The sequence below is a fragment of the Sandaracinobacteroides sayramensis genome (assembly GCF_022014495.1).
In the GTDB taxonomy this organism is placed as follows: domain Bacteria; phylum Pseudomonadota; class Alphaproteobacteria; order Sphingomonadales; family Sphingomonadaceae; genus Sandaracinobacteroides; species Sandaracinobacteroides sayramense.
Map to the genome: position 1 here is coordinate 1 of NZ_JAKLSQ010000009.1, position 111,652 is coordinate 111,652.

Annotated in this window: 114 protein-coding genes and 1 tRNA gene (1 of these 115 cut by a window edge); 59 read left to right on the top strand and 56 right to left on the bottom strand. The window is 63.5% G+C overall.

What is annotated here, in order from left to right; translation table 11 throughout:
- Positions 1-137: 137 nt before the first annotated feature.
- Positions 138-398, top strand: a complete 261-nt coding sequence (locus L6Q21_RS07190) for a helix-turn-helix transcriptional regulator (RefSeq protein WP_237830117.1) — start codon at positions 138-140, stop codon at positions 396-398.
- Positions 399-538: 140 nt separating this feature from the next.
- On the opposite strand, the gene L6Q21_RS07195 is transcribed toward L6Q21_RS07190, so the two are convergent.
- The 3 genes from L6Q21_RS07195 to L6Q21_RS07205 all read right to left on the bottom strand — a co-directional run bounded on the left by L6Q21_RS07195 (position 539) and on the right by L6Q21_RS07205 (position 2,615).
- Positions 539-952, bottom strand: coding sequence for a type II toxin-antitoxin system MqsA family antitoxin (locus L6Q21_RS07195; protein ID WP_237830118.1), 414 nt, complete (start codon positions 950-952; stop codon positions 539-541).
- Positions 945-1,271 carry a type II toxin-antitoxin system MqsR family toxin gene (locus tag L6Q21_RS07200; RefSeq protein ID WP_237830119.1) on the bottom strand — a complete coding sequence of 109 codons (327 nt, stop codon included), beginning with the start codon at positions 1,269-1,271 and terminating at the stop codon, positions 945-947. The genes L6Q21_RS07195 and L6Q21_RS07200 overlap by 8 nt, the downstream gene beginning before the upstream one ends.
- An 87-nt stretch (positions 1,272-1,358) precedes the next feature.
- Entirely contained in the window at positions 1,359-2,615 is a 1,257-nt protein-coding gene (locus L6Q21_RS07205) for a tyrosine-type recombinase/integrase (protein WP_237830120.1), read from the bottom strand.
- 835 nt (positions 2,616-3,450) lie between these two features.
- On the opposite strand from L6Q21_RS07205, the gene L6Q21_RS07210 reads away from it, so the two are divergent.
- From L6Q21_RS07210 to L6Q21_RS07245, 8 genes are read left to right on the top strand one after another with little or no spacing between them, the layout of a single operon-like run.
- Positions 3,451-3,765: an AbrB/MazE/SpoVT family DNA-binding domain-containing protein gene (locus tag L6Q21_RS07210; RefSeq protein ID WP_237830121.1), complete on the top strand. Its 315-nt coding sequence runs from the start codon at positions 3,451-3,453 to the stop codon at positions 3,763-3,765.
- Positions 3,762-4,151: a type II toxin-antitoxin system VapC family toxin gene (locus L6Q21_RS07215; RefSeq protein ID WP_237830122.1), complete on the top strand. Its 390-nt coding sequence runs from the start codon at positions 3,762-3,764 to the stop codon at positions 4,149-4,151. Before L6Q21_RS07210 ends, L6Q21_RS07215 begins: the two co-directional genes overlap by 4 nt.
- Before the next feature lie 45 nt (positions 4,152-4,196).
- On the top strand, positions 4,197-7,052 hold the full coding sequence (locus L6Q21_RS07220; RefSeq protein ID WP_237830123.1) for an SNF2-related protein: 2,856 nt from the start codon (positions 4,197-4,199) through the stop codon (positions 7,050-7,052).
- Positions 7,049-7,231: a hypothetical protein gene (locus tag L6Q21_RS07225; RefSeq protein ID WP_237830124.1), complete on the top strand. Its 183-nt coding sequence runs from the start codon at positions 7,049-7,051 to the stop codon at positions 7,229-7,231. Before L6Q21_RS07220 ends, L6Q21_RS07225 begins: the two co-directional genes overlap by 4 nt.
- Positions 7,231-9,552: an AAA family ATPase gene (locus tag L6Q21_RS07230; RefSeq protein WP_237830125.1), complete on the top strand. Its 2,322-nt coding sequence runs from the start codon at positions 7,231-7,233 to the stop codon at positions 9,550-9,552. Before L6Q21_RS07225 ends, L6Q21_RS07230 begins: the two co-directional genes overlap by 1 nt.
- A gap of 2 nt (positions 9,553-9,554) precedes the next feature.
- Positions 9,555-11,348, top strand: coding sequence for an AIPR family protein (locus L6Q21_RS07235; RefSeq protein WP_237830126.1), 1,794 nt, complete (start codon positions 9,555-9,557; stop codon positions 11,346-11,348).
- Positions 11,345-12,967, top strand: coding sequence for a site-specific DNA-methyltransferase (locus tag L6Q21_RS07240; RefSeq protein ID WP_237830127.1), 1,623 nt, complete (start codon positions 11,345-11,347; stop codon positions 12,965-12,967). The genes L6Q21_RS07235 and L6Q21_RS07240 overlap by 4 nt, the downstream gene beginning before the upstream one ends.
- Positions 12,964-15,642, top strand: a complete 2,679-nt coding sequence (locus L6Q21_RS07245) for a DEAD/DEAH box helicase (protein WP_237830128.1) — start codon at positions 12,964-12,966, stop codon at positions 15,640-15,642. Before L6Q21_RS07240 ends, L6Q21_RS07245 begins: the two co-directional genes overlap by 4 nt.
- Here L6Q21_RS07245 and L6Q21_RS07250 read toward each other — a convergent pair whose 3' ends face one another.
- Together L6Q21_RS07250 and L6Q21_RS07255 are read right to left on the bottom strand one after the other, a co-directional pair.
- On the bottom strand, positions 15,643-15,873 hold the full coding sequence (locus tag L6Q21_RS07250) for a conjugal transfer protein TraD (RefSeq protein ID WP_237830129.1): 231 nt from the start codon (positions 15,871-15,873) through the stop codon (positions 15,643-15,645). It abuts the gene before it with no gap.
- A gap of 1 nt (position 15,874) precedes the next feature.
- A complete protein-coding gene (locus L6Q21_RS07255) occupies positions 15,875-16,204 on the bottom strand; it encodes a conjugal transfer protein TraD (protein ID WP_418895812.1) in 330 nt (109 codons plus the stop codon).
- 168 nt (positions 16,205-16,372) lie between these two features.
- Between L6Q21_RS07255 and traA the strand changes: the two genes are divergently transcribed.
- The 3 genes from traA to L6Q21_RS07270 all read left to right on the top strand — a co-directional run bounded on the left by traA (position 16,373) and on the right by L6Q21_RS07270 (position 20,079).
- Positions 16,373-19,348, top strand: a complete 2,976-nt coding sequence (gene traA, locus L6Q21_RS07260) for a Ti-type conjugative transfer relaxase TraA (protein ID WP_237830130.1) — start codon at positions 16,373-16,375, stop codon at positions 19,346-19,348.
- Between the two features lie 280 nt (positions 19,349-19,628).
- Positions 19,629-19,802, top strand: coding sequence for a hypothetical protein (locus L6Q21_RS07265; RefSeq protein WP_237830131.1), 174 nt, complete (start codon positions 19,629-19,631; stop codon positions 19,800-19,802).
- A gap of 46 nt (positions 19,803-19,848) precedes the next feature.
- Entirely contained in the window at positions 19,849-20,079 is a 231-nt protein-coding gene (locus tag L6Q21_RS07270) for a helix-turn-helix transcriptional regulator (RefSeq protein ID WP_237830132.1), read from the top strand.
- A gap of 1 nt (position 20,080) precedes the next feature.
- Here L6Q21_RS07270 and L6Q21_RS07275 read toward each other — a convergent pair whose 3' ends face one another.
- The 36 genes from L6Q21_RS07275 to L6Q21_RS07450 all read right to left on the bottom strand — a co-directional run bounded on the left by L6Q21_RS07275 (position 20,081) and on the right by L6Q21_RS07450 (position 44,684).
- Positions 20,081-21,430: a tyrosine-type recombinase/integrase gene (locus L6Q21_RS07275; protein ID WP_237830133.1), complete on the bottom strand. Its 1,350-nt coding sequence runs from the start codon at positions 21,428-21,430 to the stop codon at positions 20,081-20,083.
- Between the two features lie 221 nt (positions 21,431-21,651).
- Positions 21,652-23,220, bottom strand: a complete 1,569-nt coding sequence (gene guaA, locus L6Q21_RS07280; RefSeq protein ID WP_237830134.1) for a glutamine-hydrolyzing GMP synthase — start codon at positions 23,218-23,220, stop codon at positions 21,652-21,654.
- A gap of 48 nt (positions 23,221-23,268) precedes the next feature.
- On the bottom strand, positions 23,269-23,721 hold the full coding sequence (locus L6Q21_RS07285) for an acyl-CoA thioesterase (RefSeq protein ID WP_237830135.1): 453 nt from the start codon (positions 23,719-23,721) through the stop codon (positions 23,269-23,271).
- A 37-nt stretch (positions 23,722-23,758) separates the two neighbouring features.
- On the bottom strand, positions 23,759-24,415 hold the full coding sequence (locus L6Q21_RS07290) for a methyltransferase domain-containing protein (RefSeq protein ID WP_237830136.1): 657 nt from the start codon (positions 24,413-24,415) through the stop codon (positions 23,759-23,761).
- Positions 24,416-24,560: 145 nt separating this feature from the next.
- Positions 24,561-24,977 carry a 50S ribosomal protein L17 gene (rplQ, locus tag L6Q21_RS07295; protein WP_237830137.1) on the bottom strand — a complete coding sequence of 139 codons (417 nt, stop codon included), beginning with the start codon at positions 24,975-24,977 and terminating at the stop codon, positions 24,561-24,563.
- A gap of 119 nt (positions 24,978-25,096) precedes the next feature.
- Positions 25,097-26,155, bottom strand: a complete 1,059-nt coding sequence (locus tag L6Q21_RS07300; protein WP_237830138.1) for a DNA-directed RNA polymerase subunit alpha — start codon at positions 26,153-26,155, stop codon at positions 25,097-25,099.
- Between the two features lie 132 nt (positions 26,156-26,287).
- A complete protein-coding gene (rpsK, locus tag L6Q21_RS07305; protein ID WP_199553356.1) occupies positions 26,288-26,677 on the bottom strand; it encodes a 30S ribosomal protein S11 in 390 nt (129 codons plus the stop codon).
- Complete coding sequence (rpsM, locus tag L6Q21_RS07310; RefSeq protein ID WP_237830139.1) at positions 26,677-27,045, bottom strand: 30S ribosomal protein S13; 369 nt, start codon at positions 27,043-27,045, stop codon at positions 26,677-26,679. The genes rpsK and rpsM overlap by 1 nt, the downstream gene beginning before the upstream one ends.
- A 272-nt stretch (positions 27,046-27,317) precedes the next feature.
- Positions 27,318-27,989, bottom strand: a complete 672-nt coding sequence (locus L6Q21_RS07315) for an adenylate kinase (protein WP_237830264.1) — start codon at positions 27,987-27,989, stop codon at positions 27,318-27,320.
- Between the two features lie 2 nt (positions 27,990-27,991).
- On the bottom strand, positions 27,992-29,344 hold the full coding sequence (gene secY, locus L6Q21_RS07320; RefSeq protein WP_237830140.1) for a preprotein translocase subunit SecY: 1,353 nt from the start codon (positions 29,342-29,344) through the stop codon (positions 27,992-27,994).
- Positions 29,345-29,479: 135 nt separating this feature from the next.
- Entirely contained in the window at positions 29,480-29,962 is a 483-nt protein-coding gene (gene rplO / locus L6Q21_RS07325) for a 50S ribosomal protein L15 (RefSeq protein ID WP_237830141.1), read from the bottom strand.
- Positions 29,963-30,004: 42 nt separating this feature from the next.
- Complete coding sequence (gene rpmD, locus L6Q21_RS07330) at positions 30,005-30,190, bottom strand: 50S ribosomal protein L30 (protein WP_237830142.1); 186 nt, start codon at positions 30,188-30,190, stop codon at positions 30,005-30,007.
- A 12-nt stretch (positions 30,191-30,202) separates the two neighbouring features.
- Positions 30,203-30,922 carry a 30S ribosomal protein S5 gene (rpsE, locus tag L6Q21_RS07335; protein ID WP_237830143.1) on the bottom strand — a complete coding sequence of 240 codons (720 nt, stop codon included), beginning with the start codon at positions 30,920-30,922 and terminating at the stop codon, positions 30,203-30,205.
- Position 30,923: 1 nt separating this feature from the next.
- On the bottom strand, positions 30,924-31,274 hold the full coding sequence (rplR, locus tag L6Q21_RS07340; RefSeq protein WP_237830265.1) for a 50S ribosomal protein L18: 351 nt from the start codon (positions 31,272-31,274) through the stop codon (positions 30,924-30,926).
- Positions 31,275-31,276: 2 nt separating this feature from the next.
- A complete protein-coding gene (gene rplF / locus L6Q21_RS07345) occupies positions 31,277-31,810 on the bottom strand; it encodes a 50S ribosomal protein L6 (protein ID WP_237830144.1) in 534 nt (177 codons plus the stop codon).
- A 2-nt stretch (positions 31,811-31,812) separates the two neighbouring features.
- On the bottom strand, positions 31,813-32,211 hold the full coding sequence (gene rpsH, locus L6Q21_RS07350; RefSeq protein WP_237830145.1) for a 30S ribosomal protein S8: 399 nt from the start codon (positions 32,209-32,211) through the stop codon (positions 31,813-31,815).
- Positions 32,212-32,220: 9 nt separating this feature from the next.
- Entirely contained in the window at positions 32,221-32,526 is a 306-nt protein-coding gene (gene rpsN, locus L6Q21_RS07355) for a 30S ribosomal protein S14 (protein WP_237830146.1), read from the bottom strand.
- Positions 32,527-32,545: 19 nt separating this feature from the next.
- Complete coding sequence (gene rplE, locus L6Q21_RS07360) at positions 32,546-33,133, bottom strand: 50S ribosomal protein L5 (protein ID WP_237830147.1); 588 nt, start codon at positions 33,131-33,133, stop codon at positions 32,546-32,548.
- Complete coding sequence (rplX, locus tag L6Q21_RS07365) at positions 33,126-33,446, bottom strand: 50S ribosomal protein L24 (protein WP_237830266.1); 321 nt, start codon at positions 33,444-33,446, stop codon at positions 33,126-33,128. The genes rplE and rplX overlap by 8 nt, the downstream gene beginning before the upstream one ends.
- Positions 33,446-33,814, bottom strand: coding sequence for a 50S ribosomal protein L14 (gene rplN, locus L6Q21_RS07370; RefSeq protein ID WP_237830148.1), 369 nt, complete (start codon positions 33,812-33,814; stop codon positions 33,446-33,448). The genes rplX and rplN overlap by 1 nt, the downstream gene beginning before the upstream one ends.
- Position 33,815: 1 nt before the next feature.
- A complete protein-coding gene (gene rpsQ / locus L6Q21_RS07375; RefSeq protein WP_237830149.1) occupies positions 33,816-34,079 on the bottom strand; it encodes a 30S ribosomal protein S17 in 264 nt (87 codons plus the stop codon).
- A gap of 10 nt (positions 34,080-34,089) precedes the next feature.
- Entirely contained in the window at positions 34,090-34,311 is a 222-nt protein-coding gene (gene rpmC, locus L6Q21_RS07380) for a 50S ribosomal protein L29 (RefSeq protein ID WP_237830150.1), read from the bottom strand.
- Positions 34,312-34,314: 3 nt separating this feature from the next.
- Positions 34,315-34,737: a 50S ribosomal protein L16 gene (rplP, locus tag L6Q21_RS07385; RefSeq protein WP_237830151.1), complete on the bottom strand. Its 423-nt coding sequence runs from the start codon at positions 34,735-34,737 to the stop codon at positions 34,315-34,317.
- Between the two features lie 60 nt (positions 34,738-34,797).
- Positions 34,798-35,493, bottom strand: coding sequence for a 30S ribosomal protein S3 (gene rpsC / locus L6Q21_RS07390; protein WP_237830152.1), 696 nt, complete (start codon positions 35,491-35,493; stop codon positions 34,798-34,800).
- 1 nt (position 35,494) lies between these two features.
- The gene (gene rplV, locus L6Q21_RS07395; RefSeq protein WP_237830153.1) at positions 35,495-35,887 is read right to left on the bottom strand and encodes a 50S ribosomal protein L22; all 393 of its coding nucleotides are present in this window, start codon (positions 35,885-35,887) and stop codon (positions 35,495-35,497) included.
- Positions 35,888-35,894: 7 nt separating this feature from the next.
- Positions 35,895-36,158 carry a 30S ribosomal protein S19 gene (gene rpsS / locus L6Q21_RS07400; protein WP_237830154.1) on the bottom strand — a complete coding sequence of 88 codons (264 nt, stop codon included), beginning with the start codon at positions 36,156-36,158 and terminating at the stop codon, positions 35,895-35,897.
- A 3-nt stretch (positions 36,159-36,161) separates the two neighbouring features.
- Positions 36,162-36,998 carry a 50S ribosomal protein L2 gene (gene rplB / locus L6Q21_RS07405; protein ID WP_237830155.1) on the bottom strand — a complete coding sequence of 279 codons (837 nt, stop codon included), beginning with the start codon at positions 36,996-36,998 and terminating at the stop codon, positions 36,162-36,164.
- Between the two features lie 4 nt (positions 36,999-37,002).
- Positions 37,003-37,314, bottom strand: coding sequence for a 50S ribosomal protein L23 (locus L6Q21_RS07410; protein ID WP_237830156.1), 312 nt, complete (start codon positions 37,312-37,314; stop codon positions 37,003-37,005).
- Positions 37,307-37,930, bottom strand: a complete 624-nt coding sequence (rplD, locus tag L6Q21_RS07415) for a 50S ribosomal protein L4 (protein WP_237830267.1) — start codon at positions 37,928-37,930, stop codon at positions 37,307-37,309. The genes L6Q21_RS07410 and rplD overlap by 8 nt, the downstream gene beginning before the upstream one ends.
- Positions 37,930-38,688 carry a 50S ribosomal protein L3 gene (rplC, locus tag L6Q21_RS07420; protein WP_237830157.1) on the bottom strand — a complete coding sequence of 253 codons (759 nt, stop codon included), beginning with the start codon at positions 38,686-38,688 and terminating at the stop codon, positions 37,930-37,932. Before rplC ends, rplD begins: the two co-directional genes overlap by 1 nt.
- A 122-nt stretch (positions 38,689-38,810) precedes the next feature.
- Positions 38,811-39,125: a 30S ribosomal protein S10 gene (gene rpsJ / locus L6Q21_RS07425; RefSeq protein WP_140927701.1), complete on the bottom strand. Its 315-nt coding sequence runs from the start codon at positions 39,123-39,125 to the stop codon at positions 38,811-38,813.
- 185 nt (positions 39,126-39,310) lie between these two features.
- A complete protein-coding gene (gene tuf, locus L6Q21_RS07430; RefSeq protein WP_237830158.1) occupies positions 39,311-40,501 on the bottom strand; it encodes an elongation factor Tu in 1,191 nt (396 codons plus the stop codon).
- 49 nt (positions 40,502-40,550) lie between these two features.
- Entirely contained in the window at positions 40,551-42,626 is a 2,076-nt protein-coding gene (gene fusA / locus L6Q21_RS07435; RefSeq protein ID WP_237830159.1) for an elongation factor G, read from the bottom strand.
- Between the two features lie 30 nt (positions 42,627-42,656).
- Positions 42,657-43,127 carry a 30S ribosomal protein S7 gene (rpsG, locus tag L6Q21_RS07440; protein ID WP_237830160.1) on the bottom strand — a complete coding sequence of 157 codons (471 nt, stop codon included), beginning with the start codon at positions 43,125-43,127 and terminating at the stop codon, positions 42,657-42,659.
- Between the two features lie 18 nt (positions 43,128-43,145).
- Complete coding sequence (rpsL, locus tag L6Q21_RS07445; protein WP_152577498.1) at positions 43,146-43,517, bottom strand: 30S ribosomal protein S12; 372 nt, start codon at positions 43,515-43,517, stop codon at positions 43,146-43,148.
- Positions 43,518-43,844: 327 nt separating this feature from the next.
- Entirely contained in the window at positions 43,845-44,684 is an 840-nt protein-coding gene (locus L6Q21_RS07450) for a phytanoyl-CoA dioxygenase family protein (RefSeq protein ID WP_237830161.1), read from the bottom strand.
- Between the two features lie 135 nt (positions 44,685-44,819).
- Here L6Q21_RS07450 and L6Q21_RS07455 point away from each other — a divergent pair, with 135 nt between their 5' ends.
- Entirely contained in the window at positions 44,820-45,197 is a 378-nt protein-coding gene (locus tag L6Q21_RS07455; RefSeq protein WP_237830162.1) for a DUF423 domain-containing protein, read from the top strand.
- Between the two features lie 75 nt (positions 45,198-45,272).
- Here the strand turns inward: L6Q21_RS07455 and secA are convergent, their stop codons facing one another.
- Both secA and L6Q21_RS07465 read right to left on the bottom strand, forming a co-directional pair.
- Entirely contained in the window at positions 45,273-48,083 is a 2,811-nt protein-coding gene (secA, locus tag L6Q21_RS07460) for a preprotein translocase subunit SecA (RefSeq protein WP_237830163.1), read from the bottom strand.
- 197 nt (positions 48,084-48,280) lie between these two features.
- Entirely contained in the window at positions 48,281-48,904 is a 624-nt protein-coding gene (locus tag L6Q21_RS07465; protein WP_237830164.1) for a PEPxxWA-CTERM sorting domain-containing protein, read from the bottom strand.
- Between the two features lie 154 nt (positions 48,905-49,058).
- On the opposite strand from L6Q21_RS07465, the gene argJ reads away from it, so the two are divergent.
- Together argJ and L6Q21_RS07475 are read left to right on the top strand one after the other, a co-directional pair.
- Entirely contained in the window at positions 49,059-50,282 is a 1,224-nt protein-coding gene (gene argJ / locus L6Q21_RS07470) for a bifunctional glutamate N-acetyltransferase/amino-acid acetyltransferase ArgJ (RefSeq protein WP_237830165.1), read from the top strand.
- Positions 50,283-50,328: 46 nt separating this feature from the next.
- On the top strand, positions 50,329-51,240 hold the full coding sequence (locus L6Q21_RS07475) for a glutathione S-transferase family protein (protein ID WP_237830166.1): 912 nt from the start codon (positions 50,329-50,331) through the stop codon (positions 51,238-51,240).
- A gap of 18 nt (positions 51,241-51,258) precedes the next feature.
- Here L6Q21_RS07475 and trxA read toward each other — a convergent pair whose 3' ends face one another.
- The 3 genes from trxA to L6Q21_RS07490 all read right to left on the bottom strand — a co-directional run bounded on the left by trxA (position 51,259) and on the right by L6Q21_RS07490 (position 56,464).
- Positions 51,259-51,579: a thioredoxin gene (gene trxA, locus L6Q21_RS07480; RefSeq protein ID WP_237830167.1), complete on the bottom strand. Its 321-nt coding sequence runs from the start codon at positions 51,577-51,579 to the stop codon at positions 51,259-51,261.
- A 62-nt stretch (positions 51,580-51,641) separates the two neighbouring features.
- A complete protein-coding gene (gene addA, locus L6Q21_RS07485) occupies positions 51,642-55,037 on the bottom strand; it encodes a double-strand break repair helicase AddA (RefSeq protein ID WP_237830168.1) in 3,396 nt (1,131 codons plus the stop codon).
- Positions 55,022-56,464 carry a PD-(D/E)XK nuclease family protein gene (locus tag L6Q21_RS07490; protein ID WP_237830169.1) on the bottom strand — a complete coding sequence of 481 codons (1,443 nt, stop codon included), beginning with the start codon at positions 56,462-56,464 and terminating at the stop codon, positions 55,022-55,024. Before L6Q21_RS07490 ends, addA begins: the two co-directional genes overlap by 16 nt.
- Positions 56,465-56,693: 229 nt before the next feature.
- Here L6Q21_RS07490 and L6Q21_RS07495 point away from each other — a divergent pair, with 229 nt between their 5' ends.
- Positions 56,694-57,998, top strand: coding sequence for a hypothetical protein (locus L6Q21_RS07495; protein ID WP_237830170.1), 1,305 nt, complete (start codon positions 56,694-56,696; stop codon positions 57,996-57,998).
- Here L6Q21_RS07495 and L6Q21_RS07500 read toward each other — a convergent pair.
- From L6Q21_RS07500 to ahcY, 5 genes are read right to left on the bottom strand one after another with little or no spacing between them, the layout of a single operon-like run.
- Positions 57,964-58,692 (bottom strand): nucleotidyltransferase family protein, encoded by a 729-nt coding sequence (locus tag L6Q21_RS07500; RefSeq protein ID WP_237830171.1) that lies wholly within the window; start codon positions 58,690-58,692, stop codon positions 57,964-57,966. The two genes, L6Q21_RS07495 and L6Q21_RS07500, sit on opposite strands and share 35 nt — an antisense overlap.
- Complete coding sequence (locus L6Q21_RS07505; RefSeq protein WP_237830172.1) at positions 58,680-59,666, bottom strand: aminoglycoside phosphotransferase family protein; 987 nt, start codon at positions 59,664-59,666, stop codon at positions 58,680-58,682. The genes L6Q21_RS07500 and L6Q21_RS07505 overlap by 13 nt, the downstream gene beginning before the upstream one ends.
- A complete protein-coding gene (locus L6Q21_RS07510) occupies positions 59,663-60,487 on the bottom strand; it encodes a bestrophin-like domain (RefSeq protein ID WP_237830173.1) in 825 nt (274 codons plus the stop codon). Before L6Q21_RS07510 ends, L6Q21_RS07505 begins: the two co-directional genes overlap by 4 nt.
- A gap of 28 nt (positions 60,488-60,515) precedes the next feature.
- The gene (tsaE, locus tag L6Q21_RS07515; RefSeq protein ID WP_237830174.1) at positions 60,516-60,953 is read right to left on the bottom strand and encodes a tRNA (adenosine(37)-N6)-threonylcarbamoyltransferase complex ATPase subunit type 1 TsaE; all 438 of its coding nucleotides are present in this window, start codon (positions 60,951-60,953) and stop codon (positions 60,516-60,518) included.
- Position 60,954: 1 nt separating this feature from the next.
- Positions 60,955-62,349, bottom strand: coding sequence for an adenosylhomocysteinase (gene ahcY / locus L6Q21_RS07520; RefSeq protein WP_418895813.1), 1,395 nt, complete (start codon positions 62,347-62,349; stop codon positions 60,955-60,957).
- Positions 62,350-62,485: 136 nt separating this feature from the next.
- Between ahcY and pabB the strand changes: the two genes are divergently transcribed.
- The 3 genes from pabB (at position 62,486) to L6Q21_RS07535 (ending at position 66,201) form a co-directional block, all read left to right on the top strand.
- Entirely contained in the window at positions 62,486-64,198 is a 1,713-nt protein-coding gene (gene pabB, locus L6Q21_RS07525; RefSeq protein WP_237830176.1) for an aminodeoxychorismate synthase component I, read from the top strand.
- Between the two features lie 103 nt (positions 64,199-64,301).
- Positions 64,302-65,504, top strand: coding sequence for a pyridoxal phosphate-dependent aminotransferase (locus tag L6Q21_RS07530; protein ID WP_237830177.1), 1,203 nt, complete (start codon positions 64,302-64,304; stop codon positions 65,502-65,504).
- Between the two features lie 55 nt (positions 65,505-65,559).
- On the top strand, positions 65,560-66,201 hold the full coding sequence (locus L6Q21_RS07535) for a molybdopterin-dependent oxidoreductase (protein WP_237830178.1): 642 nt from the start codon (positions 65,560-65,562) through the stop codon (positions 66,199-66,201).
- 107 nt (positions 66,202-66,308) lie between these two features.
- Here the strand turns inward: L6Q21_RS07535 and L6Q21_RS07540 are convergent, their stop codons facing one another.
- The gene (locus L6Q21_RS07540; protein WP_237830179.1) at positions 66,309-66,998 is read right to left on the bottom strand and encodes an HAD family hydrolase; all 690 of its coding nucleotides are present in this window, start codon (positions 66,996-66,998) and stop codon (positions 66,309-66,311) included.
- Complete coding sequence (locus L6Q21_RS07545) at positions 66,995-67,510, bottom strand: thermonuclease family protein (RefSeq protein WP_237830180.1); 516 nt, start codon at positions 67,508-67,510, stop codon at positions 66,995-66,997. Before L6Q21_RS07545 ends, L6Q21_RS07540 begins: the two co-directional genes overlap by 4 nt.
- A gap of 49 nt (positions 67,511-67,559) precedes the next feature.
- Here L6Q21_RS07545 and L6Q21_RS07550 point away from each other — a divergent pair, with 49 nt between their 5' ends.
- From L6Q21_RS07550 to L6Q21_RS07575, 6 genes are all read left to right on the top strand, one after another.
- Entirely contained in the window at positions 67,560-68,696 is a 1,137-nt protein-coding gene (locus L6Q21_RS07550) for an ABC transporter permease (protein ID WP_237830181.1), read from the top strand.
- Positions 68,696-69,496: an ABC transporter ATP-binding protein gene (locus L6Q21_RS07555; RefSeq protein ID WP_237830182.1), complete on the top strand. Its 801-nt coding sequence runs from the start codon at positions 68,696-68,698 to the stop codon at positions 69,494-69,496. Before L6Q21_RS07550 ends, L6Q21_RS07555 begins: the two co-directional genes overlap by 1 nt.
- Positions 69,496-70,458 (top strand): MlaD family protein, encoded by a 963-nt coding sequence (locus L6Q21_RS07560; RefSeq protein WP_237830183.1) that lies wholly within the window; start codon positions 69,496-69,498, stop codon positions 70,456-70,458. Before L6Q21_RS07555 ends, L6Q21_RS07560 begins: the two co-directional genes overlap by 1 nt.
- Positions 70,455-71,087 (top strand): ABC-type transport auxiliary lipoprotein family protein, encoded by a 633-nt coding sequence (locus L6Q21_RS07565; RefSeq protein WP_237830184.1) that lies wholly within the window; start codon positions 70,455-70,457, stop codon positions 71,085-71,087. Before L6Q21_RS07560 ends, L6Q21_RS07565 begins: the two co-directional genes overlap by 4 nt.
- A 40-nt stretch (positions 71,088-71,127) precedes the next feature.
- Positions 71,128-71,204, top strand: a tRNA-Met gene (locus L6Q21_RS07570).
- Between the two features lie 190 nt (positions 71,205-71,394).
- Positions 71,395-72,720, top strand: a complete 1,326-nt coding sequence (locus L6Q21_RS07575; RefSeq protein ID WP_082657688.1) for a tyrosine-type recombinase/integrase — start codon at positions 71,395-71,397, stop codon at positions 72,718-72,720.
- 219 nt (positions 72,721-72,939) lie between these two features.
- Here the strand turns inward: L6Q21_RS07575 and L6Q21_RS07580 are convergent, their stop codons facing one another.
- Positions 72,940-73,647: a TetR/AcrR family transcriptional regulator gene (locus tag L6Q21_RS07580; protein ID WP_058454906.1), complete on the bottom strand. Its 708-nt coding sequence runs from the start codon at positions 73,645-73,647 to the stop codon at positions 72,940-72,942.
- A gap of 122 nt (positions 73,648-73,769) precedes the next feature.
- Here L6Q21_RS07580 and L6Q21_RS07590 point away from each other — a divergent pair, with 122 nt between their 5' ends.
- The 15 genes from L6Q21_RS07590 (at position 73,770) to L6Q21_RS07660 (ending at position 94,199) form a co-directional block, all read left to right on the top strand.
- Positions 73,770-75,188: an amidohydrolase family protein gene (locus tag L6Q21_RS07590; RefSeq protein WP_058454905.1), complete on the top strand. Its 1,419-nt coding sequence runs from the start codon at positions 73,770-73,772 to the stop codon at positions 75,186-75,188.
- A gap of 25 nt (positions 75,189-75,213) precedes the next feature.
- Positions 75,214-77,577 (top strand): TonB-dependent receptor, encoded by a 2,364-nt coding sequence (locus L6Q21_RS07595; RefSeq protein ID WP_231726127.1) that lies wholly within the window; start codon positions 75,214-75,216, stop codon positions 77,575-77,577.
- A 16-nt stretch (positions 77,578-77,593) separates the two neighbouring features.
- On the top strand, positions 77,594-78,385 hold the full coding sequence (locus L6Q21_RS07600; RefSeq protein ID WP_011415055.1) for a cyclase family protein: 792 nt from the start codon (positions 77,594-77,596) through the stop codon (positions 78,383-78,385).
- 13 nt (positions 78,386-78,398) lie between these two features.
- A complete protein-coding gene (gene kce, locus L6Q21_RS07605) occupies positions 78,399-79,328 on the top strand; it encodes a 3,5-dioxohexanoate:acetyl-CoA acetone transferase (RefSeq protein WP_011415056.1) in 930 nt (309 codons plus the stop codon).
- Between the two features lie 543 nt (positions 79,329-79,871).
- On the top strand, positions 79,872-82,481 hold the full coding sequence (locus L6Q21_RS07610) for a TonB-dependent receptor (RefSeq protein ID WP_237830185.1): 2,610 nt from the start codon (positions 79,872-79,874) through the stop codon (positions 82,479-82,481).
- Between the two features lie 85 nt (positions 82,482-82,566).
- Positions 82,567-82,710 (top strand): hypothetical protein, encoded by a 144-nt coding sequence (locus L6Q21_RS07615; RefSeq protein WP_011415058.1) that lies wholly within the window; start codon positions 82,567-82,569, stop codon positions 82,708-82,710.
- Between the two features lies 1 nt (position 82,711).
- Complete coding sequence (locus L6Q21_RS07620) at positions 82,712-84,136, top strand: aldehyde dehydrogenase family protein (RefSeq protein WP_067678632.1); 1,425 nt, start codon at positions 82,712-82,714, stop codon at positions 84,134-84,136.
- 76 nt (positions 84,137-84,212) lie between these two features.
- Positions 84,213-85,847, top strand: coding sequence for a GMC family oxidoreductase (locus tag L6Q21_RS07625; protein ID WP_237830186.1), 1,635 nt, complete (start codon positions 84,213-84,215; stop codon positions 85,845-85,847).
- A 129-nt stretch (positions 85,848-85,976) separates the two neighbouring features.
- On the top strand, positions 85,977-87,521 hold the full coding sequence (locus L6Q21_RS07630) for a class I adenylate-forming enzyme family protein (RefSeq protein ID WP_026108915.1): 1,545 nt from the start codon (positions 85,977-85,979) through the stop codon (positions 87,519-87,521).
- 66 nt (positions 87,522-87,587) lie between these two features.
- Complete coding sequence (locus tag L6Q21_RS07635) at positions 87,588-88,382, top strand: enoyl-CoA hydratase/isomerase family protein (protein ID WP_054525391.1); 795 nt, start codon at positions 87,588-87,590, stop codon at positions 88,380-88,382.
- A gap of 43 nt (positions 88,383-88,425) precedes the next feature.
- Positions 88,426-89,664: a thiolase family protein gene (locus L6Q21_RS07640; protein ID WP_011415063.1), complete on the top strand. Its 1,239-nt coding sequence runs from the start codon at positions 88,426-88,428 to the stop codon at positions 89,662-89,664.
- Positions 89,665-89,701: 37 nt separating this feature from the next.
- Positions 89,702-90,847 (top strand): acyl-CoA dehydrogenase family protein, encoded by a 1,146-nt coding sequence (locus tag L6Q21_RS07645; protein WP_011415064.1) that lies wholly within the window; start codon positions 89,702-89,704, stop codon positions 90,845-90,847.
- A 105-nt stretch (positions 90,848-90,952) separates the two neighbouring features.
- Positions 90,953-91,855, top strand: a complete 903-nt coding sequence (locus L6Q21_RS07650; RefSeq protein WP_054525393.1) for an SDR family oxidoreductase — start codon at positions 90,953-90,955, stop codon at positions 91,853-91,855.
- Between the two features lie 197 nt (positions 91,856-92,052).
- Positions 92,053-92,277, top strand: a complete 225-nt coding sequence (locus tag L6Q21_RS07655) for a hypothetical protein (RefSeq protein WP_237830187.1) — start codon at positions 92,053-92,055, stop codon at positions 92,275-92,277.
- Entirely contained in the window at positions 92,241-94,199 is a 1,959-nt protein-coding gene (locus L6Q21_RS07660; RefSeq protein WP_237830188.1) for a TonB-dependent receptor, read from the top strand. Before L6Q21_RS07655 ends, L6Q21_RS07660 begins: the two co-directional genes overlap by 37 nt.
- Positions 94,200-94,363: 164 nt before the next feature.
- Here the strand turns inward: L6Q21_RS07660 and L6Q21_RS07665 are convergent, their stop codons facing one another.
- The gene (locus L6Q21_RS07665; protein WP_011415069.1) at positions 94,364-95,413 is read right to left on the bottom strand and encodes a LysR family transcriptional regulator; all 1,050 of its coding nucleotides are present in this window, start codon (positions 95,411-95,413) and stop codon (positions 94,364-94,366) included.
- 32 nt (positions 95,414-95,445) lie between these two features.
- On the opposite strand from L6Q21_RS07665, the gene L6Q21_RS07670 reads away from it, so the two are divergent.
- The 14 genes from L6Q21_RS07670 (at position 95,446) to L6Q21_RS07735 (ending at position 106,700) form a co-directional block, all read left to right on the top strand.
- Positions 95,446-96,591, top strand: coding sequence for a CaiB/BaiF CoA transferase family protein (locus tag L6Q21_RS07670; RefSeq protein ID WP_041685272.1), 1,146 nt, complete (start codon positions 95,446-95,448; stop codon positions 96,589-96,591).
- Positions 96,592-97,073: 482 nt separating this feature from the next.
- Positions 97,074-97,400 (top strand): helix-turn-helix domain-containing protein, encoded by a 327-nt coding sequence (locus L6Q21_RS07675; protein WP_017499963.1) that lies wholly within the window; start codon positions 97,074-97,076, stop codon positions 97,398-97,400.
- An 86-nt stretch (positions 97,401-97,486) separates the two neighbouring features.
- Positions 97,487-98,233 carry a LuxR family transcriptional regulator gene (locus L6Q21_RS07680; RefSeq protein WP_066113774.1) on the top strand — a complete coding sequence of 249 codons (747 nt, stop codon included), beginning with the start codon at positions 97,487-97,489 and terminating at the stop codon, positions 98,231-98,233.
- A gap of 92 nt (positions 98,234-98,325) precedes the next feature.
- Entirely contained in the window at positions 98,326-98,940 is a 615-nt protein-coding gene (locus tag L6Q21_RS07685) for an acyl-homoserine-lactone synthase (RefSeq protein WP_058454899.1), read from the top strand.
- 5 nt (positions 98,941-98,945) lie between these two features.
- Positions 98,946-99,827 (top strand): phytanoyl-CoA dioxygenase family protein, encoded by an 882-nt coding sequence (locus L6Q21_RS07690; RefSeq protein WP_082731460.1) that lies wholly within the window; start codon positions 98,946-98,948, stop codon positions 99,825-99,827.
- A 30-nt stretch (positions 99,828-99,857) separates the two neighbouring features.
- Positions 99,858-100,166 (top strand): helix-turn-helix domain-containing protein, encoded by a 309-nt coding sequence (locus tag L6Q21_RS18130; RefSeq protein ID WP_082657684.1) that lies wholly within the window; start codon positions 99,858-99,860, stop codon positions 100,164-100,166.
- Between the two features lie 34 nt (positions 100,167-100,200).
- Positions 100,201-100,680 (top strand): S26 family signal peptidase, encoded by a 480-nt coding sequence (locus L6Q21_RS07700; RefSeq protein ID WP_369815587.1) that lies wholly within the window; start codon positions 100,201-100,203, stop codon positions 100,678-100,680.
- A complete protein-coding gene (locus tag L6Q21_RS07705) occupies positions 100,668-101,309 on the top strand; it encodes a lytic transglycosylase domain-containing protein (RefSeq protein ID WP_058454896.1) in 642 nt (213 codons plus the stop codon). The genes L6Q21_RS07700 and L6Q21_RS07705 overlap by 13 nt, the downstream gene beginning before the upstream one ends.
- Positions 101,310-101,363: 54 nt before the next feature.
- Complete coding sequence (locus tag L6Q21_RS07710) at positions 101,364-101,819, top strand: hypothetical protein (RefSeq protein ID WP_058454895.1); 456 nt, start codon at positions 101,364-101,366, stop codon at positions 101,817-101,819.
- 516 nt (positions 101,820-102,335) lie between these two features.
- The gene (locus tag L6Q21_RS07715; protein ID WP_058454894.1) at positions 102,336-103,313 is read left to right on the top strand and encodes an ArdC family protein; all 978 of its coding nucleotides are present in this window, start codon (positions 102,336-102,338) and stop codon (positions 103,311-103,313) included.
- Positions 103,310-103,732: a DUF2958 domain-containing protein gene (locus tag L6Q21_RS07720; protein ID WP_058454893.1), complete on the top strand. Its 423-nt coding sequence runs from the start codon at positions 103,310-103,312 to the stop codon at positions 103,730-103,732. Before L6Q21_RS07715 ends, L6Q21_RS07720 begins: the two co-directional genes overlap by 4 nt.
- 85 nt (positions 103,733-103,817) lie before the next feature.
- Positions 103,818-105,626 (top strand): ParB/RepB/Spo0J family partition protein, encoded by a 1,809-nt coding sequence (locus L6Q21_RS07725; RefSeq protein WP_058454892.1) that lies wholly within the window; start codon positions 103,818-103,820, stop codon positions 105,624-105,626.
- A 110-nt stretch (positions 105,627-105,736) separates the two neighbouring features.
- Complete coding sequence (locus L6Q21_RS07730; RefSeq protein WP_017499952.1) at positions 105,737-106,204, top strand: hypothetical protein; 468 nt, start codon at positions 105,737-105,739, stop codon at positions 106,202-106,204.
- On the top strand, positions 106,197-106,700 hold the full coding sequence (locus L6Q21_RS07735; RefSeq protein WP_058454891.1) for a hypothetical protein: 504 nt from the start codon (positions 106,197-106,199) through the stop codon (positions 106,698-106,700). The genes L6Q21_RS07730 and L6Q21_RS07735 overlap by 8 nt, the downstream gene beginning before the upstream one ends.
- Positions 106,701-106,753: 53 nt before the next feature.
- On the opposite strand, the gene L6Q21_RS07740 is transcribed toward L6Q21_RS07735, so the two are convergent.
- Complete coding sequence (locus L6Q21_RS07740; RefSeq protein WP_058454890.1) at positions 106,754-106,981, bottom strand: hypothetical protein; 228 nt, start codon at positions 106,979-106,981, stop codon at positions 106,754-106,756.
- Between the two features lie 361 nt (positions 106,982-107,342).
- Between L6Q21_RS07740 and L6Q21_RS07745 the strand changes: the two genes are divergently transcribed.
- From L6Q21_RS07745 to L6Q21_RS07765, 5 genes are all read left to right on the top strand, one after another.
- On the top strand, positions 107,343-107,663 hold the full coding sequence (locus L6Q21_RS07745; RefSeq protein WP_058454889.1) for a DUF736 domain-containing protein: 321 nt from the start codon (positions 107,343-107,345) through the stop codon (positions 107,661-107,663).
- 332 nt (positions 107,664-107,995) lie between these two features.
- Positions 107,996-108,157: a hypothetical protein gene (locus L6Q21_RS07750; RefSeq protein WP_167541760.1), complete on the top strand. Its 162-nt coding sequence runs from the start codon at positions 107,996-107,998 to the stop codon at positions 108,155-108,157.
- 346 nt (positions 108,158-108,503) lie between these two features.
- The gene (rlxS, locus tag L6Q21_RS07755) at positions 108,504-110,468 is read left to right on the top strand and encodes a relaxase/mobilization nuclease RlxS (RefSeq protein ID WP_058454888.1); all 1,965 of its coding nucleotides are present in this window, start codon (positions 108,504-108,506) and stop codon (positions 110,466-110,468) included.
- Positions 110,469-110,519: 51 nt separating this feature from the next.
- Positions 110,520-110,720 carry a hypothetical protein gene (locus L6Q21_RS07760; protein WP_237830189.1) on the top strand — a complete coding sequence of 67 codons (201 nt, stop codon included), beginning with the start codon at positions 110,520-110,522 and terminating at the stop codon, positions 110,718-110,720.
- Positions 110,717-111,652 carry the 5' portion of a nucleoside triphosphate pyrophosphohydrolase family protein gene (locus L6Q21_RS07765; protein ID WP_017499945.1) on the top strand. It continues 243 nt past the right edge of the window, so only the first 936 of its 1,179 coding nucleotides appear in the window; it begins with the start codon at positions 110,717-110,719; the stop codon falls past the right edge of the window. The genes L6Q21_RS07760 and L6Q21_RS07765 overlap by 4 nt, the downstream gene beginning before the upstream one ends.

A 111,652-nucleotide genomic window follows, 5' to 3' on the forward strand; every position in this document is an offset into this window, starting at 1 on the left:
CAAGGGCATAAGGACACCAAAGCTAACTTATCAGCGGCCTGAAAATGGGGAGCAGGTCACTCGGTCCAAAAACCCTTCCATTATCGCAAGACATTCGTTCTCTGGTTGTAGCAATCGCTCAGGGTAGGAACCGAACGATGATAAACCTCCAAGATGGAACCTACACACGTACCATCAGACGGAAGCAACTGAGGGAAATGGTGCCACTGGCAGACAGCACCATCTTCCAAATGGAACAACTTGGCGAGTTTCCGCGGCGCTTCGCCCTGTCATCACGATGCGTAGTTTGGGATCTTGCGGAGGTGGAGGCCTGGATCAACTCCCGTCGTACGAAGCCAATTTTCCGGGGGCAGCAAGTGGATGTGCGTAATCGGAAATCCAGGCCGGTGAGGCGATAGTGAAGAGCAATCGGACTTGAAGCTGCCGACCGATCGCGCAAGACGGATATAGGATTCTTCTACGTCGCCGTCAGCAGAAAGACCTGCCGCTCTCCGCCACATCCGATCAAAGGCTGGGGTGTACGTTACCGGTAATGGTCTTAGGCCGCTTGTGCCGTTGGCCGAATGGAACGCAAAAATTCGAGTTCCTCCGGATGGCGATCGAGCAGCTCGATCAGACCAACGGCGGCATCGCTCGGAGGCGTGGCGCCGCTCTCATATTTCTGGAATGCGCGACGGCCGCCACCGATCAGCCTTCCAGCTTCTTCCTGGGTCAACTTCAGCTTGTCCTTCCTAATTCGGCGAACATGAGCGCCATAAGCCGCCTTCAGATCTTGGAACGCGCGGTCAGAATTAGCCAGGTCCTCACCGCTATGAACAGAATCGCTGTCGTCATCGGGATACCAGCCGGGCACATCGACCGTGCGCGACAAAGAACCAAAGGCCACAACCTGCTCCCGCACATCGCGGCGCAGAGTCTTGCCCGTCTCGGGATGAATGCGGGTGTCAGCCATAATCGACCTCCTTGAACGACCTGAGGATGACATCGATGAGCGTTTCGCCCGCGAACTTAAGATAGAGCCAGCGATCATCCCACGGGAGATTGTAGGTGTCGTGCCATACCTTCGAGTTCGGCGGGCTGTGCGCCGTCTCCGACTTGACGAAATCGCCGAGTTCGAGCGCCTGGACCGCTTCCACAATGTCATCGAGCGAATAGCCTAGAGCCCGCGCGTTCACGACAGCCGTGCGCGTGACTTCCAGTGTTTCCACCCGAGCGAACTTCCCTTTGACCGCCTGAAGATCGTGATGCGGCTTACGTTTGATCGCAATCATCAATATACACCTTAAAGGTTAATTACACAAGGTGGCTGATGCGTCACGTTTGTCTCGCGGAAGTTCGCAATTGGCGAGCGCGGCGTGTCACAGGCTGGGATCGAGATCCAACAGCGCCTCAGTTGGCGGTAGTACGGTCGGGGCATATTTCTGCCCATTGATCCAAGAATCGATCGTGTTCGACCATTCCTGCATCATGTGCCGGCGCTGCGTTTCGTATTCGGCCTTGTTATAGACCCCGCGCGAGGATCGCCCATCCTCATGCGCCAAACATTTTTCGATCCAATCGCTGTTGAAGCCCAGCTCATTCAGTAGCGTCGATCCAGTCCGCCTGAGATCGTGCACCGTGAACGCCGCGAGCGGCAAACCTTCGTTCTTCGCTTGTTCGACTACGGAGTAGGTCACACGGTTGAACGTGGCCCGCGACATCGGCGCATCTGCGTCATAACGCGACGGGAGCAGATACTTCGAGTTTCCGGCGCACGTCTTGAGCGCAATCAGGATGTCGAGCATCTGCCTCGACAGATAGACATTGTGCGCCTTCGATCGCTTCATGCGCTCCTTCGGAATTGACCAGACAGCGTTTTCGAAATCAACTTCATCCCAGACCGCATCCTGCAATTCGCTCTTTCGAACCATGGACAGCAGGAAAAACTTCATACCGAGCCGGATGGTGGGCAGGGTCGCCACTTTCTCCAGCATCTTGAACAGGACTCGGATCTCCGATGGTGAGAGCGAGCGATCCTTGGGCTTGAACGTCGCGATCGAAGCCGGCCCGACTTCGTCGGCCGGATTGGCGACTTTCTCCCCGTGCAAAATCGCAAATCCGTATATCTGTTTTAGGATATCGCGGACGTGGATCGCGGTCGCAGGTGCCCCACGGTCAACTATGGCGAGGCAATGAGCGCGGAGATCGCCGGGAGTGATCTCCGTCAACAACCGATTTCGCCATACCGGCAACAACTCGCGTTCGAAAATCGAGCGGCGCATCGCCCGAGTGCTGTCGGCCATTGGTCCGTCCTTCAGCCACTTCTCTCCGAACTCACCAAAACTCTTCGCCTCCTTGATCCTGCGCTTCTCTCGTTGCTTCTCAATGGATGGCGATAGGCCGTCGGCAACCATACGCTTTGCGTCCAGGCATTTCTCTCGGGCGCGGGCCAGCGATAGGCCCGATCCTCCATATTTTCCGAAGGTTATGGTCTCGCGCCGGCCGTTCAAACGGTAATCCAGGCGGAAGGAAATGGTGCCGTTGGTGCCAACGCGCACATACATCCCGTCGCGATCAGTAACCTTATAAGCTTTCTCTTTTGGTTTCAGATGTTTGAGTCCTGCATCAGTCAACATTTTCAGGGCCTCCAATCGTTTTTACCGTCAGCCCCAAAACGCACCTTCCCCAACCCGAAAAGCTATGGCCTTTCATGGTGTTATGCGGAAAAAATTACCGTCAGAAGCTGATGTGCCTCTGACGGTAACGGCGATTTAGGCAACGGGCAAGACGAGGCGATACCGTCAACGGGTGCTGCAAATTCGAATGCTACCCCCCGATTGTCCCTGATTGCTCGGAACAGGAAATTTTTTTATTATCAGTCACTTATGTCGTAAAATGGCGTAGTTTAGGCGCCCTTGGGAGGGGTAAAATCATTCCCACTCGATGGTCAATAGGCTTGAGTTCGCATTGTAGTTATTGGGCTTTCCGCTCATGCTCCAAACTCATACCAACTGCGATACCACCAAGCCAAGGGGGCAGGATTCGCGGATTCTATATGGCGATCCTTCCCGCCATAAACGCGCACGCATCATAAACGAGCGTCGCGAGAATGCAGACCAAAAGAGTCTGAGCCGCCACCGCATCATATGGAAAAATCCGCCTTAAAAGCGGATTTTCAAGGATGATCAGACGATGGAATGGGTGAAGGCCGGGGAAATGCGGGAGCGGTTTGGGGTCTAGCCATCGTCGAATGCCTGCTTCCCTTTCACGGTCCAGACGGCCGTGGCAGGCCGCGACCGACAGCGACGATCGCTACATTTACGCCATAGCCCTCTAGGAACGAGGTTGGAATCGTGGCCGGGACGAGCTTGCCCCGCCTGGCGCAAAACATATTTGTGGCTTAAGGTGAGAAAATGCCCTATTCTGGCTACGTGGCTAAAAACGCATAACAGTCATTGATGGAGAATCGACATGGCGGCTTCACGTAAGCAAGCAACCGTCGATGCAGTATCGCACGGATCGAGTTTGCGCGGGCATGTTAGCGAGACCGGACGCTTGAGCTTGCCAGCCGAGCTGCGACGTGCGGTTGGCCTTGAGCGGGGTGGTCCGGTTCGCATCGAGGTCATCGATGGTGCGATCAGGATAAGGACGATGAAAGAAGTCAAGGAGCGCATCCAAGCGTTGGCACGGGAGAGCGGCCTTGCTGACAAGGCGAGTGTCGCTGACTTCCTTGGCTGGCGCGCTGCCGAGCGCGCCGATGAGGCGGAAAAGGCGGGCAAACGTTGAGCACAGTTGTAATCGACGCATCGGCGATTCTTGCCGCCATTCTTGGCGAGGCGGGGGGTGACTCCGTGTTCGACCTGCTTGATGAAGCGATTGTCAGCACCGTCAACGTCGCGGAGGTTTACACCTATGCGGCGATCAACGAATTGCCGACTGAAGCGATCGACGCCTTTTTTGCCGATACCGGGATCGCGATAGTCTCTTTTGATTCGGTGCAGGCGGTAACTGCTGGCCAGCTTGCAAGCATCACGCGCAAGGCTGGGCTGTCTCTTGGCGATCGTTCCTGCCTCGCGCTGGCAAAGTTGCGGAATGCTGAAGTGCTAACCGCCGATCGACCCTGGCAGCAGGTTGCGAGTACGACAGGGTTGACCATTACGTTGTTGCGCTGACTCACGCCATCTGAAACGTAACAGAAAGGCGTTGGGGGGCGCAGCATGATCACAAACTATCATTCCAAGTATATTGCCAGCGATCTAATCCGACGCCGCTCTTCTGACAGTAGTGAGAAGCTGGCCGTTGCGGTTGCCGGGGCGCAGGTCGATATGAACCCCCATCAGGTGGATGCGGCATTGTTCGCGTTTGCGTCGCCCTTATCTAAGGGCGCGTTGCTGGCCGACGAGGTTGGCCTTGGCAAAACAATTGAAGCCGGATTGGTCATTTCTCAACGCTGGGCAGAGGGGAAACGGCGCATTCTCATCATCGCGCCATCCAACCTCCGCAAGCAGTGGCATCAGGAACTCAACGAAAAGTTTTTTATCCCCTGCACGATCATCGAGTCCAAGCCCTACAATGCCGAAGTAAAGGCGGGGAATTTCCGTCCGTTTGATCGCACCGATAGCATCGTCATTTGCTCCTATCAGTTTGCGCGGAACAAGGCAGCGGACGTGCAAGCCACCCCTTGGGATTTGGTCGTGATCGACGAAGCCCACCGGCTTCGCAATGTTTACAAGCCATCAAACGTCATCGCCAACACCCTGAAAGGCGCGCTTGCCGAACGCAATAAGCTGCTGCTGACGGCTACACCGCTGCAAAATTCGCTCCTGGAACTTTATGGCTTGGTCAGCTTCATCGACGAACACACGTTCGGTGATTTGAAGAGCTTCCGGGAGCAGTTCGGCGGCGGGGCGCAGGAGCGCACATTCCAGATTTTGAAGGAGCGTTTAAAGCCGATCTGTCACCGCACATTGCGGCGTCAGGTTACGGCGTATGTTCCGTACACCAAGCGTCACGCAATCCTTGAGGAATTCAGCCCGGACGAGGCCGAGGACCGGCTCTACAATCTCGTCACGGCATATTTGCAGCGTGACAATCTACAGGCACTTCCGGCTAGCCAGCGTTCGCTGATGACGCTCGTGCTGCGCAAGCTGCTGGCGTCTTCGACGTTTGCCATTGCCGGGGCGCTCACCTCGATCTCCAATCGGCTTCAACAACGACTCGATCAGAGCAAGTCCATGTCGCTCGTCGAGGAATTGGACGAGGATTACGAGGCGTTGGATGAGACGGCGGAAGAGTGGCCGGATGACGAATCCGAGCCGCTGACCGAAGCCGACCAGCGGGCGCTGGAACTAGAAATTGCTGAGCTTCGGGAGTTCGCAACGCTTGCAACCTCCATTGAGCAGAACGCCAAGGGGCGCGCTTTGCTTAAGGCATTAGAGGTTGGTTTCGCCAAGGCGCGTGAGTTTGGCGCGGACGAAAAAGCCATCATCTTTACCGAGTCCCGCAAGACACAATCCTATTTGCTTCGCGTTCTTGCGGACAGCCCGTTTGCCGATCACATCGTCCTGTTCAACGGCACCAACACCGATGAAGATTCAAAGGCGATCTATAAGGAATGGCTGGCGCGCCACATCGGCTCGGATCGTGTGACGGGTTCCAAGACCGCTGACATGCGTTCCGCGCTGGTCGATTATTTCCGCGAGCGCGGCAAAATCATGATTGCTACCGAAGCCGGTGCCGAAGGGATCAATCTGCAATTCTGCGCAATGGTGGTGAACTACGATCTGCCGTGGAACCCACAGCGGATCGAGCAACGGATCGGCCGCTGCCATCGTTACGGCCAGAAGCATGATGTGGTGGTCGTCAATTTCCTCAATCAGAAGAACGAAGCGGATCAGCGCGTCTATCAGCTTCTGTCCGAGAAATTCCAATTGTTCGAGGGCGTCTTCGGCGCGAGCGACGAAGTGTTGGGCGTCATTGAGTCCGGCGTCGATTTTGAAAAGCGCATTGCTGGTATCTACCAGCAATGCCGCCAAACCGGCGAGATCAAAGCGGCCTTCGATGAACTCCAGCAGGAACTGACGCTTGAGATCAATGAGGCAATGACTCACGCGCGGCAAAAGCTGTTGGAGAATTTCGATGACGAGGTTCGGGAGAAGCTGAAAGTCCGCAACGCCGACACAAACCTGCACCTCAACCAGTTTGAGCAGCAGTTGATGCGGTTGGCCAAACATGAGTTGGATGGAGCGGCGGATTTTGTCGATTCATCATCGTTCCGGCTCAACGCTTTGCCAGGCTGGATTGTTGGCACCAACATTCCGACCGGCCTTTACGAACTGCCCCGCCGTTCTGGCGAGGCCCATTTCTTCCGTGTGAATCATCCGCTCGGCGAAGCCATCGTTTCGCGGGCGCGCTCGCGGGCATTGCCGACCGCCGAGATCGTGTTCGATTACTCGCAGCACGAAGGTCGCATTTCACAGATCGAACCGCTCGTCGGCAAAACCGGCTGGCTCGCGGCATCGCTTCTTTCGGTCGATGCTCTTGGCCAGAGCGAGGATCATCTATTACTGTCCGGCGTGGGCGATGATGGAGTGCCGCTTGGGAACGAGGCGGCATTACGCCTGATGACCATTGGTGGATCGGTGGCGGGCGAGGTCAGCGAACCGGGCGACGTTGCGGCGGTATTGGCCGATGAATTGCTCGCGCAGCAAGCAAATATTCGCCGGGACATCTCCGAACGCAACGCCCGCTTCTTTGAGGCCGAGGCCGACAAGTTGGACGGTTGGGCCGACGATTTGAAAATCGGGCTTGAGCGCGAATTGAAGGAGTTGGATCGCCAGATCAAGGAAGCGCGGCGCGCGGCAACTGTTGCGTTGACCCTTGAAGAAAAGCTGGCAGGACAAAAAGCTGTCAAGGCGCTGGAAGCGGAACGCTCGACCAAGCGCCGCTCGCTATTCGACGCGCAGGATAAAATTGACGGGCAGCGCACGGAGCTTATTGCTCAGATCGAAGGGAAGCTGGAGCAGAAGATCGACGTGCAGCCGCTCTTCACGATTCGATGGGGGGTGCAATGAGCGATGATGTGGTGCCATCGGCGAAGTTAGCCGCGTTGACAGTGGATCGGTTGATCCAATCGGGCCTGCTGCGTGCTGACAAGCGCGATGCCCTTGTTGCGAAGATCGCCACTGGCACGATGCAGAGCAGCGATTGGAAACTTGAGATCGACCTTGCGTCGGCGAAGGCCACAAGCTGATGGTCGCGTCCGCACCGTTGAAATCACTGAGGCTGACTGCGTTTCGCGGCTCCGCTGCAACGTTCAAGCTCAACTTCGAGAAAAACAAGAAGCTTACCCTGATCTACGGCGAGAACGGCACCGGCAAAACAACCATCTGCGATGCTTTCGAGTTTCTGGCGTTTGAGCGTATCGGCTCGCTGGAAAATCGCGGCATGGGCAAGGGGCTTGAAAAATTCTGGCCGACCGCCGGTAAGCCCGCGACCGCCTTGGTGGTGGAATTGGAAACCCATACGGCCAAATGCTCCGGCAGGATTGTCGACAAGAAGGTTTCGGTTTCGCCCGTTTCTGCTCGCCCCCGGATCGAGCTTTTGCGGCAGCGGCAAATTCTGGAACTAATCCAAGCACAACCCGCCGCCCGCTACGAGGCCATCAAACGCTTCATCGACATCGAAGCATATGAGCGTTCGGAAGAGACGCTTCGCCAACTCGGCAAAACGCTGACGACCGAGAAGCAGCAGGCTCAGGCCGCGGAACAGGAAAACTTGGCCACATTGCAAGGTTTCTACGAAGCTGCGGGTAGTCCGGCGGACTTGAACGCCGTCACCTGGGCCAAGCAGAAATTGGCCGAGCCGACGACTGGCTTGGACTCCGACATCACCGCGATTGGAAAATTGCGGACGGCATTCGATGCCCTCAAAGGCTATCCTGAGAAGTTCGTCACCCGCCAAGGCGCAGTGACGACCGCCAAGGCCGCATTGGCATCGGCAGATCAGGCTTTGAGCACGGCGATTGCAACCGCAACAGAAGGGGCCGGTGAGACATTGCCCGTGTTGGAAGCGGGTCGGAATTACCTCCATGCTCATCCACAATCGACAGAATGCCCATTGTGCGCGAGCGACGAAAACATCGCGGGCTTGGCGGCGGAGATCGACGCAAGGCTCAATGCACTTTCAGCGTTGCGGACAGCCAACGCTGATAAAAATGCCCAGCAAACAGCATTGAACAATGCTGAAACGGCGTTGGTGCAGACGCAGGCGGATTACCAGAAAGCCGTCACCACCTTCACGACAGCTCAATCCAGCCACCAGTGGAATGCGACGGTGCAACTCCCCGCCGCACCACCACCGGCCGATAGCGCCGCGCTGCCCGCATGGCTGACCGCCAATGAGGCGACCGCCGGAACATGGGCTGAGGTTGAGGCTGGTTGGCGCGATGAAAGCAAGTTCCTTACCCAGCTAGAAGCGGCTGCCGAGCGTTACGATACTAACGCCGCCCGCGTACAAGAGCTGACCGACCTGATTCCGAAAATCGAGGATGCGCTGGCGCAGTGCGTTGATGAGCGCCAGAAGTTCACCGACAGCATCATCACCGAGATCGCGCAGGAAGTCGGTAAGCTCTACGAAAAGGTGCATCCGGGCGAAGGGCTGGACACCATCGCCCTTGAGCTTGACCCCAAGAAGCGCGCCTCCATCGAATTGAAGGCCGACTTCTCCGGTCACGACGCGCCGCCCCAAGCCTATTTCAGCCAGTCCCATTTGGACACGCTGGGCCTATGCGTGTTTCTGGCGCTCGCCGCTCGCGATCGCGCAGACGATACCGTACTGATCCTAGACGATGTGTTGGGTAGCGTGGATGAGCCGCATGTCGAGCGCGTGATCGGCATGATCTATGAGATCAGCGCCAAGTTTCAGCATACCATCGTCACTACCCATTATCGCCCGTGGCGTGAAAAATACCGCTGGGGCTGGCTGAAGCCCGGACAGGCGTGTCAATTCGTAGAGTTGACCGGCTGGGCCATCGACGATGGCATTCGCATCATCAGCTCATTGCCGGAAGTTGACCGGCTACGGACGCTTCTCACGGAGTCGCCGATTGATCCGCAGGCCATTTGCAGCAAAGCGGGCGTGATCCTTGAAGCGGTGTTGGACTATCTCACCCTAAAATATGAATGCGCTGTGCCGCGTCGTCATGGGGCTGCCTACACATTGGGCGACCTGCTGCCAGCGATCAGCACCAAGCTGCGCGATGCGCTAAAAGTGGAAATCCGCGACGGCATCACCGACGCAGCCGCCGCCTCAACCAGCACAGTCCCGTTGAAGCCGATCTTTGATGAACTGACGCGCATCGCACAGGCGCGCAACGCCTTTGGTGCCCATTTCAAAGCCATTTCGTTCGAGTTGCTGGACACCGACGCCGTTGGCTTCGCCAAGCATGTTCTGATGTTGGTCGATGCGCTGACGCACCCCGAAGACGGCTGGCCAAGCAACGACAAGTCCGGCAGCTATTGGCGCAACAGCGCCGATTCACGCCGCCTGCATCCGTTAAAAAAGCCTAGTTGAATATGCCAATTCGTCCTGAGCAGTTTGCGATTCTGAAACGGCACCTTGAGCAAGTCTATGTGCCGCATCTGCCCAAGCTTTTGCAGCCCAAGTCGGATGCAGACGACTTGAAGAAGAATGTGGACCGCTCATTCGCGGCCTTTGCAATCGACCACATATGCCGCCTTGACCCTAAAAAGGCGGCAAAGGCAGTAGTTGATGATTTTGATGATCACGGCATTGATGCCATCTACTACCACGCCCGGACGAAGACCCTCTATCTCGCCCAGGCCAAGCTGAAGGACACGGCTTCGTTTACACAAGCCGAAGCGTTGACTTTTTCGCAGGGCATCAGAAAGCTACTCAACGGCGATTACAGCGGCTTCAACGCAAATATAATCGCCCGAGAATCTGCAATCAGTGCTGCCTTAGATCATTGCGACAAGATCGAAGTCGTCATTGCACATACTGGCGAAGGAATCACGGCTAACGCAGCCAAAGCTATTGACGACCTTCTCGCGGACAAGGCGGGTGGCGATGCCCGGCTGACCGATGCCGTTCTGGATTTCGATGCTGCCCGCACCGTCGCAGGCCTCCATAGCGTTAATGCAGTCGAACCCGTCGATTGCCGGATCACGCTCTACAACCATGGCGCAGCGACCGAGCCGAAGATTGCCTACTACGGCACAGTCGCCTTGTCAGACTTGTCCGATCTCCACAAGAAGCACGGCAAAGCTCTATACCAGAAGAACATCCGAACCTGGCTTGGCCACAATACGCCCGTCAACGAGGCGATCCGCGAGACATTGGCGACCAACCCTACACGCTTCCAATATCTGAATAACGGCGTCACCGCCCTTTGCGAAGACATCGCGCCAAAGAGCGGCAAGGGCACGGAGAATCGGGATTTTGAGCTAACTGGTTTCTCGATCATCAACGGTGCGCAGACCGTGGCGTCCACTGCGAGCTTCGTTGCAGAGAATCCTGCCGCAGATATATCCGATGCTAAGGTTATGATTACCTTGATAAAGGCTGACGCCGAGGGTGACTTCGGCAAGGAAGTGACACGGGCGCGCAATACCCAAAATGATGTGAAGGAGATTGCCTTCGCCGCTCTCGATGAAGAGCAGGAGCGCGTCCGGCGGGAACTCCAGCATCTAGACATCGAATATGTGTATCGCGTCGGCGAGGCGGTGACAGGTTTCAACCCAAACCGAATTTTGGTGGCAGAAGCAATTCAGGCACTTGCCATGCTTGAGCTGGACCCCCGCTATCCGGTGTGGATGAAGCGTTCACTCGTCGATTTCCAGAAAACGGACGGGGAGCCATATAGGCAGATTTTCAGTCAGTCGCTAAGTTCGATCAGGCTGGCCAACGCGGTCACGGTTTATCGTTATATCAAGCAACAGGTTTCTGCATCTGTACGTGGCTGCTTGCACGAAGAGCGGAAGGCCTACAAGCACAGTGAATATGCCTTGGCCTTTGTGTTTGCCAAGCAGTTCCGGGAAGCGATCGGCGGCAACGCTCTCATTGACGCAGCGAAGCTTAAAACAGCGGGGAGTGCGCCATATGATACGCTGCGCCAGCATTTGTGGGAAGTTATACAGTCATTCGACTGGCCGGGACCACTCGCCATATCAAAGAATCAGGACCACACGCTCAATGTGATCCGAAGACTAATGGTCCGCCAGTATGGACTGAAAGGCGATCCGGCGATCAAAGCCCTTCGCGCTAAACTCATTATAGGCCAACCCTATCAAATTGATTTTTTCAAATATCTATCATCTAAAGCTTCCCAGATCGGTAACATCGTATGAGTAAGAAGCAGAAACTTGAGTTGACATGGGTGGGCAAGGAAAATCGCCCCCGGCTTGAGCCACGCATTCTGATCGAGGATGCGGAGAAGAGCTATCACGCAGCCACGCGCGTAGGCGAGAACGACATTTTCGACAACGTGTTGATCCACGGGGATAATCTGCTCGCGTTGAAGGCGTTGGAAGCGGATTACGCAGGCAAGGTGAAATGCGTTTTTATTGACCCACCCTACAACACCGGCAGCGCGTTCACGCACTATGATGACGGGTTGGAGCATAGCATTTGGCTTGGGCTGATGCGTGACCGGCTGGAGGTCATTCGTCGGTTAATGTCGGAGGACGGATCGCTTTGGATCACCATCGACGACAACGAAGCGCACTATCTGAAGGTGTTATGCGATGAGATTTTTGGCAGAGTAAATTTCATCGGGTCAGCCATATGGCAGCATAGCGTTCAAGCGAAGGGATATAGCGGGAAATTTTCCATCGGACACAACTACGTTCTGAGCTACCGAAAGTCAGATCAGTTCGTATTGAGAGACTTACCTCGGACGGACGAGCATAATGTAAATTATCGGAACCCAGATGACGACCCTCGCGGACCGTGGAGATCAGGTGACGTCAGAAATGCACTCGTTCGCAAGAACTTGATGTATGATATTACAACGCCTTCGGGGAATATTATCAAGCATCCGCCGAAAGGTTGGAGATTTAGCAAGGAAACATTCGAGAGGGAGCTTTCGGAGGGAAAGATCGTATTCTCAGCCGATGAAACTCGAATTATCCGCAAGATTTATCTTGCAGACCAAGAGGGCAGAGTTCCCGAAACCGTGTGGCTTTCTAACGACGTGGGCACCACTAGAGAGGCCAATTCCGAGGTTCGGGCGGTCCTGGAAGCTGATCTCTTTGACACACCAAAGCCGGAGCGTCTCATCCAAAGGGTTCTCTTGCTGGCAACGAAGGCTGGCGATCTCGTTCTGGATTCCTTCGCTGGTTCCGGCACGACCGGCGCGGTCGCCCATAAGATGGGCCGCCGCTGGATCATGGTCGAGCTGGGAGATCATTGCTTCACTCACGTCGCCCCGCGTTTGCGGAAGGTGATCGACGGCACAGATCAGGGCGGGATTAGTAAGGCAGCCGATTGGAAAGGTGGCGGCGGGTTCCGCTACTACGAGTTGGCTCCATCGCTCCTCGAAAAGGACAAATGGGGCCGCGAGGTCATCTCTAAGCAGTATAACGCCGAGATGCTGGCGCAGGCGCTGTGCAAACTGGAGGGTTTCGCATACGCGCCCAGCCCCGATGTCTATTGGCAGCAGGGGCATTCATCCGAAGCTGACTTCCTCTATGTAACCACGCAAACCTTGGGGCCGGAAGAACTGGCGGCATTAAGCGAGGATGTTGGCGAAGGGCGTTCGCTGCTGATCCTATGTGCCGCTTATCGGGGCAATACCGACCTTTGGCAGAACCTCACCGTGCGTAAGATTCCCAACCACATCCGCAGTCGATGCGAATGGGGGCATGACGATTACAGCCTCAACGTCGCCAATCTGCCGCAGGCCGAGCTTCCGACCGCGCCAGCCGCTCGGCAGGGCAGGCTTTTCGATGACGGAGAAGACGCATGAGCAATCTTCGTCAAGTCAACGCTATCGCTGGTCGGTTGAGCTTGCGCGCGCCTCAGCGCCGGAGCCTGGAGATCCTCGACCGCGTTACCGAAATCGTTCGGCCGACCAAAACCGCTGACCTTGCCGCTGCGCTGGACATCATCAAGAGCGAGTTTCCGGGTGTCACGAATTTCGAGCGCGACTTCCCCTCGCTATGTTTTGCACTGGCAACCGGCGTCGGCAAAACACGCCTCATGGGCGCGTTCATTGCCTATTTGAAGCTGGCGCACGGCATCAATAACTTCTTCGTGCTGGCCCCGAACCTGACCATCTACAACAAGCTGATCGCCGATTTCACGGCGAACACCCCCAAATATGTATTCAAGGGCATATCCGAGTTTGCCATTTCGCCGCCCGTACTGACGACCGGGGAAACCTACGAAAGGCAGATCGCATCCGGCGGGCAGCTATTCCCGACCACCATCAACATCTTCAACATCGCCAAAATTTCCTCCGAGGTGCGCGGCGGCCGATCCCCGCGTATCCGCTCGTTCCGCGAAGAAATCGGCGAAAGCTATTTCGATCACCTCGCCAGCCTGCCCGACCTGGTGCTGTTGATGGACGAATCGCACCGATACCGCGCGACCGCAGGGATGCGCGCGATCAATGAGTTGAAACCGGTTCTTGGTCTTGAGTTGACCGCAACGCCCTTCGTCGAAAGTGCGCGCGGCCCCGTGCCGTTCAGCAACGTCATTTTCGATTACCCGCTCGCTCGTGCGATGGAGGACGGTTTCGTTAAGGAGCCTGCCGTTGTCACCCGGCGCGACTTCAATCCGGCAGGCAAGTCGCCCGACGCGATTCAGATGATGAAGCTGGAGGACGGCGTTCGCCTTCATGAAAGCGTGAAGGTCGATCTTGAAACCTATGCCCGCGAAAATGGCGAGCGGATCGTTAAGCCGTTCGTTCTCGTCATTGCACGTGACACGACCCACGCCGCCGAATTGATGAGCCTGATCCAGTCGGATGCGTTTTTTGAAGCCCGCTATGCCGACAAGGTAATTCAGGTCGATTCCAGCGTGAAAGAAGAGGAAACGGTCGAGAAGCTGCTGACGGTCGAGCAGAACGACAACCCGGTCGAGATCGTCATTCACGTCAACATGCTGAAAGAAGGTTGGGACGTGACCAACCTCTACACGATCATCCCGTTGCGCGCCGCCAATGCGCGAACGCTGATCGAACAGAGCATCGGGCGCGGGCTTCGCCTGCCCTATGGCAAGCGCACGGGCGTTACTGCCGTTGATCGCCTGAACATCGTCGCGCATGACCGCTTTCAGGAGATCGTGGACGAAGCCAACAATCCCAATTCGCCCATCCGCTTGAAGCAACTGGTGCTGGATGAAGCCGACCTCACGCGCAAGACGGTGACGGTGGTTTCTGCCCCAACTATCTTGGGCAGCCTTGGCCTTCAGACGGCGCAGTCGGTTGATGGGGCTGCTTCGGTTGGTCCTGCGCCGACCCCAGCTTTCACCGATCCCGACGAAATGCGCGTTGCGCGCCTCGCTTATGATGCGTTCCGCAAGCTGGCGCGCGAGCCGGACAAGGTGCCAAGCGTGTCCTACCTGTCGCGCCCCGAAGTGCAGGAGCAGATCGTGCGCGAGGTGCGCAGCCAGTATCAGCCTGCGCAAATGGAACTAGAAGGCGTCGCCAAGCCCGCACCCGATATGGCAGCGGTGATCGCCGCCACTGCCAAGCTGATGGCAGATCGCACCATCGACATTCCTCGCATCACAGTGATGCCTAAGGGCGAGGTGAAGGCGGGCTTCAAACCGTTTACCCTCGACTTGTCGGGAATGCGTTATCCCGCGCCCAGCGAAGAATTGTGGGCTAAGCATCTGCGGACGGATCAGGTGGACGTGATCGGCTTGTCACAGGGCAATCTGCTGGAGCGGCGGCTGGAGGATTATGTTGTCAGCGGGCTGATCGACTTTCCCGACATCGCTTATGACGAACACGCCGACATGCTCTACGAGCTGGCAGGACAGGTTGTGCGCCATCTGCTGACCTACCTTTCGGAGAAGGACGCCGGTCAGGTCTTGGCGCTGCACCAGCGCGAGATTGCCCGCGCCGTCCACGCGCAGATGCAGGACCACTTCTGGAAAGACGATACCGTCGAATACCATCACGAGGTGCGCCAAGGGTTCACCGAGTTGAAGGAAAGCGCCTACACCGCACTGCGTGAAGCACCACTCGATTACCGTGTGCCGCCCGCCGACAAGAGCAACATGGCCCGCTATCTGTTCGGGGGATTCAGCAAATGTCTGTCCACCGTCACCAAATTTCACTCAGATTCCGAGCGGAAGCTCGCTGTCATCCTTGAGCGGGAATCGCTCAAATGGCTGCGACCGGCCAAGGGGCAGTTTCAGATGTTCTACCGCAGCGGCAATGACCATCTCGAATACCAGCCCGATTTCGTAGCCGAAATGGCGGATCGCATCCTCATGTTGGAGCCGAAAATGGCAACCCAAATGCAAGACGGCGACGTGCTCGCCAAGCGCGACGTGGCCATTCAATGGTGCGCATGGGCAAGCGAGCACGCGCGTTCCTATGGTGGAAAACCATGGCAGTACGTGCTGATTCCCCACGATGCCATCGCTGAGAACATAACGGTCGATTTTCTGCTGAAACAATTTGGATAGCTACGATCCATTTGCATCCGTTTCAAACGCGCGTGTGCCCTTGCGTTGCCAGAGCGCCCGCGCATGAGCGCCGTCTTCGCTGCATAGCTTGTCAGCCATCCAGAGCATCGCGCCATAGATGATGGCGCGATCATCGCCGGTCAGGTCCACGATGCCCGCCTTGACGATAAGGCCGCCGAGTTCGATCAGATGCCGCGTTCGCTTGCGGCGCTCGACCTGCCATGCCCGCATGTCATGCCGCGCCCGTTGTGCCTGATGCCGGTTGCGCGCCGCCTGGTTGCGCTTGAGCGCCGCCAGTGTCGTGGTCAGATGCCGGAGCAGATCGCCGGGACCGGCCTTGAAAGAACGCGGCTCCGCGCTTGGCCCATACCTCCCGCTTTCCGGCATCGGTGGTTTCGGCCAGCGCGACCAGCGCACCGGCCAGTTCGTCGGCGGTGAGCGCATCGGCCCCGGTGGCGATCACCAGTTCGCCGAGCTGCTGCACTTTGCGGTTTTTGAGTTCCCGCGCCTTCTCCTCCAGCGCCTTCAGTTCCGCGTCATAGTCTCTCGGTTTGCGCATCATGGCCTCCATAAGCTGTTGATGCGGGGATGATAGTTGCGAAGATGGCTGAACGCAGTATTGTTGCCAGGACGGCGTGGCACGGCCCGGTCCATCCCGAGATTTTTTCGAGGGAGGGCGCGCTTATACGTCGTTCCGACGTGCGCTTGGCCGTGCCAATGCTTGATCGCAATGGCGATCTATCATCTTCACGTCAAGGTCATTGGCCGCAAGGCCGGATCGAGCGCGGTGGCGTCCGCCGCCTACCGTTCGGCTTCGCGTTTGCGCGACGAGCGCATCGACCGCCTTCAGGACTTCTCCAACAAGCGCGGCGTCGTCCATTCCGAAGTCATGCTGCCGGATGGTGCGCCCGAGCATCTTGGCGACCGCGAACGGCTCTGGAATGATGTAGAGGCGTTCGAGGTCAGGAAGGACGCCCAGCTTGCCCGCGAGGTGGAGTTTTCCATTCCGCGCGAGATGACGCAGGCGCAGGGCATCGAACTGGCGCGCGACTTCGCCCAAGCCGAATTTGTCGATCAGGGCATGATCGCCGATCTGAATGTGCATTGGGACATCGGCGAGGACGGGATGCCGAAACCCCACGCCCATGTCATGCTCACCATGCGCAGCGTGGACGAGAACGGTTTCGGCCCGAAGGTGCGGGACTGGAACCGTACCGAGATGGTCGAACGCTGGCGTGAACGCTGGGCCGAGCATGTCAACGAGCGGCTGGCCGAACTCGACATTGACGCGCGGATCGACCATCGCAGCCTTGAGGCGCAGGGTATCGCGCTTGAGCCGCAAAGCCAGATCGGCGCGCCTGCGCAGCGGATCGAAGGCGAAGGGATCGAGGCCGCAGACCGCGCCGACATGCACCGCGAGATCGCGCGCAACAACGGAGCGCGCATCATCGCCGATCCATCGGTGGCGCTGGATGCGATCACACATCAGCAATCAACCTTCACGCGGCGCAAAATGGCGATGTTCGCGCATCGGCACAGTGACGGCATCGACCAGTTCAACGAAGTCATGGGCGCGATGCGCGGCTCGCCCGATCTGGTCGAGCTTGGCAAGGACGGACGCGGCGAGGATCGGTTCACCACCCGCGACATGATCGAGGCCGAACAACGCCTGCACCGCGCCGCCGAGATGATGGCCGAGAAGGAACGGCACGAGGTCAGCAACAGGGACCGCGAAGCCGCTCTGGCGCGGGCCGAACAGCGCGGTCTTATTCTGTCCGGGGAGCAGGCCGATGCGCTGGCGCATGTCACGGACGGACGCAATCTTGGCATTGTCGTCGGCTATGCGGGGACGGGAAAGAGCGCCATGCTCGGCGTGGCGCGTGAGGCATGGGAAGCGGCTGGCTATGAGGTGCGCGGCGTTGCCCTGTCCGGCATCGCCGCCGAGAATCTGGAAGGCGGATCGGGCATCGCATCCCGCACCATCGCCAGCATGGAATATGGCTGGGGACAGGGCCGCGACATGCTCACCAGCCGCGACGTGCTTGTCATCGACGAGGCGGGCATGGTCGGCACGCGGCAGATGGAGCGGGTTCTGTCGAATGCCGCCGAAGCTGGCGCAAAGGTCGTTCTGGTGGGCGATCCGCAGCAATTGCAATCCATCGAAGCGGGCGCGGCGTTCCGTTCCATCCACGAACGCCACGGCGGCGCGGAGATTGGGGAGGTGCGCCGCCAACGTGAAGACTGGCAGCGGGACGCTACGCGCGATCTGGCGACAGGCCGAACCGGCGAAGCGATCAACGCCTATGACCGTCACGACATGGTGCATTCCGCCGAAACACGCGAACAGGCGCGCGGTGATCTGATCGACAGATGGGACCGTCAGCGTCAGGCGGCACCGGACAGCAGCCGCATCATCCTCACCCACACCAATGCCGAGGTTCGGGAACTCAACGAGGCCGCCCGCGACAGGATGCGGGAGGCTGGCGATCTGGGCGAGGATGTGCGTGTGACGGTTGAACGCGGTGAACGCAGCTTCGCCGCCGGGGATCGCGTCATGTTCCTTCAAAACGAACGCGGGATTGGCGTGAAGAACGGCACGTTGGGGACCATTGAACAGGTCAGCGCGCAGAGCATGACGGTGCAGACCGACGATGGCCGCTCCATTGCCTTCGACCTGAAGGATTATGACCGCATCGACCACGGCTATGCCGCGACTATCCACAAGGCGCAGGGCATGACCGTGGACCGGACGCATGTGCTGGCAACGCCCGGCATGGACGCCCACGGCAGCTATGTCGCTCTGTCGCGCCACCGCGACGGCATGGACCTGCATTATGGCCGCAACGACTTCGCCGGTCAGGACAAGCTCATCAACACTCTGTCGTGCGACCGGGCCAAGGACATGGCGACGGATTACGAACCGGCGCAGAGCTACGCCGAACGGCGCGGTATTACCTTCCATGCCCGTGATGCTGCCGTTGAACAGATACGTGTGCCGGACAATGCTCTCGACCGGATCGACGACATCATCTTCAGCGTGCGCGAAACTCGTGACGGCGCAGACGGGCCGGAAAGAGAGACGACCGGCAGGGGAATAAGGGAGGAGATCGAGGCGGTAGCACAGGACGCCGGAATAGACCCGGAAGATGCCTTGCGCCACGCCCGCAGAATGGTACTCATTCGCCATGCCCATGCCGTTGGCCAGGTCTTCAACGCCGAGGATGCCAGAGGCAAGGCAAGCCCCGCACAATGGGAAGAACTGGTCGATTCCCGTAAGGCATTTGATGAGGTGCGGCCCTATGGCTGGCAGGACGCGGAAGCGGCCTATGCCAAGGATGAGAGCCTTGCCCATGAGGCGGGATCGGGCAAGGTCAATCGTGCCATCCGCGCCCTGCAACTCGAAACCGAGATTCGCACCAGCCCGGAGCGCCGCGCGGATCGTTTCGTGGAACGGTTCCGGGAACTCAAGCAGACCGGCGACCGGCAATATGCGGCGGGCAACTATTCCGGCTACAGGTCGGCGCGCGCGGAGATGGGCAACATGGCGATGAGTCTGGAACGCGATCCGCAGATGGAATCCCTACTCGAAGGCCGCAAGAAGCAACTCGGCATCAGCATGGATTTCGACTCAGGGATGAAGCTTGGTCGGCAACTCGCCCTCAGTCACGGCCTTGGCAGGGGCCGGGACCTGGGCATCGGAATGTAGAACCGTCCCATTGTCGTCGACTCCGGTCATATCGCCGCGACAGAACATCAGGATTGAAACCGGATGGGCCGGAAAGAGCCTTTGTTGCTTTCCAAGAAGAGGCCGGACCTGAACCGGGCAGTCAAGGCCGCAGCCGCTTCGCGGTGGCGCGTTTCGCGCCAGCCTTGACAGCCCGGTTCACGGCCCGGCAAAGCGTGAGGAAGCAACAAAGGCTTGATGGGAGCGCTGGCGCTCCCCTTGCGGACTTGATCGGCTGCGTCGCAGCCGATCACGGAGCAGTATGTTCCAGATCGAATCAGGTTATCGTTTCGGTCAGGAACGGACCTTCGCTCACAACATCTGCCTGAACTTGACGGAAGACCAGACTCTGGAATCGTCCTATTTACCGCCGATTGTACGCCACAGTACGACAGCACGAAAAATCCTCTTGCGCGCGCGTGGCGGCTTGGTCTGACTGGACCAGGGGCATCCAGAAACAAGCAGCAGGAGGCAACTCTGCCATGCCCACACCAGATCGTATCGTCCGCCTGAAAACCGTCCTCGCCCGCACCGCCCTGTCCCGGTCCACCATCTACCGCAAGATCGCCGAGGGCACGTTTCCGCCCCAACTCAGGATCAGCGTCAACGGCGCGGGATGGCATGAATCCGACATCGACCGCTGGATCGCCGATCCCGCCGGCTGGCGGCCACCAATGACAACGACTGACAGAATGGACGCCAGCCCCACGTAGTTCAGAGATCGTCGTCCAGTTCGTCGTCGTGAACCTCGGCGGCACGTCGCTTCGCGTCGGCGATCAGCTTCTTGGCGGATTCGCCCCTTACCCAAGCGTCGAGCATGTCAGCCCAGCATTGAAGCATGATCTTCCGCTCGGCGAGGTAGCGGTTCACGTTGTAGACTGCCGCGATCCGGTTCCGGGGCGCGTGGGCCAAGCTCATCTCGATCCAGCGATCATCGAACTTGGCGCGGTTCAGGCCGGTCGAGAACGTGCGGCGCAGGTCGTGAACACCGAAGCTCTGAAAATCCGGGTCATTCTCGCGGATGCGCTCTACGACCGTGTCGATCACGCGGTTGAGCGTGGCGTTGCTGATGGGCGTATCGCCGTCGTATCGACCGGGGTGGAGGTATCGACTGGCACCGAACATGGTGCGGAACGCCGTCAGAATGTCAAGCGCCTGATCGCTCAGCGGAACGACATGCGCCTTGCCGGCCTTCATGCGCTCGGCCGGGATAGTCCACCGCGCGGCGGCGAAGTCGATTTCCTTCCATGTGGCGTCGATGAACTCCGACTTGCGGACGCCGGTCAGCAGGACAAACTTCACCGCTGAACGTAGCGTGGGAGCCGCCGCCACATGATCCAAAGCCGTCAGAACCGCGCGGACCTCTGACGGGGATAGGGCGCGGTCGCGCGGCTCGAAAGTCGCGATGGCGCTGGTGCGGATCGACTCGGCCGGGTTGCTCACATCCAGCCCACTTCCTTGGGCATGGCGGAACACCAGCAATACGACCTCGCGGACATGCACGGCGACGGCCGGCCCGCGCTTCTCCTTAACCTCGTCGCACAGACGTTTGAGACGCTGTGGCGTCACCTCCCCCAGCTTGAGCTTCGACAGCTCTCCCGCGATGGCGCGATCATAGACGGATCGGCGCATCGCCAAGGTGCTGTCGGCCAGTTTCTCGGCCCCCGACTTGGGATCGGCTTTGTGCTTGAAATAGGCTTCCGCCCACCCGCCAAACGTGACCGCTGCGGCTGACGCGGTGCGCTTTTCCACCTTGGCTTTCGATGGGGACTCGCCACGCTCGACCTGACGCCGCGCCCGCGCCAGCAGCGCTCTCGCCTCCGCAAGCGATACTTCCATTCCGTATTCCAGCGCGTCGGGCGCCCGTGTCAGCTTGCGCGCCGCGTCGGCGCTGTACCGGCCGATAGTCAAGACCTCCTGCCGCCCGTTCACCCGGTACTGATACCGGAACGAGATGACCCCGGTCGGGGTAACAGCCGCGTACATCCCGTCGCGGTCCGCTACCTTGTAGAGCTTGGGCCTTGGCTTCAGATTTTTCAGTTGTTTATCAGTGAGTTCGCTCATAAATCCGCATCCGGCCGGGGGGCGAACGAATACCATCAACAGGCGCTGTTGGTACCGGAAGCCCGTTTCTCGACCATCCTGCGCCATACCATCATCGATACCAACAAAGTGGCTCGGCTGGGGTGACATGCAGTGATACGGGGTAGGAAGAAAAAACCTTGTCAGTCAAAGAGTTGGTGCGATCTTCAGCACGGAGCGAGACGGTCTGAAACGACCTTAATTCACTCCCACTCGATGGTGCCGGGGGGCTTCGAGGTATAGTCGTAGACCACGCGGTTGATGCCGCGCACCTCGTTCACGATGCGGGTGGCGACGCGGCTGAGGAAAGCGGATTCGAAGGGGAAGACATCCGCTGTCATGCCGTCCACCGAGGTGACCGCGCGCAGGCCGCAGACGCGGTCGTAGGTGCGGCCGTCGCCCATCACCCCCACCGTGCGGACGGGAAGCAGAACCGCAAACGCCTGCCAGATCTCGTCGTAGAGGCCGGCGGCGCGGATTTCCTCCAGATAGACGGCGTCGGCCTGGCGCAGGATGTCGCAAGCCTCCTGCGTGACCTCGCCGGGGATGCGGATGGCGAGGCCCGGCCCCGGGAAGGGGTGGCGGCCGACGAAGGCGTCGGGCAGGCCCAGTTCGCGGCCCAGAGCCCGGACCTCGTCCTTGAACAGTTCGCGCAGCGGCTCGACCAGCTGCATGTCCATGCGTTCCGGCAGGCCGCCGACATTGTGGTGGCTCTTGATGGTGACCGAGGGGCCGCCGGTGAAGCTGACGCTTTCGATCACGTCCGGGTAAAGCGTGCCCTGCGCCAGGAACTTCGCGCCGCCGATCTTCTTCGCCTCCGCCTCGAAGACGTCGATGAAGGTCTTGCCGATGAACTTGCGCTTGGCTTCCGGGTCGGTGACGCCCGAAAGTCCGCCGAGGAAGGTTTCGCTGGCGTCCACCGCCACCAGAGGGATGTTGTAATGGTCACGGAACAGGCGGACGACTTCGGCCGCCTCGTTGAGGCGCATCAGACCATGGTCGACGAAGACGCAGGTGAGCTGCTCGCCGATCGCCTCGTGGATGAGGACGGCGGCGACCGCGGAATCCACCCCCCCCGACAGGCCGCAGATCACCCTGCCGGCGCCGACCTGGGCGCGGATTTCGGCGATCTTGGTTTCGCGGAAGCTCGCCATGCTCCAGACCGGCTTCGCGCCGGCCACCTTCAGCACGAAATTCTCGATCAGCGCCCGGCCGTCCGGCGTGTGCACCACTTCCGGGTGGAACTGCACGCCGTAGAGCCCGCGCGCCTCGTTGGCGATGAAGGCGAAAGGGGCGCCTTCGGAGGCTGCCACCACTTCGAAGCCCTCGGGCAGGCTGTCCACCCGGTCGCCGTGGCTCATCCAGACCAGATGTTCGGCGCCGTCCGACCAGACGCCTTCGAACAGGCGGCAGGGTGCCACCACGCGCACTTCGGCGCGGCCGAACTCGCGGGTGCTGCCGGGGAGGACGCGCCCGCCCAGCGCCTTCACCATCGCCTGCTGGCCGTAGCAGATGCCGAGCACCGGCACGCCGGCTTCCAGCACCTGCGGCGGCAGTTCCGGGCTGCTGGCCTCGGTGACGCTGGCCGGGCCGCCGGAGAGGATGATGGCCTTGGGCCGCAGCCGTTCCAGAGCGGCCGCAGCCGCGTGGAAGGGCACCACTTCGCAATAGACATGCGCCTCGCGCACGCGGCGGGCGATGAGCTGGGTGACCTGGCTCCCGAAGTCGAGAATCAGGACGGTGTTGGCTTGGGCTTCGGCGGAGATCGACATGGCGAGCCCATAAGGCCCGAATCGCCCCGACGCCAGTGGGGGCGGGGTTCAGTCTTCCTCGGCCTGGCCCTCGATCTCCGCGAGGATGTTCCGCCACTTGTCGTCCAGCGGCTTCGGGCGCCGCGTGGCGCGGTCCACATAGACATGGACGAAGAAGCCCTGGGCCGCCGGCTCCTGCGCGCCCTGCACGAACAGCCCGACTTCGTAGCGCACCGAACTGTTGCCGATGCGGCTGACGGCGATTCCCGCCTGCACTTCCTGCGGGAAGGCGACGGGACGGGCATAGGTGCAGGCGGTTTCCGCCACCAGGCCGATGATCGGGCCTTTCTCGATGTCGAGGAGGCCCTTCTCCACCAGCCAGGCGTTCACGGCGGTGTCGAAGAAGCTGTAATAGACGACGTTGTTCACATGCCCGTAAACGTCATTGTCCATCCAGCGCGTGGCGATCGGGCGCCAGGCGCGATAATTTTTCCTGCCACGCAACGGTGCCCGGCCAGCCATTGGTTTTCTCTTTCTTCAATCTGCGCCCTGAAGTGGTTCAGAGCCGTTCTGCTATCATCGACTTCGGCAGCAGGAGCAGACGCTCGAATCTGTGTGTAGCGTCTGGAAACAGATAATAGAACCTCGTTCGTTCCAGAAGCGCCACGCCGTCCACATGGCGCATCGCATGTGCCACATCCTTCACCGGCGGGCTCCAGCCCACCTTGATTCGCCGTTGCGCTTTCAGCCTCAGGCTTTCGGGCAGCCAGTGGTAGAATGGCAGGCGCGGCGAATGCGGGTCCAGCGGAAATCCGGCATAAGGTGTCTGCACATAGTAGCTCGGCGCCAGGCGCTGAACCTCCCGGGCGAAGGCCGCCATTTCCGGAAACCGGCCCACATGCTCGATGACGGAATTGCTGTGCACCATGTCGAAGCTGTTGTCGGCATAGTGCGCCAGATCGCAGGCATTTCCCGTTTCCGCATTGAGGCGCTCTGTTGTGCTCTGATTTGACGCCAGCTCGCTTTCGACATGGTTCACGCAGGTGACGACGATGTCGTTCCGCTCCAGAAATTCGACGCCGACCTGGCGCCAGTATGCGAAGGTTCCGCCCAAATCGATGATCCGGAATGGGCCCTCGCCGCCGCGTGCCAACCGCGCCTTTTCAATAAAGCCTCTGAGATCGATATTTCGGGCGTCCCGAAAATGGGCGGACATATTGTCCAGCCACTTGCCATGCCCCTTTGTATCACCAGTCACACCCTACCCCCCCGTAGTCGAGACTCTATACAGGGAGACTGCGTAACAGAAAAAAGGCGGACTGAACATTGTCCAGCCCGCCCATGAACAGATTTGAATAGTCTCAGGCCTCGACGGCATCCTCGCTCTGGACGGGGCCGGAATCCTGGCCCTTGGCGCTGACGTCGCGGTCCACGAACTCGATGACCGCCATGGCGGCCTGGTCGGAGGCGCGGAAGCCGGCCTTCAGCACGCGCACATAACCGCCCTGGCGGTCGGCGTAGCGCGGGGCCAGCACCTCGAACAGCTTCACCAGTTGCGCGTCGTCCTGCAGGCGGGCGTCGGCGAGGCGGCGGTTGGAAAGGCCGCCCTTCTTGGCGAGGGTCACCAGCTTTTCGATATAGGGGCGAAGTTCCTTCGCCTTGGGCAGCGTGGTGGTGATCTGCTCATGCTTGATGAGGCTGGCCGACATGTTCTTCAGCATCGCCATGCGATGCTCGGTGGTCCGGCCGAGCTTCCGGTGGGCAACTTTATGACGCATGATCCATTCTCCGTTCGTCGGGGAGCCGTGCAAGGTACTCCGAGCCAGGCCTCCTTACCCCGAGGCCCCTTTGGGGTTTTGCCGGCCGGCGGGGTTCAGCCCCGCCGGCCGGGCGTGTATCAGAATTCCTGTTCGAGCTTCTTCGCGAGATCCTCGATATTCTCCGGCGGCCAGCCGGGGATATCCATGCCGAGGCGCAGGCCCATGGAGGCCAGCACTTCCTTGATCTCGTTCAGCGACTTGCGGCCGAAGTTCGGCGTGCGGAGCATTTCCGGCTCGCTCTTCTGCACCAGGTCGCCGATGTAGATGATGTTGTCGTTCTTCAGGCAGTTCGCCGACCGCACCGAAAGCTCCAGCTCGTCCACCTTCTTCAGGAGGTTGCGGTTCATCATCACGTCGGTCGGCTCTTCCGCCACCACGCCGCCGGCGACCGGCGCCGCGGCGATCGGGCGGGCGACCGGCTCCTCGAAGTTGATGAACAGCTGCAGCTGGTCCTGCAGGATGCGCGCGGCATAGCCGACCGCATCTTCCGCCGGCACCGAACCGTCGGTCTCGACCGTCAGCGTCAGCTTGTCATAGTCGAGGTCCTGGCCGACGCGGGTGGGTTCCACCTTGTAGGCCACCTGCCGCACCGGCGAGTAGAGCGCGTCCACCGGGATCAGGCCGATCGGCGCGTCGGCCGGGCGGTTCTGCGCGGCGGGGACATAGCCCTTCCCCGTCTGCACCGTCAGTTCCATGTTGAAGGTCGCGCCTTCGTCCAGCGTGCAGATGACGAGATCGGGGTTCGAAATCTCGATGTCGCCCGAAACCGCGATCTGGCCGGCCGTCACTTCGCCGGGGCCGGAGGCCGACAGCGACAGGCGCTTCACCTGGTCGCCCTGCATCTTCACGACGATCTGCTTCACGTTCAGCACGATGTCGGTCAGATCCTCGCGCACGCCCGGCAGCGAGGAGAATTCGTGCAGCGCCCCGTCGATCTTGATCGCCGTCACCGCCGCGCCCTGCAGGCTCGACAGCAGCACCCGGCGCAGCGCGTTGCCGAGCGTCAGGCCGAAGCCCCGCTCCAGCGGCTCGGCCACGAACAGCTTGCGGGCGCGGCTGCCGCCGGACTTCACTTCCAGCGCGTTCGGCTTCTTCAGTTCCTGCCAGTTCTTCGCATAGGCTGCTGACACGTTCATCTCACCTTCGCTTTTGCGGCTCGCCCCACAACCAGTGCCCGGGACGGACCGCCTGTTTCGTGCCTACACCGGCGCGCCCACGGACGGCGCGCCTGTCCGGCCCGGCGTTGCCGCCGGCCCGGCAACCCATCGTCAGACCCGACGGCGCTTCGGCGGGCGCACCCCGTTGTGCGGGATGGAGGTCACGTCGCGGATGGACGTGATCTGGAAGCCGACCGCCTGCAGCGCGCGAAGCGCCGATTCGCGGCCCGAACCCGGCCCCTTCACCTCGACTTCGAGGGTGCGGACTCCATGCTCGGCGGCCTTCTTGCCGGCGTCTTCGGCGGCGACCTGGGCGGCGTAGGGCGTCGACTTGCGGCTGCCCTTGAAGCCCATGGTGCCGGCCGACGACCAGGCAATCGCATTGCCCTGCGCGTCGGTGATGGTGATCATGGTGTTGTTGAAGCTGGCGTTCACATGCGCGACGCCGGCCGTGATGTTCTTGCGCTCGCGGCGCTTCAGCCTTTCGGGTGCGCGTGCCATTACTTCTTCTTCCCTGCGATCGGCTTGGCCTTGCCCTTGCGGGTGCGGGCGTTGGTGTGGGTGCGCTGGCCGCGGACCGGCAGGCCCTTGCGGTGACGCAGGCCACGGTAGCAGGCCAGGTCCATCAGCCGCTTGATGCTCATCGCCGTGTCGCGGCGAAGGTCGCCTTCCACCACATAGTCGCGGTCGATGGTCTCGCGGATCGAAAGGACTTCGGCGTCGGTCAGGTCCTGCACGCGGCGCTCGGGCGGGAAGCCCAGCTTCTGGGTGATTTCCCTGGCGCGCGTGCGGCCGATTCCGTGAATATAGGTCAGCGCGATTTCCACGCGCTTGTTGGTGGGGATGTTGACCCCTGCAATACGTGCCACAAACTGCTCCTGCTCCACAGGGCGCCTTGGGCGGGGCGCCCCATCTCTATGCGTGCCGCCTTCCCGCAACACCAAAATCCTGCCGCCGGAACGGTCCGGGGGCCAAGCTGCTCGCGCGCGGGAATCGGAAGCAGCGTCGCTAAAGGGCCGGGCGGCTTGTGTCAAGCGCGCACGGCGAATTTCAGCCGGCTGTCAAGCCATATTCGTCGGGCGGATAGCGCGCCGGGCCGGAAGGAGAAGCCTTGGCCGCCCTGCCCCGCCCTTTGGCCCTGTCAGCGGCCGTCGAGATAAGCGGCGATGGCTTCGCCCACCGCGCCCATGTCGGCCATGCCGTCCACGCGCCGGACGAGCCCGCGCTCCGCATAGATGGGGAGGATCGGCGCCGTCTTGGCGCGATACTCGGCCATGCGCGTGCGCACGGTTTCCTCATTGTCGTCCGGGCGGCGCTTGAATTCGGTACCGCCGCACTTGTCGCAGACGCCCGCTACCTGCGGCTGCTTGTAGCGGTCGTGATAGCCTTCGCCGCATTTCGCGCAGGTGTAGCGGCCGGTGATGCGGTCGACCAGCGCATCCTCGTCCACCTCCAGCTCGATCACATGGTCGAGCGTGCGGCCGCGCGAGGAGAGCAGCCCGTCCAGCAGCTCGGCCTGCCGCGCGGTGCGGGGGTAGCCGTCGAAGATCACGCCCTTTTCCAGCGGGATCCCGTCCAGATGCTCGCCGAGGATTTCGCCCATCAGCTCGTCGGGGAACAGCTTGCCGGCCTTCATGATCTCGTCGGCCATCTTTCCGACTTCGGTTCCGGCCTTCACCGCGGCGCGCAGTATGTCCCCGGTGGAAAGCTGCACCATGCCGCGCTCGGCCACCAGCCGTTGCGCCTGCGTGCCCTTCCCGGCGCCCGGAGGCCCCAGCAGGATGATGTTCGCGGCCGTCTTGCCCCCTTCGATCGTCAACGTCGTCCTCCGGTCCTCAGCTTGGCCTTCTTGATGAGGCCTTCATATTGGTGCGCCAGCAAATGCCCCTGAATCTGCGCCACCGTGTCCATCGTCACATTGACGACGATCAACAGGGAGGTGCCGCCCAAATAGAAGGGCACGGCCATGCGGCTGATCAGGAACTCCGGCATAAGGCAGACGAATGTCAGATAGGCGGCGCCGACGACGGTGATTCGAGTCAGCACATAGTCCAGGTAGACGGCCGTCTTCTCGCCGGGGCGGATGCCGGGCACGAAGCCGCCGTGCTTCTTCAGATTGTCGGCCGTTTCCTCCGGGTTGAAGACGACGGCGGTGTAGAAGAAGCTGAAGAAGATGATTCCGGCCGCGTAGAGCGCCATGTAGAGCGGCGCGCCGTGCTGCAGCGCGGTCGTCACCGACAGCAGCCATTCCGGGCCGCCTTCCTGGCCCATGAACTGGGCGATGGTCAGCGGCAGAAGCAGCAGCGACGAGGCGAAGATCGGCGGGATGACGTTCGCCGTGTTCAGCTTCAGCGGCAGGTGCGAGCTGTCGCCCTGGAACATGCGGTTGCCGACCTGGCGCTTGGGATATTGAATGGGGATTCGCCGCTGCGCGCGCTCCATCAGGCAGATGAAGGCGACCACGGCCAGCGCCAGCACGATGATGACCATGATGAAGCCGGGCGAGATGGCGCCGGTGCGCCCCTGCTCCAGAAGGCCGCCGAGCGCCATCGGGATCTGGGCGACGATGCCCGCCATGATGATGAGCGAAATGCCGTTGCCGATGCCGCGGCTGGTGATCTGCTCGCCCAGCCACATCAGGAACATGGTGCCGCCCAGCAGCGTGATGATGGTGGAGATGCGGAAGAACCAGCCCGGATCGATCACCGCCGAAGCCCCGGCGGACGCGCCCCAGCTTTCGAGGCCGACGGCGATCCCATAGCCCTGGAAGATGGTGAGGACGACGGTGCCGAAGCGGGTATATTGGTTCAGCTTCTTGCGGCCGCTTTCGCCTTCCTTCTTCAGCGCCTTCCACGGCTCGTAGATGGAGCCCATCAGCTGCACCACGATGGAGGCAGTGATGTAGGGCATGATGCCGAGCGCGATGATCGACATCCGCTCCAGCGCGCCGCCCGAGAACATGTTCACGAAGTCGAGCATTCCGCCCGCCGTCTGGGTGAACAGCTGGGAAAGCGCCTGCGGGTCGATTCCGGGCAGCGGCACGAAGGAGCAGAGCCGGAAAACGATGAGAGCGCCTATGGTGAACCACAGGCGCTTCTTGAGGTCGGTCGCCTTGGAGAAGTTGGCGAAGCTCAGATTCTGGGCAAGCGTGTCGGCGGCTGTCGCCATGGTCTCTTCCTATCAGGGGCCGGACCCGGCGGGCCGGGCGCCAACATCTGCGCTGATGTAGGCGCTCGACCCGCGCAAGAAAAGCCCGTCAGTCAGCAGAAAGCCTTCCGGCTTTAAACCTGAGGCTTCCGGGCCTCAGGCTTCCGGGGCAGCCTTCTTCGCCGGCAGCGTGACCGTGCCGCCGGCCGCTTCCACGGCGGCCTGCGCCGTCTTGGTGACGCCGGCCACATGCAGGTCGAGCTTGGCCTTCAGTTCGCCCTTGCCGAGAAGGCGCACGCCGTCCTTCGGCTGGGTGACGAGGCCGGCCGCCTGAAGCGCCGCCACATCGACCGCCACCGCCACGTCGAGACGGCCTTCGTCCACCGCGCGCTGCAGGGCGCCGATGTTGACTTCGCTGTATTCGCGGCGGTTCGGCTTGTTGAAGCCGCGCTTCGGCAGGCGCATGTGCAGCGGCATCTGGCCGCCTTCGAAGCCCTTGATGGCGACGCCCGAACGGCTCTTCTGGCCCTTCTGGCCGCGACCGCCGGTCTTGCCGACGCCGGAGCCGATGCCGCGGCCGACGCGCACGCGATCCTTGCGGGCGCCGGGGTTGTCGTTGATTTCATTCAGTTTGGTCATTGCACTCGCTTTCGCTTTCTACGCGCCGTGACGGGGAGAGCCTTAGCCCTCCACCTTCACCATATGCTGCACCTTGGCGATCATGCCGCGCACCTCGGGGGTGTCCTGCAGTTCCCGCGTCCGGTTCATCTTGTTGAGGCCGAGCCCGACGAGGGTGGCCCGCTGGTCCTTGGTGCGGCGGATCGGCGAGCCGATCTGCGTGACCTTCAGCGTTTTCGTATCAGCCATTGCTCATTCTCCTCAGGCGACGACCGCGTCGGCGTCGGCCTGGGCCTGCGCGGGCGAGATGTCGCCACGGCGGGCCAGCAGGTCGGCCACCTTCTTGCCGCGCCGCTGGGCGACCGTGCGGGGCGAGGTCTGCCCTTCGAGCGCCGCGAAGGTCGCGCGCACCATGTTGTAGGGGTTGTTCGAGCCGGTCGACTTGGAGACGACATCGGCCACGCCCAGGCTTTCGAAGACGGCGCGCATCGGGCCGCCGGCGATGATTCCGGTCCCCGGCGTCGCCGAGCGGACATGCACCTTGCCGGCGCCGAAATGGCCATAGCCGTCATGGTGCAGCGTGCGGCCTTCGCGCAGCGCCACGCGGATCATCGCCTTCTTGGCCGCCGCGGTCGCCTTGGAAATGGCTTCCGGCACTTCGCGCGCCTTGCCATGGCCGAAGCCGACACGGCCCTTGCCGTCGCCGACGACCACCAGGGCCGCGAAGCCGAAGCGCTTGCCGCCCTTCACCGTCTTCGAGACGCGGTTGATGTGCACCAGCTTCTCGATCAGCTCGGGGCCTTCGTCGGCCTCGCTCTGGCGCGGGTCGCGGCGGCGGCGGTCGCCGTCGCGGCCGCCACGGCCGCCCGGACCGCCGCGGTCGCCGCCCGGGCCACCACGGCCACGGCCACGGCCGCGACGCTCTTCCTGCTGGCCGCCTTCGGCCGCGGGTGCTTCGGTTTGGATCACTTCGTCGGCCATCTCAGAACTCCAGTCCGCCTTCGCGGGCGGCATCGGCCAGAGCCTTCACCCGACCATGAAACAGGAAGCCGCCACGGTCGAACACGACCTTGGAGACACCGGCCGCCTTCGCGCGCTCGGCCAGCAGCTTGCCGATGGTGGCAGCCGCCGCGACCGAAGCGCCCGTGCCGGAGAAATCCTTCTCCAGCGTCGAGGCGGCAGCGAGCGTGCGGCCCTGCGCGTCGTCGATCACCTGCGCGTAGATGTGCAGCCCGGTGCGATGCACCGACAGGCGGGGACGGCCACCGGCCCTGGAAACGAGGGCCGTGCGCACGCGGCGCCGACGGGCCTGGAACGGGGAAAGATGCTTCACCATTACTTCTTCTTCCCTTCCTTGCGGAAGATGAACTCGCCGCGATACTTGATCCCCTTGCCCTTATAGGGCTCGGGCTTGCGCCAGCGGCGGATCTCGGCGGCGACCTGGCCGACCTTCTGCCGGTCGGAGCCGCTGATCTCGACCGTCGTCTGGTCGGGCGTCTTGATCGTGATGCCTTCCGGGATATCGTAGTTCACGTCGTGGCTGAAGCCGAGCTGCAGCTTCAGGGTCTTGCCCTGCACGGACGCGCGATAGCCGACGCCGGTGATTTCCAGCACCTTGGTGAAGCCGTCGGAGACGCCCACCACAAGGTTCGACACCATGGTGCGCTGCATGCCCCAGAAGGCGCGGGCGCGCTTGGTCTCGTTCGCCGGGTTCACCTGGATCTCATTGCCTTCGATGATGTAGGCGATGTCCTCCACGAGCGGCATGGAAAGGGTGCCCTTCGGGCCCTTCACTTCGATGATACCACCGTTGATCGACGCCTGGACGCCGGCCGGGATGGTCACGGGTTTCTTACCGATGCGGCTCATGATCAGAACACCTGGCAGAGAACTTCGCCGCCGACATTCTCGGTCCGCGCTTCCGCGTCGGAGAGAACGCCCTTCGGCGTCGAGACAATGGTGATTCCAAGGCCGTTCTTGACCCGCGGCAGTTCCTGCGCGCCGGCATAGACACGACGGCCGGGCTTCGACACGCGCGAGACGTATTGGATCGCCGGCTGGCCTTCGAAATATTTCAGCTCGATGCGGATGGTCGGCGTCGGGCCGCCCGTTTCCTCACGCGAGTAGCCGCGGATATAGCCTTCGCGCTGCAGCACGTCGAGCACGCTCGCCCTCAAGCGGGACGCGGGTGTCAGCACGCTGTCCTTCTTCGCGGACTGGCCGTTGCGGATGCGGGTGAGCATATCACCCAAGGGATCGGTCATGTTCATGTCTTGCCCTTACCAGCTCGACTTCGTGAGGCCGGGGATCAGGCCCTTGTTGCCCAGTTCCCGCAGCATCACCCGCGACAGCTTGAACTTGCGATAATAGGCGCGGCTGCGCCCCGTCAGCTCGCAGCGGTTCCGCACCCGGGTCGGGTTCGCGTTGCGCGGCAGTTCCGCGAGCTTCAGGCGGGCCATCAGGCGCTCGCCCTCGTCGCGCGTTTCGTCGTTCGCGATCTGCTTCAGCTTCTCGAACTTCGCCGCATATTGCTTGACCAGCGCCTTGCGACGCTCGTTCTTGTTCACAGAACTCAGTTTCGCCATGACTTAAGTTCCTCGTGTCTCAGGCCGCTGCCTGCTGGCGCGCTTCCGCGTCGCCAACAAAAGGCATACCGAAGTGGCGCAGAAGCGCGCGGGCTTCGTCGTCGGTTCCGGCGGTGGTGGTGATGATGATGTCCATGCCCCGGATCTTGTCGATCTTGTCGTAGGGCACTTCCGGGAAGATGATCTGCTCTTTCAGGCCCATGGCGTAGTTGCCACGGCCGTCGAAGCTCTTCGGGTTCACGCCGCGGAAATCCTTCACGCGGGGAAGCGCGATGGTGATCAGCCGGTCCAGGAACTCGAACATGCGGTCGCGGCGGAGCGTCACCTTGCAGCCGATCGGCATGCCTTCGCGCAGCTTGAACTGCGCGATCGACTTCTTGGCGCGGGTCACGACAGGCTTCTGGCCGGCGATCGCCATCATTTCGGCGGCCGCGATCTCGACCTTCTTCTTGTCCTGGGTCGCCTCGCCGACGCCCATGTTGATCACGATCTTCTCGATCTTCGGGATCTGCATCGGGTTCTTGTACCCGAACTCTTCGGTCATCGCCGCCTTGATGCGCTCTTCGTAGAGAGCCTGCATCCGGGGCTTAGCGCGTCCTTCAGCCATTGAGCACCTCACCCGAGCCCTTCAGGACCCGAACCTTCTTGCCGTCGCGCACTTCGAAACCGACGCGGGCAGCCTTGCCCGTCTTCGGATCCTTGATCGCCACGTTGGAAACGTCGATCGCAGCTTCGCGCTGCTTGATGCCGCCTTCCGGATCGGCCTGGCTCGGCTTGGTGTGGCGCGAAATCATGTTCACGCCCGACACGACGACCTTGCCTTCCTTCGGAAGCGCCTTCACCACCTCACCTTCGCGGCCCTTGTCCTTGCCGGTGAGAACGATGACGCGGTCACCCTTCTTGATTTTCGCCATGGACATCACAACACCTCCGGGGCGAGCGAAATGATCTTCATATGGCCGGTCGAGCGCAGCTCGCGCACCACGGGGCCGAAGATGCGGGTGCCGATCGGCTCCTCATTCTTGTTGATGAGGACGGCGGCGTTGCCATCGAAGCGGATCACCGACCCGTCCGGGCGGCGGATGTCTTTGGCGGTGCGAACGACGACGGCGCGGTGCACGTCCCCCTTCTTCACGCGGCCCTTGGGCGCGGCTTCCTTCACCGAGACGACGATCACGTCGCCCACGCCGGCGAAGCGGCGCTTGGAACCGCCGAGCACCTTAATGCACATCACTTCCTTGGCGCCCGAATTGTCCGCGACATCGAGCCTGGTCTGCATCTGAATCATCTCAGGCCACCTTCTCGGCGACGCCCGAAGTCGCCACCTTCTCGATCACGCGCCACGTCTTCAGCTTGCTGAGAGGCGCACATTCCTCGATCCGCACGATGTCGCCTTCCTTGATGAGGTTGGCTTCGTCATGGGCATGATATTTCTTCGAACGACGGATGATCTTGCCGTAGAGCGGGTGAGACACCTTGCGCTCCACCAGCACCACCACCGTCTTGTCCGTCTTGTCGGAGACCACCGTCCCCTGAAGCACGCGCTTGGGCATGGTATTCTCCTCAGGCTTCAGCCGCCTGCGCGGCGGAATCGGTTTTCCGGGCGCGGGCGTTCTGTTCGGTCTGGATGCGGGCGATGCTGCGGCGCACCTCCTTCACCCGGCTCGGCTTCTCCAGCTGCTGCGTCGCAGCCTGGAAGCGCAGGTTCAGCTGCTCGCGCTTCAGCGCGCTGAGCTCACCCGCCAGCTCGGCGTCCGAGCTCTTGTTATATTCCGGCTTGGCCATGGCTCAGTCCTTCTGCTCGCCGAGGCGCGTCACCATCTTCACCTTGATGGGAAGCTTGGCGGCGGCGCGTTCAAACGCACCGGCGGCCACTTCGTGGCTCACGCCGTCGATCTCGAACATGATCCGGCCGGGTTTCACCCGCGCCGCCCAATATTCCGGGTTGCCCTTGCCCGAGCCCATGCGGACTTCGGCCGGCTTCGAGGACACGGGAACGTCCGGGAAGATGCGGATCCAGAGGCGCCCCTGGCGCTTCATGTGGCGGGTGATCGCGCGGCGGGCGCTTTCGATCTGGCGCGCGGTGATCCGCTCGGGCGCCAGCGCCTTCAGGCCAAAGGCGCCGAAGTTGAGCGCGGTTCCGCCCTTGGCGTCCCCATGGATACGGCCCTTGAAGGCCTTGCGGAACTTGGTCCGTTTCGGTTGCAGCATTTTCTTTCGCCTTCAGACAGGGAATTAGCCCCCGATAAGGCGACGCTTATGAAGCGTCGCTTATCGAGCGGGCCGAACACCCGACGTTTGGGATTCCATCATGAGCCGGTCCTGCGCCATCGGGTCGTGGCCAAGGATCTCGCCCTTGTACACCCAGACCTTGATACCGCAGACGCCATAGGCCGTGTGGGCCTGGGCTTCGGCATAATCGACATTGGCGCGCAGCGTGTGCAGCGGAACCTTGCCTTCGCGGTAGGTTTCCGTGCGCGCGATCTCCGCGCCGCCCAGACGGCCGCCGCTGGTGATCTTGATGCCTTCGGCGCCGAGACGCTGGGCGGACTGCACGGCGCGCTTCATGGCGCGGCGGAAGGCCACCCGGCGCTCCAGCTGGTCGGCGATGCCTTGCGCGATCAGCTTGGCGTCGATCTCGGGCTTGCGGATTTCGACGATGTTGAGCGAGACTTCGCTCTTCGTCATCGCGCCGATCGCCTTCTTCAGCTTCTCGATGTCGGCGCCCTTCTTGCCGATGATCACGCCAGGGCGCGCGGCATAGATGGACACGCGGCACAGCTTTGCCGGACGCTCGATCACCACCTTCGAAATGGCGGCCTGCGGGTGCGCCTTCAGCACGAACTGGCGGATCTTCAGATCTTCCAGCAGCAGGCGGCCGTAGTCGTCGCCTTCGGCGTACCAGCGGCTGTCCCAGGTGCGGTTGATCTGCAGGCGAAGCCCGATGGGAGAGGATTTCTGACCCATATTATGCCTGCCCTTCTTCCGTCACGTCACGTTCCTGAACCACGATGCGAAGCCGCGAGAAGGGCTTCACGATCCGCGCCGAACGGCCGCGGGCGCGCGTGGCGAACCGCTTCATGCTGATCGACTTGCCGACCGACGCTTCCTTCACCCACAGCCGATCGATGTCGAGATTGTGGTTGTTTTCCGCGTTGGCGATCGCCGACTGAAGGCACTTCTTCACGTCGACGGCCATCGCCTTCGACGAGAAGGTCAGCGCGGTGACGGCTTCGCCGGCGTTCTTGCCGCGAATGAGGCCGGCCACCAGGTTCAGCTTGTACGGGCTGCCCCGCACGGTCGTCGCAACGGCGAGCGCCTCGCGCTCCCCTACCTTGCGACCTGCTACAGGTTTCGACATCTTAGCCTTACCTCTTCGACTTCTTGTCGGCGGCATGGCCCGGGAAGCTGCGCGTCGGCGCGAACTCACCCAGCTTCATGCCGACCATTTCCTCGGACACCGACACCGGCACGAACTTCTTGCCGTTGTAGACGCTGAACGTGTGGCCAACGAATTGCGGAAGGATGGTGGAGCGACGTGACCAGGTCTTGATCGGGCCACGGGCACCGGCTTCCACCTTCTTGAGCAGGCTCAGTTCGACGAACGGGCCTTTCCAGACGGAACGTGCCATCGCTTACCTCTTCTTCTTCGCGTGCCGCGAACGGATGATCATCTTGTCCGTCGCCTTGTTCGAACGGGTCTTGGCCCCCTTGGTCGGCTTGCCCCACGGAGTGACCGGATGGCGGCCGCCCGAGGTGCGGCCTTCACCACCGCCGTGCGGGTGGTCGACCGGGTTCTTGGCCACGCCGCGCGTCAGCGGGCGGATGCCCAGCCAGCGGTTGCGGCCGGCCTTGGCCAGATTCTGGTTCGAGTTGTCGGGGTTCGAAACCGCGCCGACCGTCGCCATGCAATCCGAACGGACATAGCGCTGCTCGCCCGAGTTCAGGCGGATGATGACCATGCCGCGATCGCGCCCGACCACCTGGATGAAGGTGCCGGCGGCGCGCGCCAGCTGGCCGCCCTTGCCGGGCTTCAGCTCGACATTGTGCACGATGGTGCCGACCGGCATCTGGCCGATCTCCATCGCGTTGCCGGGCTTCACGTCCACCTTCTTGCCGGCGACGACGCTGTCGCCCGGCGCCAGACGCTGCGGCGCCAGGATATAGGCCTGCTTGCCGTCCGGGTAGGTGATCAGGGCGATGAAGGCCGAGCGGTTCGGGTCATATTCCAGGCGCTCGACGGTCGCCGGCTGGTCCCAGATGCGCCGCTTGAAGTCGACGATCCGGTAGCGCTGCTTGTGCCCGCCGCCGATGCCGCGCGCCGTCGCATGGCCCATGTTGTTGCGGCCGCCCGACTTGGTCTTGCCCTCGGTGAGCGACTTGACCGGCTTGCCCTTCCAGAGCGCCGAGCGATCGACGAGAACCAGGCCGCGACGGGCCGGGCTCGTGGGGTTGTAATTCTTCAGTGCCATGGCGTCAGATACCCGTCGTCACGTCGATCGACTGGCCGTCCGCCAGCGTCACGATGGCCTTCTTGAGGTCGTTGCGACGGTAGGGCTTGCCCTTCCACCGCTTCGTCTTGCCCTTCTGGACAAGCGTGTTCACGTTCGCCACCTTGACGTTGAACAGCGCCTCGACAGCCGCCTTGATCTCCGGCTTCGAAGCGGTCTTCGCCACTTCGAACACCAGTTGGTTATGCTCGCCGACCAGGGTCGACTTCTCGGTGATGATGGGCTTCACCACCACGTCGAAGTGCTTCAGGTCGATCGCTTCGGAAGCCTTAGCCATTGAAACGCGCCTCCAGTTGCTCGACCGCGGCGCGGGTCAGCACCAGATGATCGTGGTTCAGGATGTCGTAGACGTTGGCGCCGACAGCCGGCAGCACGTCCACCTTGTAGAGGTTGCGGCTGGCGAGCGCGAAGTTCACATCCACGGCGGCGCCATCGATGAACAGGCCGCTCGCGACGCCCAGCTTCACCAGATTGTCCTTCAGCGCCCGCGTCTTGGCGGCGTCGAGCGACAGATTGTCGACGACGACGAGCTTGCCTTCGGCCGCCTTGGCCGAGAGCGCGACCTTGAGGCCGAGCGCGCGAACCTTCTTGTTGAGGCCGGGATTGAAATCCCGCACGCGCGGGCCATGGGCCTTGCCGCCGCCGATGAACTGCGGCGCGGCGCGGTTGCCGTGACGGGCCGTTCCGCCGCCCTTCTGGCGGCCGAACTTCTTGCCGGTGCGGGCGACGTCCGAGCGCTCACGGGCGCCGCGGGCGGTGCCGCGGCGCTTTTCCAGCTGCCAGGTCACCACGCGGTGCAGGATGTCGGCGCGCGGCTCCAGTCCGAAGACCTCCGGGTTGAGCTCGAGCTCACCGGCTTGCGCTCCGGCCAGCGTTTTCACTTGCACCTTCATCACGCTTGCTCCTCGGCAACGGCTTCAGCGGCCGGAGCCTCTTCCGCCGGGGTTTCGGCCGCCGGGGCTTCACCCGATTGCGCCGAAGACTTCACCGAGGCGGGATAGGGCGCATCGGCCGGGCGATCGACCTTCACGGAGTCGCGCACCAGCAGCCAGCCGCCCTTGGAGCCGGGAACCGAGCCGCGAACGAACAGCAGGTCGCGCGCCGTGTCGGTCAGCACGATCTCCAGATTCTGCTGGGTGCGATTCCGGTCGCCCATGTGGCCGGCCATCTTCTTGTTCTTGAAAACCTTGCCCGGATCCTGACGGTTGCCCGTGGAACCGTGCGAACGGTGCGAAACCGACACGCCGTGCGTGGCCCGCAGACCGCCGAAGCCCCAGCGCTTCATGGCGCCGGCGAAGCCCTTGCCCTGGGTAGCGCCGGTCACATCGACCAGCTGGCCGACCACGAAATGGTCGGCGGAAATCTGAGCGCCGACTTCGACCAGAGCGTCTTCCGCCACCGGGAATTCCGCGAGGATCGCCTTCGGCTCCACTTCCGCCTTGGCGAAATGGCCGCGCTCGGGCTTGGTCACATTCTTGGCCTTCGCCGAGCCCGCGCCGAGCTGGACGGCGACATAGCCATCCCGATCGGCCGTCTTCTGGGCGACGACCTGGTTCGTTTCGAGAGCCAGAACCGTGACGGGCACATGCACCCCATCTTCACGGAACAGACGGGTCATGCCCATCTTCCTGGCGATTACGCCGGTTCGCATTTCTTTTCCTTCATCAGAGGCCCTTGCCAGCACCGCATCTTGCGAGACGAACGCCTTCAAGGCTTGACCAACTCAGAGGCCCCTCGAAAAACGCCGAAGGGGCTTGGAAACATCCGCCGGGATCAGCCTTGCAGCTTGATCTCGACATCCACACCCGCCGCGAGGTCGAGCTTCATCAAAGCATCCACCGTCTGCGGAGTCGGCTTCACGATGTCGAGCAGCCGCTTGTAGGTCCGGACTTCGAACTGCTCGCGCGACTTCTTGTCGACGTGCGGCGAGCGGTTGACCGTGAACTTCTCGATCCGGGTCGGAAGGGGAATAGGACCGCGAACATCGGCACCCGTGCGCTTTGCAGTGTCGGCAATCTCTCCGGTCGCGGCGTCCAGCACGCGGTGGTCGAAAGCCTTCAGACGGATGCGAATATTCTGCGTTTCCATTTACCCAACTCTTTTCAGTCCGGCAGAGCATCGCCCAAAGGGGACATCTCTCCACCGATTTCAAACCAGGATCGACAGTTCAAACAGCCGAGCCGAAACCCAAGGTTTTCACCCCGGGCCCCGGCCCAAAAGCAATCCCGCCCTGCCGATGACGAATCACCGGCTGGGCGGGAGGCGGCTCTATATTACTTAATGATCGTCGCGACAACCCCTGCGCCGACGGTCCGGCCACCTTCGCGGATGGCGAAACGCAGGCCCTGGTCCATGGCGATCGGAGCGATCAGCTTGACGGTCAGCGCGATGTTGTCGCCGGGCATGACCATCTCGGTGCCTTCCGGCAGCTCGACGGTGCCGGTGACGTCCGTCGTGCGGAAGTAGAATTGCGGACGATAGTTGGCGAAGAACGGCGTGTGGCGGCCGCCTTCGTCCTTCGACAGCACATAGACCTCGGCCTTGAAGTCGGTGTGCGGGGTGATCGAGCCGGGCTTGGCCAGAACCTGGCCGCGCTCGACGTCTTCCCGCTTCGTGCCGCGCAGCAGCGCGCCGATGTTGTCGCCGGCCTGGCCCTGGTCGAGCAGCTTGCGGAACATTTCGACGCCGGTCACCGTCGTCTTCACGGTGTCCTTGATGCCGACGATCTCGACTTCCTCACCGACCTTGACGATTCCGGTTTCGACACGGCCGGTCACCACGGTGCCGCGGCCCGAGATCGAGAACACGTCTTCGATCGGCATCAGGAACGGCTTGTCCAGCGGACGCTCCGGCTGCGGGATGTAGGCGTCGACGGCGGACATCAGTTCCAGAACGGCGTTGCGGCCGATTTCCGGGCTCTTGTCTTCCAGCGCCATCAGCGCCGAACCCTTGACGATCGGAATATCGTCGCCCGGGAAGTCGTACTTCGACAGAAGCTCGCGGATTTCCAGCTCGACGAGTTCGAGGATTTCCGGGTCGTCGACCTGGTCGACCTTGTTCATGAACACCACGAGGGCCGGCACGCCGACCTGACGGGCGAGCAGGATGTGCTCGCGAGTCTGCGGCATCGGGCCGTCGGTCGCGGAGACGACGAGGATCGCCCCGTCCATCTGCGCGGCGCCGGTGATCATGTTCTTCACATAGTCGGCGTGGCCCGGGCAGTCGACGTGCGCATAGTGGCGGTCGGCGGTTTCATACTCGACGTGCGACGTCGAGATGGTGATGCCGCGCTCGCGCTCTTCGGGAGCCTTGTCGATGTTGGCATAGTCGACAAAGGTCGCGCCGCCGGTTTCGGCCAGCACCTTGGTGATGGCCGCGGTCAGCGAGGTCTTGCCATGGTCGACGTGACCGATGGTGCCGATGTTGACGTGCGGCTTATTCCGCTCAAACTTCGCCTTCGCCATTTGGTTTTCCTCTTTGCTTTAATCGTTTGTGTTCAGATCAGCTGGGCAATCAGCCCATTTTCGCCTTCACTTCTTCGGCCACGTTCGAAGGCACTTCTTCATAGTGGCTGAACTGCATCGAATATTGCGCCCGGCCCTGCGTCATCGAACGCAGCTGGTTCACATATCCGAACATGTTCGCCAGCGGCACCATGGCTTCGATCACCTGGGCGTTGCCCCGGCTGTCGGTGCCCTGGATCTGGCCACGGCGGCTGTTCAGGTCGCCGATGCAATCGCCCATGAAGTCTTCGGGCGTCACCACTTCCACCTTCATCATCGGCTCGAGCAGCTTGATTCCGGCCTTGGTGGCGGCTTCGCGCATCGCGCCGCGGCCGGTGATTTCGAAGGCCAGCGCCGACGAGTCGACGTCGTGATAGGCGCCGTCCACCAGCGTGGCGGTGAAGTCGATGATCGGGAAGCCGATCAGCGAGCCGGATTCCGCGACTTCGCGAATGCCCTTCTCGACGGCGGGGATATATTCGCGCGGCACGTTGCCGCCCTTCACTTCGTCGACGAACACCACGCCCGTGCCGCGCTCGCCCGGCTCGACCACGATCTTCACGCGGCCGAACTGGCCGGAGCCGCCCGACTGCTTCTTGTGGGTGTAGTCCACTTCGACCTTGCGGGCGAGCGACTCACGATAGGCCACCTGCGGCGCGCCGACATTGGCTTCCACCTTGAACTCGCGCTTCATGCGGTCGACGAGGATTTCCAGGTGAAGTTCGCCCATCCCCTTGATGATCGTCTGGCCCGACTCGATGTCGGAGGTCACGCGGAAGCTCGGGTCTTCCTGCGCCAGGCGGTTGAGGGCGATGCCCATCTTCTCCTGGTCGGCCTTGGTCTTGGGCTCCACGGCCACTTCGATGACGGGCTCGGGGAATTCCATGCGCTCGAGTATGATCGGCTTCAGCGGCGCGCAGAGCGTGTCGCCGGTGGTCGTTTCCTTGAGGCCGACCAGCGCGACGATGTCGCCGGCATAGGCTTCCTTGATGTCCTCGCGGTTGTTGGCGTGCATCAGCAGCATGCGGCCGATCTTCTCGCGCTTGTCCTTCACCGAGTTCAGCACGGTCGTGCCGGTTTCCATCTTGCCCGAGTAGATGCGCGCGAAGGTCAGCGAGCCGACGAACGGATCGCTCATGATCTTGAACGCCAGCGCGCTGAACGGCGCATCGTCGCTGGTTTCGCGGCTGTCGGCTTCCTCGGTGCCCGGCTTCACGCCCTGCACGTCCGGAATGTCGATCGGGCTCGGCAGATAGTCGATCACCGAATCCAGCAGCGGCTGCACGCCCTTGTTCTTGAACGAGGAGCCGCAGAGCACCGGCACGAAGTCGAACGCCAGCGTGCCCTTGCGGATCAGCTTCTTCAGCGTCGCCGTGTCGGGCTCATTGCCTTCCAGATAGGCTTCCATCGCCGCATCGTCCTGCTCGACGGCGATTTCGATGAGCTCGGCCCGCATGGCGGCGGCCTTGTCCTTCAGCTCGTCCGGAATCTCGCGATATTCGAACTTCGCGCCCAGCGACTCGTCCAGCCAGACGATGGCGCGATTCTCGACGAGGTCGACGAGGCCGATGAAGTCGCTCTCGATCCCGATCGGGAAGTAGAGAACGGCCGGGCGGGCGCCCAGACGGTCCTTGATCATCTGCACGCAGCGTTCGAAGTTGGCGCCGGTGCGGTCCAGCTTGTTCACATAGCACATGCGCGGGACGCGATATTTGTCGGCCTGGCGCCACACCGTTTCCGATTGCGGCTCCACGCCGGCCACGCCGTCGAAGCAGGTGATGGCGCCGTCGAGCACGCGCAGGCTGCGCTCGACTTCGATGGTGAAGTCGACGTGGCCGGGCGTGTCGATGATGTTGATGCGGTGGTCGTTCCAGAAACAGGTGGTGGCGGCGGAGGTGATGGTGATGCCCCGCTCCTGCTCTTGCTCCATCCAGTCCATCGTCGCCGTGCCTTCATGCACTTCGCCGATCTTGTAGGACTTTCCGGTGTAATAGAGGATCCGCTCGGTCGTGGTCGTCTTGCCGGCATCGATGTGCGCCATGATGCCGATGTTGCGATACTTTTCGAGCGGGTGAGTGCGGGGCATGGAGAACTCCGGATTACTTAAGGTTTCGAACTACCAGCGGTAGTGCGAGAAGGCGCGGTTGGCTTCGGCCATCTTGTGCGTGTCTTCCCGCTTCTTCACGGCCGCGCCCCGGTTGTTGGAGGCTTCCATGAGCTCGGCGGACAGACGGGCCGACATGGTCTTTTCCGGACGGTTGCGCGCCGAGGCGATCAGCCAGCGGATGGCCAGCGCCTGCGCGCGCTCGGGACGGACTTCGACCGGAACCTGATAAGTCGCGCCGCCGACCCGGCGGGAGCGGACTTCGACGAGCGGGCGCACATTGGCCAGCGCGTCGTGGAAGACGCCGATCGGGTCGCGCTTGGCGCGCTGCTCGATGACGTCGAGGGCCGAATAGACGATCGTCTCGGCGACCGACTTCTTCCCCTCGTACATCACGAGGTTCATGAACTTGGTGAGGACCTGATCTCCGTAGCGGGGATCGGGCAGGATTTCGCGCTTCTCGGGGCGACGACGACGTGACATTGGCTTGGTCTCCCCAGCTTACTTCGGACGCTTCGCGCCGTACTTCGAGCGCGATTGCTTGCGGTTCTTGACGCCTTGCGTGTCGAGCACGCCGCGGAGCACGTGGTAACGCACGCCGGGCAAATCCTTCACGCGGCCGCCGCGAATCAGAACCACCGAGTGTTCCTGAAGGTTGTGGCCTTCACCGGGGATGTAGCCGATCACCTCGAAACCGTTGGTGAGACGGATCTTGGCGACCTTGCGAAGCGCCGAGTTCGGCTTCTTCGGAGTCGTCGTATAGACACGGGTGCACACGCCGCGCTTCTGCGGGCAGGCCTCCATCGCGGGGACCTTGTTGCGCGCCTTCTGCGGTTCGCGGCCCTTGCGAATCAACTGGTTGATAGTGGGCATTCGGTTTCGGACTTCCTTGGCGTTCGGCGCGCCTCCCCCATGGAGGCCCGCCTACTCCAGCCCCGGACCGCCCATTTCGCCACCGGCTGTTCCCCGGGGGCTCCACGGCATAAGCGCGAGCAACCCCAAAGGGCTGCTCGCCGCGCGGCTCGGCCTGTCGTATCTCTTTCGCCTGTCGGGGCAATGGCGGCGGAACCGCGCACCGCCCAAAAAGCGAGCGCCGCCCTTATCTCCGCTTCCCGCAAAGGTCAACTGCCCTGCCACTTGGCCGGCGCCGCATCCAGACGCCCTTACCTGAATTGCGCGCCGGCTTCAGGGGAGCCGGCTTCAGGGGAAATGCGGCCCGGGCCGTTCGGGAAGCGCTTCGTAATGCACGAGGCTGGGCTTTTCCGGCAATGGCATGGGCTGGCCGGCGCGGAAAGCCCATTCCCCCCGGTCGCAATCCGCAGCGCTCACATAGCCGTTGATGAAGAAGCGCCGGGCGTGGGGCGACCTGTTCTCCCCGGAAGCGTGCAGGGTGTAGGGGCTCCACAAGGCGAGGTCGCCGGGTTCCAGCCGCAGGTCCACCGCTTCGCCGGGGTCGAGGCCGGCCAGCCTCAGGTCGGCGTCGGAAACCGGCCGGCCCAGCACGCCTTCGTCGGCGCGCAGATGCAGGTCCCCCAGCCTGTGCGAGCCGGGAATCAGCCTGAGCCCCCCGCTTTCAGGCCCGTGCGGGTCGATCGCCAGCCCGGTCTGCACATAGCTGCCGGCAAGGTTGCGATAGGCGGAGGCCGGGCGGCGCGAGCGGCTGTCCTGGTGCCAGGCGAAATCTCCGCCGGAGCCGCCACCGCCCGCCTTCCAGTGAATCTGGTGGATGATCTGCTTGATATCGCGCCCGATCAGCGGCTCCAGCAGCGCCAGGAAACGCGGATGGGTGCGAAACGCATCCAGTTCCGGGAAGCGCCAGCAGGGCCATTGCGCCATCTGCACATGCGGCCCGCCATCGGTTCGCCCGAGCCGATAGAAGAGATTGCCGTGCCGGAAGCTTCGCCCTTCCCTTTGCGCCTCGGCCCGGACCCGGTCCACCGTCGCGGAAAGCGCGGCCAGTTCGCCGGCCGGCCAGAAGCCGCGGACAATGGCGTAGCCCCGCTCGCGGTAGCTTTCAACAAGCGGGTCGGTATCCGGCATGGCCGCCCGATAATGCCCTGCTTTCGTTACGGAACCAAGCGTCTGCGGAGGGCGGCGGAAAAAGGGTGGGCGGCATCCGCGTCTCGCGCCACATTGGCGCGAGACGCGGATGCATCGCTTCGTTACAGGCGGGGGATGGCCAATCAGCGCATCCTCCCCGCCCTCGCCGCCCTTGGCGGTTTTCTCGCCGTCACCATCGGGTCTTTCGGCGCCCATGCCATCCAGGACCCGCAGGCGCGGGAATGGATCGCCACCGCCGCCCAGTTCCAGCTGCCGCACAGCGCCGCCGTGTTCGCCCTGCTCGCCTGGCGGCCGCATGCGGGCGCGGTGCGGCTGTCCGCCTGGCTGCTGGCGCTGGGCAGCCTGGCCTTCGCGGGTTCGCTTCAGGCGCTGGGGCTGGGGGCGCCGCGCGCGGTGGCGATGCTGGCGCCAGTGGGCGGCACGGTGATGGCGGCCGGCTGGGCCATTCTTGCCATCGCCGCCCTTTCGGGGGCCGCCCGCATCCGGCGCTGACGGGGCTTGCCGGCCCCGGCCTTTAAAGCCCCAATCTTCCCGGCCCCAGTCTTCCCGGCCCCAATCTTCCCGGCCTCAGTCCGCCAGACCGTGGCAGTGCTTGTATTTCCGGCCCGAGCCGCAGGGGCACAGGGTGTTGCGCGAAACTGTGCGCGGCCAGCTTTCCGGGTCTTCGGGCGCGAAATCGGCGCCGAACAGATGCGCGACGCTGCGGGCCGCCTCCACCTCGTCGGTCGAAAGCAAATCGCCCATGGCGAACACGCCGGGCGCCGCCGAAGCTGCCCGATCGCCGAAGGCGAAGCCGAGCCCGTCTGACGGCAGGCGGTCCGAAGGGAGACGGGGGCCGCCATCCAGCTTCAGGAAATCGGGCAGTTCGGGAAGGTCCGGCAGCGCCGACGCATCCGGCATGCGGAATTCAGCGAAGGCCAGCATCTTCGTCACATCCTCGCGCACCTGGCGCAGCATGCGTTCGAAAAGCTGGAAGGCTTCCGCCTTATATTCGTTGATCGGCTGCTTCTGCGCGTAGGCGCGCAGGTGCACCACCTGCCGCAGGGCATCCAGCGTCGCCAGATGCTCCTTCCAATAATGGTCGAGGCTTTGCAGCAGGAAGTTCTTTTCCACCTGGATCCAGCTTTCGGCCGGAACCCCTTCCTGCTTCGCCGCCATCTTCTCGTCCATGAGCGCGTTCAGCCGCTCGATGAAGATCTCCTGGTCGACCGCATTCTCCTTCACCCAATCCTCCAGCGGGACGATCAGGTTCAGCTCGGTTTCGGCGGCGGCCTTCATCCCGGCGATATCCCATTGCTCGGGATAGCTGCCGATGGGGGCGTGGGCGGAAACCAGATCGGCCACGGTGTCGCGGCGGAATTCCTCAACGATGTCGGAGACCTTGTCGGCGTCCATGATGTCGGCGCGCTGTTCATAGACGACCTTGCGCTGGTCGTTCATCACATCGTCATACTGGAGAAGCTGCTTGCGCACATCATAGTTGCGCGCTTCCACCTTCTTCTGCGCCGTCTCGATCGCCTTGGAGATCCAGGGGTGGACGATCGCCTCGCCATCCTCCAGCCCGGAGTTCATCACCCGCGTCAGCATGTTCTGCTGGCCGAAGATGCGCAGCAGATCGTCGTCTAGGCTGAGGTAGAAGCGCGACAGGCCCGGGTCGCCCTGCCGGCCGGAGCGGCCGCGCAGCTGGTTGTCGATCCGGCGGCTCTCGTGCCGCTCGGTGCCCAGCACGAACAGGCCGCCGGCCTCGCGCACCTTCTCGCGCTCGGCCTTCACCTCTTCCCGGATGCGGGCGATGGCGGCCTCGCGCTCGGCGCCCTCGGGCACCTGCGACAGCTCGTCCTCGACTCGGAACTCGACATTGCCGCCCAACTGGATGTCGGTGCCGCGGCCGGCCATGTTGGTGGCGATCGTCACCGCGCCCAGCCGTCCGGCCTGCGCCACGATATGCGCCTCGCTTTCATGGTAGCGCGCGTTCAGCACCGAATGCTTCACCTTCGCGTCGGTCAGGAACTTCGAAAGCGCTTCCGACTTCTCGATGGAGACGGTGCCCACCAGCACCGGCTGGCCGCTCTTCGCCTTCTCGCCGATGGCCTTCACGATCGCCGCGAACTTGTCGGCCTCGTTCTTGTAGAATTCGTCCTGGTCGTCCTGCCGCTTCACCGGCAGGTTGGTGGGAATCTCCACCACATTCAGCTTGTAGATGTCGTAGAATTCCGGCGCTTCGGTGGACGCCGTGCCGGTCATCCCCGACAGCTTCGGGTAGAGGCGGAAGTAATTCTGGAAGGTGATCGAGGCCAGGGTCTGGTTCTCGGGCTTGATGTCCACCCCTTCCTTCGCCTCCACCGCCTGGTGCAGGCCGTCCGACCAGCGGCGGCCGTCCATCATCCGGCCGGTGAACTCGTCGATGATCACCACCTTGCCGTCGCGGACGATATAGTCGGTGTCGAGGCGGAACATGTGCACGGCGCGCAGCGCCTGGTTCAGATGGTGGACGACCTGGGTGTTCTCGAAGTCGTAGAGATTGTCGCCTTCCAGCAGGCCGGCCGCTTCCAGCGCCCGCTCGGCGAATTCCGTGCCGCCTTCCGTCAGGATGATCGACTTCGCCTTCTCGTCCTTCTCATAATGTTCGGGGCGGAAGGTCTTCACGATCACATCGACCTGGCGGTAGAGCTCGCTCTTGTCGTCGGTCGGCCCGGAAATGATGAGCGGGGTGCGCGCCTCGTCGATCAGGATCGAGTCCACCTCGTCGACGATGGCGTGGTTGAAGGCGCGCTGCACCATCTGCGCGCGCTCATATTTCATATTGTCGCGCAGATAGTCGAAGCCGAACTCGTTGTTGGTGCCATAGGTGACGTCGGCCTCGTAGGACAGGCGGCGCTCGACATCGTGCATGTTGGGCAGGATGGCGCCGACCGTCAGCCCCAGCCAGCGGTGGACGCGGCCCATCCACTCGCTGTCGCGCTTGGCCAGATAGTCGTTGACGGTGACGACATGGACGCCCTTGCCTTCCAGCGCATTGAGATAGGTGGCGGTGGTGGCGACCAGCGTCTTGCCCTCACCCGTGCGCATCTCGGCGATCTCGCCCCGGTGCAGCACGATTCCGCCCACCAACTGCACGTCGAAGTGGCGCATGCCCAGCACCCGCTTCGAGGCTTCGCGGACGGTGGCGAAGGCTTCGGGCAGCAGATTGTCGAGCTTCTCGCCGCTCGCCAGCCGCTCGCGGAAGATGCGGGTCTGGTCCTGCAGCTCCTCGTCGCCCATCGCCTCATATCTGGGCTCCAGCGCGTTGATCTGCCGCACGGTCGGCTGCAGCGATTTCACAAAGCGTTCGTTGGAGGAGCCGAAAATCGCCTTCGCGACCTTGTTCAAGCCGAGCATGGAGTGCCTTCACGAAACGGGGCCGGCAAGCGGAACCGCAGCCGGCGTAACGCCGCGTCAAATAGGAAGCGTCCCCCAATGCGTCAATTGCGGGCGCTCGAAAAGCCCTGCCGGGATGCGCGAGGCTTCGGTCAGAGCATGAAACGGCGGTCCTGCCCGGGGCAGGCCCGCCGTTCCTTGCAAAGCGCCGGCCGGGATCAGGCTTCGATGGCGCGGCGGCGGCGCATCGCGCCCCCCACCAGGCCGAAGCCGGCGATCATCATCGCCCAGGTCGCGGCTTCCGGCACGGAGCCGTTGAAGCGCACTTCCGAAAGGCCGGTCCAGACGCTGCCATAGTTGGAGTTGAGATCGAAGCGGACATAGCGGGCTTCGCCGGTGAACTCGACGAGTTGGGCCGCGAACGACTCATAGCGGTTGTCGGCGTTCAGGATATGCCGCTCCAGCACCGCATCGGCGACCGACGTGAAGTTCACGCCGTCGAGCGAGATGGAAATGCCGAGATCCTTCACGCCGCGGTCGGTTTCATACCAAGGGTAATTGAAGTCGGCGGCATATTGCCAGATGCTGGCGGATTTCAACGAGACATTCTGGCCCAAGTCGAACAACAGCCAATGCGGAACTTGGTCCCAGGTGGACTGCCACATATTGTTCCAGTTGGTGTCGTGCTTGCCGCCCGACAGGCCCGAGCCATTGATCAGATTGTTGACATCATAGGTCCAGAAGCTGTCCGAAGCGGTGACGGCGACGGGCTGGATGACGGCGGCGGTGGCCGGAGCCGTGGCGACGAAAGCGGCGGCGGCGGCGAGAATCAGGCGATTCATGGTTAATCTCCCCTGTTGCGGTCCGGGCCAGATGCGCCCTGCCCTTTTCAGTTGGATGACCAATGCTTGAGACTTCCGTGACGCCCTAGGACGGTGGAGAAAGCCTGCGAGAAGGCCCTTCCGCCGCGCGCGCCGCGCGGCTAATCCGCTGGCCATGGACATCTCGCCGCTCGCCTGCCCCTTTCCCGAATTGCCCGAAGTCGCCGGCTGCCGCCGCGGCGCCGCGACCGCCGGCTACAAGCCCTGGACCCGGGCCGACGTCACCCTGCTGGCGTTCGAGCCGGGGACGGTGGTGGCAGGCGTCACCACCCGTTCGAAATGCCCCTCCCCGGAAGTGGAGCTTTGCCGGCGGCATCTGCCCGGCGGCGCGGCGCGCGCGCTGGTGGTGAACGCCGGCAATTCCAACGCCTTCACCGGGATGCGCGGCGCCGACGCCTGCGCGGCGCAGGTGGCCGAGGCGGCGCGGCTTCTGGATTGCGAGCAGGCCGAGGTCTTTGCCGCCTCCACCGGGGTGATCGGCGTGCCGCTGCCGGCAGACAAGGCGACGAGCGGGGTGCGCGCCGCGCATGCGGCGCTCGGCTCCGCCTCCTGGCTGGACGTGACACAGGCCATCGGCACCACCGACACTTTCCCCAAGGCCGCCGCGCGCGAAGCGGTGGTGGACGGGCGCAAGGTGACGCTGGTTGGCTTCATCAAGGGCTCCGGGATGATCGCGCCCGACATGGCGACGATGCTGGGCTTTATCGTGACCGACGCGGCTATCGACCCTGCCCTGCTGCAACAGATGCTGACGGCGGCGAACCGCTCCACCTTCTCCTGCATCACCGTCGACGGGGACACCTCCACCTCCGACACGGTGCTGGCGTTCGCGACCGGCGCTGCCGGCAACGCCCGGCTGGAAATTGCCGACAGCCCCGGGGCCGACGCCTTCGCCGTCGCGCTGGCCGACCTCTGCCGCGAGCTGGCGCAACTGGTGGTGCGCGACGGCGAGGGCGCGAGCCGCTTCGTGGAAATCCGCGTGTCGGGCGCCGTTTCCGACGACAGCGCCCACCGCATCGCCCTTTCCATCGCCAATTCGCCGCTGGTGAAGACCGCCATCGCCGGCGGCGACGCCAATTGGGGCCGGGTGGTGATGGCGGTCGGCAAGGCGGGCGAGCCGGCCGAGCGCGACCGGCTCTCGATCCGCTTCGGCGGAATCGAGGTGGCGGCGAACGGCATGGTGGTGGAAGGCTATGACGAAGCGCCGGTTGCCGCGCATCTGCAAGGGCAGGATATCGACATCGCCGTGGAACTGGGGCTTGGCGACGGGCGGGCGACCGTCTGGACCTCGGACCTGACGCACGGCTACATCTCGATCAACGCCGATTACCGAAGCTGAGCCGCCGGCTATTGCCGCCGGCTTCGCGGCGTGCGAGCGTCGGCCCATGGCAAGCCTGATCCTCCACCATTATCCGACCTCGCCCTGGGCGGAAGTCCTGCGGCTGGCGCTGGGCCTGAAGGGGCTCGACTATGGCTCGGTGGAGGTGCCCGCCACGCTGCCGAAGGACGAGCTTGCCGTGCTGACCGGCGGCTATGCCCGAACGCCCGTGCTGCAAAGCGGCGCCGACATCTTCTGCGACACCGCCGCCGCCATCGACGCGCTGGAAACGCTGCACCCGGATCCGACGCTGTTTCCGGCACCGCTGGGGCAGGGGCACCGGCTGCTGGCGCAACAGGCGCAGGGGCCGGCCTTTTCCGCCGCCGTGGGCGCTGCCATCGGCGACCTGCCGACCGAGGGGCTGGAAGCCTTCTGGGCCGACCGGGAGAAGCGCTTCGGCCTGAAGCCGGCCGGGATGAAGGCGGCGGCGCCGCACCTTGCCGCGCAGTTCCAGGCGCATCTGGCATTGCTCGACGCCAGCTTGTCCGACGGGCGCGCCTATCTGGGCGGCCCTGCCGCCGGCCATGCCGATCTGGCGCATTATCAGCTTCTCTGGTTCCAGGGGGTGCGCACCGGCGGAGACCTGAGCGCGCTGGTGGCCGACCGGCCGCATCTGGGCGCCTGGGCGACGCGGGTTTCGGAAATCGGCCATGGGCGGCCCACCGCGATCAGCGCCGACGAGGCCATCGCCGTCGCCAGCGGCGCAGAACCTACGATTCGCGGAATCGTCGACCCTGCTTCCGGGTTCGAGGCGGGACAGATAGTGTGGGTGTCGCAGGAAGGCTGCCAGGATGCGCCGACCAAAGGCCGGCTGGCGGTGCTGACCGACCGGCGGATCAGCCTGTTGCGGGAGCATCCGCGGGTGGGCACGGTCGCGGTGCACTTCCCGCGATTCGGCCAGATCGTCCGCCCGGCCTGATGGCCGGGCGGCTGAGGATCAGAGCGCGCCTTCGACCCAGCTTTTCAGCGCCGACTTGGGCGCGGCGCCGAGCTTTTCGGCCACCTTCTCGCCGCCCTTGAACACCAGCAGCGTCGGGATCGAACGGACGTTGAACTTCGACGCCCATTCCGGCTCCTCGTCGATGTTCACCTTCACCACCTTCACCTTGTCCGCGAGCTCGTCGGCGATTTCCTCCAGCGCCGGGCCGATCATGCGGCAGGGGCCGCACCATTCCGCCCAGAAATCCACCACCACCGGGGTTTCGCTGCCGAGCACATCGGCTTCGAAGGAAGCATCGGTCACCTTCATAGTCGCCATCGGATATCTCCACTTGCCCGCCGGGGCGGGCCATCGGCTTTTGAAATAACGCCCCTGCGCCTTCAATCAAGCGGAAGCAGGCCCGCCATGTCCTTCTCCCCCAGCAAGAGAAACTTGGGGGCGGCGGTGTAGAGCAGCGCCGCTTCCACACGGCGGCCGGGGAAGGCGCGCTTCAGAACCTCGGCATAGGCCGCCATCTGCCGCCGGTGCGGGACGGGGGCGCCGGCCGGGCTTTCCGGCACGCGCAACCCGGTCTTGAAATCGACGACCAGCACGCGGTCTTCCGTCACCAGCAGCCGGTCGACGATCCCCGCCACCGCCTGCGCGCCGATCAGGCCGGCGACCGGCGCTTCAGCCAGCGCCTCGGGCCCGAACAGCGCGGCATGCGCCGGGTTGTCCATCACCGCCAGCACTTCGGCGAGGATCGCTTCCGCCGCCTCGCCCGCCTGCTGCGCCGCCAGCCAGCCCAGCGCCTGCGCCCGGCGTTCGGGGGGCGGCACCGCCGGCAAGCGCTCGAACAGCTTGTGAATCAAAGCCCCGCGCATCGCCGCCGCGCGCATGGCTTCCGCCGCCGGGCCTTCGGGCGGCGCTTCCGGCATGGCCGACGGAGTCAGCGGCCGGGCCGGCCGGCCGGGCGGCGGGGCGATGGAAGTGACGACTTCGCTCGGCGCGTGCCGCGCTTCGCGCGGGTGCAGTTCGACGATGTCGGGGCCGGGCGCCGTCCACACCCCGCCGCGCAGGCGAAGCGTCTCGCCCCAGCCAGTGGCGAGCGTTTCCACCCCCGGCATCGCCGCCAGCACCGGGGTCAGCAGCCCGTGCCAGCTTTTATCGTTCTCCGTGCCCAGCTTCCTCGCGCCCGAGGCGCCGACCGCGCCGCCGATGTAGAGATGGTCGGCCGCCCGCGTCAGGCCGACATAGAGCAGCCGCAAATCCTCCTGCGCATCCACCGCCCTGCGCGCTTCTTTCAGGGCGCGCAGCTTCGCCGGCATCTCCGCCTGTCTGGGGTGGAAGACGGGCAGTTCACCGGCTCCGGCGATCTCCACCGGCAGATGGTCGTCGCGCCGGTCGCGGCGCTGGTGGGCGCTGTCCGCCAGCACCACCACCGGCGCTTCCAGCCCCTTGGAGCCATGGATGGTCATCAGCCGCACCTGCCCGGCGGCGGCTTCGGAATCCCGCTTCACGTCCGAGCCTTCGGCCTCCACCCAGGCGAGGAAGGCGGCCAGCGCCGGCGGGTTGCGCTGCTCATAGGCCAGCGCCTGTTGCAGCAGCTCGTCGATCGGGTCGTTCGCCTGCGGCCCCAGCCGCGCCACCAGCCGCCGCCGGCCTTCGAGCGGGCCGGACAGCAGCGTGTCGAGAAAGGCGTAAGGCCCGACCCGGTCCGCCAGCGCCAGCGCCGCGCCCAGCCAGCTTCGCGCTTCCGCCGCGCGCTCGCCGCCGGCGCGGCCGAGCGATGCCCAGAGGTTCGGCCCGCCACTGCCCAGCGCCCGCACCTCCTCATGGCCCCAGCCGAGGAAGGGCGAGACCAGCAGGCAGGCGAGGTTCAGATCGTCCTCCGGCTGCACCGCGAAGCGGATCAGCGCCAGGAGATCGAGGACGGCCAGCGGCTCGGTCAGCAGCAGCCGGTCCACCCCGGCGACCGGCACCCGCCGCTCGTGCAGCTCGGCGACCAGCGCCGCCATCAGCCAGCTTCGCTTGCGCAGCAGGATCAATATATGCTCGGGCCGCGCCCACTGGTTGCGCGCCGCCAGCCACAGGCGCTCGGGGTGGCCGGGCTTCAGCCAGTCGGCCACCTGCGCGGCCAGCCGGCGCGCCATTTCCCGGTCGGCCGCCTCGCTGCCATCCTCCTCGTCGTCGCCCTCGCCTTCCCCTTCCTCGTCCAGCCGCACCACCGGCCACAGCACCACTTCGCCGGGCGCCTGCGTGCGGTTGGGGCGGTGCGGCGGCGGCTCGGCCGCCATGCCCAGCGCTTCATAGCCGACCGTCCGCAGGAAGGCGTTCACCACCCCCAGCACCGCCGGGCCGGAGCGGAAGCTGAGCGCCAGATCGACCACTTCCAGCGCCTGCCCGGAGGCTTCGGCCTGCGGCGCCATCTTGCGCCGCCAGCCTTCGAACACCTGCGGGTCGGTGCCCTGGAAGCCGTAGATCGCCTGTTTGTGATCGCCCACCACGAACAGGCTGCGGCGGCGCTCGGGGTCGGCGGCGAAGAAATCCTCCACCAGCCGGCCGATGATCGCCCATTGCCGGCCGTTGGTGTCCTGCGCTTCGTCGACCAGCACATGGTCGAAGCGGCTGTCCAGCTTCCAGCCGACATAGCCGGGCATCCCCTCCGGCCCCAGCAGGCCGACCGTCAGCGCGATCATGTCGTCATAGTCGATGGCGACGGCGGCGCGCTTCAGCGCCTGGTAGCGGTGCACCACCCGGTGCCCGGCGCGCAGCACGCGGGCCGCAAGATCGGCGGTCAGGACACGGCGGTCGAAATCCAGCAGAAGCTCGACATCCGCCGCCAGATCCTCGGCCATCGCCTGGATGCCGGGCACGGCTTTTTCGCCCTGCCGGAAGCTGCGGACATTCTGCCGGCTGTCGAACAGCAGGTTTCTCAGATCCTCGACCCGGGCGAAGCGGCCTTCGGCCCCCAGCGCCAGCCATTCCCGCGCGGCGGCCGCCTGCGCCTGCGCCTTTTTCCAGCCCCATTGCTCCAGCGCGGCGGCGAAATCGGCGAGGCGGCCATCGTCGAAGGCGCCCGGCGCCAGCATTTCCGCCAGCCGCTCGCCCGGCTTCTCGCCCTCGCGCACGCCCAGCCAGTCGCGCACGGCGACCGCAAGGCCGCCGGCGTCGCGGAAAGCCAGGATGGAAAGGCTGTGGCCGATCAGCGTGTCGATCGCCTGCATCAGGCCGCTTTCGCCCTTCAGCACCGCCAGTTCGGCGAGATCGGCGAGGAAGCCTTCCTCGCCGCCGACCTGCGCTTCGGAAATGGCTTCGGCCAACGCCCGGCGCTTCAGTTGCCGCGCGTCGCGCTCGTCCAGCGCGGTGAAGCCCGGCGGCAGCCCGGCCTCCAGCGGGAAGGCCGCCAGCAGCCCCTGCGCGAAGGCGTGCAGCGTCTGCACCTTCAGCCCGCCCGGCACGTCGAGCGCGCGGGCGAAGAGGCCGCGCGCGCGCTTCAGATGCGCGGGCGTCGGCGCCACCCCCAGCGCCTCCAGCTCGGCCGCCAGCCGCGCCTCGTCATGGCCCAGCCATTCGCCCAGCCGGCGGACGATGCGGTTCTGCATCTCCGCTGCCGCGGCGCGGGTGAAGGTCAGCGCCAGGATGCGGTCGGGCGCGCTTCCGCGCAGCATCAGCCGCAGCATGCGGTCGGTCAGCACATGCGTCTTGCCGGTGCCGGCGGACGCCGCCACCCACACATGCCGCGCCGGATCGGCGGCGAGGCGCTGCTCCGGCGTGCGCTTCAGCGGCCCAGCCATTCGGCCACCCTTGCAAGCTGGTCATAGTCGGAAAAGCGACGGCCATAGACCATATGCTGCTTCGCCCGGAACGGCCGCTCGCCCAGCAGATAGCCGCCGACCAGCTCCTCGAAATCGGCCCAGGCGGCTTCGATGTGGGCGCGTATGTCGTCTGCGCCGACCTTCTGCCCCAGCGCGGGCGACTGCCTGCCCGGCTCCAGCCCGCCGGAGAGCTTCCAATATTCCAGCGCCTCGACCGGCAGGCCGCCGGTGTCGCCGAACAGCCCGGCTTCCGCCAGATGCGCCAGCAGGGCGAGCTGCGTCTGGTAGAGGGCGGTCACATCCTTGATCTTCGGCACCGAACCCGTCTTGTAATCCACCACCCGAAGCGCGCTTCCCGACCTGTCCAGCCGGTCGATCCGCCCCTTCAGCGTGACCGGGCCGAGCGCCAGTTCGGCTTTCTCCTCCCAGCGGAAGGGCTGCCAGTCCGGCTGTTCCGCCATGGTGGCGAGCGCCCAGCCCACCATCCGCTCGACTCGCGGCCGCCAGAGCGCGGCGATCTCCGGCCGCTCGCCCAGTTTGCGCAGTTCCGCATCGAGGATGGCGGGCAGCGTCGCCTGCCCTTCCTGCAGCGCGCGCTGCAATATGTCGTGCACCACCTGCCCGCGCTCGCCTGCCGTCGGTTCCGCGTCGCGCGGGTCCAGCTTCGACAGCTTCAATATCCGCCTGGCGTAGAAGGTGAAGGGGTCCGCCTTCAGCATGGCGACGTCCGTCACCGTGATCTCTTGCGGCCGCGCCGAGACGGGCGGCTGTGGTTCCGGCCGTGGATAGGGCGCGGCGGCCGGCGGCCGGCCCAGCGCGCGGGCGGCTTCCAGCAGCGCCTCGCGCCCCGGCGACAGCGCCCCGGAATCCGCAAGGCCGCCGGTGGCCGCCGCCAGCCGCTGCCAGAAGCGCGAGGCGACGGTCGGCGCGCCGCCGGCCCTCAGCGAACGGGTCAACAGCACGTCCGGCGCGCCAAGCCCGCCGGCGAATTGCTGCGCCTCCTGCCCCGTCCGCCGCGCCAGCCCCGGAAGGGAAAGCGCCCGGCGGATGGCCGGCGCCAGAAACGGATCGGGGGCGGGAAGCCCCGGCCAGCTTCCCTCGTTCAGCCCGCTCATCAGCAGCAGGTCGGCCGATTGCAGCCGCGCTTCCAGCAGGCCCCAGATGTGCAGTTGCGGGTGCAGGCTGGCGCGGGGGCGAACCGTCTGCCCGTCCAGCAGGACGGCGACGAAGGCGGCGGCATCGTCGGCCGTTACCGACAGGCGCTGGAGATCGGCGCGGCATTCCTCCAGAGCCTCGAACAGCCGGGCGAGCGCGCGGCCGGCGTCGCCGGCCCACAGCGCTTCGCCCGCAAGCGCCTCGGCGACCGCGCGCAGCCGGTCCATCAGCGCCTCGGCGGTCGGCGGCACAGGCTCCAGCGGCGCCAGCNNNCGGCGGGCCCGGCGCCAGCAGCGCCAGCAGCGGCGCGGCGTCCTCGCCCCACCAGTCGCGCAGATCCTCCGGCGCGCGCCGCTCGGCCAGCCGCGCCGCCACGCCGCGAAGGCCCGGCGCCGGGCGGATTCCCCTGAGCGCCTTCAGGTCCAGCTGGCGCAGAGCGTTGAGCCAGCGCAGCCGCGCTTCCCCCGCCCGCGCCAGCGGATGCTGCAGCAGCGCCAGCAGCGGCACCGGGGCGAAACGCTCGCCCGCCGCCGTCGCCAGCGCCAGCAGCAGGCTGCCGGGCCCGGTCGCCTTCAGCGGCTGGCCGGCGCTGTCGTCGACGCGGATCCCGAAGCGCTGCAACTGCACCGCCACCCGCGCCGCCAGCGCCCGGTCGGGGGTGACCAGTGCCGCCGTCCGCCCCGGGCGCTCCACCACCTGCCGCATGGCGAGCGCGATCGCCAGCGCCTCCTCGGCCGGATTCGCGGCTTCCAGCATCCTGAGACCGGAAACCGCTTCGGCGGCTGGCGCGGGCAGGGGCTCGCCGCTCAGTTCCGCCGGCAGCAGGGCGCGGCCGACCAGCGCCGCCCGTTCCGGCGCGCTGCCGGCCCGGGCGGATTGCCAAGGCCAGCGCCGCACTTCGCCGGGGGACAGGCCGGCGTCGGCCAGCAGACGGGCCATGCCGAATTGCGGATGCGTCTCGACCGGGGATTCGCCGTTGTCCCCGCGCAGCAGCGCCCAGGCCTCGGTGGGCAGCGTTTCGTCCAGCCCGGGCAGCACCAGCCGCCCTTCCGGCAGCCGCGCCACCCGATGCGCCAGCCGCGCCACCGCCGGCGGGGCAGCGGCGAAGCCCGCCATCACCACCGGGAATGGCGGCGGCGCCTTTTCCCAACGCGCCGTCAGTTCGCCCAGTTGCAGATTGCGCCGCCGTGCTGCGTCCATCCGCCCGCGCGCCGCCAGCAGGTCGGGCCAGGCGGACACCACCGCTTCCAGCACGGCGGCATTCTTCTGCCAATGGCCCTGCAACTGTCCTTCGGGCACCGCATCCTTCAGGTCGGCGGCGCGCTTTCCTTCTATCTCCAGCGTGTCGAGCGCGTTCGCCAATTGCCCGGCCAGCGCCAGAGCTTCGGCCGCCGGCAGTCTGCGCCCGTTCGCCAGGATCGCCGCCAGCGCCAGCCGCCGGGCCTCGGGCGCCACCGCCGGCAGGGCTTCGCTCGGCCCGCCGAGCGTGTCGAACAGCGGCCCGCCCTCGAACCCCTCCACATCGCCGGAGTCGAGGTCGCCGGCCGGCACCATGCGCGGCAGCAGCAGGGCGCGGCCCTCGCTTTCGCGCAGGAACGCCTCGGTCAGCGCCCGGATGGAGCGGCGGGTCGGCAGCAGCAGCAGAACCCGCGCCAGCCGCAGCGGGTCGGGGAATTGCGCCAGCAGCCCGGCGGCCAGATCGTCGGCGAACGGCCGCCAGACGGGGATGGTGTAAAGCGCCCCTCTTTGCTCAGAGGGTGCCAAGCAGCCACTCCGTCCGCTTGACGGCGGCGGCCGTGCCGACATCGAACCACAGGCCCTGATGCGCCACGCCGTAAAGCCGGCCTTCGGCCCCGGCCCTGTCCCACAGGCGGTTCATGGAGAAGGGCTCCACCTCCACCCCCTCGAACAGCCGCTTCGACAGCAGTTGCAGGCCGGTGTAGACGAAAGGCGCCACCCGCCCCTGCCGCCGGCGCAGCAGCCGGCCGGAAGCGTCCATGTGGAAATCGCCCGGCCCGCTGTGGCAATTGGCGCGCGCCTGCGGGATCATCAGCAGCAGCGCGTCCATCTCGCCGGCGTTCCAGCGTCCGGCGAGCATGTCGACGGCGCCCACCGGCCCGTCGATCCAGATATTGTCGGCGTTGATCGACAGGAAGGGGTCCGCCTCTATCAGCGGCAGGGCGTTGGCGATGCCGCCGCCGGTTTCCAGCAGCAGCGCGCGCTCGTCCGACAGACTGACCTTGAGATCGGTCGGGCGGGCGGCCAGATGCGCCTCGATCCGGTCGGCCATATAGTGCATGTTCACCACCACATGCTCCACGCCGCCGGCGCGCAGCGTGTCCAGCGCCCGATCCAGCAGCGAGCGGCCGGCCACTTCCACCAGCGGCTTGGGGCGGGTAGCCGTCAGCGGGCGCATGCGGCGGCCGAGACCGGCCGCCAGCACCATGGCGGAGCGCGGCGCTTCCCTCACCGGCACCATGCCGCCCTCAGGTCCGCCGGCACATGCGCGTCGAACCAGCTCTTCACCGGCGCCAGCGCCGGATGCTGGAAGTTGCGCTCCACATAACCCCACACGCGCGGCAGCCTTTCCACATAGCCTTGCCGGCCGTCCCGGTCCCTCAGGCGCACGAACACCCCCAGAATCTTCACATTCCGCTGCGCCCCCAGCACCTCGTAGGAGGTGCGGAAGGCCTGCCGATCCTGAACGCCGGCTGCCCTTCCATATTCGTCCAGCATTTCCTTTTCGAGGCGGGGCGAAACGTCGCGCCGCGCGTCCTGCAGAAGCGAGACGAGATCATAGGCCGGATGCCCGGCCAGCGCGTCCTGAAAGTCGAGCAGGCCGAGCGATTGCGAGCCCGGCCTTTCGGGCAGCAGCATCAGATTGTCGGCATGATAATCGCGCAGCGTCACCACCGGCCGGGCGGCGGTTTCCTGCAGCACCTCGCCCCAGACCCGATCCCAGGCGGCGGCATAGCTTTCCCTGTCCCATGTGAAGCCGGCGGCCTTGCCATACCATTCGGGGAAGATCAGCGCCTCGCGCAGCAGTTCGGCGCGGTCGTAGGGGCGGAGGTCGGCAGGCGGCGACAGCTCCTTCAGGTCCGCCAGCAGGCGGACGGCGGCGGCGTAGGTTTCTTCCTCGCGCTGCGGCTCGGTGGCCAGCACCGGCCCCATCAGCCGGTCGCCGAAATCCTCGATCAGCAGGAATCCCGCCTCCCGGTCGGCGGCGATCAGCCGGGGGGCGGAAAAGCCGGCGCCCACCAGCAGGTCGGCGATCTTCAGGAAGGGGCGCACATCCTCATGCTCCGGCGGGGCGTCCATCAGCACGGCGCGGCGGCCGCGATCGTCCAGGCGGAAATAGCGGCGGAAGCTGGCGTCGCCCGCCAGCGGGCTGACCTCCGCCCCGCCCCAGCCGGCGGATTCCAGGAATTTCCGATGCCCCTCGCGCGCGATCAAGCGCCACTCCCCTTCGTGCCCACCACCGCCGCATCCTTGCCGAAGCCGCTTTCCAGCAGCCGCTCGAAAGGCGCCGGCCCCAGTTTCAGCGGATAGCCGAACGGGCTGGCGAAGCCATGGATGAAAAACAGGATCATGCCCGCGAACGCCCCATAGGCGCCCAGCATCACCCATATCTCCCGCCCGCGCGGGTAGATGAAGAAAGGCGCGGTGACGAGCAGCAGGCCGACGATCGCCGGCACCGCGAACAGGAACGGCGCATTCTCGGCCGCCTGATGCTCGCGCAGGCTGCGCAGATCGGCCACTTTCGTCAGCCGGACGATCATCGTCTGCCGGATCGCGGCTTCGCGCGCATTGGCCGGCTCCAGCCCCAGCGCCTCGTCCTGGGCGATGTCGAAGGCCTGCCATGTCTCGGGGGAAAGCCGGTGATCCTTGCCCAGCGCCGGCCATTCCACCTGCACCAGCAGCCGCACATAATCCGCCAGCGCCACGCGGATCACCTGGCCGGACCCGCCTTCGATCCGACCGGCGTCGAAATAGATCTGCGAGACCGCCGCCGCTTCCTGATGCAGCCCGTCGCGCACATCCTGGTAGCGGCGCAGTTCCTGCGCATAGACCAGCGCCAGCAGGATGCCGAACAGGGCGGCGATCCTGAGCCCGGTGGTCGTGGCCATGTCGCGCACCGCCTGCGGATAGCTGTGGCCGTCGCTTCCGCCGCGCGGCGGAAGCAGGGTGCGCAGCAGCCGGTAGGTGCCGAAGGCCAGCAGGATTCCGCCGCCGATCCACAGCAGCATCAGGGCAAGATCACCGGGAAAATTCATGAACGCCGCCGGATATCGGGCGGACTGGTCAGACGGTCGGCCATCGCCCTTCCCAAGCCGGGCCGGCGTTCGAAGTCAAGCGCCGGTCCGGCCCTCCGGCGCCTTCCAGCCTGAGCCAGAGCCGGTCCGGCCAGATGTGGGCGCCCAGCCGCTCGGGCCATTCGATCAGCAGCGCGCCGTCCACCAGCCAGTCGTCCAGCCCCAGCGCCTCCGCCTCGGCCGGCGTTTCCAGCCGGTAGAGGTCGCAGTGCATCACCGGCACGCTTGTGTCGGGGTAGGTCTGCGCCAGGGTGAAGGTGGGGCTGGGCACTTCGCCCCGATGCCCCAGCCCTTCGAGGATGGCGCGGGCGAGCGTCGTCTTGCCAGCGCCCAGCTCGCCCGAAAGCGCCACCACATCGCCCGGCCGCAGCCGGGCGGCAAGTTCGGCCCCGACGGCGCGCAAAGCCGCTTCGTCGAGGCCGTCCATCTCAGTAGCGATAATGGTCGGGCTTGAACGGCCCTTCCGGGGTGACGCCGATATAGGCGGCCTGCTTCGGCGACAGCTTCGTCAGCTTCACGCCCAGCTTTTCGAGGTGCAGCGCCGCCACCTTCTCGTCGAGGTGCTTCGGCAGCACGTAAACGTCGTTCCTGTATTTGTCGCCGCCGGTCCACAGCTCGATCTGCGCCAGCACCTGGTTGGTGAAGCTGGAGGACATGACAAAGCTCGGGTGGCCGGTGGCGCAGCCGAGATTCACCAGCCGGCCCTTGGCCAGCACGAGGATCTTCTTGCCGTCGGCGAACTCCACTTCGTCGACCTGCGGCTTGATCTCGGTCCATTTCAGGTTGGCGAGGCCGCCGATCTGGATCTCGCTGTCGAAATGGCCGATGTTGCAGACGATCGCCATGTTCTTCATCGCCCGCATATGGTCGACGGTGATCACATCCTCGTTGCCGGTCGCGGTCACGAAGATATCGGCGCGGGTCGCCGCTTCCTCCATGGTGACGACTTCATAGCCTTCCATCGCCGCCTGCAGGGCGCAGATCGGGTCGATCTCGGTCACCAGCACGCGGGCGCCGCCGTTCCGGAGCGAGGCGGCCGAGCCCTTGCCGACATCGCCGAAGCCGGCGACGCAGGCGACCTTGCCGGCCAGCATCACGTCAGTCGCGCGGCGGATGGCGTCCACCAGCGATTCCTTGCAGCCGTAGAGATTGTCGAACTTCGACTTGGTGACACTGTCGTTCACGTTGATCGCCGGGAACGGCAGCTTGCCCTTCTTCGACAGTTCGTAGAGCCGGTGCACGCCGGTCGTCGTTTCCTCCGACACGCCCTTGATCGCGGCGACCGTCTTCGTGAGATAGCCCGGGCGCTCGGCGAGGAAACGCTTCAGCGTGGCGACGAAGATCTCCTCTTCCTCGTTGGACGGCGCGAACAGCGCCTCGCCGGCTTCCACGCGGGCACCCCACAGCGCGAACATGGTGGCGTCGCCGCCGTCGTCCAGGATCAGGTTGCAGGTCTTGTCCGTGCCCCAATCGAAGATGCGGATCACATAGTCCCAATATTCCTCCAGCGTCTCGCCCTTGACGGCGAACACCGGAACGCCGCTGGCGGCGATGGCGGCCGCCGCATGGTCCTGCGTGGAGAAGATGTTGCACGACGCCCAGCGGACCTCGGCGCCGAGATCGACCAGCGTCTCGATCAGCACCGCCGTCTGGATCGTCATGTGCAGCGAGCCGGTGATGCGCGCGCCCTTCAGCGGCTTCGACTGGCCGAACTCCTGCCGCAGCGCCATCAGGCCGGGCATTTCGGTTTCGGCGATGGCGATTTCCTTGCGGCCGAAATCGGCCAGCGACAGGTCGGCGATCACATAATCATGGGCGGCCACGGACAGGCTCCTGGCAAAGGGAAAAGATGCGAGGCGCATAGCTTGCGGGCACATCACTTGCAAGTTTCTTTAAGTCTTTAAGTCGGAGGCATAATGCGCTTTTGGCAAGCGCTTCGGGTTGCGCTACTGCCCGCCCATGCCCGGCTTCGACCCGCTCCAGCCTTTCGCCCTGTTCGCGGACGCAGGCGGGGCGCGGCTGTTCACGCGGCCGCACGCCGTCATCGAGGGCGAGGACATGCCGCAGGCCTTGCAGGCGCTTCGCGGCGCGGGCGAGGATTGGCTGGCGGGCGGCTTTTCCTATGAATCCGGGCTGGCGCTGGAGCCCCGGCTGCCCCGGCGCCCGGCCTTCCACTGGTTCGGACGGTTTCCGCCGCCTGCCCTGCTGGATGTGGCCAAATTTGCCCGCCTGCTTTCCAACTGGCGGGCGCCGGTGGAAATCGGGCCGCTGGAACCGCTGGTGGCGCGCGAGGACTGGCTGCAGGCGGTGCACCGGGCGCAGGGTTATATCGCCGCCGGGGACATCTATCAGGCCAATCTCACCTTCCCCGCCCGCCTCGCTGTGCGGGGGCATCCGCTGGCGCTGTTCGCGCGGCTGTTCGCGCCGGAGGCCGCGCCGCATGGCGGGCTGGTGCACGACGGGCACGGCCGCTGGTGGCTGAGCTTCTCGCCAGAGCTTTTCTTCCGGCTGGACAAGGGGCGGCTCGAGGCCCGGCCGATGAAAGGCACCGCGCCGCGCGCCGCCGACACGGGCGAGGACCGCAGGCTGGCGATGGGGCTGGCGGCGGACGCGAAGAACCGGGCGGAGAATCTGATGATCACCGACCTGCTGCGCAACGATCTCGGCCGCGTCGCGCAAACCGGCAGCGTCCGCACCAGCCGGCTGTTCGAAGTGGAGACCTACCCCAGCGTCCACCAGATGACCTCCAGCGTGTCGGCGCGATTGCGGCCCGGCCTCGACGCGCTGGATGCGCTGGCGGCGCTGTTCCCCTGCGGTTCCATCACCGGCGCGCCGAAGATACGGGCGATGGAGATCATCGGCGAACTGGAGCCTAATCCGCGTGGCATTTATTGCGGCAGCCTCGGCTGGATCGGGCCGGAGGCACAGGCGGCGCATTTCAACGTCGCCATCCGCACGCTGGAAATCCGCGGTGGCGAAGCGCGTCTGGGCTTGGGCGCCGGGATCGTTGCCGACAGCCAGCCCGAAGACGAATGGGCGGAATGCCTGACGAAGGCGCGCTTCCTGACCCCTTCCGCCCCCGGCGCGCTGATCGAGACGATGCGCCTGGAGCCGGATGGCGACATTCCCCGGTTGCGCATCCACCTCGCGCGGCTGCAAGCCTCCGCACTGCGCTTCGGCTTCCGCTTCGACCGGGACCGGCTGGCGGCCCGGCTCTCCGCCCTGCGCCCGCCCGAGGCGCGGCGGCTGCGTGTGCTGCTGGCCGCTTCCGGCGAGGTGGCCCTGCAACTGTCCCCGCTGCCGCCTGCCCCGGTTTTGCCGGCGCGGGTGGCGATCGCCGCGCTACCGCTGGACAGCGCCGACTGGCGGCTATTCCACAAGAGCAACCGCCGTGTGCTGGACGACGCCCGCCGTCGCTCGGGCTGTTTCGAATGCCTGTTCGAACGACCGGACGGGCGGCTGACCGAGGGCAGTTTCACTAACCTCTTCGTTGAGCGCGGCGGACGGCTGCTGACCCCGCCGGCTCACCTCGGCCTTTTGCCGGGAACGCTGCGCGCGGAACTGCTGGCGAGCGGTCTGGCGGAGGAAGCCGAGTTGCGGCGCGACGACCTCTCATCCGGCTTTCTGCTGGGCAATTCGCTGCGCGGGATGATGCCGGCAAGGCTGGCCTGACCGGCAATTTGCAAAGAGGGTCAGTTTCACTGCCATAGTGGCTTGCGGCCTGGCCGGGTGCCTCCTATGCCGACGCCGCCTTTTTCAACCGGAGCCACAGAAAATGCCTCTGCTTTCCGCCGCCATCAACCGAATCCAGCCGTCGCCGACGATCGCCGTCACCAACAAGGCGGCCGAGCTGAAGGCGCAGGGCAAAGACATCATCGGGCTGGGCGCCGGCGAGCCGGACTTCGACACGCCGGACTTCGTGAAGGAAGCGGCGATCGCCGCCATCCGCGCCGGCAAGACGAAATACACCGCGGTGGACGGCACGCCCGAGCTGAAAGCCGCCATCCAGGCGAAGTTCAAGCGCGACAATAATCTGGACTATGCGCTGGACGAGATCAGCGTGAACGTCGGCGGCAAGCAGACCATCTTCAACGCCATGGTGGCGACGCTCGATCCGGGCGACGAGGTGGTGATTCCGGCGCCTTACTGGGTAAGCTATCCCGACATCGTGCAATTCTGCGGCGCGAAGCCGGTGATCATCCCCTGCCCGCTGGAAAACAACTTCAAGCTGCAGCCGGAGCAACTGGACGCGGCGATCACGCCGGCGACCAAATGGGTGCTGCTGAACTCGCCCTCCAACCCGACCGGGGCCGCCTACACCGCCGCCGAGCTGAAGGCGCTGGCGGACGTGCTGCTGGGCCACCCGCATGTCTATATCCTGACGGACGACATGTATGAGCATATCGTCTACGACAATTTCAAATTCGCCACCATCGCCGAGGTGGAGCCGCGCCTCTACGAGCGGACGCTGACGGTGAACGGCGCTTCCAAGGCCTATGCCATGACCGGCTGGCGCATCGGCTTCGCCGGCGGCCCGAAGCCGATCATCAAGGCGATGGCTAAGATCCAGAGCCAGTCCACCTCCAACCCCTGCTCGGTGGCGCAGGCGGCGGTGGTGGCGGCGCTGAACGGCCCGCAGGACTTCCTGCAGGAGCGCAACACCGCCTTCCAGGCGCGGCGCGACCTCGTGGTTTCCATGCTGAACCAGGCGTCGGGGCTGTCCTGCCCGCGCCCGGAAGGCGCCTTCTACGTCTATCCCGACTGTTCGGGCCTGATCGGCCGGCAGACGCCCGACGGCAAGACGCTGGCGAACGACGAGGATGTGGCCGCCTATCTTCTGGAAACGCAGGGCGTGGCGGTGGTGCATGGCGCGGCCTTCGGCCTCTCGCCGGCCTTCCGCATCAGCTATGCGACCTCGACCGAAGTGCTGGAAGACGCCTGCCGGCGAATCCAGAAAGCCTGCGCCGCCATCCGCTGATCCTGCGGGCGGGGGGTTTTGCCTCCCGCCCGCTTCTGGCATCGGGGCTGGCGACATGAACCGCTCCTCGCTCCAGTTCGATCGCCGCGCGCTTCTGGCCGGCCTCGCCGCCGCGGCCGCTTTTCCCGCCCGCGCCGGGGCCGCTTCGCGCGTGGAAATCGCCGACGCCGGGCTTTTCGCGGCCCGGATGCCGACAGGCGCCGCCGTCCGGAGCTTGCGGATCGGCGGGCTCGTCCGGCGACCTCTCCTGCTCGACCTCGGGCATGTGGCAGAGCGCTGGGCTCTCGACGAGCGGCGGTATCGCCTGCGCGGAATCGAGGGCTGGTCGATGTGGGTGCCCTGGCTCGGCCTGCCGCTTTCGGACCTGCTGCGGCTGGCCGCGCCGCTGGCGGAGGCCCGCTACGTCCGCTTCACCGCCGCCGACGGCCGGCGCGAGGGGCTGCGGCTGGACGAGGCCCTGCACCCGCTGACGCTGTTTGCGCTGGGCGCCCATGGGCGGCGGCAGCGGGCGCCCCGAATCGTCGTGCCGTGGAAATATGCCTTTAAATCCATCGGCGGCCCGGTCGCGATCGATCTCGTCCGGCATGAGCCGCTGACGGCCCATCGCTCCCATGGCTTCTACGCGAATGTGGAAGGCCCCGGCCTTGGCTTCAACGGCTATGCGGGCGAGGTGGCCGGACTTTACGCTGAGGCCTGATACGCCCAGGTTGAGAAGCCATAGACGTAATGGATCTATTTTCCGTCATCCCGGGCTTGACCCGGGATCCCGCTTTTTACCCCGCCGTCGGAAAGCTGGACCCCGGGTCAAGCCCGGGGTGACGAGGGAGGATAGGAGGCCGTAGCCTGGCGCCAGTCGCGGATTTGCCAGCCGCGCCTTTCGGCGATCCCGCGCAATTCCGCGCAGGGGTTGGCGGCCACCGGCACATCCGCCCAGTCCAGAACCGGCAGATCGCTGATATGGTCGGAGGAGAAGACGACCTCCTCCGGCCGCCGCTCCAGCCGGGCGAGGATCATCCTCAGCTTGCCCATCTCATAGCAATTCTCGCCGTGGATGCGGTTGCTGAGATGGTCGCCGTCCCAGACATTCTCGGTGGCGATCACCGTCTCCATGCCCCAGCGCCGGGCCAATGCTTCGACGAAATAGCGGCAACTCGCCGTCGCCAGCCAGACCTCGCGCCCGGCGGCCCGGTCGGCGGCGATGGCTTCCAGCGCGCCCGGCAGTTCCATCCGCGCCCCGAAATCGGCGGCGAAGGCCTCGGCCGCGCGCTCGACCCGGGCGCGGGCCACGCGCCGGCCCATCATCAGCGCCTGCGCCGCCTGCTTCAGCCCCTTGCGGTCGGTGAAGCCCATGAGGAAGGCGATGGACGGCAGCGCCAGCAGCGGCGCCAGCAGCAGCCGCGCCGGCGCCTCGCGGCGGGCGTAGAAGAACAGCCAGGCCGTCCAGCTCGCCTTCTTCGTGATGGTCTTGTCCATGTCGTAGATGGAAAGCTTCAATCCCCCCTCCTCGGGTTGAGGGCGCGCCAGCTGGCCGGCGGCAATTGCTGCTCCTTCGGCAGCGACCAGAGGCCGCGCTTCTGCCGCCGCGCCTCCTCATGGCCGGCGCGAATCGCCTTGTCGGGCAGATAGCGGTCGAACGCCCAGGCGTTGCCGGAGCGCGCCATCTCCGCGTTCACATAGGCCCTGCCCTGCCAGACCTTGCCCACCAGCCGGCCGTAACGGTCGCGGTCGGTCACCTCCACCGTCACCGGCTTGCCCTGCACCATCCGCCGCAGCGCCGAGCGGGACTGGATTCCCCAGGGCTGCGCCAGCTCCGGCGCGTCGATCCCGGCGAGGCGCACCTCGCTTCGCCGCTTCACATCGTGCCGCTCGACGACGATCGAATCGCCGTCCTTCACCCGCACCACCCGCCCCTCGAAACTGGAGGCGAAGGCCGGGGAGGCGCCCGGAAGCGCGCCCAGAAGCGCGCAAAGCAGCAATATCCGGGCGGGGCTCGGGCGGCGCGACATGGCCGCCTCCCTTGCACGGCGGCGCGACGATATGCAAAACCCCTGAACCATGCCGGATTCTCCGCAGCCAGAAAGCCCGGGCTTTCACCTGAGCCTGGACCAGGATGCCCGGCGACTCTCGCTTGCCGGGCGGCTGGGCATCGCCGAGGCAGGCCGGGCGGAAACGGAACTGGCCGCCGCGCTCGGCAGCGTCGCCGGGGCGCTGGAGATCGATCTTTCCGGCCTCGAGCGGCTCGACACCGTCGGCGCCTGGCTGATCCACCGCACATTGCGCGACCGGCCGGGGAGCGAGCTTGTCGCGCCCAGCCCGCAGGCGAAGCTGCTGATCGCCGAAGTCGCCGCCGCCGACCGTCCGCTGGCGCAGGCCGAACCGCCGCTGCCCTTCGTCGTCCGGGAGCTCGACCGGCTCGGCCTTTACATCATCACCTTCTGCCAGACGCTGATCGCCGGGCTGGGCTTCATCGGCCTCACCATCGTCTCCGCCTGGCAGGCGGCGAAGTCCGGGCGCGGCGTGCGCTGGCGGGCCGTCACCGTGCAGATGGAGCAGGTGGGGGTGAACGCGCTGGGCATCGTCGGCCTGATGAGCTTCCTGATCGGAATCGTGCTGGCGCAGCAGGGCGCGGTGCAGCTGCGGCAGTTCGGCGCGGAGGTGTTCGTGATCAACCTCGTCGGCCGCGCCACCTTCCGCGAGCTCGGGATCCTGCTGACGGCGATCATGGTCGCCGGCCGCTCGGCCTCGGCGTTTGCGGCGCAAATCGGCTCGATGAAGCTGGCGGAGGAGGTGGACGCCATGCGCACCATCGGCCTCGACCCGGTGGAGATGCTGGTGCTGCCCCGGGTGATCGCGCTGGTTTTGATGATGCCGCTCTTGGCCTTCTACGCCTCGATCCTGGCGATCGTCGGCGGCGGGCTGTTCGCCTGGGCCGACCTCGGCATCCCCCCCGCCACCTTCGCCCAGCGGCTGCGCGAAGTGGTGCCGATGTCGGACTTCTGGATCGGGCTTTCGAAAGCGCCGGTGTTCGGCGCCATTATCGCCATCATCGGCTGCCACCAGGGCTTCATGGTTTCCGGCAACGCCGAATCGGTCGGCCAGCGCACAACGCTGGCGGTGGTGCAGGCGATCTTCATCGTCATCGTGCTGGATGCGGTGTTCGCCGTCTTCTACACCGCGCTGGGCTTCAATTGATGGCGGAGCCGGTCATCCGCGTGCGCGGCCTCGTCAACCGCTTCGGCGCGCAGACCGTGCACGACGGCCTCGACCTCGACGTGATGCCGGGCGAGATCCTGGGCGTCGTCGGCGGTTCCGGCACGGGGAAGTCGGTGCTGATGCGCTCGATCATCGGCCTGCAACCGCCGACCGAGGGCGAAATCCATGTGCTGGGCCGGCAGGTGACCGGGCATGACGCCACGCAGGATCCGGAGCTGACCCGGCAATGGGGGGTGCTGTTCCAGGGCGGGGCGCTGTTTTCCGGGCTGACGGTGGCGGAAAATGTGCAGGTGCCGCTGAAGGAATATTTCCGCCTGTCCGACACGCTGATGGAAGAGATCGCCGCCTACAAGGTGGCGATGGTGGGGCTGCCGCCGGAAGCCGGGCCGAAATACCCGTCCGAACTGTCGGGCGGCATGCGCAAGCGGGCGGCGCTGGCCCGCGCCCTTTCGCTCGACCCGAAGCTCTTGTTCCTGGACGAGCCGACCGCCGGCCTCGACCCGATTTCGGCGGACGGCTTCGACACGCTGATCCGCACGCTGGCGCAAACCCTGCAACTGACGGTGTTTCTGATCACACATGACCTCGACACATTGAACGCCATCTGCGACCGGGTGGCGGTGATTGCGGACCGTAAGATCATCGCCTCGGGCACGGTTGCGGAGCTGACCCGCTTCGACCACCCGTGGGTGCGCGAATATTTCGGCGGCCCGCGCGGCCGCGCCGCTGCCCGTGCGCGCGATGTGGCGCACGGCGGCGGTCTAGTGGAGGTCGGCTGATGGAAAACCGCCAGTCGCATGTGATCGTGGGCGCCATCACCTTCGTGCTGGTGCTGGCGCTCATCGGTTTCGTGCTTTGGCTCGCCCGCTTCTCCCGCGAGGAGAAGGCGGAGTTCGACATCTTCTTCAACCAGTCGGTGTCGGGGCTGACGGTCGGCTCGAGCGTCAGCTTCTCGGGCGTTCCGGTCGGGCAGGTGCGGCGAATCGCGCTGATGCCGGAAACGCCGCAGTTCATCCGCGTCAGGATCGAGCTTCAGCCCGACACGCCGGTGCTGGAGGGAACGACCGCGACTCTGCAATCGGTGGGCTTCACCGGCGTCACGGAAATCCAGCTTTCCGGTTCGGTCAGCGGCCAGCGCCCGTTGACGCAGCCGGGGCCTTATGGCGTTCCCGTCATTCCCGCGCGGCAGGCCGGCTTCGGGCAATTGCTCGAATCGGCGCCGCAGGTGCTGGACCGCGCCTCCACCCTGCTCGCCCGGCTGAACGAGGTGTTCGACGACGAGAATCGGGCCCGCTTCGCCAGCCTCGTCGACAATCTGGACCGGGTGTCGAGCAGCATCGCCGCCGAAGGCCCGGCCATGCGCGCCGCCATCCGCGAGGCGGAAACGGCGATGAAGGCCGCCACCCGCGCCGCCGACAGCCTGGCGCTGGCCGGCGAGAACGCCAACAGCCTGATCACCGAGGACGGAAAGCCGCTGGTCGCGGAATTGCGGCGCAGCGTGACGGCGGCGGAAGCGACGCTGAAGCGGGTCGATGCGCTGGCCGCGGCGGCCAAGCCGGGCGTGCAGAGCCTCGCCTCGCAGACGGTGCCGCAGGTGAACCAGCTCGTCGCCGACCTGCGCGACGTCAGCCAGCAGATGGGGGCGCTCGCCGCCAAGCTGGACGAGGACCCGCTCGCCGCCGTCACCGGCGGCCGGCCGCTGCCCGACTATCAACCCGCAGGCGAGAAGCAGAAGAAATGATGGCCAGCCCCAGCCTTCCCAGGCCTCTCCTCCTTTGCGCGTCGCTTGCCGCGCTGCTGGCGGGCTGCGGCCCGCTGGTGCAGGTGGGCGGCAACAGCCACCCCCCGGCCGAGCTCTACACCCTGTCGGCGCCCCCTCCTCCCTCGGTGCCGGTCGGCGTGAAGCCGCTCGACATGGCAAGCGCCGTGACCGTCGACATCCCGTCGGTGCCGGGCGCGCTGCAGACGATGCGCATTCCCGTCAACGTTTCCGACACCTCGATCCAGTATCTCGTCGGCGCGCAATGGTCGGAACAGCCCAACCGCCTGTTCCAGCGCCTGCTGGCGGACAGGCTGACGGCAGGGCATGTCGCGGTGATCGACCAGCGCTCGTCCGGGCAGACGGGCGGACGGCGCCTCACGGGGCAATTGCTGGCCTTTGGCGTCGATGCGCGCGCAGGACGGCAGGTGCAGGTTCGCTACGACGCGACGCTGACCGGCCGCGACGGCGTGCGCCAGCGCCGCTTCGAGCGTTCGCTGCCCTTGTCCGGCATCGAAGGGGCGGAAGTGGCGCGGGCGCTGAACGAGGTGGCGAATGCGGTTGCCGCCGATGTGGCACTTTGGGTGAGCGCGAACGCAGGAGTGAGTTGACCGCGCGCCCGAGGAGCGCTAAGCGCGCCGCCTCCAGCCTGGCGGGGTAGCTCAGCTGGTTAGAGCACAGGATTCATAACCCTGAGGCCGCGGGTTCAAGTCCCGCCCCCGCTACCATCCCGGATTGTCCACCGGTGGCCCACTGAGGCCACTGGCAGACATTTTTCGAGGAAAATCAAATATTTTTCGCGTCCCGTTGCGTACGCCGGCGTCCCGGTGCGACCCGCTGCGGCCACCCACGGCGATTTGGATTGGGGGTATTTTGGGGGTATTTTTCGGCTGTCCCCAAAACAGGCGATACCCCCAGATGGCTTTGAAAGAACTTGAGGTCAAATACGCCACCAAGCGGCAGCGCCCCTACAAGCTGTCCGATGGAGAAGGCCTGCACCTGCTCGTCCAGCCGAACGGATCGAAGCTCTGGCGCCTGAAATACCGCTTCGACGGCAAGGAAAAACTGCTGAGCTTCGGCAAATATCCGACCGTCACGCTGGCGATCGCCCGCGAGAAGCGGACCGAAGCCAAGCGGCTGCTCGATCAGGGTGAGGACCCCGCCGAGGCCAGGAAGCGGGCGAAGAAGCAGAGGGCCGCGCTCAAGCTGTTCGAAGAGATTGCGCGGGCCTGGCACGCCAATCGTATTGAAGGGCTGGACTCGGCCCATGCCCTGCGCGTCATCAACCGGATGGAGCGCGACGTCTTTCCGGTCATCGGGAAGCGTCCGATCACGGAAATCGACCCGCCCGAGATTCTCGAGATGATCCGCGCGGTCGAAGCGCGCGGCGCCCTCGATATCGCCCGTCGCCTCAAGCAGAACGTCAGCCAGATCTATCGCTTCGCGATCGCGAGCGGCTGGGCGACCATCGATCCGACGCTCGGCCTCAACGATGCGCTCAAGCCCAAGCCGCCCGTCAGGCACATGGCGCGCGTGCCGCTCGCGGAGTTTCCGAAGCTGGTGCGGGCGATCTTCGCCTATGACGGCGAGGACACGCCGCGCCGCCGCGAGATCACCCGTGACGCGCTGCTGTTCACCTTGCTCACATGGGTCCGAACCAGCGAAACCCGCTTCGCGGCCAGGGACGAGTTCGAGGATCTCTATGGACCGAACCCGCTATGGCGTCTGTCGCCGGAGCGCATGAAGATGGAACGTGAGCATCTTGTTCCGCTGTCCCGCCAGGCCGCAATGATCGTTCAGCGCCGCTTGCAGGCGACGAACGATGCGTTCCTCTTTCCCGGAGCCAAGCCTGGAAAGCCTATTTCCGAGAACACCATGATCTATGCCTGCTACCGCATGGGCTATCTTGGCCGGCAGACGGTGCATGGGTTTCGGGGGCTCGGCTCGACCTGGGCGAACGAAGCCGAACGCTACAAGCCCGACTGGATCGAGATGGCGCTCGCCCACGAGGATGAGGACGAAGTGCGCGGCGCCTATAACAGCGCGCTCTATCTCACCCCGCGAAGGCGGATGCTGCAAGATTGGGCCGACGTGATCGACGCGGCAACCGCAGTGTCGGATGTCGAGAAGGATCCTATCGAGTTCTCACAGCTCACGGGCTGTTCTGCGCCCATCCAGCGCTTGCCGCCGAGCGACCGGAGACAGCCGTATTGGCAGCGCCCTCGTTGGGCGGCTTCGCGATAAGCGTCACGGCTCGGAACCGCTGATTAAGAGCGCGGCTTTCCACCATAATTATTATAAACGTCAGTTACTTAGATGCATCCGTGAATAGTGGGACTGAACAATAAGAAGCAGTATCGTATCATATCCTACCATGCCCTACGTCACAAATTCACCTACGTCGGAAGAGCGCCCTCATGGCGGACATTCGTTCAATCAAGCAGGCAATCACGGTGAGCGGCATCAACCATCGAGCTTGCCAATGCCCTGTACCCTAAGACACGATAACAATCCCCCCACGCAAAAGTCCTCCATGGCCTTCAGGGTCACCGAGATGTTCCGTGAAGAAAGTCGCCCACCCGACATGTGATCGATCCGGCGATTGTCGGCGAATGTGTACAGCGTACAGCTCAGAATAAACTGATAGGCCTGCAAGGCATCATCGCGCGATGACTTTGGTTTGATAGATATCATCGCCTCGACATATCGGCGAGATATTTCATCAAATAGCGGTGCAACTATTTCGTCCATCCAGAGTTGCACGCCTGCTATCTGTGAGATGAGGCGACAATAATTCATCCACCCCGGCTCACCGGATTCAAAACGGCTCAAGAGGGGGCCGTAAAATGCGCGGATGAGAAGTCGAGCCGATGCTTCCGGGCGATCTGGATCGAGGTCCAGCTCCGCAAGCCTTCGCAGCCGCTCTTCGTTCAACCACGCGCTGCGGCGTTCTATGACTTCCGTGAACAGCGCTTCCTTGGTTCCAAAATGATAATTCACAGCGGCGAGCCGTGTGGACGCTGCATCCGTTATTTCTCGCACCGAAACGCCGAAATAGCCCCGGTCCGCGAACAGCGACTCGGCGGCGTCCAGGATCTGCTCGCGCAGATCCGGTCGTTCCGTTTGCGGCTTGGAGATTGCCTTTTTTGGCTTAATATCTGGTAATTTCAATCATCTTCTCCCCCAAAAGCGCCCCGAATTGACATGTGAGTGGAACGTTCGTATCACTCGATCAAGGACGCGCAGCCTACGCTGGCTTCCGTCACAAAAATAGATGGTAGGGGAACGAAACTGTGAGACCGATCCTGATCCGTAACGGCTATGTCATCACCGGCGATCCTGCGATCGGCGACGTGCCCAGTGGGGATGTTTTGATCGTGAACGGACGCATCGCTGAGATCGGTCAAAACCTTCACCATGATGAGGCAGAGGAGATCGACGCGACCGGCACGATTGTAATGCCAGGCATGGTCGATACGCATCGGCATACTTGGCAGACTCAGCTACGCGCGATTTGCGCCGACATGAGCCTCATGCAGTATATGCGCTGCATCCGCTTCAACATCTCGCCCGTCTATACGCCAGAAGATGTCTATGTGGGCAATTATATCGGCGCCCTAGAAGCTCTGAACGCCGGGATCACGACGCTCTATGACTTCTCACATACGTCGCACAGTCCGGAACATGCCGATGAGGCCATCCGCGGCCTGCGGGACGCCCGGATTGCTGGCCTCTATGCCTACGGCTTCTATCCAGCACCGGTCGACCGGCCTTATTTTACGAGCGTCGACCAACGCATCGCCGATGCGGAACGGATAAGGACGCAGCATTTTTCGTCGGACGATCAGCGGCTGGGCATGGCGGTCGCGATCACCGAGGTCGGGATGTATCCGTTCGATTCGACGCGTAAGGAGATCATGACAGGCCGCCGACTTGGCGTGCAGCAAACAATTCACACGAACTGTTTCTGGGGCTCCGCTTTTTGCAGCGGTATAGAGGAACTCGCGGCGGCCGGACTCCTTGGACCCGACCAGGTCCATGTGCATTGCAATTCCGTGACAGACAACGAACTTCGCCTGCTCGCCGATAATGGCGCCAAGGTTTCATGCACGCCCGATACGGAACTGCAGATGGGCATGGGCCACCCCTTGATCGGCCGCGCCCACGATGTCGGCATCAAGCCTACACTTGGGGCCGACGTTATCTCCTGCAACGGTGGCGACCTACTCACGCAGGCACGCCTCGGTCTTCAAGACGCGCGCGTCCTGGCCAACGATCCGGTCAATGCGCAAGGTCGGATGCCTGAGGATATCCCATTCAAGGTACGTGACGCGATCGCGTGGATGACGATCAACGGCGCGGAAGCGATGGGTCTTGATCATCGCACGGGATCGCTCACGCCGGGCAAGGATGGCGATATCGTTCTCATCGCGCCCAACGACTTCAACCTCATGCCGCTGAACGACATGGTGGGCGCGGTCGTGCTGCAGGCTAACGTTTCCAACATCGATACGGTGGTCCTGCGCGGCGAGGTCGTGAAGCGCCACGGTCGCTTGACTGGCGTCGACTTCAAGCAGTTGCTCCGCATGGCGGAGGGCTCGCGCGAGCGGATCATGGAGCAGGCCCTGCGTCGCGGTCCGCTCGTTCCGCCGCCCAACACCACGGCAATGGCAGAGATGGAGGAGACCGCGCGCCAGAACCTGGCCGCATAGCGGGGTAGGAAACCAAAGGCGCCGCATGAACCGCGTCGGCGTCCAACGAGGAGGGGATTACGAAATGGATAAGCTTTGGCCGCGCGCCGCGCGGATCGGACTTCTTTTGCCTGCGGTCGTTGGCACAAGCGCTTACGCACAGACTGAGCCGGCTTCATCGGCTGCGAGCACTCCGCAGCCGGAGGCCGTATCGACGCCCGCCGCACAGGATCAGGGCGCCGGTCTTCAGGACATCATCGTGACTGCGCAGAAGCGCAGCGAGTCGGTGCAGAAAATTCCTCTCGCGGTGACGGCCCTATCCGGCAATGACCTCGCGAAGGCGGGCATCAACAGCATCGAGGGTCTGCAGGCCGCCGTCCCCAATCTCAACCTCGGCCAGCAGCTCGGCGTCGCGAGAATCTCGCTGCGCGGCATCGGCCTCGACAACCTCAGCACCGGCGCCGAGGGAAGTATCGCTTTCCACCTCAACAGCGCGTTCATTTCGCGCGGCGCCGCAGCGCTCAGCGCATTCTACGACGTCGATCGCGTGGAAGTTCTGCGCGGGCCACAGGGCACGCTCTATGGCCGCAACGCGACCGGCGGCTCAATCAACCTCATAACGCGCCAGCCCACCGACACGTTTTCGGGTTATGGCGATGTCACGGTCGGCAACTATGGTCGTTTGGCGTTCGACGGCGCCGTCAGCGGCCCGATTGTCTCTGATAAAGTGCTCGCGCGGATCGCTTTCTCGACGGACGACCGCAACGGCTATGGCCGAAACATCACGACCGGCACTAGGATCGACGACACCAATGCCCGTTCGATCCGTGGTACGCTGAAGCTTTTACCCGCCGACGATCTCACCATCACTCTGATCGCCGACTATCATCGAGAAAATGACAACGCGAACGGCTATCATTATTTCGGACCCGCGGGCCAGACTGCCAGCGGCCAGACAATCACACCTTTCGGCATTCAGTTCGGCGGCGTCACCGCAAGCAATCCGCGCGATATCGCAAACGAAGCCGATCCGTTCAACCGGCGCACGATCTGGGGTGTCAGCAGCGAGATTGCATATCGATTCGGCGGCGTCACAGCCAAGTCGATCACGGCCTATCGCAGCACGAAATACATTACCGGATCGGACCTCGATTCCACCAGTTTTCGTCTCGCGCCGATCTTCCAGAACGAAGACGACAAACAGTTCAGCCAGGAGTTTCAGCTCTCGTCCGAATCCGACCGGTTCCGATGGCTGCTGGGGGCATTTTATTTCCACGAAAATGACGCCGGCGCGATCATCATTCCCTACAATGATATTGGCTTCGGCGGTCCCGGCGTCATCCGCCAGGGCTATTATGCCGGCGGGCGTCTCGAGACTGATGCCGGCGCCATCTTCGGGCAAGCGACCTACAATCTGACCCCGGAGATTCACCTCGTCGTCGGTGGCCGTTACAGCATCGAGCGAAAAGGCATTTCCGAACAGCTTCAGTTCGACCTCGCGCGACCCTATTCGCCCGCCAATCCCGTCGCGCCGCTCGCCCAGTGCGGAGCCGATATCCCATCGGTCCCGACCTGCCAACCGCACAAGACCTTCCGATCCTTCACGCCGAAAGTGGCGCTCGAGTATCAAATCACGCCCGACGCTTTGCTCTACGCCTCGGTTTCGCGAGGCTTCAAAAGCGGCACCTACAATGTCGGCGGCGTGCAGCCGCCCGTGAAGCCGGAGAAGGTCACGGCCTATGAAGGGGGCCTGAAATCGGAATTCCTCGATCGGCGGCTCCGCATAAATCTTGCCGGCTTTTATTATGATTACAAGGATCTCCAGGTCGGCAAGGTGGTCAACGCGTCACTCGCGCTGGAGAATGCGGCGACAGCGACGATCTACGGTGCCGAGCTCGAGTTGCGCGCGCGCCCCACGCCCGACTTAGAACTGGGTCTGACCGGCTCCTATCTCAACGCCAAGTTCGACAGTTTCATCAGTATCGATCCCGCGCGACCCGGAGGTGACGGGCGCACCGTCGACCCGGCGACCGGCGCACCGGCTTTCAACAACGCCGGCAACCGCCTGCCGCAAGCCCCCAAATGGACGGTCGACGCCATGGCACAATATACCGTGCGCTCGGACCATGGATCCTTTGCCCTTCGCGGAGAGGTCTTGTGGGTCGATAAGGTCTATTTCAGTGCCTTCAACGTTCCGCAGGTGTCGCAGCCGGCAAAGACCAAGCTCAATGCCTCGCTGATCTACACCGATCCGGGCGATCGCTGGAGCGTGACCGTCTACGGCAAGAATCTCGCCAACAAGACGTACATCTCAAACGCCTTTGTCAGCTCCAGCATCGTGGGATTTGGCGTCAACGGCTTCCTCGAGGAGCCGCGAACCTATGGCGTGACCATCGGGTATAAGTTCTAGCCGGGAATATATTCTCATGATCACGATTCCCACCGCCGAGTCCATCATCGACATTTCGATGCCCATCGAGAATGATATCGTATCGGATCCGGCGGCCTTTCGTCCACGGGTCCGATATTTCGGGCACGATGATACACGAGAACAGATGCTGGCCTTCTTCCCCGGAATGACGGCCAGCGACCTGCCCGATGGCGAGGCCTGGGCGATCGAGCATGTCGAGCTGATCACGCACAACGGCACGCATCTCGACGCACCTTACCATTTTCATTCGACGATGGATGGGGGCAAGCGGGCGATCACGATCGACGAGGTTCCGCTCCACTGGTGCTGCCAACCAGGCGTCAAGCTCGATTTCCGGCATTTCCCCGATGGCTATGTGGTGACCGCCGAGGATGTTCGGGCTGAACTCGATCGGATCGGCGTCAAGCTCAGCCCGCTGACCATCGTGGTCATCAACACGCGGGCCGGTTCGGCCTACGGCACGGATGACTATGTCAACGCGGGGTGTGGAATGGGCCGCGAAGCCACGCTTCACCTGCTTGAGCGCGGTGTCCGGGTGACAGGGACCGATGCATGGTCATGGGACGCGCCGTTCACTTACACGGCGCAGAAATATGCCGAAACCGGGAATGCCGACCTGATCTGGGAGGGGCACAAAGCGGGTCGGGAAATCGGCTATTGCCATCTGGAGAAGCTGCATAATCTCGAAGCGCTTCCATCCTCCGGATTCACCGTGATGTGTTTCCCGACCAAGATCAAAGGCGCTTCGGCAGGCTGGACCCGCGCGGTCGCCGTCCTCGACGATTGAATGGAGTCTGGCCATGAGCAACAAGGTCATCATCAGCTGCGCGGTGACGGGATCGGCGCACACGCCGACGATGTCGGACGCGCTCCCGGTCACGCCCGAGGAGATCGCCGAGCAGTCGATCGCCGCCGCCGAAGCGGGCGCGGCGATCCTGCATCTCCATGCCCGCATCCCCGAGGACGGTAGGCCGACCGGCGATCCCGAGGTCTATGCCCGCTTCCTGCCCGTGATCCGGCAGCGCACCGACGCCGTCATCAACATCACGACGGGCGGTGCGGCCACCATGCCGGTCGCCGAGCGCCTCGCCGCCTCTGCGCGTTTCAAGCCCGAGCTTTGCTCGCTCAACATGGGCTCGCTCAATTTCGCCTTCTTCCCCGCCGCGAAGCGCATCGCCGACTGGAAATACGCGTGGGAGAAGGACTATGTCACCGGCTCCGACGACTATATCTTCCGCAACACCTTCCGCGATATCGAGACGATCCTCACGACGATGGCGGAGGCGGGTACCAAATTTGAGCATGAATGCTATGACGTCGGCCATCTCTACAATCTCGCCCATTTCGTCGATCGCGGCCTGGTGAAGCCACCCTTCTTCGTCCAGATGATCTTCGGCATATTGGGCGGCATCGGTGCCGATCTCGAAAATCTTCATTATATGAAGGAAACCGCCGATCGCCTCTTCGGACGCGGCAATTACCGCTGGTCGGTGCTCGCCGCGGGTAGGCACCAGATGCCCTTTCTGACGCAGGCGGCGTTGCTCGGCGGCTATGTCCGCGTCGGGCTCGAGGACAGCCTTTTCATCGAACGCGGCGTCCTTGCGGCTTCGAATGCCCAGCAGGTCGAGAAGATCAAGCGCATCCTCGCCGAAATGGGTCACGAACCCGCGAGCCCCGCCGAAGCGAGGGAAATCCTCGGTCTCAAGGGCAGTGACCGCGTCGCCTTCTGAGCCGTGCACAGGAAGCAAGCGAATGAGGGCTTCGGTCATCGACCGATTCGGCCGTCCAGACACGGCCCTTTGGCGTGCCTGAGAATCCGTATCGCCAGATGAATTCGTACCTCATCTTCATGATCCAACAACGGCACAATGCACAGCCCGTATACGCGGATGTCGACGGGGCTGCTTTCAAGGCGCGCTGTCGCCGCTCACGGCGACAGAGATGGTGCATTCACGGTCACCCGAATAGCTGATTTCCTTTGCTACTCGGCAAGGGAAAACCGTTGGCACCGCCGATTACACCGATACACCGTTTGGAAAAGCTGGATTGGAACGCCTCGCGCGCGCGCATCCGTCCCGCTGGGCGCGCTCAGCGTGACTATTCCAATGAAGTGTATGGGGTCATTTGCTCCGCCACGAGACGTCGCCGGTGCAGGCTCAACAATCCTCAATCAATGAGTGGAAGGAATAGTTCGCCAACAAATTGAATTGGACGATGAGCCCCAAGGCGCGGCAAATGGCGCCAAATCAAAAAATGCCGTGGGGAGGACAGTCATGGTCACAGCCTTTAGGACAAATTTGCTTTGTGCCACCGCGCTATCGATCGCGTGTGCGCTTGCAGTGCCGGCACATGCCCAGGACGCTGCATCGCAGGGCGAAAAGCCCGAGGCGCAGGAAGGTGGCCTTGAGACAATCGTCGTCACGGCGCAGAAGCGCGAACAGAATTTGCAGGATGTTCCGGCCGCCGTTTCCGCCATAGGCGGCGAGACGCTGCGCACGCGCGGCATCACGGAGACCTCAGACTTGATGGGCGCGATCCCCAGCCTGCAAGTCACCACTCCCTATGGTCGCACCCAACCGAATTTCTCGCTGCGCGGGATTTCAGTGGCGAACGAATTTTCCGCCTCCACTGCGTCGCCGGTTGGCGTCTATGTCGATGAAGTCTATCAGAGCTTCCGGGCGAGCCATGGCCTGCAACTCTATGACATCGACCGGGTCGAGGTACTGCGCGGACCGCAAGGAACACTCTACGGTCGCAACACCACGGGTGGCGCGATCAGCTTCTTCACGCGCAAGCCGGATCTGGGAGAGGCCAATGGCTATCTGACCGCCGGCTATGCCAATTACGACACTTTCACGGTGCAGGGCGCCGCTGAAGCGACGCTGGTTCCCGACATCTTGGGCGTCCGCGTCGCCGGTACTTTTGCAAAAGGGGATGGTTGGCAGCGCAATGTACTGCCTGGGAATGAGCGCGACCTAGGGACCACCGATACGATCGGCGGTCGCATCTCGATCCGCTTCCGGCCCGATCCCGATCTCGACATCAATTTGAAGCTCTATGCCGCGAAGGACGATCCATGGGGCACCGCGCCCTATGCAGGTGGTCAACTCGCGGGCGGGCAGGATGCGCTCGGCTATTCGCGTTACGATCCGCAACCTTTCCTAGGCGGGCGGTTGCTGCGTGACAATGAGGTCGCAGTTGATCGGGTAGGTAAGAACATCAGCAAGTCGAAAGGGATAGCCCTCAACATCAAATGGGATGTCAGCGACCAATTCTCCGTCACCTCGATTACCGGCTACGACACCGGCGACTATATCAACAATCCTGATGATTGCGATGGCGGCCCAGCCGATCTCTGCTCGATCGGCCTCACGTCGACGAGCAAGAATTTCAACCAGGATCTGCGTTTCAGCTATTCGAACGACCGCCTCGATATCATTGCCGGCCTTTATTATGGCAGGGACAAGGTCAAGACGGTCAACTACCCGGACTTTTTCGGGGCGCTGAGGCCGCTGCTGCTTGGCGCCGGTCTTCCGGGCAGCTACAATAACGCCGCAATCGGAACGCCCGACGCGATCCGCTATATCCCAGCCTTTGCCGCCAATCCGGCGTTGGGGCCTGGCGATGCCGGATTCTGCGACGCGATCGAGATCAATCCCAACGGCTTCCTTGATGCACGCTCGCTGATTGCACTCCAGACCGACATCGCGATCAATAATACGGGCAATGGCGGCATGGGGGGTAGCTTTTCGGCGGGCTGCGCCGGGGCAGGCGCGCCTCCGTTCACCCCGATCCTCGGCGAACAGCGTTTTGACGTGTCGCGCCCCTCGAAGGCGATCTACGGCGACGTAACCTGGAAAACGACCGAGCGGCTGACCGTGGCGGTGGGTGCACGCTACACCCAGGATAAGGTCAATTACCTTAACGGCAGCACTTTCCTCTATGCGCTCGACGGTACGACGCCGGTTGTCAACCTGATCCCCTACAGCAATCCATACAACCCCAATCTCGCGCCGCTTGAGCAGCGCGAAAAGGCAAACAGGCTAACCGGCCGTATCAATGTCAGCTATGAGTTCGCCGATGATATCATGGGCTATCTCCAGTACAGTCGCGGTTACCGCAGCGGCAGCTTCAACGGGCTTGCCTATCAGGGCGTCAATCAAGTCTATTATATCCAGCCTGAAAAGGTGAATGCATATGAGGCGGGGCTCAAAACCCGGCTGTTCGATCGCCGCGTCCAACTTAACCTCGCGGGCTTCTACTACGAGTATTCGAATCACCAAGTAACGCAGGTGGTTGGCGCTACAACCTTCACGCGCAGCGCCAATGGTCGCCTGTTCGGTGGCGAGGCCGAACTCGCCTGGCAGGTGGCCGATACGTTGCGTTTCGATGCTTCGCTGGGCTATCTCAACAGCAAGTACAAAGGCAATGTGATCGATCCGGCAAACCCGGCAAGCCCGACATTGAACGTCAACGGCAATCCCTTCCCGAACGCGCCGGAGGTTACGTTCCAGGCCGGATTCGACTGGGATATGATCGATGACGGCACCAACAAGCTGACCTTGCGCGGTGATGCGTCCTACATGGGCAAGTACTATTTTGATCCGTTCAAGAATTATGGGCAGACACCGTGCGATACACCCCCAGCGGGATCGAACATAACGCTCGCGGGTAAGGCGATTACATGCGCAAATCCGGGCTACTGGCTCGCCAATGCGCGATTAACCTATGCGCACGACAATATGTCGGTTAGCTTGTGGGCGAAGAATCTGTTCGACAAATATTACTACACCTACGGCCTCAACATGAACGTGTTCGGCTACGATTATCTGAACCGCGGCATGCCGCGCACTTATGGCGTCGAAGCGACAGTCAAGTTCTGATCGCTGCTGCGACGGGGGCGGCGGGCATCCTCTCCCGCCCGCTGCCCCCGATTTTTCGACCTGACTTTCAGACCGAGGAGTATCCATGATGCGTTCCACCGGCAACGGTCCCTCATTCATCGGCACGGCGTACAGAATCGAGCGCGCTGCGATCACTGAGATCGGCGCAGCTGAAAGCACCGCCCAGGCGAGCAGCGCCGAGCGGCCGGCGCGCCTCCGGACGATTTAACGTGGATGCGTCTTGGAACAGAACTGAGCTGGAACGAATTTTCGCGACCCAACGCGAAGGGACGCGTGAGCAGGTTTCGCGCAGCTACGAAGAACGCATGGACCTGCTCGGGCGCCTTGGCCGGATATTTGAGCAGCACAGAGACGAATTGGTCGATGCCGTTGCCGCCGATTTCGGCATTCGATCCCGCTACGAGACTATCCTGCTCGACCTGATGCTTGGCATATCGGAAATTAAATTTGCGCGCCGCAATCTGAAGACGTGGCTGAGGCCGCGGCGGGTGAAGACTGACATCTTCGGCCTTCCCGGTTCATCGCGCCTGGTCCCCCAGCCCCTAGGTGTGGTGGGCGTTCTCGGCACGTGGAACTATCCGCTCGGCACCATATTCGTTGGCGCGGCCGGTGCATTGGCGGCCGGCAACCGCGTGATCGCAAAGCCGAGCGAAGTTTCCGCCAACGCCGCCGAAGCCAGCGAGCGGCTTGTGCGCCGGTATTTCGCCGAAGAGGAATTCGCGATTGTCCAGGGCGGGCCCGACATGGCACAGGCGATGACGGCCCTACCTTTCGACCATATTCTCTTCACCGGTTCACCCGCGGTTGGCCGCAAAGTCTATGAAGCGGCGGCTGCCAACCTTACACCTGTTACTCTGGAACTTGGCGGCAAATGCCCTGCCATCGTGGGCAAGGGTGCATCGCTTGCACAAGTCTGTGAAAGCTTAGTGTTCGGCAAGCTGCTCAACGCCGGCCAGACCTGCATCGCCGCTGACTATGCCTTCGTCCATGTCGATCAGATGGAAAGCTTCGTCGCCGCACTCCGCGCTCAGGTTGCCAAATGCTACCCCAACGCGGCAAGCAACCCCGATTTCACCAGTATCATCAATGACCGACAGTTCGCGCGGCTCCAAGGTTTGCTCGATGATGCCGAAGCCAAGGGCGCGACGGTGCTCAACCTCTCGGACAACGGCGATGGAACGCTTCCTGAACGGCATCGGATCGTGCCGTTGGCGGTTCTCGACGTTACCGATGACATGGCGATGATGCAGGAGGAGATTTTCGGACCGATCCTGCCGATCATGCCATATCGCTCCGAAGACGATCTCATTCGCTACGTAAACCGGCATGAGCGCCCGCTGGCGCTCTATTATTTTGGCGACGAAAGTGAGGAACGGCGCAAGATCATTTCCGAAACGCACGCTGGCGGCGTGACTCTCAACGGCACGGTCATGCACGTCTTCCAGCGCCGGCTGCCTTTCGGTGGCATCGGACAGAGCGGCATCGGTGCCTATACCGGCGTCGCCAGTTTCGAGCGCTTCACTCATTACAAGCCGGTGTTCTCTCAGCCGAAACTCAGCCTGCTTGGTCAACTTCTGCCACCCTATTCGAGCAAGACCGAAGGACTACTCAACATCTTCGAAAAGATCCTCTGACGTGGCTGCGGCGGTTGATGCTGGCATGTTGCATGACGCCGGGTCGCCAGCATGGGTCGAATGACAAGGGAAGCAAATGGCTGACTATGTAATTATTGGAGGTGGGTCGTCGGGCGGCGTTATCGCCAGCCGGTTGTCCGAGGACCCCGATGTCACCGTTTGCCTGCTCGAGGCAGGCGGCCCAGGCACCTCGCCGCTTGTGTCCACGCCCGGCGCTTTTGCGGCGCTGATCCAAGACTATCGGATCAATACGCTCAACTGGCGGTTCAACACCGACCCTTCAAAGGCGCTCAACGACCGCCGCCTCTACAATCCGCGCGGGAAGATGCTGGGTGGATCGAGCGGTATGAACGGGATGGTCTATATCCGCGGCGACCGGTCGGATTTCGACCACTGGGCCGAACTCGGCAACGACGGCTGGGGTTACAACGATGTCCTGTCCTATTTCCGCAAGGCTGAGAATAATGAGCGCGGTGAGGATGAGTTTCACGGCTCGTCGGGACCGCTTCACGTATCCAACGGCAAGCGCGAATTCGATGTCTATGATGCTTTCATCGAGGCGGCGACTGGACTGGACCATCAAGCCAATCCGGACTTCAATGGGGCCAGCCAGGAAGGTGTCGGCATCTATCAGTTTACCGTGAAGGACGGGAAGCGCGCCAGCGTGAAGGCGTGTTACCTTGATCCGGTGATGGGCAGGCGCGGCAACCTCCGCGTCGAAGTACATGCCCGCGTCCATCGTATCAGGTTTGAGGGCAACCGCGCGGTGGCAGTCGAGTATTCCCAGGACGGGCAGTTGAAGACGATCCCGTGCGAAAAGGAAGTCATTGTCAGCGGCGGCGCCTATAATTCGCCCCAACTGTTGATGCTTTCCGGTATCGGACCGCGTGATGAGTTGGAGAAGCATGGAATCGAAGTGATTCATGATATTCCCGGTGTCGGCCAGAATCTTCACGACCATCCTGACCTGATGCTGATCTACCAGTCGAAGAAGCGGCTCGGGATCGCACTCAATGTCGTTGGCGCGATCAAGACCGTGCGAGACCTATTCCAGTATCTCACGCAAAGGAAAAGCTGGCTGGCATCGCCGCCCACGGCTGCAGGCGGTTTCTTGCGATCCGCGCCGGGGCAGAACCGGGCGGATTGCCAGGTCCATGTCGTGCCGGTCGCCTATCGCGACCATGCGCGCGACTACAAGCTGATGACGAAATGGGGCTATACGATCATTCTCAATATTGGGCGCCCAAAGAGCCGCGGCTGGGTTGCCTTACATGACTCAAACCCCGAATCCGATCCCAAGATGGACCTCAATCTCTTGAGTCATCCCGACGACCTCAAGACGTTGCGCAATGCCTTCCGTGTCGTGCAGGAGATCCTGCATTCGGATCGCATGAAGGCGATGATGAAACGGCCTCTCTATCCTGACCGCTACCTTGAAACTGATGAAGAGATCGACGCCTATATCCGGGCAGAAGCCAATCATGCTTATCATCCGGTGGGAACATGCAAGATGGGCACCGACGAGATGGCGGTGGTCGACAACCGCCTGCGCGTTCACGGCCTCGCAAATATCCGCGTGGCCGATGCCTCGATCATGCCATCAGTCGTCAACGGCAACACCAATGCAACCTGCATCATGATCGGCGAGAAAGCCGCCGACATGATCCGGCACGATAATATGAGCAGCAAGAATAGCATCGCAGAATATTGAATTGGACGATTGGATCAATGCTGCAGACACAGATGCTTACGAAAAGAAGTCCGGAGAGGCCTATCGCATGTCAGTTTATTATGTGTCGACTGCGCCATTGTGGGCGAGCGCCTTAGAGGAGCGCGGCTGATGGACGTCCGTACGCAAATACGTCGCGCCGCACGTTATTTCGCCCAGCAAGAGGCTCTCGTTCACGGCCACAGGCGGTTGACTTTCTCGGAAGCCTGGTTGCGCGGCGTGAAGCTCGCAAATGCTCTTGCGGAGTGCGGCCTTCAACCGGGTGACCGGATTGCTACGCTGGAGAAGAACTCCATCGAGGCCGCCGACATCATACTGGCGGCTGCCATTGGAAACTATACGCGTGTTCCTCTCTATGCGCGCAACCGATGTGAAGCGCACGCCCATATGATCGCGAGTACCGGATCTCGGTTGGCGCTGGTCGATGAGGCATTGGCTTCGGAGTTGGCGGGGCTGGATGCCCAAGCTCCGACGCTTGAGCGGATCATTATCCGCGATCACAACTATGAGAATTGGTTGGCGACAGCCTCGGACCGGGATCCCGATCCCGTCGTCGCGCCGGAGGACTATTGTGTCATCCGCCACACCGGCGGCACGACGGGCAAACCCAAGGGCGTTGCCTATCGGCACCGTTCATGGATGACGATCTCCGCCGCATTTTTCAGCATCGGCCCCCAAGTGGCTCCAGGGGATGCCATTCTGCATGTCGGCCCGTTGTCCCATGCATCGGGCTTCCTGTTCGTGCCGGCCTGGTATTGCGGCGCCCGCAACGTGATGATGGACGGCTTCGATCCAGCGTCCTTTCTTGACACTCTCGAGCAGGAACGGATCAGCCATGCCTTTGTAGCCCCCACCATGCTCAATGCCATAGTGCATCACGACGGGGCATATGGCCGCCACTTTCCGAATTTGAAGTTTCTGCTGAGTGCTTCAGCGCCGATCTCCGAGCCGACGCTTCGCAAGTCGTGCCAGATATTCGGGAATCATGTTCTTCATTCGGGCTATGGACAGACCGAAATCCTGCCCATCGCGTCTATGGGGCCCAACGAGTGGTTCGGCGAATTTGAAGGTTCTGCCCCAATTCGGGCGGTCGGACGTCCCATGAGCGGCGCCGATATCGAAATCCGTAACGAGGACGGAAAGGTGCTGGGACCAAACGAGCCCGGCGAGATCGTCGCACGGTTCGAAAATGGCCAGATGGAGGAATTCTGGAACGATCCGGAGGAAACCGCCCGGCGCATGGAAGATGGCTGGGTCAAAACCGGCGATGTCGGCATGATCGACACAAACGGATTTTTGTATCTGCTCGATCGCAACAACGACATGATCGTGTCAGGCGGCTTCAATATCTATCCCACCGAAATCGAAAACGTAATTGCCGACCATCCCGGTGTACTCGAGGTCGCGGTCTTTGGCGTGCCCCATGAAAAATGGGGTGAAACGCCGCTTGCAATGGTGCGTGTCAAGCCCGGAGCACAAATCACGGAGACCGAGATAATAGATTTGGTGCGCCAGCGTCTGGGCTCCGCAAAAAAGCCAAGCAAGGTCGTTTTTACCGCCGAGCCACTGCCGTTGAGCAATGTCGGAAAGGTGCTTCGTTCAAAGCTTCGAGAGCCCTATTGGGCGGGCCAGGACCGGCGCATTTCGGGGGCATGACCGACGCAGCCATCCTAGCCACATCCTCTATTCCGGTGACCGCCTGCCGGCGCGCGGGAGACTGCAATGGATTATGAATACATCCTGGTTGAGCAACGCGGCCCAGCGCTTTGGGTGACCCTCAACCGGCCGGCAGCGTTGAACAGTCTGTCGTTGGCTTTGGCCGAGGAACTAGCCGCAGCGATCGAGGCAGCGGAAGCAGATGCGACGGTGCGCGCTTGCATTCTTACCGGCGCCGGACGGGCGTTTTGCGCTGGCGCGGATCTGCTCGCAATTGGCGATGGAACAGGCGGACAAACTCTCGCCGAACGCTTAAATCTGTTTCTGCCGCGGCTCGGTCAGGCTTTTAACAGGATCGAGACGTCGCGCCTTCCGATAATTGCGGCGGTCAACGGCCTTACGCTCGCCGGCGGCTTGGAACTGGTGTTGTGCTGTGATCTCGTCATTGCCGCGCACCCGGCCAGATTTGGCGACGCCCATGCAAATTACGGCCTGTTGCCCGGCGGTGGAGGGTCGGTTCGACTCCCTAGGAAGATCGGCGAAGCGCGTGCGAAACATCTGATGATGACCGGCGGGACCATCTCGGCTGCCGAGATGAAGGAAGCCGGACTCGTGACCCAACTGGTTGCTCCCGAGGATCTCATTGCGGCAGCGCAAGCGCTGGTAGAATCTCTTGCAGAAAAGAGCCGGCCAGGGCTCGCCTACATGAAGCAGCTAGTCCGCGCTGCGCAGGATAGCTCGCTCGAAGTCGGGCTGCGTCAGGAACTCGAAGCCATGGCTGCTTACGCCTTGTCCAACGACATTGTCGAAGGACTGGCGGCATTCCGGGAGAAGCGGAAGCCCGATTTTTCCGACCGGTGAGACCTGATCGGATGCGGAACACATTGGAAGAATGGATCAACGAATGACCGACATATTCGTCATGGGGGTTGGGATGACCCCGTTCGGAAAACAGTTCGACAAGAGCCTGAAAATGCTCTGCGCCGAAGCTTCGTCGCAGGCCTTTTCCGACGCAGGATGCACCGCCGGCGATGTCGAAGCCATCTTCTTCGGCAATTGCGTCCAGGGGCATATGGAGGGCCAGGACATGATCCGCGGCGAAATCGTGGCGCGAGCGATGGGCATCTCAAGCGTTCCCGTGGTGAATGTCGAAAACGCATGTGCGACGGCTTCCACGGCCTTGCACATGGCCGCCGCCTATGTTCGATCGGGGGCAGCGGATGTCGTACTCGCGCTCGGCGCGGAGAAGATGTACTCGCCCGACAAGGCGCTCATGTTCAGTGCATTCGATGGCGCTTGGGACGTGCATGAAACCGAGTCGGGCCGCGCGCAGCTGCTGGCCATGGGCAATGGCGTCGATGTTCCGGAAGGAACGACATCGAGTCAGCCTTACAGCGTTTTCATGGATGTATACGCCGCGATGGCACGCGCGCACATGAAGACCTACGGCTCGACGCAAGCGCAAATCGCGGCCGTCTCGGCGAAAAATCACATGCATTCGACGCGCAATCTGCTTGCCCAGTATCGCCTCCCATATACCGTCGAAAGTGTACTCGCTGCGCCTCCGATCGTTTACCCGTTCACACTGCCGATGTGCTCTCCGATCAGCGACGGCGCCGCCGCTGCGATCATCTGCAGCGAAGCCGGTCGGCGCAAACTGTCGGCAGCCCCGGACAGGGCGCTAAGAATCCTGGCGTCTGTGCTGCAAACCGGCGCCGCGCGCGATCCCTTTGATTATGACCACCATGTCAGCCGCCTTGCGGCGAACCGGGCCTATGCGATGGCCGGCGTGGGGCCAGAAGATATTGGCGTCGCGGAGGTGCATGACGCCACGGCGGTTGGCGAGATCATTGAAATCGAGGCGCTCGGCCTGACGCCGCCTGGCGAGGGCGGACTCGCGGCAGAGCGCGGTGAGACGGCGCTGGGTGGGCGTATTCCGGTAAACACGTCGGGCGGGCTTGAATGCAAGGGACATCCGATCGGCGCCACCGGGCTCGGCCAAATCTACGAGCTTGCGCTGCAATTGCGCGGCGAGGCGGAAGATCGACAGGTTCCGAATGCCCGGTTCGCGATCGCGCAGAACGGCGGAGGTGTCATCGGGGTGGAAGAGGCGGTGGTCGCCGTCACGATCCTGGGCCGGTAGTTGTCAGAGCGCGCCTAGGGAAACACGGGGTCACGATATGAACTTTGAGCTGTCCGATGAACAACGCATGGCGGTGGAAACCGTCCGCCGCTTTCTCGACAACAAGCTTGAGCCGGAAATCCGCCGGCATGGGGAGCGGTTCATCCCCAAACCGCTCATGAAGGAATGGACTCAAGCACTGACCGGCTATGGCCATATTACCGCACCGCATCAGGAGCAATGGGGCGGGCTTGATATGGGATGGCTCACTCATCTGCTCATTTTCGAGGAGATCGCCTATTCCTCGCTCGATGTGGCCATACCCGGCTTCATCAACGCGGTTGGCGCAGAACTCATCCGCCGCTTCGCCCCGGAGACGATCAAGCAACGCTATCTTGCCGACCTCGTCGCGGCCGAGAAGTTCGTTTCGCTCGGCATCTCGGAGCCCGATGTCGGCTCGGACGTCGCCGCCATCAAGACACGCGCCGTACGAGACGGCGATTTCTGGGTCATCAATGGCGAAAAGACCTGGATCACCAACGGAGCCTACTCGGACATCTTCATCTGTACGTGCAAGACTGGCGAAAATGAAGTCACTCACATCCTGGTCGATCGTGACGAGAGTGAGTATGAGGTGCGCGATATCCAGAAGATGGCGCTCAACGGCCAATCGACTGCACAGATATTCCTGACCGAATGCCGCGTACCGGTGGCAAACACGATCGGCCGGGTCGGCGATGGATTGCGCAATACGTTGCAAGTGTTCGAGATTGCCCGCTGCCATATGGCGATGTGGAGTATCGGCATCGCACGGCGAGCAATGGATGAGGCGATCGCGTACGCTCGCGATCGCGCGCAGCATGGCAAGAAGATCGCCGGCCATCAGCTGATCGCCGACAAGATCGCCATCATGGCGACCAAGATCGACGCAGCCCGTCTGTTGACGCACCGGGCAATATCCCTCGTCCAGGCGGGCACGCGCGCAGAGACGGAATGCTCGATGGCCAAGTGGTACGCCACCGAAATGGCGATCGAAGCGACGCGCGATGCGCTTCAGATCCATGGCGGCAACGGCGTCACCCGCGAATTCATCGTCGAGCGGCTGGTGCGTGAGGCGATCATTTGCCCCATCCCCGATGGCACGACGGAGATTCAAAAGCTTGTTGTTTCGCGCGCCCTGACCGGCATTCAAGCCTTTCGGTAAGGCTCAGACGAAAACGACAGCGTCGACGGAAATGGAGCCGCGTGCCTGACTCGCACAGGATCAAATGCGCAGATGCGTCGCTCAGGTAAAAGAGGCAGACAAGCGATGGACGAAGAGCTTCGTTTCGATGGCAGGGTAGTGGTTGTGACCGGAGCCGGAGGCGGACTTGGGCGCCAGTACGCGCTGATGTTTGGCGGGCGCGGAGCCAAGGTGGTGGTGAATGATCTGGGTGGCGACGAGAAAGGGAGCGGCAGCTGCTCCACAGCCGCTGACAATGTGGTCGACGAAATTCGAGCCACGGGCGGTCAGGCGGTGGCAAATTATGCGTCGGTCGAGGAGGGCGCGCTGATCATCCAAGCCGCGCTTGACAACTTCGGAACCGTTGACGTCGTCATCAACAATGCCGGCATCCTGCGCGATGTGAGCTTCCACAAAATGACCGACGAAGACTGGACACTGCTTCAGCGGGTCCATCTGAATGGGACGCGGGCAGTGACGCAGGCAGCATGGCCGATACTGCGCGACAAGGGCTATGGCCGCATCGTCATGACCACGTCTGCAGCCGCAATCTACGGCAACTTCGGTCAGGCCAACTATGCCGCAGCCAAGCTCGGAATATTGGGGCTTGCGAACGCGCTGGCGGAGGAGGGGCGGTCCAGAAACATCCAGGTTAATACGATCGCCCCAATCGCCGCATCGCGTATGACCGCGACCGCCTTTCCACAAGAGTTTCTCGCCAATCTCAGAGCGGAAGCGATCAGTCCATTGGTCGGTTGGCTTGCGCACGAGAATTGCAGCGAAACCAAAGGGCTTTTTGAAGTTGGAGCCGGCTATATCGCCAAGCTTAGGTGGGAGCGCGCGCTTGGGCACGCCTTCGGAGCGGACAGGGCGTTCACGCTCGATGATGTCGCCCGGCACTGGGGTAGAATTGTCGACTTCACGGATGCCGAGCACCCGCTCGGGCTGAATGACAGCCTTGAGGCGGTAGAACGGGCGCTGAGAGCGTAATCAACCCAATGAATTACCATGATATTTTTGAGCGGCCGTCGGGCTGCCGATGGCGTCGTGCCGCCGCCAGATATCGATGAGCAGCAGGAATAGTTCTGCAGCGAATTGAATTGGACGACGGCCCTCAAATGCCGCCAAACGGCATGAACTACACAATATCTCCTGGGAAGAGAGGATCAGCCATGAGAGGATGTCTATTGGCGTCTGCCGCGTTGTTGTGCTCGGGAACAGCATTTGCCCAGGAAGCAACGCCCCAGGCGAACGACCAAACCGGGAGCGCCACGGAAGCGCTGGCTGAGGACATTGTCGTTACCGCCACCAAAAAGGGCTATGGCGAAAGCGTGCAGAAAGTACCGATGGCGGTCACGGCTTTTGGTGAAGCGCAGTGGACGCCAAGTTCGTCCAGAATCTTCAAAGTCTGAGCTACGACGTTCCCAACGTCCAGCTCGAGGATGTGGGTACGGCACCGGGCTATGCCAATTTCACTATCCGGGGCCTCGGCATCAACAGCACGATCCCATCGATCGACCCCACCGTAGGCGTTTTCACTGACGGTATTTACCTCGGCATCAACGCTGGTGTCGTGCTGGACAACTTCGACCTTGAGGGGATCGAAGTTCTGCGTGGACCGCAAGGCTTGCTTTTCGGTCGCAACGTTACCGGCGGTGCCGTGGTTGTGCGGACCACACGGCCCAGCTTCGATTTTGGAGCCAAAGCCAAGCTATCCATTGAAACGGGACTGAAGAAGACCGTAAGCGGCACGGTTACCGGACCTATCGTCGATGACGTTTTGGCTGCCAAATTGGCCGTCTACTACAGCGACGACAATGGCTGGTTTCGCAACCGCTTCGACAATCGCAGCTTCGGTAAATCACATGACCTTATCATTCGCCCGGCACTTTCGCTCAAGGGTGGCGACCGCTTCCGAATGGATCTCCGCTATGAGCATGGCGATGTCGAAAGCGATGGAGCCCCTGTCCAGAGTCACGCGCTGTTTCCCCGCGACAGCTTCAGGTTTTCGATCAATTTCCCAGGTTTCTATGATGCCAAATGGGACCAGGCGATCGTGGAAACCAACATCGATGTCGGTCTGGGCGGAGGCGTCTTCACCAACATCGCTGGCTATCGGAAATTCCGATCCTCCGCGGGCGCTGATATCGATGGAACACCACAGTCCTTCTTTCATGCCTTTTTCGAAATCGACCAGGATCAGCTCAGCGACGAACTTCGTTATGCCGGAAGGTTCGGTGACGTCGAATTGACAACCGGTCTATACTATTTTTCCCAGGATCTTCGTTACGCCGAGCTGCGGAATCTTTTGGGCGGTGCTCGGATCGTTTCCGGTGGGGGTACGCAAGACCAGACAACATGGGGCATTTTTGCTTCGACCGACTGGCATTTCACCGATACGCTGACCTTGAATCTCGGCGCGCGGTATAGCTGGGAACGCAAAGCCGTTCGGGTCTCGGCCTTGCGCGCAAATGGTTGCAATCTAGACACGCTGATCTGTGCAACCAATTTCGCCGACGCGGCAAAATGGCGAGGGTTTACGCCGAAAATCGGCCTTCAGTGGAAGCCGGATGACGACACGCAGATTTATGGCCTTTACACGCGCGGGTTCCGCAGCGGCGGATATAATTTGCGCAACACCGATCCCGCTGTGCCGCCGGGGCCATTCAATCAAGAGACCCAGGACAGTTTCGAACTCGGCGCCAAGAAGCAATTCGGGCGCCACCGGATCAACCTGGCGGCCTTCTACAATCGCATGAAGGACCTGCAGCGCGAGATCAACCTGCCCGGACCGCTTGGCGTCAGCCAGGTCATACGGAACACCGCCGACGCCACAATCAAAGGCGTCGAGGCCGAGGGGCAGTTTTTTCTTTTGTCCAACCTCGTGATTTCGGGTCAGCTCGGCTACGTGAATGGCCAGTATCGCAACGTCCAGTTCGACCTCAGCGGTGATGGCGTCATCAACGATGTGGATCGTGCGCTCAAATTGCCAAGGCTGTCGCCATGGACCTATGGCGTGGGGCTGACTTATGATCAGCAGCTTGGCGAATTGGGGACAGCAACGGCGCGTGTCAGCTTCACGCATCGCGACAAGGCGGCATTCACCGACAACAACGTCGGCTTCCTTCAGGGCGCCGATATGCTCGATGCGAGCCTCACATTGGCGACCGACAACAAGCACTGGCGCTTCTCCATCTATGGCCGAAACCTCCTGAATGAGGTGACGATTGGCGGCGATACACCTTTGCCGGCGGCCTTCGGGGGCACGGGTGCAAGCCTTTCACCGCTAAACAGGGGGCGCGTCATCGGCGGAGAAGTGGCGATTAGCTTCTAGGCCATTTTCGAGGCGAGTGGAATCACCCGCCAACTCGGAAAATGCCCAAGATCAATTTGCTAGAGCATTTCCTGCCGGAAAGCCGGTTCCCACTTCTGCGCGAAATGCTCTAGCTGATCGCGACGGATGCAGCGGATTTCCGATCGCACCCCGCCCCCTTGCCGTTAATCCGATGGTGCGGTGCGCCATGCCTGACGAACAAGGCTGACGAGCGCACGGCCAGCCGGTTTTACCTGCCAGCGGCTACGCACAGCATAACAAAGCGTCAATGGATCGAATAAACCGATTCCCTCCAAGGCCACGAAATTGGCGCGAAACCATGAGTTCTCGGTGAACTGTTTTGCAACCATCCCGATAGCATCGGATGTGGCAACGATCCGTCGAACCAATTGAAAATAGTCTGTCATGTGGATCCAGTCAGCGGGACGCTTACCGCTTTTTTCGTACATCTGCTGAATGATCGATGTGTAGGGTTCGGAAGATGAGGGCACTACGAATTCGAACTGGACCAGCGGCTCCTTGCTGGTCGGGTTTATCCCCAGAATGGGATGATTGTTCCGCACAAAAGGCAGTATTTCGATCGAGGCGACCCGCTCGCACTTGAATTCCGGCCAGCGTGCAAAGGCCGCTTCAAGTCCAAAGGCGACATCGATATCGCCGCGCGACAGGAGTCGCACGCCCCTTTCGCTGTTGCCCGAAACGACTTCGACGCGCACTGCCGGATGGCGCCGCAGCAAAGAAACCAGAGGTTGGGTGAGCAACCAGTCGATTGACCCTGGGAACAGTCCGATTCGAAGCGGGCCCGCATAGGCGTCGGCGCGGCGGGCTGTATCTCCGAGTAGTTCAGCTGCGTCGGCAAGCAAGCGCGCTGCGCGATCGATAAATTCGCGTCCCTCCTCTGTCGGCATCGCGCCCCGTGAGGTCCGATGGAAAAGGGAATAGCCAAGATACCGTTCGAGTTCAGCGACACTCTTGGTCACCGCCGACTGCGTGACACCAACCGCATCCGCTGCCCTGGAGAAGGAACGAAGCTGACCAACCGCGACGGCATGCTTGAGGCGAGAATCGAGCATGGACATGCCCCACAGGAATAATTGCTCCAGAGAATGAATTAGGCGAATCAAGGTCATTTTGCCAATCTTACTTTCGACACTGCCGCCCAGCACGACTGCAACCCGTCTCGAAATCTGGAGCGGCGAAACGGCCTGGATCAAAGCGCCAAGGTCTCAGACGCAGGTATGCCTGAATGACGAAAACTGGTCCGCTTGCAGGCCTCAAAATACTCGAAATTGCGGGCATCGGCCCGGCGCCGTTTTGCGGAATGCTGTTGGCCGACCTTGGCGCCGATGTCGTCGTCATTGAACGCGTAAGCCCTAACTCCGAAAATATCGATCTTGGCAGCGGCGCCATTGTGAACCGCGGGAAACGTGTAATTGCCTTGGATCTGAAGTCCCCCGAAGGCGTCGCGCATGTCCTGGATCTCGTCCAAAGGGGCGATGTACTGATCGAAGGCATGCGGCCTGGGGTGATGGAGAGGCTCGGCCTTGGTCCCGAGGTTTGCCTAGCGCGTAACCCCCGCCTTGTATTCGGTCGCATGACGGGTTGGGGGCAGCAGGGACCTCTCGCCCAAGCGGCCGGCCATGACATCAACTATATCGCGCTGTCAGGAGCCCTTTGGTATGCTGGGCATCCTGGTGAACCGCCAATGGCGCCGCCAAGCCTGGTAGGCGATATTGGGGGTGGAGCGCTTTATTTGGCCATCGGCGTCCTCGCAGCGGCAATGCACGCCCGGGATACCGGGAATGGGCAAGTGGTTGACGCCGCGATCGTCGATGGGAGCGCTCACATGATGAACTTGCTCCTGAGCCTGAAGGCCGCCGGCCAGGTTGCCAGCATACGCGGCTGCAGCATCCTTGACGGCCCTCACTGGTACTCGACCTATCGGTGCGCCGACGGGAATTTCATCTCAGTCGGATCACTCGAGCCCAAGTTCTATGCGCTGCTTTGCAAAAAGCTGGGGTTGGCCGGCGATAGCAGTTTTGACGACGGCTATGATCGTGATGCCTGGCCCGAGCTCAAGCAGCGTTTTAGCGAGATATTCGCCATGCGGACACGGGAAGAATGGCGCGCACTGCTGGAAGGCAGCGATGCCTGCTTTGCCCCCGTGCTTGATCCGGACGAAGCGGCGCGCCATCCTCATATGGCAGCGCGAGGCGTCTATCGGGAGATCGACAATATCCTTCAGGCAATGCCGGCGCCACGTTTTTCGGGCTCGTCACTACCGATCCCCGGACCGATCCCGCTGCATCATGAAGATCCGAGTACAATTCGGCGGGGCTGGAGCAAACCGGACCGCTGCGGGATTACCGCCAGAACCGACTGTTGCGAGTAGTCGGTTGGCATGGTGGGCGGCCAGCGGCCCGACACGAACGGTGATTTCATAACTATGAACCAATGCGACGCTCCGCTTCGCTGCATTCAAATCAAAGGAGACAACGACACACAGGCACGTCAAACTATCCGATGATTCCTGTACGCCACGCCGGAACGGCGATTGCGGACGTGTCCACGGGACGTTGTTCGCATCGTGATTCGCTCGGCGCTTGAAATCAATGCTCGCCCCGGATGTGACGACGCCGATGGGATTTCCACTGCGGCGGCCACGGCCAATGTCCTGGCGTGAGGGCTTCGGTCATCGACCGATTCGACCGTCCGAATGCGGTCTTTTGGCGCGCCTGAGAATCCGCATCAGAGTTGAGTGCGCGTTGTTCGGGAATCTCATTTAAATATTTGTAAAAACGTAATAATATAGATAATAACTCCAACCTGTATCCAGTGTGGAGTAATGGTCGCAGGGCGTGAACTTACGCCCTTATGGATGCGTCGAAGTCCTTCAGTTTGAATCTCAGGAAATTGCGGCTTGCGATGCGCATCACGCAAGAAGCGCTCGCCCATGATGCGGGCACGAGCAGCTCTTATCTGAGTGCGATCGAAAATGGCCGGTCGAGCCCGACGCTGAAAGCAATGGAGCGGCTCGCGAAGGCACTCGGCGTCAATGCCGTCTATCTCTTGTCCGGCCGGATATCGATCTCGATCGTTTCGGACGACGAACTGGAAATCGGCGCGATACTGGCGCGCCCGGCGGTGACGCTCCGGCGCCATCCGCACAAGCCGACGGGGCGGCCGAGCAAGACCAAGTAAATCATCGGGGGCTGCACGCGCGTGGGCTGGAACCACGCGCCCGATAGACGCGCCCGCAACGCGCGCGTCGAAAGGAGTGCCCCTCGGTGCCGTTTCGCGACCTCGATGCCTATATTAAGCAGGCCAGGCGCGCGAACAGTGATCGCGAGCTGTTCAGTTGCAGCGAGGCCGCCGCACGCCAGCTCGGCCTCCCATGGCTCGCGATCGTCCAGAGCATGGCCTTCTTTCAGCCCGGTGGGCGATATTTCCGCATGGACAATTTCCAGAGCTGGGGCGACGTTTTCGTCGCCGAAGGCTATTACCGCGACGATCCCGCCTTGCTCGCGGCGCGCTCGACAAGCCGGGCGTTCGGCTGGCACGAAATGGAGCGACTGCTGGGCGGCTTCACGCGGCGGCAGGCGCGCATCGTGCGCGAAGCCGCGCGTCATGGCCTGCGCAACGGCCTCACCGTTCCGATTGGCGTCGCCGGCGAGCCGCCCGGATGCTGTACGTTCGCAACGCGCGACGGGCAATTGCCGCCATCGCATATCTGCCGGATCGCGACGCTGATGGCGAGCGAGGCTTTTACCGAGGCGCGGCGCTTGCACGGCTTTCCGGCGCGCCGCCTGGAATTGCCCCATCTCAGCCCAAAGCGGCTCGAATGCTTTCGCTTGGCGGCGATGGGCAAGAGCGACGTCGAGATCGGGATCATGATGCACATCGCGCCAACGACCGTGCGCACCTACATGCGCGACCTGCGCGAGCATTTCGGCATCTATTCCCGCGCGCAGCTCCCGGCGATCGCGCTCGCCTGCGGGATCGTCTGCATCGAGGAGATCGTCCCGCGCTTCTGAGTAGGATCGCCGCATCCTCAATATTGACGACTGTTTGAACTCCGCATCTCTGCTCCTTTTGCGACCGTTCACGTTGAACGGGAGCTACTGCTATGATCCATATTGTCCAAGGGTGCTCGCTTACCGATGCGCGCGCCGCCTCGATGTTCGAGGACCGCAAGACCCTGTTCGTCGATCTGCTGGGCTGGGATGTTCCGGTCGTCGGCGGCCGCTATGAAATCGACAGCTATGACGGCGACAAGGCGGTCTATCTGATCGCCACCGACGATGGCTGCATTCACCAGGGGTCGATGCGGCTGCTATCGACAGAGGGCGCGCATCTGCTCGCCGATCGTTTCGCGTCGCTCTGCGAGTGCGATGCGCCCCGGGGGGAGCAGGTTCGCGAGATTACGCGACTTTGCCTGCCGCAACGATTGGGCGCCCCCGGACGCCTGCGTGTCCGCAACCGGCTCATCTCGGCGATGGTCGATCATGCGCTCGGCAGCGGAATCACCATGCTAACCGGCGTCGTGACCGCTGCTTTTCGCGAGGAGGTTTTGGCGATGGGCTGGCGCGCAGCGCCGCTCGGCCCCGCGCGCCGCATCGATGGCGCGTTCCTTGGAGCGTTCCGCATCGAGATCTGCGCCGGTACGCCTGCGCTGCTGGCGTCGAACGGCATCTATGTGCCGGGTGCGATCACTCCCGATGCGGCGGCAAGAGCCGCGTGAAGGGAATGGCGATGCACGACCCCGCCCGCCTAGCCGCGATGCTGCTCGCCGACGGTTATGTCATTGTCGATAACGCCGTGCCGACCGAGCTAATCACCGCGCTCGAAGCCGAACTCGCACCGCGCTTCGTCGCCACGCCCTTTTGCGAAGGCGGATTCTACGGAGCCCGCACCAAGCGCTTTGGCGCGTTGTTGCGGCGTTCACGGCATATCGCCGGCCTTGTGCTGCACCCGATCATCTGCGGTATCGCCGAAACGGTGCTCGGGGAATGGTGCGATCGTATCGTTCTCAACCTCACCCAGGCGATCGAAATCCATCCCGGCGCGCTCGCGCAGGTGCCGCACCGCGACCAGGATCTCTGGGGCGGCGTCAAGACCGGGATGCACTATCAGATCAACGTCATCTGGCCGATCGATCCGTTCACGCTGGAGAGTGGCGCGACGCTGGTCTGGCCGGGCAGCCATCACGATGCGGCATCGCAACCGGGCGATGCACGTCCGGTCGCCGCCGAAATGCCACCCGGCTCCGCGCTGCTGTTCCTCGGATCGATCCTGCATGGTGCCGGCGCTAACCAGTCCGATCATGTGCGCCGCGCGGTCATCACCTCCTATTGCCTCGGATGGCTGCGGACGTTCGAGAATCAGTATCTCGTCTACCCGCCCGCCATCGCTCGAGCGTTCGATCCCGATCTGGCCGCGCTCATCGGCTATGCCCAGCATCGCCCCAATCTCGGTAATGTCGAAGGCCAGTGCCCATCGGTGCTGCTTTACCGCGACGATATTGACGGCCTCCCGGCGATCGACGCGCTGCTTCCCGGTCAGGCGGACATGTTGGACGCCTACGTCGCGGATCAGGAAGCGGCGCGTGCGGGCCTGATCGGCGGGTAACGCGGGTTCGTCGGACTAGACGCTGCATCCATGACACACGATCCGAACGACAAAGCAGGCGGCGGCGCACGAACACCGACCGAGGTGGCGCCGCCCGCTGTGAACGGTGGAGCTGTATCTTCGACCGCGGAGCGCGCCCGGCGGGCACGCGAACATTGCCCGTTCCTGACAACCAAGCAGGCCGCGTTCCATCTCGGCCTCGCAGCGGACACGCTCAAGAAGATGCGCCGCGAGCGGCGCGGTCCGTGCTGCCGGAAACACGGCACCGTCTGGCGCTACCATATCGACGATATCGAGGCCTGGTCGCGCGCGAACATGCGGGATGGCGGAAATGGCTAGGCTGTTACCCTCCCGTCTGCCGGTTCGGGCCTCCGTGCTGATCAGTGTTGGCGTCGCCGCGCTGACGGCGACGATCGCGCTGCCCCCGACGCCGCGGCTGGTCTGGAACGTGTCGGCCAGCGCGCCGATCGGCCTCTATGCCGTTGGCGGCCGTCACGACATCGCGGCTGGCGACATGGTGCTGGCCCGCGTGCCCGACCGCTGGCGCCGGCTCGCCGCCGAGCGGCGCTACATTCCGATCAACGTCCCTTTGGTGAAGCGCGTCGCGGCCGTGCCCGGCGACCGCGTTTGCGCCCGTGGTCGCGATATCTCCGTAAATGGCCGCCCAGTCACTGATCGCCGCGAAGCTGACGGCCGCGGGCGGCCGATGCCGCGGTGGAGCGGATGTGTGACACTGAGAACCGGTGCGCTGTTCCTCCTGATGGACAGCCCGGATTCGTTCGACGGGCGTTATTTCGGACCGACATCGCGCGGCGACGTCATCGGCGAGGCGCGGCTGTTGTGGCTGGGCTGAGGGTCGCCATCACCGCCTTGGCGCTGCTAGCGGCGGCGCCGGCTGGCGCGCAGTCGGTCGTTCACTGGCGGCCTTATATCGAGGCAGCCTCGGCGCGTTTCGGCGTGCCGGTAGAATGGATCGAGCGCGTCATGCGCGCCGAGAGCGGCGGACGCACGATGCTGGACGGTCGCCCGATCACCAGCCACGCCGGCGCGATGGGGCTGATGCAGCTCATGCCCGGCACCTGGTCCGAAATGCGCGCGCGGCTCGGGCTCGGGTCCGATCCACATAGCCCGCGCGACAACATATTGGCGGGGACGCTCTATCTTCGCCTGATGTATGACCGCTTCGGCTATCCCGGTCTGTTCGCAGCCTATAATGCGGGACCGGCACGCTATGCCGAGCACGTGCGGACCGGCCGCGCGCTGCCCGGCGAGACCCGCGCCTATCTCGCGAGCGTCGCCGGAGTGCCCGTCAATTCCCAGTCGGCTGTCGCGGCCGCCAGTGCAACGCCGCGTACCGCCAATGCCATCTTCTTCGCGATCGGCGACCGGCCCCCTGCCGGCCGGAGCGAAGCCGGCGCGGCCACGCTGTTCGTCGTGCTACGCGCAGGGCCGCCCGAGACGGCTGCGCCAGGCCGTCCGTAGTGAGCACCGATCCGGGCTTCATGCGGATTCGTGTTTCTGCTATGTTCCGAGGCTATGGAGTTGGTCGTCATGCTGCTCGGTCTGATCCTTTCCGCCACCGGCATCGTCCTCTTCGCCTGGGCGATGTTCCGGCTCGCCGTCTTCGCGCTCCCGGTCGGGCTGGGTGCGGCCACCTTTCTGTGGGCGGCGGGTGGCGAGCTGGGGCTGTTGCTCGGCCTGCTTCTCGGCCTCGTCGTCGGCGTCGCGGCCTTGCTGATCGGACGCATGCTCATCGCGTCACGGTTGCCGGTTCCAGTTCGCGGGGCGGTCGCTTTTCTCTTCGCTGTGCCCGCCGGGATCGCCGGCCACAGCGTCGTCTCCGGCCTGATGCATCTCGGCGGCGCGCGGCCGACCGCGACCGGCATCGCCGCGGCGGTCGGCGCGATCATCATCGCCAGTGCCGCCATGATGAGCCTGTTGCCCGCGATGACCGCTCGCACCGGTTCGCACGGATCCCCGCTGCACGGTTGATCCGCGGCGGGTCAGTCGGCCGAGTGCTCGCCTCCGCGTCACCGTCGCGTAAGGCGACCATGGCGAGAGTGCGTCAAGACGGCAGGGTCTGACCTGACGCATCCGGGTTTTTGGGCGCCTCGCGCCTGCGGCGCGACCGCCGCTCTATTCCGCTAGGCTCACATCCGTTCGCCAAGCTCCACCGGGCCACGCTTCGCGCGTCCCGGCCAAAGGTGATGATCGGACTGGCGGGATGCCGGAGCCTTGCTCCGGCCTGTCGTCGCCGCGCCTGACCGGCGCGGCGGCGTTTTTCGTTGGGCCTTCCCCTCGTCGCACGGGTGGACGGCGCTCCCTTCTGGGCCCGGCCCGGCGTCCCGCAAGCCGGCCCTCGACTGCGCTCGGGCTCGGCTCCTCCATTGCATTGCGGCCCTGCGGGTGCGGACCGCCTTCTGGCCGCGCCCGGCAGGTCGCAGTTCGCCGCCCACCCCCGCTCCGGGGGAGGCCCTGGGGTTTTTGGGGCGGTGCAGGAGGATAGCCATGCGCCAGAGCGGCAAGCATCGCGCGCGCGGAGAAGCTGGCAGGAGCCAGCCCCCGGCAGAGCGCGCCAATCTTTACGACGAGGTGACGAACCGGATCGTTGCCGAACTTGAGGCGGGCCGCGTTCCTTGGGTCCAGCCTTGGGGCCGCCCCAATGGTCAAGGCTTCTCCGCCGCCCCCGGCCTTCCGCGCAATGCGCTCACCAGCCGCAATTACAGCGGCGTCAACGTGCTCATTCTCTGGGGCGCGGTTATCGAGTGCGGTTATCCTTCGCAATCGTGGCTGACCTTCCGCCAAGCCCTTGAAGCAGGCGGCAACGTCCGCAAGGGCGAGCGCGGGACCACCGTTGTCTATGCCGACCGCTTCACCCCCGAGGCCGAGAAGGAACGCGCACGCCTGACCGGCGACGAGGCCCGCGCCGTGCCCTTCCTCAAACGCTTCACCGTGTTCAACGTCGCGCAATGCGAAGGCTTGCGCCCCGGCCTTGCCGCCGGCCCCGCGCCGCTCCCCGAACGCCAGATCGTGCCCGTCGCCGAAGCGGTTATTGCCGCATCGGGCGTCGATTTCCGCATCGGCGGCAACCGTGCCTTCTATGTACCCGCGCATGATTATGTGCAGGTTCCGCCGCAACCCGCGTTCTTCGAGCAGATCAACTATTATCGCACCGCGCTGCACGAACTGACCCATTCGACCGGCCACGCCTCGCGCCTCGACCGCAAGATTCTCAACCCGTTCGGCAGCAAGGACTACGCCCGCGAGGAACTGGTCGCCGAAATGGGTAGCGCCTTCCTCTGCGCCGCGCTTGGCATCGAACCGACCGTGCGCCATGCCGATTATCTGGCATCATGGCTGGAGGTCTTGCGCGAGGACAATCGCGCCATCTTCTGCGCCGCGAGCGCGGCGAGCAAGGCCGCCGACTGGATAATGGCGCGCCATACCGAGGCCAGCGAAAGCGACGAGCGGAGGGCGGCGGCATGATCCTGCTGACCCCCGAACTGCGCTTCGCGCTGCGCGCGAACGACTTGGCCCGCTGCGCCGCCGCGCGCGATGGCGCGCCAGAACCCGATCCCGTTCCGCTGGTCAAATTCTTCAATCCCTTGGGCGCGGCAACATGGCTCGCGACCGAGCTTTACGATGATGACGACACGCTGTTCGGCCTTGCCGACTTGGGGTTCGGCTTTCCCGAACTCGGCACATTCAGCCTGTCCGAAATGGCGAGCGTCCGCTTGCCCTTCGGCCTGTTCATCGAGCGCGACGAGCATTTCGAACCGTTCGCCCCGCTCTCGACATGGGCCGAGACCGCGCGGCGGGCGGGCGCGATCATCTTCGCTGAAACCGAACTTCGCCGCGCGGCCGACAGCCGCAACGGCAAGGAGCTTCCGCCCCGAGGCGGGTGACGCGCGGCGCGTTTCGCCGCATCGAGTGCCGGTCCCGCCCATCCAGCAAGACAAACGGGACCGGCGCTCCAGAAGGAGCAGACCAATGAAACTCGACTTTATCGACCTTGGCAAGCTGTCCGTCAGCAAGGCCAATATGCGCTACGCGAAGAAGGCGCCGGACGTGTCCGACATCCTTCCGACCGTCCGCGCGCGCGGCGTTCTCGTGCCGCTGATCGTGCGACCGAATTGCGGTCCCGATGCGTTCGAGATCGTCGCGGGCGCGCGGCGCTTCACCGCCGCGCAGATCGTCGCGGGCGAAACCGGCAGCGCCGACCCCTTGCCGTGCGCCATTCTCGAGAACGGCGACGATGCCGCCGCCATCGAGGCGTCGCTGATCGAGAATATCGCGCGGCTCGCGCCCGACGAGGTGACACGCTGGGAAACCTTCACCCGGCTGGTCAAGGAAGGCCGCGACGAAGCGGATATTTCCGCGACGTTCGGCATCCCCGAGCTTGGCGTCAAACGCATCCTCGCGCTCGGCAATCTCTTGCCGCGCATCCGCGACCTCTACCGCAAGGAAGAGATCAACGCGGCGACCGTCCGGCACCTGACCTTGGCGAGCACGAGCCAGCAAAAGGCATGGCTGGCGCTGTTCAGCGACCCCGACGCCTATTGCCCGACCGGCCATCAGTTGAAGGACTGGCTGTTCGGCGGCGCGTCGATCAAGGTCGAACATGCCCTGTTCGACGTCGAGAGGCTCAAGCTCGCGATCATCGCCGACCTGTTCGGCGAGGATCGCTTTTTCGCCGACGCCGACGCCTTCTGGCGCGAGCAGGACGCGGCCATCGAGGATCGCCGCGAAGCCTATCTCGACGAGGGATGGAGCGATGTCGTGATCGTCCCGCGCGGCGAATACTTCCATCGCTACGAGTTTGTGAAGGCTCCCAAGCGCAAGGGGGCGCGCGTCTATATCGACGTGCGCGCGAGCGGCGAGGTGGACTTTTACGAGGGCTATGTCACGTCGAAGGAGGCCAAGCGGCTCGAACGCGGCGAGCCGATCGACACCGCTCCCAAGGTGCCGCGCCCCGAGGTGACGAGCACGATGCAGACCTATATCGACCTGCATCGCCACGCGGCCGTGCGCGCCGCGCTGACCCGTCACCCCAAGGTCGCGCTGCGCTTGATGGTGGCGCACGCCATCGTCGGTTCGCCGCTTTGGACCATCAAGCCCGAGCCGCAGACCGCGCGCAACGATTTGGTTGCCGAAAGCGTCGAAACCTGCCGCGCGGAAACCGACTTCGATACGAAGCGCCGCGCCGTATTGGACCTTCTCGGCTTCTCGCCCGAGGAACCGACCGTGGCCGGCGGCAACGGCGACGACTTCGGACTTGTCGGCGTGTTCCTCCGCTTGCTCGACGTGCCCGACCGCGCCGTCATGGACGTGGTGGTGATCGTCATGGGCGAAACGCTCGCCAGCGGCAGCGCCGCCGTCGAGGCGGTGGGCGGCGAGATCGGCGTCGATATGGCCCGCTACTGGCAGGCCGACGACGCCTTTTTCGAGTGTGTCCGCGACAAGGAGGTGCTGACCCGCATCGTCGCCGAGGTGGCGGGCGAACCTGTCGCCGCCGCCAATGCGAAGGAACCGGGCAAGGTCTTGAAGCGCATCGTCCGCGACCATCTGGACGGCACGAACGGACGGCCCAAGGTCGAGGGTTGGGTGCCGAAATGGATGGCGTTCCCGCCCGCTGCCTATACGGCGCGCGGCGGCGTCGGCACCGTCGCGGCTCATGCCAAGGTGCTCGCGGCGCGCCCCGACCGCGAGCCGGAACCGACCGGCCCCGGCGCGGTGATTGCGCTTCCGGCCCCTGCCAAGGCCGAGCCGCAGGAACAGCCCGAGCGCGAAGCCGCATGAAACTGGACGGGCGGCGGCGCACCCGCCGCCCGTTCCGCCCCCCATAAAATCGCCGCGCCGCTCGGCCGCAAGCGGCCCTCGCAGCGCGGATTTCAGACAGGAGACTTGTCATGGCCGACCGTGTTTCGGCATCCATCACCATCGGCGGGACGCTCCCCGCCAGCCAGCTTCCCGCCTTCGCCGAGGCCATCGCGAACGAAGGGCTGTCCACCGAATGGGACGGCGAACCCTTCGCGCTCGGCGATCTGCCCGAGGGCGAGCCCTTGGCGCTCATGGCGCACGAGGTCGCCTGGGGGCGGTTCGAGGGACTCGAAGCCTTCTGCATCGCGCATGGGCTTTTCTTCGCGCGCTGGTCGGGCGCCTATGCCTGCCAGTGGGGTGCGGAACGCACCGTGTTCACCGGCAGCGGCGAACCGCAAAGCTACGCTGCCGACGAGGACGACTATATCCTCATGGGGCGCTGCACCGCCGAGCGATTGGGCAGCTATGCGGCGATCATCGCGCATTTCGATGCGGCCGACTTCGCGGTGCCCCCGCTTGTCATCACGCCCGAACGGGAGGAGGCGAGCAATGGCTGACATCTGGATTCAGGGCAGCTTCGCCTTTCGCTGCACCGCCGCCGAGTGCGCGCTGATCGAGGAAGTCGCAAACGCTGGCTACGCGCTGGCGAATGACGACGCGCCCGATCCGCCGAGCGCGGCGCTGCTCGCAGCCTTTCCGCCGGACGATGCGAACGTGCCGTGGAGCGGGTTTCGCGAGGCGTTCAACGATCCCGAATTTCCCACCATCGGAGCCGATTTCATCGCGGAAACCTGCCCCGACGACCCAGCCGTGCGGATCGTGTGTTTCGCCAGCATGGACGATTTCGACGCCTATGCTATCGCCGTGGTCGTCCAGCGATGTTGCGCCGAAACGTTGTCCAAGGGGCCGATAGGCTTTGATTGGGCGATGACCTGTTCCAAGCCCCGCATCGGTGAATTCGGCAGCGGCTGGTGCGCGATTTTCGCAGACCGCATCGAGATCGAGGCGACCAACGAGCCGCTGGCGCGCGCGCTCGCGGGCGACGGCAACTAGCCCAAATCGCGCCGCACCGCGCGCTCGCGTGCCGAAAACCCCCGCCGCCTGACCTACCGGGCGGTGCGGCGGATCACCGTCCGGGTGCTTCCGCATAGCGTGCATTCGTCCTTCTGCCGCTCGAATCCGCGCGTGCCGCCGAGCGCGCGGGTGACGACATTGGCCTGTGCGGTAACCCACAGGTTGAGCCGGTCAGTCACGCAGGCATCGCACACCGCCGCGCCGTCCAGCCGCACGATCAGCCGTTCGATCTGCCCCGCAATCGTCGTTCCTTCGTTCATCGCCGTGAGGCTATAGCCGCCGCTTCGTGGCCGCGAAAGCAATCATGGCTTCCCGGAAGGACGCCGGACTGGGCTTCCTGTCCGCGCGCGCATCTCGTCCTTTCGTGTCTCACCACCCCGTCGCCGGCTCCTTGGGCGCATGACCTGGGACGGCCGCGCGCCCCGCGAAACCATCGCGCGGAACTGATTTCCCCGCGCCGCTTTGGCGGCGCTCCTCGCGGCCGCTTCGCTCCAAATCAGCCCCGCGCTTCCGGTCCTCCGCTTCGCTTCGGCCTGCGGTTCGCAGCGCGCTCAAGGGCCGTCCCTTCGGTCCGCCCATCGCCCGGCATCGGGTCGGGCGACTGTGTGAAGGAGACGAGAAATGCCCGCAATCGGTCATGTCCAGCGCCAGAACGACGGTTCGTTCCGGGGCGCCTTGAAGACGCTTTCGGTCAATGCCGAGATCGCCATCATCCCCAATCGCGGTAAGACCGGGGACCAGCCCGACTACCGCGTGCTGTCGAACGGCGTCGAACTGGGCGGCGGCTGGATCCGCACCGGCGAGGTGAGCCAGCGCGAATATGTCCGCCTCGCCATGTCAGCCCCCGAACTTGGCGGCCGCACCCTCTACGCCAATCTCGGCCGCGCCGCCGGGCAGGACGACGACGACGCGTTCGCTGTCATCTGGAACCCCGGCGACTGAGCCGGATCGCTCCCGCGCCGGTCACCCGGCGCGGGGCTTTCCTCATGCCTTGAGGGCTCGGCGTGGGCCTTTTCCTGCACCGGAACGCGCTTGCGGGCCTGCAGAGAGGAAGAAATCCGCTCAGCAAGCACCGAGTATCCGGCGGCGAACGGACCGCCTCAACCATCGACGGTTCCCCCAATTTTCACGCCACCTGCGTTCCGCTTCGCTCCACTCCGGCGACGAGAAAATCGGCTCCCCCGTCGCCCGCTTCGCGGCCGCTGCGCGGTGGTTGACCCGACCCGCTCCCCGCCGGGCGATGGCTCATCTTTCGCTTGTATCAGGAGGATGAGATGTCGGTTGAACAACAGATCGAGGAGCTTCGCGCGGAGCTTTCATGGTGCGATGACGCGGCAGAACGGCGGCAGATCGAAGCCGAATTAAGGGCCGCTGAGAAGAGGCTGAAGCGGTGCAATCGGGCGCTGCGTCAGGCCGAACAGGCAGGCTGGCAATAAGGCGATGCGCTGTTGAAGGGGCAGGTTCGCGGGAGTGGTGCCGCATGGCGCCGCTCCCCTTTTCTAATCGGGAAGGCGGGAAGGCAAAGCGGGCGTCTGGGGCGGCAGGTGGCAGTCGGGCTTGACGGCAAGATAGAGGCAAAATCTCGCGATTTTGTAAGTGTTTGTCTGCACATCGTTTTTTGAAGGCTTTTGCGAGACTCGCCCTTTGAGTGCGAGACAGGGTTGCCAGGAATGGCGGTTTTCTGGGCTTTTCCGATCCCAATCGCGAGACTCCTTGCGCTCTGGCGAGGACGCGCCATTCTTATCGGCGGGGAGCGTCATTCCGGTATGGAAGGACGCCGCTATGCGCGATGATGAGTTCGAACCGCACCTGGGCCGGATGCGCTGCCGGGGCAAGGAGCAGCGCTACCTGAGCCGCGTCGTGAAAGCGGCAAAGCGCGCAGGGCTAAAAACCGGCAGGCGTGGCCGCTTCGACGGCAGCCGGATCGGACGTGGCGCGAGCGTTGCACGGGTGCTCAGATCGCGCGACCGATTGGGCGCGTTCCGGTCGCGCCGCGTGATCGTCAAGATACGGCCTGTTGGACTTGGCGGGAAAGGTATGGGCGGCGCGAAGGCGCACTTGCGTTATATCCAGCGCGATGGCGTGACCCGCGAGGGCGAGCCCGGCGCGCTCTATTCGGCCGACGAGGATGTCGCCGACGGCAAGGTGTTCCTCGAACGCTGCGACGGCGACCGCCGCCAGTTTCGATTCATCGTGTCGGCCGAGGACGCCGACCAATATCCGGACTTGAAGCCCTTTGTGCGCAGGCTGATGACGCAGATGGAGCAGGATCTCGGCACGAGGCTGGATTGGGTGGCAGTCGACCATTTCAATACCGGCCATCCGCACACGCATATCGTTGTGCGCGGCGTGAATGACCGGGGCGAAAATCTGCTGATCGCGCGCGAATATATTTCGCACGGGGCCAGGCAACGCGCGATCGAGATCGCCAACCTCGACCTCGGGCCGCGCACCGACCTTGAAATCGAGGAGCGGCTTCGCAGCGATACTGGCGTGGAGCGGCTGACCGCGATCGACCGACGGCTGATCCGCGACATGGATAGTATGCGCCTGGTCAGCGCGAGCGACAGCGACCCGTTTCACCAATCGGTTCGCGTCGGCCGCTTGCAGAAACTTGGGCGCATGGGACTCGCCTCGCATATCGGCAGCGACACCTGGCGGCTCGAGCCCGACCTCGCGAACACACTGCGCCGGATCGGGGAGCGTGGCGATATCATCCGTACCATGCAGCGCGAGCTGACCGCGCGGAAGCTCGACTGTGCCGCGGCCGATCGCGTCATCTATGATCCGACGGCGCAGGAAGCCGCGCCGATTATCGGCCGCGTTATCATGCGGGGATTGGCGGACGAGCATGAAGACCGCCATTATCTGCTAATCGACGGCATCGACGGGCGCACGCACTATGCCGAGATCGGCGAGGGCGAGATGGTCGATCCGACCCCCGAAAACGCCATCGTCCGGATCGTGCCGCGTGAGGGCGGCGTTCGCCCGGTCGATCGCACGATTGTCGAAGTCGCCGCCGCGAACGACGGACGCTACACGATCGACGCGCATTTGCAGCAGGACCCGAGCGCCAGTGAAGGCTTCGCCGAAACCCATGTCCGCCGGCTGGAGGCGATGCGGAAGATCGCCCGCAATGTCGAACGCGATCCCGATGGAAGCTGGATCGTCACGCCCGATCATCTTGACAAGGTGGTTCGGTTCGAGGCGCGCCAACTCCACGACCGGCCCGTCGCCATCGAGGCGCTGTCGACCGTCCCGCTCGACAATCTGCCAGCGGCCGAGGCCGCGACCTGGCTCGATCGTGAGCTGGTTGCCGCCAGCCCAGCGCCGGTGCGCGATGCCGGGTTCGGCCGCGAGGTTCGTTCAGCGCAGGCGATGCGACGGCAATGGCTGATCACCGAACAGCTTGCAGACGAACAGGATGGGCAGACGGTCTATCGGCGAGGGATGCTCGCCGCGCTCCAGCGGCGAGAATTGCTGCGTGTCGCCCGCCAGCTCTCCGACAAGTTAGGCGTTCCGTTCGCCGAGGCCAGAGAGGGGGAGGCTGTTCAAGGCAGGCTCGTGCGCGCAGTCGAGATGACGAGTGGTCGCCATGCGCTCATCGAACGGTCGCGCGATTTCACGCTGGTGCCGTGGCGCTCTGTTCTCGATCGCCATGTCGGCAAATCGGTCTCGGGCATCATGCGCGACGGCGGGATCAACTGGACACTCGGGCGGCAGCGCAGCGGGCCGAGCGTCTCCTGATCCGGAGGATTCGGGCTTCCTATTTTCATGAAATTATGTTTTCATGGATTCATGAAAAATATCGCAGCGCAAACCGATGTCGGCGACGAGCATCTTCAGGTGCAGATTCCTGCCGTTACGAAACGCGATCTCGGTCAACGGTCGCTCGATTCCCGCGAGCCGATCCGGATGATCGTACTGCGGGCACTTGAAGCCTATGGCGTGAGCGTCCCCGCAGGCGCGATATCGGATCGCCGGAAGGGCAGGCGATGAGCGAGGATTTCGAAGCTCTCACTGTTGCGGATTATGCGAAGCAGGCCGCGCGGACTGATCAACGCAGCGGTGGCCGCGCACTGGGCTTCTCGATGCTTGGCCTTTTCGGCGAAGTCGGCAGCTTGCTCAGTGAGGCCAAGAAAAAGCAGCGCGACGATGCCTCCTACCTGGGTTACGCTCACGCCGTCGCGGAAGAGCTTGGTGACGTCCTTTGGTATCTGGCGGCGATCGCACGGCGCAGCCGCATGGCGCTCAGCGACATCGCTGCCGCCGCGGCGACAAACGGCGGACAATGGCAGACGGGCGGCAACGAAACGCTCAGTTTCCATGCGCTGCAGCCGCAGCACATTCCGCTTGCCAAGGCACCGATGCCGCAGTTCGAGCATAGCCTGCTCGCGCTGGCAGGCGACGTTGGGCTGCTCATCAACGATTTCCAGGCGGGCGGTCTTGCGAAGGACCGCGAAGCACTCGCGGGCCGGCTGGTCGCGGTCATGCGCCGGTTGATCCAGGCGGCAAACGAATCCGGTGTTACCATCGAGGCTGCCGCCGTGAAGAATCTTCACAAGATCTTCGATCGCTGGCCGCGCGAGCGCATCTATCCGGCGCCGACCGATGCGGCGCTCGACCCAGAAGAGCAATTGCCGCGGCGGATGGCGATCGACGTCTATGAACGCACCGTTCGCGGGCAGACATTCGTGTATCAACGCTCAAGCGGTGTGTATGTCGGCGACCGGCTCACCGACAACGCGCTCGAACCCGACGACTATCGCTTCCACGATGTCTTTCACTACGCTTATGTCGCGGTGCTTGGCTGGTCGCCAGTGCTGCGTGCGCTGCTCCGTCTCAAGCGCAAGAGCGATCCGAAACTCGACGACGCCGAAGACGGTGCTCGGGCGATTCTCATCGAAGAGGGCATAACTTCCTGGATTTTC

What these genes read in the sequence shown, in the direction of transcription:
- L6Q21_RS07190 (WP_237830117.1), top strand. Translation starts at nt 138, where the DNA reads ATGATAAACCTCCAAGATGGAACCTACACACGTACCATCAGACGGAAG.
- L6Q21_RS07195 (WP_237830118.1), bottom strand. Translation starts at nt 952, where the DNA reads ATGGCTGACACCCGCATTCATCCCGAGACGGGCAAGACTCTGCGCCGC.
- L6Q21_RS07200 (WP_237830119.1), bottom strand. Translation starts at nt 1,271, where the DNA reads ATGATTGCGATCAAACGTAAGCCGCATCACGATCTTCAGGCGGTCAAA.
- L6Q21_RS07205 (WP_237830120.1), bottom strand. Translation starts at nt 2,615, where the DNA reads ATGTTGACTGATGCAGGACTCAAACATCTGAAACCAAAAGAGAAAGCT.
- L6Q21_RS07210 (WP_237830121.1), top strand. Translation starts at nt 3,451, where the DNA reads ATGGCGGCTTCACGTAAGCAAGCAACCGTCGATGCAGTATCGCACGGA.
- L6Q21_RS07220 (WP_237830123.1), top strand. Translation starts at nt 4,197, where the DNA reads ATGATCACAAACTATCATTCCAAGTATATTGCCAGCGATCTAATCCGA.
- L6Q21_RS07225 (WP_237830124.1), top strand. Translation starts at nt 7,049, where the DNA reads ATGAGCGATGATGTGGTGCCATCGGCGAAGTTAGCCGCGTTGACAGTG.
- L6Q21_RS07230 (WP_237830125.1), top strand. Translation starts at nt 7,231, where the DNA reads ATGGTCGCGTCCGCACCGTTGAAATCACTGAGGCTGACTGCGTTTCGC.
- L6Q21_RS07235 (WP_237830126.1), top strand. Translation starts at nt 9,555, where the DNA reads ATGCCAATTCGTCCTGAGCAGTTTGCGATTCTGAAACGGCACCTTGAG.
- L6Q21_RS07240 (WP_237830127.1), top strand. Translation starts at nt 11,345, where the DNA reads ATGAGTAAGAAGCAGAAACTTGAGTTGACATGGGTGGGCAAGGAAAAT.
- L6Q21_RS07245 (WP_237830128.1), top strand. Translation starts at nt 12,964, where the DNA reads ATGAGCAATCTTCGTCAAGTCAACGCTATCGCTGGTCGGTTGAGCTTG.
- L6Q21_RS07250 (WP_237830129.1), bottom strand. Translation starts at nt 15,873, where the DNA reads ATGCGGGCATGGCAGGTCGAGCGCCGCAAGCGAACGCGGCATCTGATC.
- L6Q21_RS07255 (WP_418895812.1), bottom strand. Translation starts at nt 16,204, where the DNA reads ATGATGCGCAAACCGAGAGACTATGACGCGGAACTGAAGGCGCTGGAG.
- traA (WP_237830130.1), top strand. Translation starts at nt 16,373, where the DNA reads ATGGCGATCTATCATCTTCACGTCAAGGTCATTGGCCGCAAGGCCGGA.
- L6Q21_RS07265 (WP_237830131.1), top strand. Translation starts at nt 19,629, where the DNA reads ATGTTCCAGATCGAATCAGGTTATCGTTTCGGTCAGGAACGGACCTTC.
- L6Q21_RS07270 (WP_237830132.1), top strand. Translation starts at nt 19,849, where the DNA reads ATGCCCACACCAGATCGTATCGTCCGCCTGAAAACCGTCCTCGCCCGC.
- L6Q21_RS07275 (WP_237830133.1), bottom strand. Translation starts at nt 21,430, where the DNA reads ATGAGCGAACTCACTGATAAACAACTGAAAAATCTGAAGCCAAGGCCC.
- guaA (WP_237830134.1), bottom strand. Translation starts at nt 23,220, where the DNA reads ATGTCGATCTCCGCCGAAGCCCAAGCCAACACCGTCCTGATTCTCGAC.
- L6Q21_RS07285 (WP_237830135.1), bottom strand. Translation starts at nt 23,721, where the DNA reads ATGGCTGGCCGGGCACCGTTGCGTGGCAGGAAAAATTATCGCGCCTGG.
- L6Q21_RS07290 (WP_237830136.1), bottom strand. Translation starts at nt 24,415, where the DNA reads ATGTCCGCCCATTTTCGGGACGCCCGAAATATCGATCTCAGAGGCTTT.
- rplQ (WP_237830137.1), bottom strand. Translation starts at nt 24,977, where the DNA reads ATGCGTCATAAAGTTGCCCACCGGAAGCTCGGCCGGACCACCGAGCAT.
- L6Q21_RS07300 (WP_237830138.1), bottom strand. Translation starts at nt 26,155, where the DNA reads ATGAACGTGTCAGCAGCCTATGCGAAGAACTGGCAGGAACTGAAGAAG.
- rpsK (WP_199553356.1), bottom strand. Translation starts at nt 26,677, where the DNA reads ATGGCACGCGCACCCGAAAGGCTGAAGCGCCGCGAGCGCAAGAACATC.
- secY (WP_237830140.1), bottom strand. Translation starts at nt 29,344, where the DNA reads ATGGCGACAGCCGCCGACACGCTTGCCCAGAATCTGAGCTTCGCCAAC.
- rplO (WP_237830141.1), bottom strand. Translation starts at nt 29,962, where the DNA reads ATGACCAAACTGAATGAAATCAACGACAACCCCGGCGCCCGCAAGGAT.
- rpmD (WP_237830142.1), bottom strand. Translation starts at nt 30,190, where the DNA reads ATGGCTGATACGAAAACGCTGAAGGTCACGCAGATCGGCTCGCCGATC.
- rpsE (WP_237830143.1), bottom strand. Translation starts at nt 30,922, where the DNA reads ATGGCCGACGAAGTGATCCAAACCGAAGCACCCGCGGCCGAAGGCGGC.
- rplF (WP_237830144.1), bottom strand. Translation starts at nt 31,810, where the DNA reads ATGAGCCGCATCGGTAAGAAACCCGTGACCATCCCGGCCGGCGTCCAG.
- rpsH (WP_237830145.1), bottom strand. Translation starts at nt 32,211, where the DNA reads ATGAACATGACCGATCCCTTGGGTGATATGCTCACCCGCATCCGCAAC.
- rpsN (WP_237830146.1), bottom strand. Translation starts at nt 32,526, where the DNA reads ATGGCGAAACTGAGTTCTGTGAACAAGAACGAGCGTCGCAAGGCGCTG.
- rplE (WP_237830147.1), bottom strand. Translation starts at nt 33,133, where the DNA reads ATGGCTGAAGGACGCGCTAAGCCCCGGATGCAGGCTCTCTACGAAGAG.
- rplX (WP_237830266.1), bottom strand. Translation starts at nt 33,446, where the DNA reads ATGTCCATGGCGAAAATCAAGAAGGGTGACCGCGTCATCGTTCTCACC.
- rplN (WP_237830148.1), bottom strand. Translation starts at nt 33,814, where the DNA reads ATGATTCAGATGCAGACCAGGCTCGATGTCGCGGACAATTCGGGCGCC.
- rpsQ (WP_237830149.1), bottom strand. Translation starts at nt 34,079, where the DNA reads ATGCCCAAGCGCGTGCTTCAGGGGACGGTGGTCTCCGACAAGACGGAC.
- rpmC (WP_237830150.1), bottom strand. Translation starts at nt 34,311, where the DNA reads ATGGCCAAGCCGGAATATAACAAGAGCTCGGACGCCGAGCTGGCGGGT.
- rplP (WP_237830151.1), bottom strand. Translation starts at nt 34,737, where the DNA reads ATGCTGCAACCGAAACGGACCAAGTTCCGCAAGGCCTTCAAGGGCCGT.
- rpsC (WP_237830152.1), bottom strand. Translation starts at nt 35,493, where the DNA reads ATGGGTCAGAAATCCTCTCCCATCGGGCTTCGCCTGCAGATCAACCGC.
- rplV (WP_237830153.1), bottom strand. Translation starts at nt 35,887, where the DNA reads ATGTCGAAACCTGTAGCAGGTCGCAAGGTAGGGGAGCGCGAGGCGCTC.
- rpsS (WP_237830154.1), bottom strand. Translation starts at nt 36,158, where the DNA reads ATGGCACGTTCCGTCTGGAAAGGCCCGTTCGTCGAACTGAGCCTGCTC.
- rplB (WP_237830155.1), bottom strand. Translation starts at nt 36,998, where the DNA reads ATGGCACTGAAGAATTACAACCCCACGAGCCCGGCCCGTCGCGGCCTG.
- L6Q21_RS07410 (WP_237830156.1), bottom strand. Translation starts at nt 37,314, where the DNA reads ATGGCTAAGGCTTCCGAAGCGATCGACCTGAAGCACTTCGACGTGGTG.
- rplD (WP_237830267.1), bottom strand. Translation starts at nt 37,930, where the DNA reads ATGAAGGTGCAAGTGAAAACGCTGGCCGGAGCGCAAGCCGGTGAGCTC.
- rplC (WP_237830157.1), bottom strand. Translation starts at nt 38,688, where the DNA reads ATGCGAACCGGCGTAATCGCCAGGAAGATGGGCATGACCCGTCTGTTC.
- rpsJ (WP_140927701.1), bottom strand. Translation starts at nt 39,125, where the DNA reads ATGGAAACGCAGAATATTCGCATCCGTCTGAAGGCTTTCGACCACCGC.
- tuf (WP_237830158.1), bottom strand. Translation starts at nt 40,501, where the DNA reads ATGGCGAAGGCGAAGTTTGAGCGGAATAAGCCGCACGTCAACATCGGC.
- fusA (WP_237830159.1), bottom strand. Translation starts at nt 42,626, where the DNA reads ATGCCCCGCACTCACCCGCTCGAAAAGTATCGCAACATCGGCATCATG.
- rpsG (WP_237830160.1), bottom strand. Translation starts at nt 43,127, where the DNA reads ATGTCACGTCGTCGTCGCCCCGAGAAGCGCGAAATCCTGCCCGATCCC.
- rpsL (WP_152577498.1), bottom strand. Translation starts at nt 43,517, where the DNA reads ATGCCCACTATCAACCAGTTGATTCGCAAGGGCCGCGAACCGCAGAAG.
- L6Q21_RS07450 (WP_237830161.1), bottom strand. Translation starts at nt 44,684, where the DNA reads ATGCCGGATACCGACCCGCTTGTTGAAAGCTACCGCGAGCGGGGCTAC.
- L6Q21_RS07455 (WP_237830162.1), top strand. Translation starts at nt 44,820, where the DNA reads ATGGCCAATCAGCGCATCCTCCCCGCCCTCGCCGCCCTTGGCGGTTTT.
- secA (WP_237830163.1), bottom strand. Translation starts at nt 48,083, where the DNA reads ATGCTCGGCTTGAACAAGGTCGCGAAGGCGATTTTCGGCTCCTCCAAC.
- L6Q21_RS07465 (WP_237830164.1), bottom strand. Translation starts at nt 48,904, where the DNA reads ATGAATCGCCTGATTCTCGCCGCCGCCGCCGCTTTCGTCGCCACGGCT.
- argJ (WP_237830165.1), top strand. Translation starts at nt 49,059, where the DNA reads ATGGACATCTCGCCGCTCGCCTGCCCCTTTCCCGAATTGCCCGAAGTC.
- L6Q21_RS07475 (WP_237830166.1), top strand. Translation starts at nt 50,329, where the DNA reads ATGGCAAGCCTGATCCTCCACCATTATCCGACCTCGCCCTGGGCGGAA.
- trxA (WP_237830167.1), bottom strand. Translation starts at nt 51,579, where the DNA reads ATGGCGACTATGAAGGTGACCGATGCTTCCTTCGAAGCCGATGTGCTC.
- addA (WP_237830168.1), bottom strand. Translation starts at nt 55,037, where the DNA reads ATGGCTGGGCCGCTGAAGCGCACGCCGGAGCAGCGCCTCGCCGCCGAT.
- L6Q21_RS07495 (WP_237830170.1), top strand. Translation starts at nt 56,694, where the DNA reads ATGCTGCAGCAGCGCCAGCAGCGGCACCGGGGCGAAACGCTCGCCCGC.
- L6Q21_RS07500 (WP_237830171.1), bottom strand. Translation starts at nt 58,692, where the DNA reads ATGGTGCCGGTGAGGGAAGCGCCGCGCTCCGCCATGGTGCTGGCGGCC.
- L6Q21_RS07510 (WP_237830173.1), bottom strand. Translation starts at nt 60,487, where the DNA reads ATGAATTTTCCCGGTGATCTTGCCCTGATGCTGCTGTGGATCGGCGGC.
- tsaE (WP_237830174.1), bottom strand. Translation starts at nt 60,953, where the DNA reads ATGGACGGCCTCGACGAAGCGGCTTTGCGCGCCGTCGGGGCCGAACTT.
- pabB (WP_237830176.1), top strand. Translation starts at nt 62,486, where the DNA reads ATGCCCGGCTTCGACCCGCTCCAGCCTTTCGCCCTGTTCGCGGACGCA.
- L6Q21_RS07530 (WP_237830177.1), top strand. Translation starts at nt 64,302, where the DNA reads ATGCCTCTGCTTTCCGCCGCCATCAACCGAATCCAGCCGTCGCCGACG.
- L6Q21_RS07535 (WP_237830178.1), top strand. Translation starts at nt 65,560, where the DNA reads ATGAACCGCTCCTCGCTCCAGTTCGATCGCCGCGCGCTTCTGGCCGGC.
- L6Q21_RS07545 (WP_237830180.1), bottom strand. Translation starts at nt 67,510, where the DNA reads ATGTCGCGCCGCCCGAGCCCCGCCCGGATATTGCTGCTTTGCGCGCTT.
- L6Q21_RS07550 (WP_237830181.1), top strand. Translation starts at nt 67,560, where the DNA reads ATGCCGGATTCTCCGCAGCCAGAAAGCCCGGGCTTTCACCTGAGCCTG.
- L6Q21_RS07555 (WP_237830182.1), top strand. Translation starts at nt 68,696, where the DNA reads ATGGCGGAGCCGGTCATCCGCGTGCGCGGCCTCGTCAACCGCTTCGGC.
- L6Q21_RS07560 (WP_237830183.1), top strand. Translation starts at nt 69,496, where the DNA reads ATGGAAAACCGCCAGTCGCATGTGATCGTGGGCGCCATCACCTTCGTG.
- L6Q21_RS07565 (WP_237830184.1), top strand. Translation starts at nt 70,455, where the DNA reads ATGATGGCCAGCCCCAGCCTTCCCAGGCCTCTCCTCCTTTGCGCGTCG.
- L6Q21_RS07575 (WP_082657688.1), top strand. Translation starts at nt 71,395, where the DNA reads ATGGCTTTGAAAGAACTTGAGGTCAAATACGCCACCAAGCGGCAGCGC.
- L6Q21_RS07595 (WP_231726127.1), top strand. Translation starts at nt 75,214, where the DNA reads ATGAACCGCGTCGGCGTCCAACGAGGAGGGGATTACGAAATGGATAAG.
- L6Q21_RS07600 (WP_011415055.1), top strand. Translation starts at nt 77,594, where the DNA reads ATGATCACGATTCCCACCGCCGAGTCCATCATCGACATTTCGATGCCC.
- kce (WP_011415056.1), top strand. Translation starts at nt 78,399, where the DNA reads ATGAGCAACAAGGTCATCATCAGCTGCGCGGTGACGGGATCGGCGCAC.
- L6Q21_RS07610 (WP_237830185.1), top strand. Translation starts at nt 79,872, where the DNA reads ATGGTCACAGCCTTTAGGACAAATTTGCTTTGTGCCACCGCGCTATCG.
- L6Q21_RS07615 (WP_011415058.1), top strand. Translation starts at nt 82,567, where the DNA reads ATGATGCGTTCCACCGGCAACGGTCCCTCATTCATCGGCACGGCGTAC.
- L6Q21_RS07625 (WP_237830186.1), top strand. Translation starts at nt 84,213, where the DNA reads ATGGCTGACTATGTAATTATTGGAGGTGGGTCGTCGGGCGGCGTTATC.
- L6Q21_RS07630 (WP_026108915.1), top strand. Translation starts at nt 85,977, where the DNA reads ATGGACGTCCGTACGCAAATACGTCGCGCCGCACGTTATTTCGCCCAG.
- L6Q21_RS07635 (WP_054525391.1), top strand. Translation starts at nt 87,588, where the DNA reads ATGGATTATGAATACATCCTGGTTGAGCAACGCGGCCCAGCGCTTTGG.
- L6Q21_RS07640 (WP_011415063.1), top strand. Translation starts at nt 88,426, where the DNA reads ATGACCGACATATTCGTCATGGGGGTTGGGATGACCCCGTTCGGAAAA.
- L6Q21_RS07645 (WP_011415064.1), top strand. Translation starts at nt 89,702, where the DNA reads ATGAACTTTGAGCTGTCCGATGAACAACGCATGGCGGTGGAAACCGTC.
- L6Q21_RS07650 (WP_054525393.1), top strand. Translation starts at nt 90,953, where the DNA reads ATGGACGAAGAGCTTCGTTTCGATGGCAGGGTAGTGGTTGTGACCGGA.
- L6Q21_RS07670 (WP_041685272.1), top strand. Translation starts at nt 95,446, where the DNA reads ATGACGAAAACTGGTCCGCTTGCAGGCCTCAAAATACTCGAAATTGCG.
- L6Q21_RS07675 (WP_017499963.1), top strand. Translation starts at nt 97,074, where the DNA reads ATGGATGCGTCGAAGTCCTTCAGTTTGAATCTCAGGAAATTGCGGCTT.
- L6Q21_RS07685 (WP_058454899.1), top strand. Translation starts at nt 98,326, where the DNA reads ATGATCCATATTGTCCAAGGGTGCTCGCTTACCGATGCGCGCGCCGCC.
- L6Q21_RS07690 (WP_082731460.1), top strand. Translation starts at nt 98,946, where the DNA reads ATGGCGATGCACGACCCCGCCCGCCTAGCCGCGATGCTGCTCGCCGAC.
- L6Q21_RS18130 (WP_082657684.1), top strand. Translation starts at nt 99,858, where the DNA reads ATGACACACGATCCGAACGACAAAGCAGGCGGCGGCGCACGAACACCG.
- L6Q21_RS07710 (WP_058454895.1), top strand. Translation starts at nt 101,364, where the DNA reads ATGGAGTTGGTCGTCATGCTGCTCGGTCTGATCCTTTCCGCCACCGGC.
- L6Q21_RS07715 (WP_058454894.1), top strand. Translation starts at nt 102,336, where the DNA reads ATGCGCCAGAGCGGCAAGCATCGCGCGCGCGGAGAAGCTGGCAGGAGC.
- L6Q21_RS07720 (WP_058454893.1), top strand. Translation starts at nt 103,310, where the DNA reads ATGATCCTGCTGACCCCCGAACTGCGCTTCGCGCTGCGCGCGAACGAC.
- L6Q21_RS07725 (WP_058454892.1), top strand. Translation starts at nt 103,818, where the DNA reads ATGAAACTCGACTTTATCGACCTTGGCAAGCTGTCCGTCAGCAAGGCC.
- L6Q21_RS07730 (WP_017499952.1), top strand. Translation starts at nt 105,737, where the DNA reads ATGGCCGACCGTGTTTCGGCATCCATCACCATCGGCGGGACGCTCCCC.
- L6Q21_RS07735 (WP_058454891.1), top strand. Translation starts at nt 106,197, where the DNA reads ATGGCTGACATCTGGATTCAGGGCAGCTTCGCCTTTCGCTGCACCGCC.
- L6Q21_RS07740 (WP_058454890.1), bottom strand. Translation starts at nt 106,981, where the DNA reads ATGAACGAAGGAACGACGATTGCGGGGCAGATCGAACGGCTGATCGTG.
- L6Q21_RS07745 (WP_058454889.1), top strand. Translation starts at nt 107,343, where the DNA reads ATGCCCGCAATCGGTCATGTCCAGCGCCAGAACGACGGTTCGTTCCGG.
- L6Q21_RS07750 (WP_167541760.1), top strand. Translation starts at nt 107,996, where the DNA reads ATGTCGGTTGAACAACAGATCGAGGAGCTTCGCGCGGAGCTTTCATGG.
- rlxS (WP_058454888.1), top strand. Translation starts at nt 108,504, where the DNA reads ATGCGCGATGATGAGTTCGAACCGCACCTGGGCCGGATGCGCTGCCGG.
- L6Q21_RS07760 (WP_237830189.1), top strand. Translation starts at nt 110,520, where the DNA reads ATGAAAAATATCGCAGCGCAAACCGATGTCGGCGACGAGCATCTTCAG.